This is a genomic window from Rhodococcus sp. IEGM 1354, assembly GCF_030056855.1.
GTDB lineage: Bacteria > Actinomycetota > Actinomycetes > Mycobacteriales > Mycobacteriaceae > Rhodococcoides.
Genome location: NZ_JASHKT010000003.1, coordinates 284546 through 399888, shown reverse-complemented (window position 1 = coordinate 399888; position 115343 = coordinate 284546). Strand labels below are relative to the sequence as shown.

The window sequence follows — 115343 nt, the reverse complement described above, 5'->3', positions numbered from 1 at the left end:
TGCGAGACGACCACGGAATACGTACCCGATGCGCAGGCGTCGAGAAGCTGCTCGTGGTCCAACTCGCGGAGGTCGACCTCGCCGGCAGCCCGCAGAATGTCCATGCCGGGAGCCGGGATTTCCGACGTGACGAGAATGCGGCTCATACGACCCACTCGAACACGTGCGCCTCGGATCTGGCACCCTGCACGGTTTTCGATCGCATGGGCTCCTCCAGCTCGGCCAGCAGGCCCTCCGACAGAGAGACCATGCGTGCCAGCGTCTTCGGCTCGAACCAGTCCGGCCTCGTCGCGAAGAGAATGTCCTCGGACGAGGTGTTGCCACTGGCACCGGGGGCGAAGGGGCAGCCGCCCAGTCCGCCGAGCGAACCGTCGACCATCGCGGCTCCGGCCGAGATGGCGGCCAGAGTGTTCGCGACGCCCAGACCCCAGGTGTCGTGACCGTGGAACACCACCCGGCGGTCCGGCGTTTCCGCGCGCACCCGTGAGATCAGCGACGACACCTGAACCGGTACTGCCTGTCCGAGGGTGTCGCAGATGACAATATCCGTTGCGCCCGTGGCTCGTTCGTCGTTGGCGATCTCGATGACCCGATCCGGCGGTACCTGTCCCTCGAAAGGACAGGTGAACGACGTTGCGATACACAACTCGATCTGTCCGCCCACCGAGCGGGTGATGTCGACGGCATCGGGCATCGCGGCCAGCGACACCTCGGTGGTGCGCCCGATGTTGGCCTGGTTGTGCGAGTCCGACGCGGAGAAGCAGTACTGGAAGTTGCGAGCCCCTGCAGCAGCGGCCTTCTCGACGTGGCGTGGAGTGGCGACCCACACCCAGCATCGCTCGAGTTCCTCGGCGGTCAGCTCGCCGATGACCTCGAGGGTGTTGGCCATGGGCGGCACTTTGTCGCCGCGTGCCATCGAGCCGACCTCGAGTGCCGGCACGCCGAGTTCGATGAGGGCCCTGATGATCTCGAGTTTGCGTTCGGTGGGGAGCATCTTGCCGGTGAGCTGCAGTCCGTCGCGCATCGTGACGTCGCGTAGCTCCGCGGTGGGGGTGAAACGGTACATCTACAGGCCCATCTCTTCGTCGGTCCGGCCGAGCAGCGTCGACAGTACTTCTCTGGTGTGCTCGCCCAGATCCGGCCCGACCGAACGGATCGGCAGGGATGCGTCACCGATCACCGGGACGACTCCGACGAACCCGACGTCGGTGGGCTCGTCCTCGCCGGTGTCGACCCGAAAGTGCTGAATCATGTTGCGGGCCGCGTACTGTTCGTCGGCGACGATGTCCGCGGCGGTGTAGATCGGACCCGACGGCACCCCCGCGGCATCGAGTATCTTCAATGCCTCGGCGCGCGAACGCAATCCGGTCCACGCCGAGATCGCGGCGTCCAGCTCGTCCCGGCGACGCCACCGGCCGGCGTTGGTCGCCAGGTCCGGATCGGCTCCCAGTTCGGGACGGTCGATGGTCTCCATGTAACGCTGGAAGATGGCGTCGCCGTTACCTGCGATGATGATCGAGTGACCGTCGTTGCACGGGTACGCATTCGAGGGCGCGATGCCCTCCATCCGGCCGCCCGTCCGTTCGCGTTCGACGCCGTACGCCAGATAATCCGGGATCAGAGACTCCATCATCGACAGGATGGATTCGTTCAAGGCCACATCGATGGAACGCTGTTCGAGCGACAACGGGTCCGATTTCTCTGCTGCGCGCTGCGTCTGTCGTTGGAACAACGCCATGACACATCCGAACGCCGCATAGAGACCGGCGATCGAGTCGCCGATCGACACACCGACCCGCACGGGCGGCCTGTCCGGATCACCGACGAGGTTGCGGAAGCCGCCGTACGCCTCTGCCACAGCGGCAAATCCGGGTCGCTGCGACATCGGACCGGTTTGCCCGAATGCGGAGATACGCGTGATGATCAGCTCCGGATTGGCGGCACTGAGAACCTCGGGCGAGATCCCCCACTTCTCGAGTGTGCCGGGCCGGAAGTTCTCCAGCACGATGTCGCAGTGCGCGGCGAGGTCGACGACATCCTTACGGCCCTGCTCGGTGCGCAGGTCGAGCACGATCGACTTCTTGTTCCGGTTGATCGTGCGGTACAGCATCGACGTCGTACCGGAGTACAGCCGCCAATTGCGCAGTTCGTCGCCGGTACCCGGCCTCTCGACCTTGATCACCTCGGCACCGAAATCGGCGAGCATCCTGGCTGCCGTGGGTGCGGCGATGTAGTTGCCGAGTTCGAGAACTCGAACTCCACTGAGCGGCAGTGCCATTGTGTTCCTTTCGGTATTCGCGGAAGAGGTCACAGGATCCAGCTCATCGGCACGATCAAGGCGATGGCGATGACCGATGCCACCGACACGCCCACCGAGCACGTCTTGAGTGTGCCCCTCGTCGACTGGCCCATCAAGGACTGCAGCAGCCAGAAAGTGTTGCTGGTGACGTGCACGGCGAACAACGATCCGGCACCGGCGGCGAGAGCGATGAACACCGGGTCGAGACCGATCAGCGGCGCGACGGGCGCGAGGATGCCGGCGGAGGTGATGGCCGAGATCGTCACCGATCCGACGGCGATGTGCAGCGCGGCAGCGATGACCCACACCATCAACAGTGGTGCCGCGGTACTGGCCGTGAAGTACTGGCCGAGGATGTCGCCGAGACCGGCTTCGTTGATGACGGCTGCGAGCGATCCACCGACACCGGTGAGGATGAGGATCTGACCACTCTCGGCGAAGCCACGAGCGAGAGCTTTCTCCACCCGCTCCTGACCGACGTGGTAGCGACCGATGAGGCACGTCCCGACCAGTCCGAGGAGCAACGCGATGACCGGGCTGGCGATGAATTCGACCACCGGAACCGAGATCTCGGCGACTTCGAGAACGGCACCGATCGCGATCAGGACGAGCGCGAGCAGCAACGGCGAGAGCAACACCAGCAGCGAGGTCTGCTTCTCGGTGCGCACTTTCTGGGCCACGCCGCCGCCGGCTTCGAGTGGCTCGTCGTCGGTTTCGACAGGCTCCGGGCCCCCGGGCTCAGTGACTACGGTGATCTGTTGCTCGTCCTTCTCCTCGTTCCACCAACCGTGCCGGAAGACGAACGACATGATGGCCACCGACAGCACGACGACCGGAACGATGAGGATCAGTCCGTAGATCATCATCTTGCCCAGCGGCACGCCGAGCAATCCGGCCAGCGCGAGCGTCGCGACTCCGGGGACCATGAAGACGATGCCGCACTCCAGAGCGATGGCCAGCGCTGTGGCCATCCTCGCCGTGCCGTACTTGCCGATCTTGGGTGCGAGGTTGCGAGCGAGCGGTGCGGAGATCACGAGCAACACGTCGAGGAAGATGGATTGCAGCAGGGTCGCGATGGCCAGCGACAGCGCGTACGGGAGCCGCTTGGGGCCGAATGTTCGCAGCAGGGTGCCGACGAGACGCTGGATGGCGTTCATCTCCTGCAGTACCGAACCCATCAGGACGCCGAATGCGATGAGCAGTCCGACCTCGGCCATGATCTCGCCGAATCCGCCGGTGATCGTCTCGACGGTGGTCGACACTCCCAGCTTGGTCGCCAGGCCCAGGTACGCAGCCCCGAGCACCAGCGAGATCACCGGGTTGAAATGAAAACGAACGATGAAGACCACTACCGCCAGTACTGCGACGACGGTGTTGATCACGATCCACAAATCGGACATCGGCAGGTCTTTCCACCAGAGAGAGTGACCGTCGCCATCGAAGACGTACCGGTGTGATGCGTCGCACCATTGCTCACATTATGGGCACAGATTTACTTCGTGAGCAAGACCGACTGCGGCTACGCGTCAGATGGGCTGCGCACGCCTGATCGACAGCGCAGCTCGCGAGGCATCCAGTTCGACCGGTGAGCGCACCGACAGCGGCCCGACTCGCAGGATTCCGTCCGACAGCGGCTCGACTCGTAAACCGCCGCGACCGATCAGTGCCTTGCGAGCACCGTCGACCACCATGCGGTCCATCCACGCGCACGGATGGGCAGGTCGGCCGCCCCGGAAGCGAATCCAGCCGTCACCGGAATCGAGTTCGAATTCCAGTCCGCGCAGCGGGTCGAGCTCCAACCCGCGGACGACGACGTTTCGCCTGGCCACGGCCGGGTCGGGAACCTCGACGCCCAGAACCTCGCCGACGGCATCCCAGGCTTCGAGTGCCAGGAAGCTCACCGCTGCCTCGGTATGAGCCTTCACGCCGAAGAATCGATCGCCGCGGATGCCCTTGTGGGCGACGATCTCGACGCTGTCCGGCAATTCGGTCGGTACCTCGGCCGGGCCGTCCTTGGATCTCCCGAAGTACGCGTGCGAGGGCGCTCGCAGCAGCTCCACTATCTCGGCTCGATACTCGAAAGGCATGCTCTCGAGTCTGCCCGGTACCTGATCCTGCCGGTTCTTACCACCGGGTAAGAAGCGCCCGGTAGTATCGCGAAATGGCTGTGAAAACACGTGTGACCACTACGGACGGCATGATCGAGGGAAAGCCGGTCGGGAATCTCACCACCTGGCGGGGCATTCCCTACGCCGCCCCTCCCGTCGGTCCGCTCCGGTTCCGCGCACCTCAACCCACCCAGCCGTGGCAGGGCGTGCGCGACGCGACCGAGTGGGGCAACGCGTCCGTTCAGCACAAGCGGGGCACGATGCTCGCAATCGGCAAGTACCAACCGTCGAGCGAGGACTGCCTGACACTCAACGTCTTGGCACCGAGCACGTCGAGCACGAAACCCAGACCGGTCATGGTGTTCATCCACGGCGGTGCGTACACCCTCGGCACGTCGGCCACCCCGCTGTACGGCGGAGGTTCGCTGGTCCGGCGCTCGCTGCAGGACGGCGACGGCATCATCTACGTGTCGGTCAACTACCGACTCGGCGCTCTGGGCTACCTCGACATGTCGCGATTCTCGACCCCCGAGCGGCCGTTCGATTCCAACCTGGGACTACGCGACCAGGTGGCGGCATTGGAGTGGGTAAAGCGCAACATCGCCGAGTTCGGCGGAGATCCCGACAACGTCACCGTCTTCGGCGAGTCCGCAGGCGGCAATGCCGTCACCACCCTGATGACAGTGCCCGCCGCGAAAGGCCTCTTCGCCCAGGCGATTGCCGAAAGCTCGGCACCGGGCATGACGACCGCCAAGCACCGGGCGGACCAGTGGGCGAGCGAGTACGTCGGGTACCTTGGAGGCACCGCCGAGACCGCGGTGGACACCCTCGAGAACGCCGAGGTACTGGCACTCGGCAGAGCAGGCACCAAGCTCGGACTCACCACGCTGCACCGCACTCCCGGCCTGCTCCCCTTCGGCCCGGTGATCGACGGTGATTTTCTTCCTGTCGATCCGGTCGAGGCGTACGCGAACGGCACCGCACACGACGTGCCGCTGATCATCGGCACGAACGCCCGTGAGGGAACATTGTTTCCGAAGTTTCTGGACGCGTTGCCCACCAACCCCGAACGCATTTCCAAACTCTTCTCCCTCACCGATCCCGCGGCAGAGCCGGTTGTCACCGGCGGATACCGGGGATACCCGAGCGAGCGGGCCGCCATCGACTTCGGTGGAGATTTCACGTTCTGGAAGCCGTCTCTCGAAGTGGCCGAAGGACATTCGCGTCACGCACCGACGTACTTCTATCGCTTCGACTTCGCCCCTCGGTCGATGAAGTTGCTGGGCCTCGACGCCACCCACGGGTTCGAGTTGTTCGCCGTCTTCGGCATCAACGAGACGTTGTTCGGCAAGGCTCTGACCGCGACAGGGGGACGAAAGTCGTTCGCGGAGGTCACCGAGCAGGTGCAGTCACACTGGATTGCGTTCGCCACCAACGGAAAGCCGTTGGAATCGTGGCCGGCCTACGACGAAGCCGAGCGCAAGACGCTGATCTTCGACACACGAACTCGGGTGCAGAAGGATCCGCGCAGCGATCGCCGCAAAGCGTGGGAAGGCTACCGCGGCTACGCCAGCCAGACGCTCGAACCGGCTACTTGAGCAACCGCGACATCCGGCGGTCGGCAAGAATCTTGCCGGCCGTCTGGCACGTCGCGCAGTACTGAAAAGAGCGGTCCACGTACGCGACCTCGCGCACCGGATCTCCGCAGACCGGGCACGGCAGCCCGGTTCTGGCGTGCACCCGCATGCCGGAACGCTTCTCCCCCTTCAGACGCGCCGCATCCTGCCCGGCCGAGCGGTCCACCGCGTCGGACAGGACCGAACGCATCGCGGCATAGAGAACCGAAACGGCTTCCGCGTCGAGCTTGCTCGACGACATGAACGGCGACAGCTTGGCGACGTGCAGAATTTCGTCCGAGTAGGCGTTGCCGATTCCGGCGAGCAACGACTGGTCCACCAACGAGGTCTTCAGACGTGCGGTGGTGCTGCCCAGAATCTCGGCGAATTCGAGCTCGGTGACCGTCATCGCATCCGGCCCGAGCCGGGCGATGCTCGCGACCTGCGCGGGATCGCGGACCACCCAGACCGCCAATCGCTTTTTTGTGCCGGCTTCGGTCAGGTCGATGGCCGGGGTTGCGCCTTCGGGAGTGAAGAAGTGGATCCGCAACGCCAGCGGCCCCTTACCCGGTTTCGGCGGAGCAACACTGGGGTTGTCCACCCATCGCAGCCAACCCCCACGCGACAGGTGGGTGATCAGCCAGAGGTCACCCGCCTGCAGCGCCAGATGCTTTCCGAAGCGCGCGGCATCGGTGACGTCGCGACCCTGCAGATCGGTGATCGGCGGATCGAATGTCTTGAGAACACTGAGTGCCGCGATGTCGATGCGGCCGATCACGGCACCGACGGCATGCTCGCGCAAGAAGCCGGCAAGGGCTTCCACCTCGGGTAATTCCGGCATGCGTCCAGTATGCAGCTACGATGGCCGTCGTGATGGTTCCGACTCCGTACGAAGATCTGCTGCGCCGCATCCTCGACACCGGTACAGCCAAATCCGACCGGACGGGAACCGGGACGACCAGCGTGTTCGGGCATCAGATGCGCTTCGATCTGGCCGCGGGCTTCCCGTTGATCACCACCAAGAAGGTTCATCTCAAGTCGATCGTCTACGAATTGCTGTGGTTTCTGCGCGGAGACTCCAATGTCACCTGGCTACAGGAACACGGCGTCAGCATCTGGGATGAGTGGGCAGCTCCGGACGGTGAACTCGGCCCCGTCTACGGAGTGCAGTGGCGTTCGTGGCCGACCCCGTCGGGCGAGCACATCGACCAGATCAGCCAGGTGATCGAGACCCTGAAGACCGATCCGGATTCGCGCCGAATGATCGTCTCGGCGTGGAACGTCGGTGAAATTCCGCAGATGGCCCTGCCACCGTGCCATGCGTTCTTCCAGTTCTATGTCGCCGACGGCAAGCTCTCGTGCCAGCTGTATCAACGCAGCGCAGACATGTTCCTCGGTGTGCCCTTCAACATCGCCAGCTACGCACTGCTCACCCACATGGTCGCCGCACAGACCGGCCTCGCCGTCGGCGAGTTCGTGTGGACCGGCGGCGACTGCCACATCTACGACAACCACCGCGACCAGGTTGCCGAGCAGCTCTCCCGCGAGGCGTACCCCTACCCGACTCTGAAGCTGGCGCAACGGGATTCGATCTTCGACTACACCTTCGACGACATCGAGATCGTCGACTATCAGCACCACCCTGCAATCAAGGCCCCGGTAGCGGTGTGAGCGCACCGAGAGAGGTCGGCCTGATCTGGGCGCAGAGTTCCAACCTCAAAATCGGCGAAGCCGGCAGGATTCCGTGGGAAGTACCGGAAGACATGGCGCGGTTCAAAGCCGTGACGATGAATCACCCGGTCATCATGGGACGCAAAACCTGGGAGTCTCTGCCCGAAAGATTCAGACCGCTTCCGGGCCGTCGCAACATCGTGGTCACCCGTAACCGCTCGCTCGATGTGCCGGGTGCCGAGACATGCGGCGGGGTGGACGAAGCCCTGGCCCTGGCCGGGGACGACACCGTGTGGATCATCGGCGGCGGTGAAATCTACCGATCGGCAATGCCATTCGCCACAACCCTGCATGTGACCGAGATCGATGTCGAGGTACCGGGCGATACGGATGCGCCGTCGGTGGAAGGCGACTGGATCACGAAGACGGGCGACTGGCTCACCAGCAGAGTCGACGGTAGGCAGTTCAGATATGTGGAGTACGGAAAGCCTACCCAAACTGTTTGAGCGCGTTGATGATTCCCCCATCGCGACAGTGGGTGGTGCGTCATACTGGCGACTATGGACAAGAAGTCACTCACCGCACTTGCCCGTCAGCAACTCAAGCTCGCAGTCGGCGCGTCGAGTGGCCGCAGTTCGCAGACGGTGTACGGCGGCCACAGCCGCAAATTGAGGCAGACCGTCGTGGCGCTGGCCGCGGGCAACAGGCTGGCCGAACACGATCTCAGCGGTGAATCGACCGTCCTCGTCCTGAGCGGCAAGTTGGAGCTGATCAGCGGCGAGAAGACCTGGAAGGGCTCCACCGGCGATCTCCTCGTCATCCCCGACGCACGGCACAGCGTCGAAGCCCTCGAAGACGTCAGCTTCTTGCTGACCGTCGCTATGTGACCGCTTTTCTGACGACCAACACCGGGCAATCTGCGGTGTTGACCAGAGCGAAGCTCGTCGACCCGAGCAGCATTCCTCCGAATCCGCCGCGCCCCCGGTTACCCACCACGATCACCGCTGCCGTTTCGGACAGTCCACTGAGCACTCGAACGGGGCGATCCTGGGCGACGACGCGTTGGACGTCCACCTCAGGGAACCGCTCTTGCCACCCGGCGAGACTTTCCGCCAGCAACGCTTCCTCGGTGTCGGCGATGGCCTGCCAATCCGCAGGCGCGCGACCGAACGAGCGCGTCAGATCCACGTCGGACCACACGTGTACCGCGATCAACGGAGCATCACGGGCCGAGGCCTCGACGAACGCCCACTCGACCGCTGCCTGATTGACGTCGGATCCGTCCACGCCGACGACGACCGGGCCCTCGGCGACGGGACGGCCGTCGATGTCCCGGCCGCGTACGACGGCGACGGGTGAAACGCTGTGGGCTGCCAGAGAGAGTGTGACAGCGCCCGTCTCGCTCGCTCCGATCACCAGGAGCTCGGCTCGATCGGACACACCGATGAGTACGTCCATGACGCCGCCCTCGACGGCACTCGAGGTCACCTCGAACGTCGGGTCGTCGATGACCGACGCTGCCAGCGTTTCGGCCGCTGCGAGCCGCGATTTCGCAGTGGCGACGAATTCCGTTGCCTCGCCTGCAAATTCGCTCAGATCGACAACGCCCGGCATGTCGACGGCCGTGACGATGTGCAACCGCCGATCCCGTCGCCGAGCGCACAGGGCCGCCCAGATCACGGCCTTGTCGGCCGCAGCGGAACCGTCGATGCCGACGATGATCGGTCGATGCCCTGTCACGTGCCGCCCTCCGGTTGTAGCCCCGAGCCCGGTGGCTCGGTGAATGACGAACAGGGGTTCAGGCTAGTCGATGAACGGTCACCGGAGGCGAGATGCACTCACGTCAGCTGGCGCGCAGCGCGTCTGCGTACCCCTGAGTTCGGGTGCGGTTCGCCTCGGCTGCCGCGGCTCGGGTGTCGAGATGCCGCAGATAGTCGGCCAATTGGTCGCGGCTGCGGACACCGACACCCAGGTCGGTCCGATCGAAGACGCGCCACCGCGCGAGCATCGGCAGCAGCACCTCGTCGAGATGACGTCGGAGATCGAAGATCCCGTCCCGCTCGATGAGCATCGCGCTTCGAGCGAAGCCGGGCAGGTTGGTGCCCGGCAACTGCGCGTTCATGACTACTTCGGTGATCGCCGTGACGGTCGGAGCGGGGGCGACGTCGAGCGCTGCCGACACCAGATTCGCGAAGAAGGTGACGTGCAGTTTTTGGTCGTCGACGATCCGGCCGAGCAGGCGATCGGCAACCGGATCGTGGCACTGGTGCGCAGTATTCGTATGGCAGACGCTACTGATCGATTCGTCGAGGGTCACCTGCGCCAGAGAACGAAGGAGGTGAGCGCCGTTCATCGGGGAGTCGAACCCCACCGTCTTGCACTGTGCGCGAGCTCGACCGAGTGCCGTCGGATCGACACTGCGGGTGGCGACCAGATAGTCGGTGACGGCGGCAGCATGCCGGGTGCGCTCGGCGCTCCACTCGGTGAGCCACGCAGGCCACGAGCCCGTGCCCGACGCCGCGACCTCGCACCGATAGAGCGGGATGTTCTGCTCGGTGAGGAGATCGGTGACCAGTGCAGCCTTGGCGGCTTCGGTCAGCGGGGACGTACGGGTTCCCCAGTACATCTCCGTCCGGACGAAGTCGGTGGGCTGCCAGGAGACAGCCGTCGAGCGGTGGCGAGCGAGGTTCTCGTCGATCGTCGGCTGTAGTTCCCGTAGAACCGCGAACTGCCCGATGTCGCTGCGCATACTTGCCCTCTCACCCCGCTCGTCCGGTCCGATCCGAGATCAAAGTAGGCGCGCTGCGCGGGCGATGGGACCGCCTTCCCCATTGTTTAGGGCAAGTCGCAAGGGCCCTCGTGGCCCGCTCGAGATAAATCACAACGAGTTTTCCCGAAACCATGGATCACACGTAGTTAACAACCTATGATCGATCCTGTTAGAGGCCAGGAAACAAACTCGAAGTTTGAAAACCCTGCCATTTCGGCTGAAGTTGCATAGATTTACGACAGGAAGCGCGTTTCTACGCGTGAGTACGTTAGCTCTCCCAAGACCTGAACAATCCAACACGAAGGGTTGATCTGTGACCGTTCACAACTCGACTGGCCTCGGAATCATGGTCGCAGGGCAGCCTGCTTCGGCTCCCCTTCGCGATTTTCGCGCAGTGGCGCGCCTCCTGGTAGGTCACTTCGCCGCCAATACTCCCTGCGGTTCACTTCCCGGTGAGCAACTCCACGGAGACGTCACCGAATTCACCGTCAAGTGCATCAGCATCGCCGTGCAGATGCTCGACGAGCGGCGCGCACCTGCCGAGTCCGACTTGGCCGAACTGCGCGCCAAGGCCAGTCAGTGGGCCCGTGAGGGTGTCCCGCTCGAGTCCGTCCTCAGCGTTTACCACGAGGGCATTCAGATCGGTTGGAATCTGGTGTCCAAGCGGGCAGGAGAAGGCGACGCCGCCCAGTTGATCGAGGCCGCGCGCATGTTCGTGCTGCTGTCGGAGAAGGTCTCGATCGCGGCCAGCAAGAGCTACGTCGAAGAGCTTCAGGCGGTGGCGAGCGAGCATCACACGGCCGCGCACACTCTGGTCACCTCGTTGCTGAGCGGACACAACGCCGTCTCGATGGCCCGCCAGTCGGGCATCGAACTCGCCGACAGCTACCTCGTGCTCGCGCTGTCGGTACCGCCGCACCCCGACGAGAACGACCCCAACATCCAGAAGACCGTGGCTGCCCGACGCAAGCTGCGCCGCGTGCAGGCCGAACTGGCCACTGTCTGCGGACGCACTCCCCTGTCGCTGCTCAGCACCGAGGGCGGAACCGTCCTGATCCCCGGCGTCCACGACGACGAGTGGGTCGAGGCGCTGGTGCACCGCATCGGCACCGCCGCAGAGGTCCCCGTCACCGCCACCGCCGAGCAGGCCGCGACAGCCGACATTCCCACCGCAGCAGACCAGGTCCACGAACTGCTGTCTCTGGCTCATCAGCTGCACCGCCCGTCCGGGTTGTACCGGATGGACGACCTGGTGCTCGAGTACCAGCTCACCCGTCCCGGACCGGGTCGACGCCACCTCACCCAGATCCTGGAGCCACTCGATTCGTCACCCGAATTGCTCGAGACACTCGAGATCCACATTTCGCACGACCTCAACCGTCAGCGCTCCGCCCGGCAACTCCATCTGCACACCAACACCGTCGACTACCGCCTCAAGCGAATCGCACAACTGACCGGGTTCGACCCGACTCGCCCGTCCGGTATCCGCCACCTGCAGGCGGCACTGGTGGCCAGGAGACTCGAATCCTCGCGCGGCGCAGCGTGATCTGAGAACTCCGACCGGTTTCTCGACCCGACGGCAGGTAGCGTCGGAAGTATTCGAGAAGCAGGGGATCATGCATGACGAAGTTGAAGCTCCAGTTGTCCGGCGTGGTCAAGGAGTACCCCACCGGCGAACAGCCGGTCCGTGCGTTGGACGGCATCGATCTCACGATCGACGGTGGTCAGTTCGTGTCGCTGGTTGCGCCGTCCGGAGCAGGTAAGTCGACACTGCTGCACATGCTCGGCGCGCTGGATACTCCGACGGCCGGGTCGATCCGATTCAACGACGTCGAGGTCACCACCCTCGACGACAACGCACAGTCCGATTTCCGACGCCATCAGGTGGGCTTCGTCTTCCAGTTCTTCAACCTGCTCCCGACCATGTCGGCGTGGGAGAACGTCGCCGTTCCGAAGCTGCTCGACGGCACCCCCATCAAGAAGGCGAAAGCCGATGCGATGCGGCTGTTGGACATGGTGGGGTTGGCGCAACGATCCGAACACCGCCCGGCGCAACTGTCGGGCGGTCAGATTCAACGTATCGCCATCGCGCGAGCCCTGATGATGGACCCAGCACTGCTGATCGCCGACGAACCGACGGGCAACCTCGATTCCAAGACCTCCCACAACGTCCTCGAGATTCTCGCCGACGTAGCCCACGGCAGCGAGGGACGTCGGGCAGTGGTGATGGCAACCCACGACCTCGAGGCGGCGCGGTCGACCGATCGCGTCGTCAGCATGATCGACGGCCGCGTCGACACCGACACCGCCGGTACACCTCGGTGATCGGTACCGCGCTCAGTAGATTTCGCGTCATCAGCCTCCGAGATCTCCGAATGCACTGGGTGCGTTCGCTGGTCTCGGCGGGAGTCGTCGCCGTCGCCGCGGGTCTGCTCATCGCCGTCCTCGGCACCTACGGATCGCTGACCGGGTCCGTCGAACGTCTGGCGGTATCGATCGCAGGCAACGCGCAGTACGAAGTGGTCGGCGTGACCGATTCCGGATTCGACCAGAACGAACTCGACGTCGTACGCGGTGTGACGGGCGTCGATGCGGCGGTACCCCTGCTCCGCAGCATCGTACGATCCGATGTCGGCGAGCTGACGGTACTGGGTGTCGATTCCACGATCACGGCACTCCAGTCCGATCTGCAAGGTGCCGTGGGCAACGCAGCGGGTCTGGTGTCCGACCCGTCGGGCGTATTGGTCGGAGCAGCAACGGGATTGAAGCAGGGTGACACAGTCACGATCGCCGACAGACCGACTGCGGTAGTAGGCGTGATCGACGGCCCTGGCACGCAGCGCATCGGTGGGGGCATGTTCGCGGTCACGTTGCTGCCCACCGCGCAGGCCTTGACCGACCGGCCGGGTCAGCTCGATTCCATCTTCGTTCTCGGTGGCGGGGATTCGCTACGGTCCGACCTGGACGCAGCGTTGGCCGGCCGAGTCTCGGTGATGAATCCGGAATTCCGGGCCGACAGAGCCGATCAGGCCATGAGTCTGACGCGCAACGCGACGCTGATGGTCTCCCTCATCGCGTTCGTCGTCGCGGCTTTCCTGGTGTTCAACGTCATGAACATGGCCATCGCCAAACGTCGCCCCACCATTTCCCTACTCCGAGCAGTAGGCGGTCGGCGCGCCGACATCGTCCGCGACCTGTTGTTCGAGTCGGTCCTGGTGGGTCTCGTCGGCGGTGCCGTCGGGGTACCTCTCGGAATCGTCATGGGTCGCATCGCCATCGAGAGCCTGCCGCCGTTCCTGTCGCAAGCATTCGATGCGCGGATCGAATACGTGTTGCCGAGCTTCGCCATTCCCGTCGCGATCGTGGCCTGCGTACTGGCCTGCGTCGGCGCGTCCGCGCTGGCTGCCGTTCAGGTGTATCGCATCTCGCCGATCGAGGCATTGGCGGTCGGCGGCGGAGAAACATCCGGCGGCCCGAAGCTGTCGTTCACGTTGGCCGCCACCGTGTTCGGCCTGCTCGCCATCGCCGGATCGTTCGTGTTCGCCGTCAACGTCGACGGGCAATTGACCCTCGGTGCCGGTGCCCTGTTCATGTTCGGAGTCGTCGCACTGTGCGTCGGTGGAACCGGACCGATCGTGTGGGCCACCGGCGCAGTGCCCCGCCGATGGGGTGGTGCCGGACGCCTCGCCACCGCGACCATCGAACGCGCCCCGCGGCGCATCTGGGCGACGGTGATGACGATCGTCATCGCCGTCGGAGTCAGTGTGGGAGTGTCCGGTTCGTTGACGAACATGACCGACTCCGCCGCCGAATCACTGTCGTCGCTCGCCGACACGGACCTGTACGTGTCGATGAGCTCACCCGACGCCATACCGTCGGGCCCGATCGTTCCCGCCGCCGTCGACGATGCCGTCCGGGCGACGGCCGGGGTCTCCCGCGTCGTCGAAGGGCAGTGGGCCTACGCAACCATCGACGACGAGCTGGTCTCCATCCAAGGCGTCGCCGACGGGAGCAACGCGGTGACACTGGCCTCGCTCCCCGCAGACGTACGCGCGGGATTGCTCGCGGGCGACGGGGTGGTGCTCTCGAAGGCGCTCGGTACGACGCTGGGGGTGACGGCGGGAGACTCCATCGATCTGCCGACGCCGACCGGAGTGCAGAACGTACGCGTGCTCGATCTCGTGGACTACATCAACGCCGCAGGCGGCACGATGGCGATCTCGCTGGAATCGATGCAGCGCTTCTACGACCGCCCGGGAGCGACGTACCTCGAGATCACCGTCGACGGAGACGTTGCAGCCGTGCAGGATTCGCTGCGGTCGACGCTGCCGCCCGAGGCATTCGTATACACGGGTGCCGCGGCACTCGAGGGCACCAGCGCGGCCATCCGCCAGTCCGGTGCCCTGGCCATCGCACTGCAGTGGATCGTCGCACTCGTCGCTGCCGTCGCTTTGCTGAACACATTGACCCTGTCGGTTCTCGAACGTCGACGTGAACTCGGAGTACTGCGCGCCATGGGCGGCGGCCGAGGAACCCTGGCACGAATGGTGTTGGCGGAGGCACTGTCCGTTGGCATCGTCGGCGGCGTACTCGGCCTGATGATCGGTGCCGGCCTGCAATATCTGAGCACACTGATCCTCGGTGCCAGCATCGGAATTCCAGTGCAGTACAACGCCAGTTGGACGGTGCTGCTGTACGGACTGGTTGCTCTCGGCCTGTCACTGCTGGGATCGGCTCCCCCTGCGGTACACGCATCACGCCTGAACATCGTGGAAGCCATTGCCGCGGATTGAGTGGTGGGGATCTGGCTCGTTCTGCGGTGCTGGTGCCTAGGGATCAGCAAACGCGCGCGCGTTCGTCAGGTGCGAGCGAAATAGACAGCCAGCGGCTGACGACCCTGCGCGCGTCTGGCACATGCGCGCGCGTTTGTACGAGGATGACCCACGTGGCCACATTCAGCGTCGAAGTAGAGAAGTACGCGGTCGAGACTCTGCGCGACTGTGTGGGTGGTCCCGAGTGGGAGTTGCGGCCCGAGCGCGCGGCACTTCTGGTCCACGACATGCAGCCGTACTACCTGAACGTGCTGCACTCCTCGGTTCATGCGCGGGTGGCTGAGGAAGCGTCGGCGGTGGTCGCGCTCGCCAGGTCCGCCGGAGTGCCGATTCTGGCGAGCGGTCCGCGGGCGGCTGAGGCGATCGAACAGCGTGGACTGCTGGGGCCGATATGGGGGTTGGGCCCGTCTCCCGAGGACGTGGCGGTCACCGAATCGGACTTCGTTCCGATCGCGAAGCGCAGCTACAGCGCGTTCTACGCGTCCGATCTCGAGGTCGAACTACGCCGGCGAGGACGGGATCAGCTGGTCATCGTGGGTGTCTTCGCCTCAGCGGGAGTTCTCGCGACGACGTTCGACGCTTTCGCCCGCGACATTCAGTGCTTCGTCGGCATCGAATCGGTCGCCGATCACACCGCCCACCAGCACCGCACCGCCCTGAATCTGATCGCATCACTGACCGGTGTGGTGACCAGCAGCGCGAACCTGCTTCACGAACTGCGATACGGACCGCTAGACTGACGACCGCGATGTGGGCCCGCTGTGCAGTACGACAGCGTCCCACCCGCAACCCGATTGTTCGATTGATCGAAAGCCTTTGTTCGACAAGGGCTTTGGAGCAGTCGTTCGGTCACCAGCCTTCGTAGCTCAGGGGATAGAGCAACCCTCTCCTAAAGGGTAGGTCGCAGGTTCGAATCCTGCCGAGGGCACCAGCATCGCTTTTCGGCGCACACTTTCAAATTCACTCTTCTCCCTATTGCGCCGCCTTCCATATCGGCGTACATTCGAACATGCATTCGAGTACTGGGGAGGAACTCGTGTTCACAGCTGTACAGGAATTACCGCTCACATCCGCTGAGGTGTTGAGATTTGTCATGCGTCTGCAGGCGTCCGACATAGTTGTCGACGCAGCAGCGGGCATCGATCTCATCTCTGCTCTCGAAACGGTCAAGTGTGTCAGCGTGGCGACCCAAGCCGTGGTGACCGATGCTGTCGCAACAGCGATCAGCAACGAACGTCGTGAACGTGGCAAGCCGAAAGCCCAGTGGCGCAACGGTATTGCGTCGCAGATCGGCCTGGCCCGACGCGAGTCACCCAACCGCGGCGGCACTCATCTCGGTCTCGCTCGTGCACTGGTCCACGAAATGCCACACGCCCTGGCGCGCCTCAAAGCCGGCGAACTCAACGAGTGGCGCGTCATGATCCTCGCCCGCGAAACCGCGTGCCTCACCGTCGTGGATCGCCGAACCATCGACGAACGCCTGTGCGCAGACCCCGCCACCCTCGCCGGTGCAGGAGATCGCACCATCGAAGGTCGCGCCCGCGCGCTCGCCAACGAACTGGACGCCGCCTCCCAGGTCAAGCGACGCGCGAAGGCGTACGCAGCACGGCGAGTCAGCACCCGCCCAGCACCCGAATCGATGGGATTCTTCACCGCACTCACCTCGATGGAGAAGACCGTCTGCATGTGGGCAACCCTGCGACGCGACGCCGACACCGTCATCAACGCAGGCGGCGACACACGCAGCCGCGACCAAATCATGGCCGACCTGGTGTTCGAGCGAGTCACCGGCGCATCGGCCGCTCAAGGTCCACCGGTCACCGTCGACATCGTCATCTCGGATTCCTCCCTCCTCGCCGGCGGTGACACGTCCGCATATCTGCACGGCTACGGCGACATCCCGTCGGACGTCGCACGCCAGCTGGTGCGCGACGCACTCGACGACGCACAGGGCAATGAGACGCGCGTCGCACTCCGCCGGCTTTATGCCCACCCGAAAACCGGCGCACTGACAGCCGTCGAATCCACTTCTCGCGCATTTCCCACCGCATTGGGACGCCTCATCGATCTCCGCGATCGCACGTGCCGCACCCCGTGGTGCGACGCGCCCATTCGGCACCACGACCACATCACCGCGCACACCGCGGGCGGAGCGACCAGCGCCGAAAACGGCGCAGGCCTGTGTGCCGCATGCAATTACGCGAAAGAAGGCGACGGCTGGACGGCCGAAGCACTACGAGACAAACGGAACGCGCGACATCGCTACAGGCTCATTTCACCCACTGGGCACACGTACGATTCGAGCGCGCCGCCGATGCCGGTGGTCGAGCTCTACAGCTCGCCGGCGGAGAACGTCTACATCGACGGACTGTTCGGTTCCGACGCCGCGTGACCGTCGACCGCGGGAAGAGATCGGGTCCGTACTCGGTTACACTCGGTATCGACGCGCGTAACTGCACGTCAGACGTCGTGGAATGCTCCCGAATCACCATGTGCACCCCGCACAGGCTTCTCTTACGGCGATCGAAACTGCCCACCGGCAGTCTCGCCACCTTGCATCTCGGCCCGAAGGCCCGCAGGTGCAACACCCTGCCCGAAAGGCACTTTTCATCACAATGACGACCCCACAGACTTTTGCTGCACTCGGAGTACCCCAGGCCATCGCAGACGTACTCGCGAGCCAGGGCAAGACCGAGGCCTTCCCCATCCAGGCCGACACGCTCCCCGACACACTGCAGGGACGCGACGTACTCGGACGCGGAAAGACCGGCAGCGGAAAGACACTCGCATTCTCCATCCCCATGGTCGCGCGTCTCGCCGGCCAACTCCCCGGCAACCGCAAGCCCGGTCGCCCGCGCGGACTGATCCTTGCGCCGACGCGTGAGCTCGCTACCCAGATCGCCGTCGCGATCGAACCCCTCGCCGCCGCATACTCATTGAAGGTCACGACGATCTTCGGTGGTGTCTCGCAGGTCCGCCAGGTGTCCGCACTCAAGTCCGGTGTCGACATCGTCGTCGCCTGCCCCGGACGCCTCGAAGACCTCATGAAGCAGCGCCACCTGACCCTCGACGGCGTGCAGATCACCGTCCTCGACGAGGCAGACCACATGGCCGACCTCGGGTTCCTGCCCGTTGTCACCCGGATCCTCGCCGCCACCCCCGACAAGGGTCAGCGCATGCTGTTCTCGGCGACCCTGGACAACGGTGTCGACAAACTGGTCAAGCGCTTCCTGCACAACCAGATCACGCACTCCGTCGACGAGGCCACCTCACACGTCGAGGCCATGACACACAGCGTCTTCGAGGTCGACGGCGTCGAAGCCAAGAAGAAGCTGGTCCATCAGCTCGCCTCCGGCACCGGACGACGCATCCTGTTCATGCGCACCAAGCACCAGGCCCGCAAGCTCGCCAAGCAGCTCACCGACGCCGGAATCCCGTCCGTCGACCTGCACGGCAACCTCTCGCAGGCCGCACGTGACCGGAACCTCGCGGCCTTCTCCTCCGGCCAGGCCCGCGTGCTCGTCGCCACCGACGTCGCAGCCCGCGGCGTGCACGTCGACGACGTTCAGCTCGTCGTCCACGTCGATCCCCCGGCCGAGCACAAGGCGTACCTGCACCGCTCCGGCCGCACCGCGCGCGCCGGCAGCGCAGGCGACGTCGTGACCGTGGTTCTGCCCGAGCAGCGCAAGGACACCGCAGTGCTGCTGCGCAAGGCCGACATCAAGGTCACCCCGATCCGCGTCACCGCCGACTCACCCGCAGTGGCGAACCTCGTCGGCGAGCAGGCCCGCTACGTCGAGCCTGCACCTCGAGTCGAGCAAGCCCCCGCCCGCACCGGAGCCCCGCGCAACAACAACGCGCGACGCGGCGGCCCGGCCCGCTCGGGTGGTCAGCCGCGCAGTGGCGGACAGCCGCGTTCCGGCGGTGGCGGCCACAGCCGTCGCGCAGCGGGCCCGGCCACGAGCCAGCGCAGCCGCTGACCCGAACTTCGGAAACAGGAAGGCCCTCGCTACGAGGGCTTTCCTGTTCTGATGCTCACCACGGCCGCAACCGCACACAGGCCGGCCGCACCGAACCACGCCATCGTGTACGCACCGGTGGCGTCCCGCACGACGCCCGCGACGACGGACGCGATGCCCGCTCCGATCTGGTGTGAGGCGAACACCCACCCGAACACCAGAGAACCCTTGTCGCCGAACACCTCTCGGCACAGTGCAATCGTGGGCGGAACCGTTGCCACCCAATCCAATCCGTAGATCACCACGAAGATGACGATCGACGGTTGGATGGTCGCCGACAACAACCACGGCAGAAACAACAGCGAGATTCCACGAAAGCCGTAATAGGCAGCCAACAGATACCGCGGATTCACTCGATCGGTCAGCCAACCCGATGCGATCGTCCCGACGATGTCGAAGATTCCCACCACCGCCAGCAGACCCGCTGCGGTGGTTTCGTGCATTCCGTGGTCGTGCGCAGACGGTATGAAGTGAGTTCCGATGAGCCCGTTGGTCGTTGCGCCACAGATCGCGAATCCGAGCACCAACGCCCAGAACGTTCGCACTCGGCTCGCGTCGCGGAGCGCCTGCACCGCTGCTCGCGCCGGGTTCACGGTCGACGCCGCCACCGGCGGGACGTAGTCGGCGGGTGCCCCGTACGGAGTCACGCCGAGATCGGCCGGCATGTTGCGCAGCCACCGCAACACGAACGGCACCACGATCAGCGAGCCTCCGGCGATGAGGAACGACGCTGCGCGCCAACCGGATCGGTCGACCAGCTGAGCGATCAACGGCAGAAAGATCAACTGCCCCGTCGCGCTGCCCGCAGTGAGCACGCCAGAGACGAGCCCTCGACGCTGCACGAACCATCGATTCGTCACCACCGCCGCGAACACCAGCGCCATCGACCCGGTGCCCAACCCGATCATGACGCCCCACGTCAACACCAACTGCCACGACTGGGTCACGAACACACTCAGAGCGCTGCCCGCTGCCACGACGACCAACGCCGTCGACGTCACAGCTCGAATCCCGAAGCGCTCCATCAACGCCGCGGCGAACGGTGCCGTCAGACCGAACAGCACCAGGTTGACGCCCACCGCCAGCGACAGCATCGACCGTGGCCAACCGAACTCTTCCTGCAGCGGCACCATCAACACACTCGGTGCGGCGCGGAAGCCGGCTGCGCCGACCAGGGCAAGGAACGCCACCGCGGCGACGATCCACGCCGGATGAAGTCGCCTGCGGGTCGCGATCTCGGAAGTCACGCAGACAGTGTGCCTCAGTCGAGCTGGCACACTGGAGCGGTGACCGTCAGCGCTGCCCACCGTCCCGAGTCCGGGCCCCTCGGTCCGCAAGAATTGGCGACCGCTGCGGTGATGAGCAGCTTCACCGTCGCGCTGACGGTGATCGGCGTCCTGGTGCCGATGGCAGCGATTCTGCAGGTTGTCGCCGCTATTCCGATGTCGGTGGTGGCCCTGCGCTATCGCACGCGGGCCTTGGTCACCTCAGCGGTGGCGGGCACCCTCGTAGGATTCGTCGCGGCCGGTACGCAGACAGCCATGACCGTGGCCAGTGCGGCGTTGCTGGGCGGTCTGGTCGGCCGGGCGAAGCGCCGGAAGCAGGGCCTGTTCGGCGTGCTCGTCACGTCGGCCGTAGTGGGCCCGGTGCTCGGAGCCCTCGCGGTGCTGTTGCTGCTGATCCTCGTCCCGCTACGGCAGCTGTTTCTCGAGACGCTCCGCAACACCATCGAAGGCATCTCGCGACTGTTCGAGCGTGCGTCCGCGCTGCAGGGCGTCGCCGATGTGATTCGCAGCAGCAGCACAGCGGTACTCGACAACTGGTGGTGGTGGGTCGGCGGATCCATCGCATTCGGCATCGTCACCGGAACTCTGTTCGCGTGGCTGATCCTCACCGCTATCCTCGATCGACTCTCGGCCATCCCCACCCCGGAGCCGTTCGTCTCGGGCACAGACGACGAGATCGCGCCGCTGCCCGTCACCCTGACCGCCGTCGGATACCGCTATCCCGGCAGCAGATCGGCAGCGTTGAGCAGCATCGACCTGCACATCGAACCGGGTGAATTCGTCGCGATCGTCGGCCACAACGGATCCGGCAAATCCACGCTGACCCGCATCCTCGCCGGCCGTGAACCCTCGGAGGGCGCGGTGACTCGTCCCGGCTCCACCGGACTCGGCCGGTACGGCGGCACTGCAGTGGTGCTGCAGCGACCCGAAAGTCAGATCCTCGGCACCCGCGTCGCCGACGACGTCGTATGGGGACTGACACCCGGCGACTCTCGCCCCGACGTCGACGCCCTGCTCGACGAGGTGGGACTGAGCGGCATGGGTGCTCGCGACACGGCCTCGCTCTCCGGCGGCGAGATGCAGCGACTTGCCGTCGCCGCGGCCCTGGCTCGACGTCCCGCTCTGCTGATCGCCGACGAAGCAACCGCCATGATCGACGCTTCGGGACGCGAACATCTGGTCTCGCTACTCGCGGCACTCCCTCGCAGACACGGGATGTCGGTCGTCCTCGTCACCCATCATGTCTCGGAAACCGTGGCCGCTGATCGCGTCGTACATCTACACGAGGGCATGCAAGTGGAGCACGACACTCTGTGGATGCAGACGAGAACCGGCAATACTGCTGTACTGCACGACAATTCGAGCCAACGTCTGCTCGAAATACGCGACGTGCGGCACATCTACAACAGGCGCACCCCGTGGGCGCAATCGGCGTTGAACGGTGTCGATATCACCGTCAAGCGAGGCGAGGGAGTTCTCGTTCTCGGTGGAAACGGTTCGGGCAAGTCGACTCTGGCGTGGATCATGGCCGGACTGACCGGGCCGACCACCGGCATCGCGCAGCTCGACGGCAAGGCGATGACGTCGCGAGTCGGCGACGTCGGGTTGGCCTTTCAGCATTCGCGGCTGCAGTTGCAGCGGCGGACCGTCTCCGAGGACATCGCCGCGGCCGCGGGGCCCGAAACCGGTTCTGCCACAGTGTCGGCCGCGATGGATGCCGTCGGCCTCGACCGGTCACTGGCCGCACGCGACGTCGACTCGCTCAGCGGCGGACAGATGCGACGCGTGGTGCTGGCCGGTCTGATCGCTCGTCGACCCCGCATCCTGGTGCTCGACGAGCCTCTGGCCGGACTCGACCCACCCGGACGTGACGACATCATCGGCGTCCTCGCCGGCCTGCGTGAGCGCGGCGTGTCTATCGTGGTCATCTCGCACGACGTGGACGGTATGGACGCCGTCTGTAGTCGAACCATCACGATGGCCGACGGCCACATCGTCTCCGATTCGATTCATGGGAGCGTGCATTCGTGACGACCGTCGTACTGCGCCAGGTTCCGCGGTTCTCGCCCATTCATCGACTGTGGGCGGGCACCAAGCTCATCGTCGTGTTGCTGCTCAGCATCACCCTCGTCGTCGCCCCGACGTGGCCTGCCCTCGGCATCGTGTTCGCGCTGCTGATCGTCGCGGCTGTCATCGCCCACATTCCGATCACGGCTCTACCTCGGCCACCGTGGTGGATCTGGGCGCTGTTCGGGGTCGGAGCACTGATCAATCTGCCCATCGGCGGCGCGGCGGTTCTGCTGTACTTCCGTGCCACGCTGTTCGTGTTCGTTCTGCTCGGCGCATCGATGATGATCGGGTGGACGACGTCGATGAGCGACATCGCTCCGGCGGTGTCGAAACTCGGTGCACCGCTGAAGAAGCTGAAGTTGCCGGTGGACGAGTGGGCGATCGCCGTGGCGCTGAGCCTGCGGTCGCTTCCGTTGCTCATCGAGGAGATGCGCACCCTCAACGCCGCCCGTCGGCTGCGACCGAAGCCGGTGGTCAACAGTGCGTCGGACAATTCGCTGGTCGACATCGTGACCACGGTGATGTCGGTGGCGATCAGGCGCGCGGACGAAATGGGTGAGGCCATCACCGCACGCGGGGGCACCGGCATGATCACCGCCACCGAGGCACGTTTCAAGGGCTCGGACGCGGCGACCCTGGTGGTGGTGACGCTCGCCTGCGCGGCCGCGATCACGATCAGCTTCCTGCTGCGGTGAGCTACTCCCCCGCGAGACGCTCGGTGCGCGAGTTCAACGCCTTGACGAACACGTCCGGAATGTCGCGGGGATCTTCCGCGACATAGCTCGTTCCACCGGTGGCCGCAGAGATCTGCTGCAGCGCAACCGGATCGGCGTCGCTGGTGACGCCGACCGTGATGATCACGATGGGACGCACCGGATCCTGCTCCTTCTGCAGGGCGGCGAGAAGCTGATCCAGGGAAATGCTGCCGTTGTCCTCGTTCGCACCGTCGGTGAGGATGATGACGCTGTTGACGTAATCGGGGTCGTAGCCCTCCTTGACGCGTCGGAACGCCGCCAGGGTGGTGTCGTAGAGCCCGGTCCCGCCGCCGACCAGAGCCGGCAACCCACGGATGGAATCGAGAATCGCATCTCGCTGCGATTTCCCGTCGAACGTTCCGTCTGCCTTACCCATCGGCACGAGTTCGCGGTAGTCCTGCTGGCCACCACCGAGCCCGATGGAGAACGCCCACAACCCCATCTGCGTCTGGTCACTGAAAAGCGAATTGGCTCCGACGGACGCGTCCACCGTCAACGCGATGCGGGTGGAGTCGCCGGACTTGGCTGCCATCGAACCCGACACGTCCTCGACGACGAGGGTCCGTAGCGGCAACGCGAGTACGGCCCAATCGCGCAGCGTGGTCTCGATCGACAACGGATTCTTGATTTCCAACGCGGCCACCGAGCCGACGCCTCTGCCGTCGGTCAAGGGGGTTCCACTCGACGTTCGGAAGCCTGCTGCGACGAGTGTGTCCGTCGCCGATTGCGAGGCGAGGACCGAGGCCAGCGCGGCCCCGGCGGCCTTGACGCGGTCGTACTCCGGCCCGGCCGGAGCCGTGACGGCGAGGGGGTAGTTGAGGAAGTAGCTGCCCGTCGGCGGCACCGACTCGGTGAGCGCCGATCCGGGGTTCGCTGCCTCGTAGGCCAGTACGGCCTGTTCCGTGGCGACGCTGGTTCCGCCCTCGGTCGCCACCTGGGCGACGAGGTCCGGGGTGTCGTGGGGCGTGTCGGCTATCCGGCCGAAGTCCTGTGCCATGGGCACCAGAGCCGCAGACACTGCTTTGGCGTCGGAGATCGCGACCTCGGACTCGGCCAGTGCACCGAGGATCGCAGCGTTGGACGCACTGCTGGTGAGCGGATCGCCGATGCGTTGGCCCGGCATCTGCAGCACGCTGAGCCAGGTGTCGGTCACCGGCGCGGCGTCGGAGGCCGACACCAGCACGGGAAGTGTGTTCGCTACCGAGGTCTTGGCGAGTTCGGGCAGGGCTCCGGTCGAACGCAAAGTCTTGAGCAGCCACAACGTCGAGTCCGGGATCCACAGGTCGGGGCGGTCGTCGTCGGTACCTGCGATCTCGGTCGCCGTGTCGGTGGGTCGCTCGGCTCGCACTTCGAAGTCGACGCAGCCGCGGTCCACCTCGTTCGCCTGGGCGAGGATCTGCTGCACCGGTTCGGCGATCGAGGTGTCCACCGCCAGCGAGACCGTGTCCAGCGAATCGCACGAGTCCGAACCCGCTGCGCGGACGGCCTGAACGCCGAACCAGCCACCGGCCACGACCACGACTACTGCCAGCGCGGCAGCGCCCCAGGTCACGGCAGGGCTGAACCTGCGACTATTGCCGCTGTGGCGTCCTGACATCGCTGCCTCCCCCTACCTCTACCCCCGACACGACTGTGTTGCGGGACTTCTCCGTACTACCCCACGTGACGGAGAGCACGCGGCGCACAGCATAGCCGCTCCCGTCACCGACCGGAACGGCTTCTCAGAGCATTGACGAAGACGTTCGGAATCTCGGCGGGGTTTCGCGCCACGAAGCTGGTACCCCCGGTGGCAGCAGAAATTTGTTGCAGCACACCCGCATCGGCGTCGTCGGTGATACCGATGGTGACGATGACGACCGGACGCGACGGGTCCTGTTCGGTGCGCAGTGTGGCCAACAGCTCGTCGAGCGAGATGCTGTTCGGATCCTCGTTGGCGCCGTCGGTGAGGATGATGACGCTGTTCACCGCATCGGGGTCGTAGCCCTGCTGCACTGTGCGGAACGCGGCCAACGTGGTGTCGTACAGTCCGGTTCCACCACCGACCAGGGACGGGAGGGTGCGGGTCTGCTGCAGCAGCACGTCCCGCTGGGTCGTGTTGCCCACTTTGTCGTCCATGCGCCGGATCGGTGCCAGCTCACGGTAATCCTGATCGCCGCCGCCGAGTCCGATGGAGAAGGCCCACAATCCCATCGACGCATTGTCGGGAAACAGTCGATTTCCGGTCTCGCTGGCCTGCACCGTCATCGCGATCCGGGTGTTCGCACCGGCGCTGTAGTTCATCGAGCCGGACACGTCTTCCATCACGAGCGTTCGCGACGGGAGCGCCAGCACCTGATATTGACGCAACACCGATTCGGCAGCCTGCTGGTCTCCGATCGCCAGACTCTCGACGGCACCGATACCACGATCGGAATCGAGTGGCGCGTTGTCTTCCGACCGAAAACCGGCCTCGGACAACATCTCCCGCCCTCGATCGGATTCGATGACCGCGGCCAGTGCAGTGCCGGCCGACTTCGCACTGTCGTGCCGCTCGCCTGCAGGCTCGGTGACGGCCAGCGGGAAGTTCAGAAAGATGCTGCCCGTCGGCGGCACCGTCGCACCGAGTTCGGCACCGGTGTCGTTTCGGTACTGCAACATCGTCTGCTCGGACACCACGGCCACGCCGCCGTCTGCCACCAGATCGTCCAACCGGGTGGTGGGATCGGCCTCACCGCGGGTGGCGGCCTGAGCCTGAGCGATCGGCACGAGCGCCGTCGACACCGAATCGAGGGCTTTCTCGTCCGTACCTGCCTCGGCCACCGCCCCGAGGATTGCCGCGTCGGAGATGGTGTTGGCCAACGGATTACCGATGCGCAGGCCTTCGAGTTTCAGTGCGGTGAGCCACGTGTCGAAGAACGGAACCTCGTCCTTGCGGGCGGCGAGGACGGCCGGGGTACTCGCCACCGACTGGCTCGCCAGGTCGATCAGCGACGCGGTCGATCGCACGGTCTTACCGACCCACAGCGACGAATCCGGAATCCAGAGCGAGGGAACGTCGTCGCCTTTGGCCACTGCGGCCGACACCTGACCCGACTCCATCGCCGTTACCGTCACCTCGGCACAACCGAGATCCTCGGGCGAGGAGTCGTCGACGATCTTCTGCAGTACCGGTGCGATGGCGGGGTCGGCAGCCAACGTGTAGTTCGACGGGTCACCGCAGTCGCTGCCGAAGACCTTCTGCGCCACGAACACTCCGCCTGCGACGATCAGAAGCAGGACGACGGCGACGACGACGTACTTGGCGAACCCTCTGCTGCCCGTCGCGGACGACGGCGCACTGTGCCTACCGGGCATGCATCTCCACTCCTACACCGTCAGGCGTAGATCTTGACGAACGTCTTCAGCGAGTTCTCGATGTCGCCCTTGAGTGCGCGAGCGACACCGGATCCGATGGGTCCGAACAACGGGGCACCGCCCAGGTTGACGTCGATCGTGATCTCGGAACCGTCACCCTTGGACTTCACCGACAGGTTCAGACCGATCTTCACTCCGCCCTTGCCGTTGCCCTTGAGCTCGAGCTTCCTGGGCGGATCGTAGGACTCGATCTTCCACGACACCCGGTTGCGCATGCCCTTCACGCTGGCGATGGAGTCCAGAGTGGTGCCGACGGCAAGCTGCTCGGGCAGCTCACCGCGCCACGCTTCGTGGATGGAGAGCCACTGCTCGTAGCCGGACAGATCGGACGCGTGCGCCCACGTCTGCTCGGGTGTCAGCGGGACGTCGAGGGAAACCTTCAGCTTGGCCACAGCAGGGATGGTAACCGCTGCACGAAAAATGCCCGTGTGAGGCCTTGCTCACACGGGCACTTCGCGGACGGTTCTACAGGTGAATCAGTGTGCGCTGGCCTTCTCCGCACCGATGCCGGTGAGAGAGCGAACCTCCATTTCGGCCTGCTTGTCGGTGTTCTCGGTGTCCTTCGAGATCAGCGTTCCGACGATGCCGAGGATGAACGCCAACGGAATCGACACGATGCCGGGGTTGGAGAGCGGGAACCATGCGAAGTCCGAGCCGGGAATCATCGACGTCTTCGATCCCGACACGGCCGGGGAGAAGATGATCAGCACGATCGTCGAGATCAGGCCGCCGTACATGCTGAACAGTGCGCCGGTGGTGGTGAAGCGACGCCAGAACAGCGAGTACAGGATGGTCGGCAGGTTCGCGGCCGCCGCGACGGCGAACGCGAGTGCCACCAGGAAGGCGATGTTCTGGCCGTTGGCGAGGATGCCGAGGCCGATGGCCAAGATGCCGATGACGACGGCCGTGATGCGCGAGACCTTGACCTGCTTCTTGTCGTCGACCTGGCCCTTCTTGATGACGCTCGCATAGATGTCGTGAGCGAACGACGCCGACGCGGTGATCGTCAGTCCGGCGACGACGGCGAGGATGGTCGCGAAGGCGACCGCCGAGATGACGCCGAGCAGAATGACGCCGCCGAGCTCGAAGGCCAACAGCGGAGCCGCGGAGTTCTGGCCGCCTGCGGAGGCCAGGATGCGGTCGGGTCCGACGATCGCTGCGGCGCCGTAGCCGAGCACGAGGGTGAACAGGTAGAACGCACCGATGAGCGCGATGGCCCACACGACGCTGCGACGAGCTTCCTTGGCGGTGGGCACCGTGTAGAAGCGCATCAGCACGTGCGGCAGACCCGCGGTGCCGAGTACCAGGGCGATACCGAGCGAGAGGAAGTTGATCTTCGAGGTGGCGCTGCCGCCGTACTGGGCGCCGGGCTCGATGACGTCACGAGCACCGACGATCGGGTCGGCCGAGCTCGACACCATTGCCTGCGCGCTGCCGAGAAGCTCGGAGAAATTCAGGCCGAACTTGGCGAGCACGAGCACGGTCATGAACGCGGCACCGGCGATGAGCAGAACGGCCTTGATGATCTGCACCCACGTGGTGCCCTTCATGCCGCCGATGAGCACGTACGCGATCATCAGCACACCGACGATGGCAATGACGATGGACTGCCCGGTGCGGTCGGAGATGTCGAGCAGCAGTGCGACGAGTCCGCCGGCACCTGCCATCTGAGCCAACAGGTAGAACAGCGACACCGTCAGCGTCGACAGTGCGGCCGCGGTACGAACCGGGCCTTGCTTGAGCCGGAAGCTCAGCACGTCCGCCATCGTGAATTTGCCGGTGTTCCTGAGCAATTCGGCGACGAGCAGGAGCGCGACGAGCCAGGCGACGAGGAACCCGATGGAGTACAGGAAGCCGTCGTAGCCGTAGACGGCGATGGCTCCGGCGATACCGAGAAAGCTTGCCGCGGAGAGGTAGTCACCGGCAATGGCGACGCCGTTCTGCGGTCCGGAGAATCCGCCGCCCGCGGTGAAGAACTCCGCTGACGTCGCGTTCTTCTTCGAAGCACGAATGACGACGGCCATCGTGATGAGGACGAACGCGCCGAAGATGGCGATGTTGACGAGCGGTTCGCCGACGGTGGTGTCGGCGGCCTGGGCTAATACGTTCACGGCTTCGCTCCCTGGGAGGCTTCCATCTCGGCGCGCAGGGCTGCGGCGCGAGGATCGAGTTCACGGTTGGCGAACCGCACGTAGATGCCGGTGATGGCGAACGTGGTGACGAACTGGCCGAGGCCGAGCAGCAAACCGACGTTGATGTTGCCCCACACCTTGGTCGACATGAAGTCGACGGCGTAGGTGCTCAGCAGCACGTAGATGACGTACCAGACCAGGAAGAACCCGGCCATCGGGAACACGAAGCTACGCAGACGGTGTCGGAGTTCCTGGAACTCGGGACTGGCCTGCATGTCGACGAACGCTTGCGCGTCCGGTGGCGAATTGGTTTCCGGTGCGGTCACCTTGGACTCCTGAAGTTGATGTGATCTGTAGCTGACTCGGAACAGTAGTGAGAGTCAGGTCACAACATCAGGGGGTGGCGTCGATCACACGACGGGCTGCGAGAGTGTGCGACGAGCGGTAGCGCAGACCCGACGAACGGCCTCCTCTCTCTACAGCTCGCGCTCTCGGTCTTTGCCCATGTCGAGGCCTTCGGGCAGGTGCAGTCGGGCGAAGATTCGGGAGATGTCCGACGGCACTGTGCGCCGGGTGGCGAGGCTGACGACGATCATCGCGGCGAAGGCCACGGGAACGCTGACCGCGGCCGGGTAGCCGAGTATCGCCGCGGCCCAGCCCCCGAGGACGCCGTCGGAGATGGGGGTGACGACGGAGATCGACGCGGCGACGAGGGAGAGTCCGCCGCCGAGGAACAGCCCGGCCGCGGCTCCTGCTGCGGTGAGTCCGCGCCACCAGATGCCGAGCACGAGCAGCGGACACAGTGTGGACGCGGCGACGGCGAACACGAGCCCGACGGTGCGCGAGAGATCCAGTGACACAACGCCGATCGACAGTGCGAGTGGCACTGCGCCGGCAAGGACGGCCGCGACACGGAAGTCTCGGACCTTGCCCGAGAGCACGTCGGTGCTCAGGACGCCCGCGATGCTGACCAGCAGGCCGGACGAGGTGGACAGGAAGGCGGCGATGGCTCCGGCGGCGACGAGAGCGGCCAGTAACTGGCCCGGCACACCCGACAGTACGGAGCCGGGCAACAGCAACACTGCGGCGTCGGAGGCACCGGTGATCAGCAGTTGCGGAACGTAGAGCCGGGCGAACACTCCGAGGACCGTCGGGAACAGATAGAACGTGCCCAGTAGGGCGAGCACGGTCAGCGAGGTCAATCTCGCAGCTCGGCCGTCGGGGTTGGTATAGAACCGCACCAGCACGTGCGGCAGCCCGAGGGTGCCGAGGAACGTGGCCAGGATCAGTGAATACACCTGGTAGAGCGGGTGCTGACCGCCCAGTCCCCCGCCGGGCATCGCCCAGGCGCGGTCGGTGGTCGGTGCGCCGGCGACCACCGGAACCGGAGAGCCTGCGTCGAGCGTCAGTAGTGTCCCGGACCCGAGTCGGTGTTCACCGGCGTCGAGATTCACCCGCCCGTCGACACTCTGCTCGTCCAGGGTTCCTGCCACGGACACCACGATCGGTGAGTCGACCTGCACGAGAACGTCGGTGGTGATGTCGACCCGGGTCTGCTCGGCGACGGTCGGCGGGGCCGCGGTACCGACGCTGCGGTCGTCGGCGACGAAGTGCACGGTCAGCACCAACGCCGGGATGGCGATCGCGGTGAGCTTGAGCCAGTACTGGAACGCCTGCACGAAAGTGATCGAGCGCATTCCGCCGCCGACGACGTTCGCGATGACGATCAGACCGACCGCGAGTGCTCCCACCCAGCCCGGCACTCCGAGGAGGATGTTCAGCGTCAGACCTGCGCCCTGGAACTGCGGCACCAGATACAGCGCGCAGATCACCACCACCACGAGCATGGCCACGGTACGCAACCATGGTGCGCCGAGCCGGAATTCGACGAAGTCGGGAACCGTGTACGCACCGCTCCTGCGCAGTGGGGCGGCGACGAACAGCAGCAGACCCAGATAGCCTGCGGTGAAGCCGACGGGATACCACAGCGCATCGGCACCGTACTTCGCGATGAGACCGGCAACACCGAGAAACGATGCAGCAGAGAGGTACTCGCCGGAGATAGCCGCGGCGTTCCAGCGCGGTCCGACGGAGCGCGAAGCGACCAGAAAGTCGGACGTGGTGCGCGCCAACCGAACTCCGTAGACACCGATACCGACGGTTGCCACCGCGGCCACGATCAACGCAATCAATGTCGCGACGGGTATCGATCCGTTCACCGGCGCCTAGTCCTCGACCAGGCCGACGAACTCGGCCTCGTTACGCTCGGCGCGGCGCACGTACGCGCGGCCGACGCCGAACAGCAACGGATAGATGGCCACCCCCAGCAGCAACCACGGCAACCCGATACCGAACGGCGCGACATCGGTGAAACGGGTGAGCAGCATGCCCAGCAGGGGAATCGCGAACAGGATCGACAACGTCATCACCGCGAGCCGCAGCGACAGCAGGAGTTGCGCACGCACCAGGCTGCGCACCAGCGCATCGCCCACCTCGGTTTGTTCCTGCACCTCGACGCGGGTGCGTACCAGCCGCGCGCCGCGGCGCTGCGAGAGCACCACCCGCTCCCGGTGCGGCTGACTCACCGCGCACCTCTCGTCATCGCGACGACCACGACTGCAGCGGACCGCGAACCAGTCGGTCCTTGAGTTCTCTGGCGTGCCTGCGGCTCACCGGCAACTCGCAGGCCGCGAGATCTCCACTACCCCGCAGGCACACCACCAGACCCGAGCCGACGCTGCGGATACCCGTCACCAGCCGCAGCGAGACCAGATACGAACGATGAACTCTCAGGAAACCGGCATCAGCCCAACGACTTTCGAGAGCCGAGATCGGAATGCGCACCAGGTGCGAACCGGTGGCGGTGTGCAGCCGCGCGTAGTCACCGTCGGCCTCCACCCACGCCACCGACGACCGGTGCACCAGCGTGGTGGTTCCACCGAGCTCGACCGGGATGACCTCGTCGGCAGCCGATTCGGCCGACTCGACGGGGCGACGACGAGCGAGCAGAACACGTCGGACGGCCTCGGCCAATCGGTCGTCGCGCAACGGTTTGAGGAGGTAGTCCACCGCGCCCAGATCGAACGCCGCCAATGCCCGATCGTCGTGAGCGGTGACGAACACGACCGCAGGTGGCCGAGCGAACGCCGACAGGATTCCGGCGAGCTCGAGGCCGTCGAGGCCGGGCATGTTGATGTCGAGGAAAACTGCATCGACAACGGATTGACCGGAGGTCTGCTTGAGTTGGCGCAGTGCTGTGGTCGCGTCCTGCGCGGTGTACACCTCGGACACGGCCTCCTGCTCGCGCAGCAGAAAAGCCAGCTCGTCCAGGGCAGGCCGCTCGTCGTCGACCGCCAGCACCACCAGCCCGCGCGCGGCACCGGAGTTCGCAGGATACGTCATGCCCGCACCCCCGGCCTGAACTTGGGCACCCGCATGCTCACTTTGGTGCCTGCGCCCGGTGCGGTGTCCACCACGAGACCGTAGTCGTTTCCGAAGGCCGCCCGCAGCCGATCGTCCACGTTCGCCAGTCCCACGTGGGCCGCATCCTCGGTGTGCAGGCTGCCCGATCGCAGTACCTCGGGGTCCATTCCCACTCCGTCGTCCTCGATGCTGATCACGGCGTCGGTGCCCTCGTCGGCGGCGATGATCGTGACGCGACCGCCGTCGGCCTTGCCCGACAACCCGTGCCGGACGGCGTTCTCCACCAGTGGCTGCAGCGCCAGAAATGGCAGAGCCACCCCGAGCACCTCGGGAGCCACCTGCAACGTGACCTGCAGCGAATCGCCGAACCGGGCTCGTTCGAGCGTCAGGTACCGATCGATGTTGCGTAGCTCGTCGGCGAGCACGGTGAATTCCCCGGCGTTGCGGAAGGAGTAGCGGGTGAAATCGGCGAATTCGAGCACCAGTTCCCGTGCTCGATCCGGGTCGGTACGGACGAACGACGCGATGGTGCCCAGCGCGTTGTAGATGAAGTGCGGGCTGATCTGGGCCCGGAGCGCACGCACCTCCGCTCGGTCCAACCGCGCTCTCGACGCGTCGAGTTCGGCGAGCTCGATCTGACCGAACGCGTAGCGCGCGACCTCGGCGATGGCCCCGAGCATGCCCGGCCCGGGTTCGGCCACCACCGCGGCACCGAGCACCCCGACCACCGGCGAATCCTCGTCGATCAACGGTTGCACCACCAGCGCTTTGACCTCGTGGATCGAGCCGAGCGGTAGCCGCACCAGTACGCGGCGCTGCCCATCGACCGCTCGTCTGGCCGCCTCCACGAACGCCGGAGTCAACTCCTGCCACGGCCCGTCCCAGGCCAGCAACGAGGCACTCGGATCGCAGATGCCCAGTGCATCCGCCCCGGTCAGAACCCGAAGATGCGGAGCAGCGGCGGCGGCCGAGCGGGCATCGAGACCGTTCCGCAGCGGTTTCGCCGCCAACGACGCGGTATGCAGGGTGGCGTGGACCGCGCGCTCCTCCGGGGTGGTCAGGTCGCGTCGGCCACGCAGACTGATCAGCGCGATGGCCGTGACGATCACCGCCACGATCACCGCCATCCACGCCAGTGCCGCGGTCATCGTGCGCAGGTGCCGGTGGTCGGAACGTTCAAGAAGCGCTCGACGAGCCAGTCGACGCCGATACCGTTGGCGGCCAGGTCCGCGTGCCCCTGCTCGGGTTCCGAACGCAGTTCCACGTCGTCGCCGAGTCCGCAGGCTTTCGCCACGGCGTCGCGAGTCCACTGCGGATCGATCAGGTCGTCGCGCTCGCCGACCAGAACGAACAGTGGAACATCGGTGCGAGCCGTCGGCAGTGCGACCGTTCCGAGCCAGTCCGCCATCCGATTCGCGGCCCGGTCATCGGCCGGGACGGCATCGGCCGGATCGATGACTGCTCCGGCGTCGGCCTTGGAGAAACCGAGCAGATCGCTGCAGGCCGTCAGCGCGGTCACGTTGTCGGCGAAGGTGCCACGGATGTAGTCCGAGCGCTCGACGCTCGGATCCGAGACATGCAGGCCCTCGTAGAGAAACGGCACCAGCAACTGGCGGGGCAGGGTCTGTTCGGTGTCGGCTCCGAAGAACCGCGTCAGATCGGCTGCGGGCGACAACGCGGCGACTCCTACCAGTTGCACACCGTCGCCGTACTCCGCATTGCGTTCGGCAGCGGCCCAGACTGCTTGTCCCCCTTGAGAAGTGCCGATGGCGCCCCATCGGGTTCCGACGTCGGGCACCACGGTCCGCGCGGCGCGCACCGCATCGATGACGTCGTAGGCTGCAGCATCGACGTTCAGATACGCCGGATCCCCCGGGGTCCCCAGACCCTGATAATCCGTCACCACCACGACGGTGCCGCGCTCGAGGAACGGCGTCACCAGGCCGATGGTGCCCAACAGGTTCGGATACAGCGACGGCGCACACTCGTCTGTGACACCGGTGGTGCCGTGCCCGACCGAGACGATCGGCCAGCCACCGGCAGGCGCAGAACCCTTGGGCACGAACACCGTTGCCGATGACTCGGTTCCGCCTCCGGTGACGCCGTCGGTGGTGCGGTAGACGATCTTCGTGGCAGACCCGCCCAGAAAAGCGACACCGATGTCGACCTGACCGAGTGGCATCGACGACACGATCGACCCGCGCTCGGAGCCCTCGGGTGCCGGAACCGACGTGGGTGCCGGAGCCACAGGAGGCACGGCAGGCGAGCTGCACGCGGCGAGGGCGAACACCAGTGCCGCGGCGGCCACCAGTCCGGTCGACCTCACTGTCTCAGCGCTCCCTTTGTGTTCGTCGTCTACGTCGTGCGTCGTTCGATGCGTGCCTCGGCCGCGATCTCTTCCACGTCCAGACCATTCAACACTGCGCGTAGAGCTTCGTCGTCCAACTCCCCCGAGTCGCGGGCAGCGATCAGGGCGGCCCGCTGCGCGACCAGCACATTGTGCCGCAGGGTGTCGAACAGCGCGCCGGCCGCCGCGATTCGCTTCTCGCGGTCCTCGGTCTCGTCCGCGTCCATCCGGGCCCGCACCGACCGTCGCACGCGCGCGATCACCTCGGCTACCCGATCACTGTCGACGCCGGAGATACCGTCCTTCGCGGCACGCTCGAGGTACGTCTCGGCAGCCGTGCGGGCGATGGCCTGCGAGAGCAATCGTTGATTGTCGTTGCGTTGCTGCTCGAGCGGATCGGCGACGTCCAACCGGCGAATCAGCAGCGGAAGCGTCAGGCCCTGCAGCAGCAACGTTCCGACCGCGACGACGAACGCGACGGCTTGAATCACCGCCCGCCCGGGAAATTCGTCGCCGAGCACGGTGGTGAACGGAACACCCGCGGCTGCGGCGAGAGTCACCACTCCGCGCATCCCGGCCCACGACAACACCAGGTTCTGCTGCCACGTCAGACCGTCGGCCACCCCCTCGCGGCGAAACACCGTGCGAAAGAGCAGGTTTCTCCCCGAGTTGAAGAAGATCCAAGCCGGACGAACGGCGATGACGACGAGTAGCACCAGTAGCGCGTATCCGAAGATATGGTGCACCGGAAGACCCTCGCGTTGCACCTCGGAGATGACGAACTTCAGCTGTAAACCCATGTACGCGAACACGAATGCTTCCAGCAGCAAGTCCACCGTGGGCCACACCTGGCGCTCCTGCACCCGGGTCGAGGCCGACACGTCGGCCGTGACGCGGCCCAGCACGAACCCTGCGGTGACGACGGCCAACACGCCGGACGCGTGAATTTCTTCCGCCGCCAGATACGCCGCGAACGGTAGGACGAGTCCGAGCACAGTCTCGAGCGCCGAGTCGGCGATCCGGTTTCGCACGAAACGAACAATGCGTGAGAGGACGAATCCGACGAGCACGCCGCCGACGATCTCGTACAGAAAGAACAGGACCGGTGAGCCGAGTTCGATACGACTGCCCGTCACCGACGCAACGGTCAAGGTGAACAGAGTCAACGCAGCCGCGTCGTTCACCAGGCTCTCCCCGGTGAGGATGGCCATCATTCTCGCGGGCAGGCCGAGCTTGCGGCCGACGGCGATCGCAGAGACCGCGTCGGGTGGGGCCACGACGGCACCGAGCACGAGGGCCGCGCCCAGAGTCAGCTCGGGAACGAGCAGGTTGGCGAAATACCCGACGGCCACGGTCGTCACGATCACCATCACCAGACCGAGGCGCAGGATCTGGCCGATGTTGCGGCGAAAACTGACGAAGGAGTAGTTCAGCGCCGCGGAATACAGCAACGGCGGCAGCACGACACCGAGGATGAGCTGCGGCGAAAGGCTGATGTGCGGCACGCCGGGCACGAACGATGCGATGGATCCGACGGTCACCAGAACGAGCGGTACCTGCAGGTCCAGACGCTCGGCGAATCCCGCGACCGCAATCGCGAAGATGACTACGAGAAGAAGTACCGGTCCGTCCACCCGCCCGATTCTGCCGTCCGCAGCGCCCTACGGCACCACCGACGACCCGAACACCGGGTGGACGGCCCGAATCGACCTACTTGTCCGGAATTGCCTTCTTGGCGGCTTCCTGCACCTTGTCGATCTTGTCGGCGTACTTGCCACCGGTCTTGTTGTCGATGAAGTCCCCGGCCTTCTCCACGACGTCGTCGATCTTGTCCGAGTTCTCTGCCGCAAGGTTCTTGCCCTTGTCGACCATGCCCTTCAAATTGTCTGCGAAGCCCATGAAACTCTCCTGCCAGTCGGGTGAAACGGAACGCCCCCAGTCTACGTTTCGTTCTGCCCGTTACGCAGAGTCGTTCGGTTGCGCAGTACCGATCCGAATCGATGGGCGACCTCGACGAGCGCGATACCGACAGCGCCGATGATCAACGCGCTCGTGGTGGCACCGACGTTCGAGGGATCGAGCTTGAAGAACGTGCGGCAGAACGGGATTGCGAACAACAACAGGTAGCCGCCGACGGATCCCGCGAGCAGCACTACCTTCCACCAGGTGTACGGCCGCGCGACGACGGCCAGGACCCACAGCGCGATCATGATCAACGTGATCAGTGCGGTGGTGCTCGCCTGGGTCACCTGTGTCTCGGTGGCGTCGGGACCCGCGTAGGCCAGCAGATACGACACGAACGTGCACGAGCCCACGATCAACCCGGACGGAACGGCCAGTCGCATCACGCGCGAGACGAAGCCGCTGCGTGCCCGCTCGTTGTTGGGCGCGAGCGAGAGCACGAACGCCGGAATGCCGATGGTGAACCACGCGGCGATCGTCACGTGTCGAGGTAGGAACGGATACGGAATCGGCTCGAAATGGAAGACCTGCGACAGCACTCCCGACAGCCCGATCAGGAACGCCAGCAACACCGAGTACACGGTCTTGGTCAGGAACAGATTGGAGACGCGCTCGATGTTGCCGATGACGCGTCGCCCCTCCCCTACGACGTAGGGCAGCGTCGCGAACTTGTTGTCCAACAGCACGATCTGCGCGACGGCTCGGGTGGCCGCACTTCCCGAGCCCATCGAGACGCCGATATCGGCGTCCTTGAGAGCGAGCACGTCGTTGACGCCGTCGCCGGTCATCGCGACGGTGTGGCCGCGAGATTGCAACGCGCCCACCATCGCCCGCTTCTGGTCCGGCCGCACACGCCCGAACGTGGTGGAGTTCTCCACGGTGTCGGCCAGCTGCTCGGAATCCTCGGGCAGGTCGCGTGCGTCGATCGGGGAGTCGCCACCGGGCAGACCGAGAGAGCCGGCGACCGCGCCGACCGACACGGCGTTGTCCCCGGAGATGACCTTGACCTGCACCTGCTGACTTGCGAAGTACTCCAACGTGTCTCGGGCGTCCTCACGCACCTTCTGTTCGAGAATCACCAGAGCGCGTGGGGTGACGACTCCCGGCGCCGCGGTATCGTCGACGGCGAGGTCGCTGCTGGCGAGCAGCAATACCCGCAGCCCCCTGGATCCGGCGGCTTCGGCATGTCGAGCCGTCTCGGAGCCTGGGTCGAGCAACACGTCCGGAGCACCGAGGAGCCAGTTTCCGTGCTCGCCGTACGACAGACCGCTCCACTTCTTGGCCGAGGAGAACGGGGCCACCGCGCTCTGTGTCCACCCCGGGGCGTCGGGATACGCCTCGCCCACGGCCTGCACACTGGCATTGGGACGCGGGTCGTCGTGCGCCAGAGACGCCAATACTCTTGTCACCGAGTCGGAATCGTGCTCGTCGATCAATACCAATTCCGAGAGCCGCATGCCGTTCTCGGTCAGAGTGCCGGTCTTGTCGGCGCACACCACGTCGACGCGGGCGAGTCCTTCGATGGCAGGCAATTCCTGCACCAGACACTGCCGCTGCCCGAGCCTGATGACACCCACCGCGAACGCGATGGACGTCATCAGCACCAGCCCCTCGGGGACCATCGGAACCAGGGCCGCGACCATGCCGTTCAAAGCAGGCCGCAGAGCCTGCCCGCTGGAGAACAACTGGTTGTAGATGATCAGCGCGCCGGCCGGAATCATCAGGTAGGTGATGAATTTCAGGATTCTGTCGATGCCGCTGCGCAGCTCGGACTTGACGAGGGTGAACTTGCTGGCCTCTTCGGCGAGCTTGGCCGCATAGGCGTCGCGGCCGACCTTCGTGGCCCGGTAGGCCCCACTGCCCGAGACGACGAAGCTCCCCGAAAGTATCTGCGCTGCTTTGATTTTGTGCACCGTGTCGGCCTCACCGGTGAGCAACGACTCGTCGATCTCCAGGCTTGCCGTCTCGATCACCTCGCCGTCGACGACGATCTGATCACCCGGTCCGAGTTCGACGATGTCACCGAGGACGACCTCGTCGGGCGGAATCTGTTGCGAGACATTGTCGCGTCGCACCTGGGGCGTGTTCTGGCCGACGATGGCCAGCCGATCCAGCGTGCGCTTGGCGCGAATCTCCTGAATGATTCCGATGCCGCTGTTCGCGACGATCAACAACCCGAACATGCCGTCGATCACCGAGCCCGTCGAGAGCACGATGATCAGCAGCACCCCGAGAATCGCGTTGATTCGGGTGAACACGTTGCCCCGGACGATGTCGCGAACCGAACGTGAAGCGCGAGCAGGAACGTCGTTCGATTTCCCCTCGGCTCGCAGTGCGGCGACCTCCGCCTCGGTCAGCCCGGTTTCCCGCTGTGCATCGGCGTCGATAGACATGCGTGCAGCCTAGTTGGGTCGTTCCTGCAGGCTCCACTCCTTGCCCAGTGGGGCTCAGCCCAGACGGGTCCACCAGCGATCGTCGGGCACGGTCCTCGTACCGTCGACGCGCTGACCCGGCATCGGTACCGCAACCTTGACACCGACGTCCTCGGCGGCCGCATGCAGACGCACGATCGGTTCGGACCACGGGTGGAACGCCAGGTTGAACGTCGCCCAGTGGATCGGCACGAAGATTCCCGACGGCGTCAGATCGACGTGCGCCGTGACAGCCTCCTCGGGATTCATGTGGATGTCCGGCCACCGCACGTCGTAGGCCCCGACCGGAAGAAGCGTCAGATCGAACGGTCCGTACTTGCTGCCGATCTCGGCGAACTTCGGCGTGTAGCCGGTGTCGCCGCCGAAGAAGACGCGACGAATCGGACCGGCGAAAGCCCAGGACGCCCACTGCGTCGAGTCCCGGGTCAGACCACGGCCCGAGAAGTGCCGAGCTTCGGTGCAGGTGACGGTGAGGCCGCCGATGGCCGTCTGCTCGTCCCAATCGAGTTCGATGATGCGCTCACCCGGCACCCGCCACTTGCGCAGGTGCGCGCCGATGCCGAGCGGCACGACGAAGGGGGCCGACTGCGTGCTCGTCAGCTTCTGCACCGTCGCCTTGTCGAGATGGTCGTAATGATCGTGGGAGATCACGATAGCGTCGACCCGAGGTAGGTCGGTCAGGGCGACCGGCGTCGGATGCAGCCGTGCCGGGCCCACCACCGAGGACGGGGACACGCGATTGCTCCACACCGGATCGGCGAGAATGCGATACCCGTCGACCTCGACGAGCACACTCGAATGTCCGTACCAGGTGACCGCCAGCTCGCCCGCGTCCACCGGCGCAATCGGCGGTGCCAGTGGGATCGGCCGCTGCGGCCTGCCTTTACCTCGCTCGGTGAACAGCGAGACGAGTATGTTCTTCTGCCCCTTCTCGCCGCGACCCGGGACGTAACTCGAACTGGGGTCGGAGTTGTGGAATCGGCGATCGCGGTAGCGCGGGGATCCGGCCGCATAGGGGGTGATGTGCACTCTCCTGGCACCGATGGCCGACGGAAGACCCCACAGCGCACGCGCCAACCATGCCCCGCCCAACGCTGCGGTTGCTCCTGCTACCAACTTCGTCTTCGTCACGGCCACCACAGTAGGCGGCGCCGACGTCTTCGCAGCTCACCCGTAGCCTTGCCGTAGAATATTCGCGTCGGTTTTGCTGCTAGAAGGGGAGACATTGAGTACCGAACAGCTCGAATTCCAGGCGGAGACGCGTCAGCTCCTGGATCTGATGGTGCACTCCATCTACTCCAACAAGGACAGCTTTCTCCGTGAACTGATCTCCAACTCCTCGGACGCGCTGGACAAGCTGCGCCTGGAGTCGTACCGCAACAAGGATCTGGACGTCGACGTCTCGGATCTGCACATCGAGATCGACATCGACTCCTCCGCTCGTACCCTCACCATCCGGGACAACGGCATCGGCATGTCGCGCTCGGAGGTCATCGACCTCATCGGCACGCTTGCCAAGTCCGGCACCGCCGAAGTGCGCAAGAAGCTCAAGGAAGCCAAGGACGCCGCCGCCTCCGAGGAACTGATCGGCCAGTTCGGCATCGGCTTCTACTCCACGTTCATGGTGGCCGAGAAGGTCACTCTGCTCACCCGCAAGGCAGGCGAGAGCACTGCCACCAGGTGGGAGTCCACCGGCGAGGGCACCTACGAGATCACCGACGTCGACGACGCCCCGCAGGGCTCCTCGGTGACACTGGCCCTCAAGCCAGCCGACGAGGAAGACCACCTCCACGACTACGCGTCCGAGCGCAAGATCAAGGAACTGGTCAAGAAGTACTCGGACTTCATCGCCTGGCCCATTCGCATCGACGTCGAGAAGCGCGTCAAGAGCGAAGAAGAGGGCGGCGAGGACACCGTCACCATCGAGACCGAGACGATCAACTCGCAGAAGGCGCTGTGGACTCGCTCCAAGGACGAGGTGTCCGAGGAGGAATACAAGGAGTTCTACAAGCACGTCAGCCACGCCTGGGACGAGCCGCTCGAGGTCATTCCGTTCAAGGCCGAGGGCACCTTCGAATACCAAGCGCTGCTGTTCATTCCGTCGCAGGCACCGTTCGACCTGTTCATGCGCGAGAGCAAGGCGGGCGTGCACCTGTACGTCAAGCGGGTGTTCATCATGGACGACTCGCAGGAACTGCTGCCCGAGTACCTGCGCTTCGTCAAGGGTGTCGTCGACGCAGCGGACCTCTCGCTCAACGTCTCTCGCGAGATCCTGCAGCAGGACCGGCAGATCCGCGCGATCCGTCGTCGCCTGACCAAGAAGGTCCTCTCGACCGTCAAGGAGCTGCAGAGCGAGCAGCCCGACAAGTACAAGACGCTGTGGTCGCAGTTCGGCACGGTCCTCAAGGAAGGCCTGATCTCCGACTCCGACAACCGCGAAACCCTGTTGGGCATCTCGTCGTTCGCGTCCACCCACTCCGAGGAGGGTCTGACGACCCTCGCCGAGTACGTGGACCGGATGAAGGACGGCCAGCAGCAGATCTACTACATGACGGGCGAATCGCGTCAGCAGATCGAGAGCTCGCCGCACATGGAAGCCTTCAAGGCTCGCGGGCTCGAGGTGCTGCTGCTCACCGATTCGGTCGACGAGGTGTGGGTCGGCAACGTCACCGACTTCGACGGAAAGTCGTTCCAGTCCATCGCCAAGGGCGAAGTGGACCTCGACACCGAGGAAGAGAAGAAGGAAGCCGAGGCCAAGCGCGAGGAGCAGGACAAGGAGTTCGCGGACCTGCTCAGCTGGCTGACCGACACGCTCGGCGAGGACGTCAAGGAGGTACGTCTGTCGACGCGCCTGACGACGTCACCGGCCTGCGTCGTCGGCGACGAGTTCAGCTTCTCCCCGCAGCTCGAGAAGATGTACAAGGCGTCGGGCCAGTTCGTGCCTACGTCCAAGCGCATCCTCGAACTCAACCCGAACCACGACCTGGTGACGGGACTGAAGAAGGCTCGCGAGGATCGCAGCGACGATCCGCACCTCGCCGAGACCGCCGAATTGCTCTACGCGACGGCACTTCTGGCCGAGGGTACCGAGCTGAAGGATCCGGCGAAGTTCTCCAAGTTGCTCGCCGATCGGTTGACGCGAACCATCTGAGCGGCTTCGCCCCATGTGAGTGGAACTTCGTAGCAGGCTACGAAGTTCCACTCACATGCTGGGGTCACTGCGGAGGCAGGATGTGCTCCCCCGTCTTGTCGGTGCTCAGCGAGAGTGAACTGATGTACTGCTTTTCTCCGTTGGGCCCCGGCACGTTGGACGCGATCATGTCGGGTCGCTCGAATTCCATGCCGCTGACGTGGCACATCACGAGTTCGTCCGACGGGTTGCCGTGCTCGTCGAACATCGGCAGGTCGATGCCGTCGTCGGTGCGCCGCAGGTAGTACTTACCCTTGGTCGCCACCGCCAGGATGGGCGGAAGTACCAGTGCGAGAACGAGAGCCACGATGGGCGAATACGGTTTGATCGCAGATCCGAACGCCCCGAAGAACACCAGAATCGACAGGATCGCCGACACCGCCATCGAACCGAAGCCGACCGGATTGATGTTGTAGAGCATGCCGCGTCGGAACTCGGGCACCTTGGGCGAGAGCTTCAGGATGTACTTGTTGAAGACGATGTCCGACGCCACCACGGCAATCCACGCGATACCGCAGTTGGCGTAGAAGCCGAGGATGCTGTTGAGGAAGTCGAACATGTTGGCTTCCATCAGGATCAGTGCGATCGCGAGGTTGAACAGCACGAACACCATGCGGCCCGGGTACGTCTTGGTGAGGCGGGTGTACGAGTTGGTCCACGCCAGCGACCCGGAGTAGGCGTTGGTCACGTTGATCTTGATCTGGCTGATGACGACCAGGATCACCGCGAGAGTCATGGCGAGCCAACCGGGCATGAAGTTTTCGTAGATCTCCAGGAACTGGTGCACCGGTTCGTTGGCGATGCTGGATCCGTCGACGACGTTGGCGATCAGGTACACGGCGAGGAAGAGGCCGACGACCTGCTTGAGTGCACCGAAGATGACCCAGCCCGGACCGGCGAGAAGCACTGCCGTCCACCATCTCCGAGAATTCTCGGGAGTCTTCGGCGGCATGAAGCGCAGGTAGTCGATCTGCTCGGCGATCTGCGCGATGAGCGAGAGACACACGCCCGCGGCAAGCAATGCGGATCCGACGTTGACGCCCTTACCGTCGGCCCCGTCCTGACCGCCGTAGGCGAAGAACTCACCGACCGAGTCGGGATTGCTGATCACCAGGTACACGAACGGCAGCACCATCAGAACCAACCACAGCGGGGTGGTCCAGACCTGAAGCTTGGCAAGGGCTTTCATGCCGTAGATCACCAGAGGAATCACCATGATCGTCGAGACCGCGTACCCGATGGGCAACGGGATACTCAGCCCCAATTCGAGTCCCTGCGCCATGATCGAACCTTCGAGCGCGAAGAAAATGAACGTGAACGTCGCGAAGATGACGTTGGTGACGACCGACCCGTAGTAGCCGAAACCGCTTCCCCGAGTGATCAAATCGAGGTCGATGTTGTAGCGGGCAGCATAGTAGGCAAGCGGGAGTCCGGTCAGGAAGATCACGACGGCGAACACCAGGATGCCCCACAGTGCGTTGCCGGTTCCGTACGAGATTCCGATATTGGCACCGATCGCGAAGTCCGCGAGATACGCGATGCCGCCGAGCGCGGACGTCGCGACAACACCGGTTCCCCACTTGCGGTAGCTACGCGGCGCGAAGCGCAGCGTGTAGTCCTCGAGCGTCTCTTTGAGCGCGGTGTCTGTCGGCGCTGGCTGTACGGCGGTCATGGCTCAGTAACGTAGAACCGCCACGTTGCCGACGTGTCTTCAGCCGATGTAGCTGGTGTTACTCAATCCGGCGATTCGGACATACGTCTCGGAATGGTTCGCGGAGCGCCCCCACACGCGTCGGTCACCAGCGCAATCACACTCGCCAGCACCGGTGCTCGCATCACCCAGCCCAACACCGCCCAGCCGAGCGTCAGATGTTCGAGTGCACACCCGATGGCTCGGGTGCCGTCGGCGACGACGCATCCGTCGGCGCTCTCGTATCGAACACGGCGCAATGTTGCGTGGTGGTCCTCGGCGGCCGCGACTACCAATCCCTCCGACGAACGGCCTGCGAACCACGGGCCGACCGCACTGCACGGATCGCACGTAACCGATGCGTACAGCGTCCCCGCCGCGCGATCGGGTCGTGCGTGCCATCGAGGGACCCAGTTGCGGACCTGCGATCGATGTTCGTTCCACGCCGGTCCGAACCTCGCCGCCAGATGGCTCGTCTCGTTCCACGCCGCGATGCCACTGCTGAATGCGGCAGCCGTCAGCGCGGCCAGAAGCAGCAGCGGCTCGCCGAACAGAACGGCACCCGACACGAGAATCAGCACCGCACACAGCTGCATCGGATTGGCCACGTAGGCATACGGTCCCGAGGTGACCAGGCGAGTGGGCGGGTCCCAGGGAAACGGTGTGCCGTGGCCGACGATCGCGAAATCCCGGACCGCGCGAACGGCCACGATCCCCAGCACGGCGATCACCTGAATGATCACCGAATCGAGCGGTCCCCCGATCCCGGTCAGCGCCGCGTGCCAGCTTCGGCCCGCGGTCACGAATGTGAGGGTGGGAATCACGAAGACCAGCAACGACGCGAACAGCACCATCTGCAGCATCACCCGACATCGCAGCGCTCGCCGAGACGCCGTGAGCATGCCCAACGCCGTTGCCGGAAACAAACATGCGAGAACGGCGAGCACTTCGCCCCACCACCACGACGGCGTCAGCACCACCAGGGGCTCGAGGCCACCCATGACGAGTACGTCCGCGACCAACAGGCCCGCAACGACGGGCAGCGGATTCACCCAGCGCGACAACAGGATCGGTACCGCTCCCCACAGCAACGCCCAACCGAATACGACGTCGACCGGCACCTCGAACCATTCGAGACCGTCGGTGCCGAAACTCCACCACCCCACGCGAACCGCGAGTGCGTTGACGGGCAGCAGACTCACCACGCACCACAGCAGGGCCAACACAGCGGCACCACGCACTTTCACGTCCGCCACAGCCATCCACAGCGCCGCCACCGAGATCAGCGGTACCAGCACCACCGCCGACCGCAGTGCCGCAATGTCGAGACCGGTCTGCATGCCTGCACTCACCCCTTCAGGTCGAGCGAATCCAGAAGATAGCCGGCCGCCTGCTGTGCCACGAAGGTCTCGATCGGCCCGAAGTACCAGGCCGGCGCGAGCTCCCGGTCGAAGTTCAGGGTCCACGTCACCGCGGTACCACCGTCGGCTGCGGAAGCCCAGCCGATATCGATCGTCTTCCACGTGAGCCACGTCGCCAACGGAGTCGTGTCCGACACCACCCGCATCCGAACCGACGTTGCCGTCCGCTCGGTCACCTCGAGGGTCAACGACGACGACTGCTCACCCCAATGATGAGTGGACATCACCGCGGGCCGATGGTGTGCCCCGGCAAACTCGATGACCCGTCGGTCGCCGACCTGCGAGCCCTGCACGTCCTCGTGCTGCGGCTCGGGAAACCCCCAGGACAGAATGCCCGACGGCGCAACCTCGTGAAATCGCAGCGGCGAGCCGACGGCCGAATCCACCTCGGCGGAGGAGGCGTCGAACACACGGGTTGCCGACACGGTGGAGTCCGACGGGAAGGTCGTCATCGGCAGCACCCCCTCGGACGCCACGACGAGCACGAGCACAGGCAGAACCGAAATCTGGAGCTTGCCGCCGCCCTGCCGCCGGAAGTAGGAGACAAGACCCACCACGATGATGGCCACGCCGTAGAAGATCGGTGCCGCGAAGATGACGCAAATGAAGCCTTCACCCAGCAGGATCATCGACAGCAACAGGCATACCGTCACCACCTTGACCGTCGTGCCGATGGCGCTACCCCACGGTGCCGACAGCACGACGACGACAGCGAGCACGGCCGGAATGCCGACGTAGAACGCGGCGGTCTGGTCCTGGCCGGTGTCCTGGAGCATCTTTCGAACGATCACCGCCGCTGCGAACGCGACCACGATGGCTGCCAACACCCACTGCTGACGGTTCGGTCGGTGCGGCTGTTCGGGTGCGAGATCTGGCTCGGGTCCCCCTGTACCGGTCATTGTGACAGTCGACCACACCCACGGTGCCTCGCGGCGGAAAAGTCAGGCGGCTGCGCGGGTATCGAGCAACGAGAAGTTCGACAGTTCGGCGCGCAGCATGTTCATCGCCCGGTGCTGGGCCACCCGCACGGCTCCGGCCGTCATTCCCAGAGCTTCACCGGTCTGCGGCGCCGTCAGGCCCCACACCACTCGCATCAGGATGATCTTGCTGTACTTCGGGGGCAGGGTGTTCATCAGGGCCTGCGCATGGGAGCGGAGTTCGTCGCCGAGCGCGACCTGCTCGGGACCGTCCTCGCCCGACGCCTCCTCGGGGAGTTCGGCCGTCGAGAACGACTGCCGGAGAGCCGATCGGCGACCGGCATCGGCCAGTTTGTGAGCAGCAATTCCGTAGACGAATGCCATGAACGGTTTACCCATGTCGCGGTACTTGGGAATCGCGGTGACCAGAGCGAGGCAGACGTCCTGCACCACGTCGTCGGCCGCGACATCGAGATTGCCGATCCGCGAGGCGCAATAGCGACGAATCGGAGGCTGGATCAACACCAGTACGCGTTCGAGTGCGGCACGGTCGCCCGCAACGGCCCGCGGTACGACGTCTTCGAGCGTGTCCATGGAAGTGCTCATGGCCGATCTCCTTCTTGGCAACGCGCGCCCTCACCTGAACGCTCACCAGTACTTCGACACAGCCGACCGTTCGGCTTGGTCGAATCGGCTACCACATTCGAGAAAAATGTGACTCAGGTAACACGGTGTGTCGTCCGAGCGACGTACCGGTCAACATCCACGTCGCATCACGTGACCCTGACACTCCGGAGCGCACATGAACACCAGTGAGCAGAACCATCTGGTCGGTCGCCGGAGCACTGTCGCCGCGGCGGACGGCACCACGCTCGCAGTGCGCGAGTTCGGACACCCCGATGCGGCTCTGACCGTGGTGTTCGTCCACGGACACTGCCTGCGGATGCAGTCGTGGACAGAGCTGCGCACCCACGTCGAGGCTGTGTGGGGCGAGGACACGCGAATCGTTCTGTACGACCATCGCGGCCACGGCGAATCCGGTGCAGCAACGCCGGACAGCTGCACCATCGATCAACTCGGCGAGGACCTGGCCGACGTGATCCGCGCTGTCGTACCGGTCGGGCCGTTCGTTCTGATCGGACACTCGATGGGCGGCATGACGGCGCTTTCCTACGCGCGTCAGTACCCGGATGCCGTCGGATCGCGCCTCGTCGGGGTCGGGTTGATCGCGACATCCGCGGGCGGGATCACCGATGACGGCCTCGGTAGTTGCCTCGCGCATCCGGCCGTGTCGGCGTTTCAGGCAGCTGTTCGACGCGCCCCTCGACTGATGTCGGGTGCCAAGCGGCTCAGTCGCGGGGTCTGCGCCCCCATCGTCAGGACAGCGGGATGCGGCTCCCACAAAGTCAGCCCGCGGGTGGTCACGCTGGCAACGGCGATGCTCGGCGATACGTCCATCGTGACGATGGCCGGCTTCCTCGGCGCGTTCCGCGGACTCGACGAAGTGGCCGGTCTGGCCGCGCTGGCCTCGATTCCCACCCTGGTGCTGTGCGGTTCGGACGACCTGATGACGCCGATGCGACACTCGGAAACCCTTGCCTCCCACCTGCCCGACGCACGGTTGGTACGTATCGCGCAGGCCGGACACATGGTGATTCTCGAACGAGCACGCGAGGTGGCGGACGCCATCGTCGAACTCGTGACGGCAGCTCGGCGAGCTCACGTGGGGGATCTCGCCCTGGCTCGCTAGACCTTTCGACGACTGTGGCCCGCACCGGATATCCGATGCGGGCCACAGCACTGTTGTCGAGGCGGTGTTACTTCTTCACTGCGGGAGGAGCGTTGAGCAGCTGGATGAACTGTCCGGCGTTACCGATGACTGCGCCGAGGCCACCGGCAGAGGTGCCGGCGAGCGATCCGATGGCACCGAGGGCGATCGCGCCGATGACGCAGCCGCCGATGGGGCCTGCTCCGAGAAGAGTTGCAACCGGCGCGGTCACGACGACTCCGGTGATGATTCCGAGGATGCATCCGCCGACGATTCCGGTTGCAGCACCGAGGAATCCACCGACAGAGGCGGTGAGGCTGAGGTTGTCCTTGACGCCTGCGACTGCGGCGGGCAGGTCGACCTGCTGCAGGCCGGGGAGGGAGGTGGAGACCGGGGTTGCCGCGGCAGGCGAGACATCAGCGGTCAGGGTGGCGTGGTTGCCGTCGATGTCGGCAGCGACGGGGTGCGAGAATCCGTCGGCGGCGATGGCGAGCGGTACGGAGTCGACGAGTGCGCCGTTGGCGTCACGGACGACCAGGTGGTTGTCTTCGTTGCTCAGGGTGCCGGCCGTCGTGTCGACGAGGACCTGGTTGCCGGCCTGGGTGACGTTCCACCCGACGGCAGCGGCGGGAGCCGGGGCCGGATCCGCATAGGCGGTGCCCATGGCGGTCGTCATCGCTGCAATGACCAATGCGGACGTTGCCGCGAATCGAGTCAGCTTCATGTTCCTCAGTCTTTCGTCGTGTCCATCTCTCGATACCGAGCAGCGAAAAGCTATGGGCACAACGAGCGTGAAGAGCGAACCGAAGATGAACGAACGGGGTCGAATCGAACAACGATCGATCGCATCAACCCGAAAGGGACAGAACGACTTTCAGCGACCGATCGGTTCGTAAAGGGCGCGCACGGGTTGTCCCTACTTACCGAAAAGACCAGGCTTGTTGCTGCCGCCGTGGCCCACTCCGAAGTCGTAGGCGGACTCGGCATGCTCGTGCTCGTCCAGGCCGTCGGCCTCGTGCTGTGCGTCGGCGCGCACGCCCATGACGGCCTTGATTGCGAACGCGACAGCGGTGGTGACGACTGCCGTGTACGCGAACACCGCCACCACCGCGATCGCCTGCACCCACAGCTGATGCAGGCCGCCGCCGTAGAACAGACCGTCCACACCCGCCGGCATCTGCGCACTGGCAACGAGCCCGATCATCAACGTGCCGACGATGCCACCGACGAGGTGCACACCGACGACGTCGAGCGAATCGTCGTACCCGAAGCGGTATTTGAGGCCGATCGCCAACGCGCACAACGCGCCCGAGACGATGCCGATCGCCGCTGCACCGATCGGTGTGACGGCAGTGCACGACGGCGTGATCGCGACGAGTCCGGCCACCACACCCGAAGCCGCGCCGAACGACGTCGCATGTCCGTCCCGCCACTTCTCGACGACGAGCCAGGCGGCCATGGACAGCGCGCCGGCACCCATCGTGTTCACCAGCGCCACTGCGGCGACGCCGTCCGCCGCCAACGACGAGCCCGCATTGAACCCGAACCAGCCGAACCAGAGCAGTCCGGCTCCGAGCATGACGGCCGGAAGATTGTGCGGACGCATGGGATCTCGCGGCCACCCGCTCCGCTTGCCGACCACAAGGGCCAGCACCAGTCCGGCCACGCCCGCGTTGATCTCCACGGCCGTGCCACCGGCGAAGTCGATCGCACCGAGCCTGTTGGTGATCCACCCGCCGAATTCACTGGTGAGGCCGTCGAGCGAGAACACCCAGTGCGCAACAGGGAAATACACCAGCGTGGACCACAGGGCTGCGAACAGCACCCACGGCACGAAACGCATCCGGTCTGCGACGGCACCGGAGATCAGCGCGACCGTCACCATGGCAAATCCTGCCTGGAACGCTGCGAACACCAGCGCCGGAACGGTTCCCACCAACGGAATCGACACCGCGCCCGCCGCGGAGGTGTACACCCCGCCGAGCAAACCCTCGAAACCGGCGTACTGCAACGGGTTTCCGATCCAGCCGCCGATCACGTTGTCGCCGAACACCATCGAGAACCCGAACACCAACCACAGCAGCCACACGACGGCGATGGCCGACAGGCTCATCATCATCATGTTCAGCACGCTCTTCGAGCGCACCATGCCGCCGTAGAAGAAGGCCAGGCCCGGCGTCATCAGCAGTACCAGCGCAGTACTGGCCAACAACCACGCCGTATCGCCCGCGTCGGGCGCGCCGTTGATCACTTGCCCACGAATTTCGGTGCGCGCTTCTCGGCTCTCGCGCGGCGCGCTTCCTTCATGTCCGCACTGCTCCACGCGGCCTCGAATGCCGCGCGCTGTGCAGGCGTCGGATCGTCGTGCGCGCCGTCGTCGTTGAACACCAGCTTGAGGTGTCGCAGTGCCAGGGGGGCGAGGGCGGTGATCGAGTGCGCCCACTGCAAGGCGACATCGCGATCGCCACGCTTGTTGGCCAGGCCGCACGTGTACGCCTGATCGGCGTGCACCCGTTCGCCGCCGAGCAGGATCGTGCGCGCCACGCCGCCGCCGGCCAACGACGCCAGCCGCTTGATCGTCCAATTGCTCACTGCGATTCCGAGACGCGTGGAGGGAATCTCGAAGAAGGCCTCGGGTGCGACGACCCGCAGGTCGCAGGCAATGGCAAGTTGCGTGCCCGCCCCGACGGCAGGCCCGTTGATCGCCGCCACGACGGGAACGGACACTCGCTCGATGGCGGTGAGCATGCCTTCCAGCGTCTCGCCGAACGCGTCGGGAAACGCATCTCCGGTCAGGTCGGCACCGGCACAGAAACTACTGCCCTGCCCGGTGATCACCACGACCCGCGCGTCGTCGGCGTCCGCCTGCTCGACCTCGCGTCGTAGCGCGACACAGAGATCCGTGCTCAGCGCATTGCGCTTGTCCGGCCGCTGCAATTCCAGGATGACGACATCGCCGTCACGAGTGTGTCCGATCACGCCGAGCAGGTTACCGGCTGGTAGCGGCGGTCACAGGGCGGGGCCTGATCTACTGATACTCGTGATCGACACTCGGGTTGCTGTCATCGGTGCCGGCCAGGCCGGGCTCTCGGCCGGCTACCACCTCCGGCGGGCCGGACTTGCCGCAGGTGCGGGCTTCGTCATGCTCGACCGCTCCCCCGGACCTGGCGGTGCCTGGCAGTTCCGGTGGCCATCCCTGACGCTGAGCACCGTCAACGGAGTCCACGATCTGCCCGGGATGCCGTTCGCCGACACGCTCGGGAACGAACCACCGGAGTCCATCGCCGCAGCCGACGCGGTTCCCCGGTACTACCGCGCGTACGAGGAACTTTTCGAACTGCATGTCCGACGCCCCGTCACGGTGACCGTCGTGTGCGACCGCGAACCACTCTTTCGGGTCGAGGCCGGGGATACGGTCGTCATGGCCGAGGGACTGATCAATGCGACCGGAACGTGGGAGAAGCCGTTCGTTCCGCACTACGACGGGGCCGAGACCTTCACCGGTAGGCAACTGCACACCAAGGACTACCGAACTGCGGACGAGTTCGTCGGCAAACACGTCGTCGTGGTCGGCGGCGGCATCTCGGCCGTGCAACTGCTCGACGAGATCTCGCAGGTGACCACCACGACGTGGGTCACGCGTCGACCGCCGGTGTTCCGGGACAGCCAGTTCGACCACGACGCCGGACGCAAAGCCGTTGCCATGGTCGAGGAGCGGGTGCGCGCAGGCCTGCCGCCGGGCTCGGTCGTCTCGGTGACCGGTCTGTTGCTCACGCCGTCACTGGCTGCCGCCCGCGAGCGCGGGGCTCTCGAACGCAAGCCGATGTTCTCCTCGATCACCGCCGACTCCGTTGTGTGGGAGGACGGTTCGACCCAGCACGCCGACGTGATCCTGTGGGCCACCGGATTTCGCAGCGCCCTCGATCACCTCGCTCCGCTGCGACTGCGCGGGCACGGCGGCGGGATCGTCATGGACGGCAGGCTGACCACCCGGGTGGCCGCGAACCATCGCGTCCACCTGCTGGGGTACGGCCCGTCCGCGAGCACGATCGGGGCCAACCGGGCCGGGCGCGCAGCGGTGACGGAGATACTCGAAACGCTGGGCTGAGTCCTTATGGCGAGGAGAGCTGCTCGACGACGAACTTGGCCAGGGAACCGAGACGCGCACGGCTCGGCATCGACGTCGGAACGCCCAACGCATCCAACGGAGCCGACGTCACCGGCCCCACACAGATCGCGGCGACGGGGCCTCGAAGCGCGGCGAGGAAGGCGTCGAGCATGGCGTTGTCCTTGGCCGTCGACAGCAGCGAGGCGACGGCGGGAGCGCTCGTGAACGTCACTGCGTCCACTCGATGTTCGATGATCTGCGACAACAAGTCGAGGAGTGGGGCCTGATCGACGGGGCGGATCCAGCGGTACACCGGGATCGGTCGGACATGCGCACCGAGTTCACTCAGCGCATCGCTCAGGTGAATCGTCGGTTCCCATTCGGTGATGACGCCGTGCAGCTGTACGGCGATGTCTGCACCGGAAACACCCTCGGCGGCAAGGTGATCGGACACTTCCTGCGAGGCCTCGGTGGCCGGCGACCACTCGTCACGAAGCCCGGTGCCGCGAATTGCTCCGCGCGCCTTGGGACCTCGGGCAATGATTCGCGTGTGACCCAGTGCGGTCAGGAGGTCGTCGCGCATACCCCAGTCGGCTGCCGCGTCGAGCCAGCCCCGGAAACCGATGCCGGTGCTGATCACCACGATCTTCGGGGGACGTTCGACGATGCCCTCGGTCGCCGACTTCAGCTCCGAGTCGTCGATCAGGGGCAGAACATGAATCGCCGCGGCGTGAACGATGTTCGCGCCGCGGCGTTCGAGCATGGTGGCCAATTCGTCTGCGCGCCGCTCGGCGGTGAGGGCAACGGTCTTGCCTACGAGCGGTTCCGACATGGGTACAGACTAGGCCCCCTATGTGAGCGGAACTTCGTAGTGGGTTACGAAGTTCCGCTCACATCAGCTGCTGAACTTGTCCGGGTCCGGGCCGGTGCGGCCGTCGGCGGTGTCCAGAGCATTGATCTGCTGAATTTCGTCGTTGCTCAGCTCGAAGCCGAACACGTCGAAGTTGCTGGCGATGCGCTCGGGGGTGACCGACTTGGGGATCACGACGTTGCCGAGCTGAATGTGCCAGCGCAGAATCACCTGGGCCGGGGTGACGCCGTGTGCCTCGGCGATGGGCGCGAAGGCCGGATCGTCCAGAACGGTGCCGGAGCCGAGCGGGCTCCAGGCCTCGGTGGCGATGCCCTTCGAGGTGTGGAAGGCGCGCAGTTCTTCCTGGATGAAGCGCGGATGCAGTTCGATCTGATTGACCGACGGGACCTCACCGACGGCGTCCATCAGCTTCTCGAGCGTGGGGATGGTGAAGTTCGAGACGCCGATCGAACCGATGCGGCCGTCCGACTTCAGCTTCTGAAACGCCTTGAACGTGTCGATGTACTTGTCGCGATCGAGCTGCTGCCAGTGAATCAGGTACAGGTCGAGGTATTCGAGGCCCAGACGATCCATGCTGGCGTCGAAGGCCTTCAAGGTGGAGTCGTAGCCCTGATCGTCGTTCCACAGCTTGGTGGTGACGAACAGTTCGTCGCGCGCGATTCCGGACTCCGCAATGGCCTTGCCGGTGCCGGCCTCGTTCTCGTACACCTTGGCGGTATCGATGCTGCGGTATCCGACCTTCAACGCCTCGGACACTGCGGCCTGGGCACCGTCGTCGGGAACCTGCCACACACCGAACCCGAGCTGGGGAATCGACGTGCCGTCGTTGAGCACGATGGTCGGGACAGTACTGGTCTCGGCTGAATACGTCATACGAATGCCAACGGACGGCGCTGTGAATCTGTTCCCGGTCCCGGGGATACTGGTCCGGTGACTGCCACGCTCCGCATCGACGATCTGGCCGCTTTCCACGGCGATCGAACTCTGTTCTCCGGGCTCGACCTCACGGTGACCGAGGGTGACGTGATCGGGCTCGTCGGGGCGAACGGTGCCGGTAAATCGACGCTGTTGACGCTGCTGGCGGGCGTGGGAACGGCCGATCACGAGGGTGAGATCTACACCAGCCCGCCCGACGCAACCGTCGGTTATCTGGCGCAGGAGCCCGAGCGCATCGCCGGGGAGACGGTGTTGGATTTCCTCGGCCGGCGGACCGGGGTCACTTCGGCCGAAGCTTCCATGAACGCAGCCGCCGAGGCGTTGGGTTCGAGTGACGACGACCTCTACACCCCTGCGCTGGAACGATGGTTGGCCCTCGGCGGCGCGGATCTGGCGGAGCGCACGGCGAAGGTACTTGCGGATCTGGGCCTGGATGTGGACGGGTCTGCGCTGATGACGGATCTGTCCGGTGGGCAAGCGGCCCGCGCCGGTCTCGCCGCAATTCTCCTCGCGCGTTACGACATTCTTCTGCTCGACGAGCCGACCAACGACCTCGATCTGGCGGGCCTCGAGCAACTCGAACAATTCGTCGTCGCGACGCGGGCGGCCATCGTCGTCGTCAGTCACGATCGCGAGTTTCTGGCTCGGACGGTGACCGGCGTCGTCGAGCTCGATCGGGCGCAGCGCCGCATCGATGTGTACGACGGCAGCTACCAGTCCTATCTCGCGGAACGTGAAATTGCGCGCCAGCATGCACGGGAGAAGTACGACGAGTTCGCAGACACCAAGTCGGCGTTGGAGTCTCGCGCGCAGATGCAGCGGAACTGGATGGAGTCGGGGGTGCGCAATGCGCGACGCAAGGCCACCGACAACGACAAGATCGCCCGCAAGACCCGCGCCGAGTCGACAGAGAAGCAGGCTGCGAAAGCCCGTCAGACGCAACGCCGCATCGAGCGACTCGAGGTGGTCGAGGAACCCCGTAAGGAATGGGAACTGCGAATGGAGATTGCGGCCGCTCCTCGCAGCGGAACCGTCGTTGCAGTTCTGGGCGGCGCTCTCGTGCGGCGGTCAGAGTTCACGTTCGGCCCGGTGACGACGCAGATCGACTGGGGCGATCGCATCCTGATCACCGGACCCAACGGCTCCGGCAAGACGACGTTGCTGTCGGTACTACTGGGCCGGTTGGACCCGGACGAGGGAACGGCCTCATTGGGTTCGGGTGTGGCAATCGGTGAAATCGATCAGGCGCGAGCATATTTCGTCGGCGACGGCACGGTGTCCGACGCATTGAGTGCCGCAGTTCCGGACTGGCCCGACGCCGAGGTCCGGACGTTGCTGGCCAAGTTCGGGCTGCGCGGCGACGATGCACTGCGGCCGGCGTCCTCGCTCTCGCCCGGTGAGCGAACCCGAGCGGCACTCGCTTTGCTGCAGGCCCGCGGCGTGAACCTGTTGGTGTTGGACGAGCCGACCAACCACCTCGACCTGCCTGCCATCGAACAACTCGAACGCGCGATGGAGAACTTCGAGGGCACGCTGTTGCTGGTGACCCACGACCGCAGAATGCTCGACACCGTTCGCAGCACTCGTCATTGGACGATGGCCGACGGGCAGTTGTCGGAGCTGTAGGTCGCAGTGAAATCGGGTGCAGCTGACCGCGCTCACGCTCGATGTCAAGCTGTCTGGAGTCGGTTGTTGTTGATTCCCACGCTCGATGCGGGCCGGGGTGTGTGTGGACGAGCTCGGAACCGTTCGGGATGCAGGTCGTAGTAGGCCTGTTGGGCGCGATCGCGGTCGGTCCATAACTGTCGCCAGTTCCCGGAGTGCACGTCTGCGGGTGAGAACAGTGCGATGCCGGAATGTTTGTGGTCGGTGCTGTACCAGTGGACGTAGTCGGTGAGGTGTCCGCGGGCGGCATCGATGTCGGAGAAGATGCCCGGGTAGTTCGGCCGGTATTTCATGGTCCGGAACTCGGACTCGGAGAACGGATTGTCGTTACTGACGTACGGCCGGTTGTGCGTGAGCTGGACTCCGTGTGCGGTCAGACAGTTTCTGAGGGTGTTCGAGCGCATCGCTGCACCGGAGTCCGCATGGACGAATAACGGTGCGCCGTAACGCTGTATGGCCGTCTCGAACATCTCCGCGGCGAGGTGATCGCTCTCTCGTTCCTCCACGCGCCACCCTGCGATCAACCGGGAGTGGATGTCGATGATCGAGTACGCCTTGAACGATGCACCGCGCCACGGTGAGTGCAGATCGGTGATGTCCCAACTCCACACCTGACCGGGTGCGGTAGCGGTGTGGACGGGCATCCGTCGCGGGGTGCGGGTGCTCTTCTTGGTCGGTGTTTTCGGGCGGTTGCGTTGGTCGAGGACCGCTGTTGCGATGCGCCACCACGAGCGACGCGACGCCATCATCGTTCCGTTGTCCCAGGCGGTGGCGAAGGAGTGATCGACCGAGTTGCCGGCCTCCCATCCGGTGACGATCAACGCTTCGACCTGAACTCGATCGATGCTGTCGATGCGATTCGAGTACCGCCGATCTCGTTGATGCACAGGCTGTTCGACCGCAGGACGTGGACTGTGGCGGTAGTGCCACGTCGAGCGAGAGAGCCCCACTACCGTCAGGGCACTGCGCACCGAACCGGCCGACGACGTCAGCTCGCGGACGAGGGTGTTCTCGGTAGTCAGGAATCGATGGGATCGTTCTTCGTCGGGGTGTCGGCGGGCTCGGGCACGTTCATCGCGTGCAAAAGCCCGATAGCTTTTCCCAGCAGTTCGTTGGTCTCCTCGAGTTGCCGGATTCGGGCGTCTCGGCGCTCCAACTCCTCTTCATGGCGGGCTCGGTCGATCTCCCGACGCTGCATCGACGACTGTCGATCACCTGGTGCTACGTGCATGGCCCCAGTCTGACGCGGAACCAGCCCGCGGTCCACATCACCGTCGAAGACAGCTGAACGCCAGCGCGCCATCATTCGCTTCGAGATATGCGGACGCGCCTCCATCCACGCGCCACGCTGCCCATGCCGCAGACCGCAGTACTCGAACACAAACTGTCGGATCTGTTCCCCGGTGAAACCTGTATCGACCGTCATCACGACTCTCCTCCGCCACTTGATCTCGACTCACAAGCAGCCTGGCAAAGAGGGTCAGCGCGGTCAGCTGCACCCGATTTTCGTCAACTGAAAAGGATTTCGTTCACCTCGGCGGCGGGACGCATCGGCAACGTGTGATGTGTGGCTCCGTCGAGTATCACGGTCCGCGCTGCAGGCAGGACGGTTCGGACCGCAGATTCGATCCGAGCGGCATTGTGCACCTTGCCATTCCCTGCCAGCACCACGGTTGTCGCTACACCGAAGTTCGCGAACGCAGCAGGTTTCGGCCGTTTCGGAACAATGGTTTTTGTGGTCGGAGCATGCGCGACTCCCAGAGCAAGTACGTCGAGCCAATCCGGATCCAACTGCGCGTCATCGGTTTCCCATCGGACGAAAGCTCGCTGCCGTTTCTCGTTGGAAGCGAGCAATATCGGCAGGGCATGCAGCAGATACCGCGGACTCATGGAGCCGAAGCTAGCATTGGGATCCAGGAGCGTGAGGGCATCGACGCGGCTCTCGTTGCGCAAGGCGTACGCCAGGGCAATCATCGCGCCGTAGGAATGGCCGCACAGTGCCACAGCTCGAAGGCCCAGTTCATCCAGCACCGCTGTCACCCAGTTCAGCAGCTCGACCACGGAGTCGATGAGCTGCTCACCGGGAACACTGCGCCCGACATCGCCCATGAGGTCGACCGCGTACACCCGATATCGCTGCGAGAGTGCCTCGACGTTGGCGAACCAGACGGTCGACGTCGCACCCGCGCCCGGCAGCAACACCAATGCCGGGCCGTCGACGGGTCCGCAGGCGTTGATTCGCGTGGTGCCGTGCACCGTGTTCACGTCGATTGCTTGGGTATCCGCCGGCCACTTCTGCAGCACCCGGTCGTAGGCGGTGAAGAATCCGTCGAGCGTCGCTGGTACCCCTATTCTCTCGATGATCGAGATAGTAGACAATAGAGAGACATCTCGTCCAGCATCTCTCGAGGGATCAGCACATGACCGAACCTGTCGCCGCCGTGCATCAGCTGCGAGCGCTCACCGTCGAGCTCGATCTCCTCGGCGCAGACTTCGCTCAGAAGCACTCACTTCACCCGACAGACATCCGCGCGCTGATCTGCCTACTGGATGCGGACCGAGCCGGAACGCGTGCCACACCCGGCTGGCTCGGCGGACAGCTGGGCCTGGAATCCGCGTCGATCACTGCCCTGATCGATCGAATGAGCAAGCGAGACTTGGTGTCACGCGAAGCAGACCCATCCGATCGCCGGCGAGTATTGCTGCGCGTGACCGCGCATGCGTCGGAACTCGGGACGACATTCTTCGGCCCCGTCATCGGCCGAGCAGTCGACGAGCTGGCGCGTTTCACACCCGAGCAGCGGGCAACGATCGACGAGTTTCTGATGACGATGCGTGCCATCGTTGCCTCCACTCGGGAGCAGCAGACCCCGTAGACAAATCAGCCATTTTGTTCGCACTGGTTGACACATCGTTGGGTTTATACAACACTTCATTGTCATGAGCCCCGTCAAGCGCGGTACCGCGCTCCCGATCTTCAACAGGGTGGGTGTTCTGCGGGCAGAACGAAAGATGAGCCGCGCGCAACTGGCCGAACTCGTCGAAGTCAACCCCCAGACCGTGGGCGCCCTCGAACGAGGCGACCACTACCCGAGCTTGGACCTCGCGATGCGCATCTGCGACGTCTTCGATCTGCCGATCGAAGCAGTGTTCTCACGCACCGAACTCGGACCACTCTCGGCCGAACTCTTCCGAAAGGAAAAGGATCGATGAACACGCCCGGTTCCAACATCTTCACCCGCTATCAGGAAGCCCGTACGAAGTCGTTTCTGGAGAACGACAGCGAACTGGCACGCCGACTTCCGGCATTACGCCCCCTGAAACGGCGTCGAAGGTTCGTCGCCGCGATGGTGGTGACGCTCGTCGTCGCTACGGTGTTCGCTTTTATGGAACCAGTACTCGACTGGGCAATCGCACTGTGGGCTCTGTGCTACATCGCGTTCGCCTTCGCCGCGATCGCACTCGGCATCGTCTCCGATCGACGCGCCGAAGCACCGGACGAAGTATTGGACGAAGTATTGGACGAATTCGAAATCCAGCGCCGCAACGAAGCCAGGTCCACGGGCCTGAGAGTCACTCAATGGCTGGGCACAGCAGCGGCGGGGTATTTGTTCATCGGATCGGTATTCGTCTCGACGAACCTCGGAATATCTGGCGGCGCGTTGATTCTGATCGCCTTGCTGGCCGGCAATACCACTCCCGCAATACTTCTCGCGTGGAGCACTCCCGGCCCCGACCCCGAGGACGGCTGAGACCATGACCCCGCAACCCGACATCCTCACCCGCTATCAGGCCTATCGCACCCGGCGATTCCTGGAGAACGACGCCAACACCAGACATTGGCTACCGAAGTGGCGGACGCAGCATCGTCGCCGCATTCTCGCCATCGCAGTGATTGCTGCCGACCTGACGTTCCTCGTCATAAGCATCTCGACACTGTTCTTCTCGTGGGCCGCAATCGCCTGGATTCCCGCCGCACTCATCTTCATACCGATCTGGACCGCTCTGCAAACGGTCTCCGGCCGCCACAGCGATGCGCCCGTCGGAGCACTGGACGAATGGGAAGTACAGCAGCGCAACGAAGCTCGATCCATCGGCCTCACCGTCACGCAGGGGTTGGTCATGGCTGCGGCCTTCGCGCTGATCGTCCTGTCCACGACCTTTCCGGACCTCCCCCGTCTCGCCTACGCCGGCGGCGGCTGGACTCTCGCGGCACTGATGATCGGAATATCGACCCCGGCAATCATTCTCGCGTGGATAACTCCTGACCCCGAACCAGAAGACACCGAAGATTTCGACCCGAAGTAACGACCGAAAGGGCACCATGAGCACCCTCACGATCGACTCCGTCTCCAAGAGGTACGGCGACAAGATCGCCCTCGACAACCTGAGTTTCGACGTCCGCCCGGGCGAGCTGTTCGGGTTCGTCGGCAGCAACGGCGCGGGAAAGACCACCACGATGCGCATCGCATTGGGAGTCCTGTCGGCAGATTCCGGCCAGGTTCTGTTGGGCGGCAAGCCCGTCGACCTCGACGTCCGTCGGACCATCGGCTACATGCCCGAGGAGCGAGGCCTGTACCCGAAGATGAAGGTCGGCCCGCAACTGGCGTACATGGCCGAACTGCACGGCTTGTCGTCGAAGGAGGCCAAAGCCGCCGTGGTCCGCTGGACCGAACGTCTCGGCATCGACGAGCGAGTGAACGACACTGTCGACGCGCTCAGCCTTGGGAATCAGCAGCGCGTGCAGCTGGCGGCCGCGCTGGTGCACGACCCGGCTGTTCTCGTGCTGGACGAACCGTTCTCCGGCCTCGACCCCATCGCCGTCGACGTCATGAGCGAAGTTCTCCGCGAAAAGGCCGCTGCCGGAGTGCCGGTGGTGTTCTCGAGCCACCAACTCGATCTGGTGCAACGCCTGTGCGACCGCGTCGGCATCATCGCCGCCGGCTCGATGAAAGCCGTCGGTACCGTCGACGAACTACGCGGATCAGGAGATTCGCACCTGCACGTCCACGCACCGAACGCTGCGCCCGGATGGGCGTCGGGCATCGCCGGAGTGAGCACTCTCGGCCACAGCGACGGCGTCACCGTTCTCGGGCTGGCACCGGGAGCCGATGATCAAGAAGTCCTGCGGGCCGCTCTCGCGACCGGACCGGTACACGAATTCTCAATCCAGAAACCTTCCCTGAGCGACCTGTTCCGAGAGGCGGTAGTGGCATGAGCTCCCAACTGAACTCCTTCAGCGCAGTGTCCTTGATAGCCAAGCGCGAGTTCACCGTTCAGGTGATGAAGAAGAGCTTCGTCATCAGCAACGTGATCATCCTGGCCGTCATCGTCGGCGGCATCATCGCATTCTCGATCTTCTCCGGCAGCGGTGACGAAGAGCGCGACGTCATCGGCGTCGCCGGGGACCAGTCCATCGCAACGGTATTGGAGGCAACCGGGGACGCTGTCGGCAGCCCCGTCGAGGTCCGTGACGTTGCCGACGCGGCGGCCGCGCGCAGTGGCGTCGAATCCGGGGATCTCGATGTGGCGCTGGTTCCGGACGGAACCGCAGGCGCATACACCGCCGTCACCGAGTCCGAACTGACCGGCACGTTGCGCGCCGTCGTCGAGGGCAGTGTCGCGACGCAGGCCACCAATACTGCACTGGCGCAACAGGGTGTCGATCAGAACGAGCTCGCCGCAAGGACGGGCGCCGCAACGGTCACCGTCGACGCGATCGATCCGCCCGACCCCGAAGCCAGTCAGCGGACGGCCCTGGCCCTGTCCGCCGTGTTCCTGCTGTACGCACAGATCATCGGTTTCGGAATGTACGTCGCGATGGGTGTAGTCGAGGAGAAGTCCTCGCGAGTCGTCGAACTGCTGCTCTCCACCGTCCGCCCCCTGCAGCTGCTGTGGGGCAAGATCCTCGGTATCGGCGCGGTCGGCATCCTGCAGCTCGCGCTCTACGGAATCGCCGGCGTGGGAGCAGGACTGGGTACGGGAGTCCTCACGGTCACGGGTGCCGCGCTGAGCGTCTTCGCGGCAACGCTGGCCTGGTTCATCTTGGGCTTCGCATTCTTCGCGGTGCTCTACGCGGCCGGCGGCTCGATGGTCTCGCGGCAGGAGGACGTGAACTCGACGACCATGCCGCTGCTGATCCTGATCATGGCGATGTTCTTCGCGGCCTTCTATTCCGTCAGCGATCCGGAGAGCACCCTTGCCAACACGTTGAGCTGGATTCCCCCGTTCTCTGCGATCATGATGCCGTTGCGCATCGCTGCCGGCGTTACTTCGCCAGTACAGATCGTCGGCTCGGCAGTCCTGATGATCGTCACCACCGCGATCCTGGCGATGGGTGCAGCAAAGATCTACCAGCGTTCCATCCTTCGAATCGGCAAGACCGTCTCGTGGAAGGAAGCGTTTTCTCGCTAGGGTTCAGCCATGAGCCCACGGACATCCGCCGCCGAGATTCTCGATTCCGTTCTCGACGGCGGATCGTTCGTGTCCTGGGACTCCGACCCGTTGAACGTCCACCCCAACGACTCCTATCAGCGCGACCTGGCCAAGGCCCGCGAGAAGAGTGGCGTCGACGAATCGGTGTTGACGGGCGAGGGCACCATCGACGGCCGACGCGTCGCAATCATTGCCTGCGAGTTCGCGTTTCTCGCCGGATCGATCGGCGTCGCGGCGGCCGAGCGCATCACCTCTGCGATCGAACGTGCCACGACCGAGCGGCTGCCGCTCATCGCCTCCCCGACCTCTGGCGGCACGCGCATGCAGGAGGGAACGTTGGCCTTCGTGCAGATGGTCAAGATCGCCTCCGCCGTCACCGCACACAAAGCGGCGCACCTGCCGTATGTGGTGTATCTCCGCAATCCGACGACCGGGGGCGTATTCGCATCCTGGGGTTCTCTGGCCCACGTCACCGTCGCCGAACCCGAGGCCCTCATCGGGTTCCTCGGCCCGCGGGTGTATCAGGCCCTGTACGACAAGCCATTTCCCGATGGTGTCCAGATTGCCGAGAATCTGTACCAACACGGGGTCATCGACGGTGTGGTGCCGGTCGATCAATTGCGTCACTTGCTGATCCGTACGCTGCGAGTGATCGTCGACGCATCCGTGTGGGCGGACGTTCCCGAAGAGCGACTTACGAGCATTCCCGAGCAATCGGCCTGGCACTCGGTACAGTCTTCGCGCCGCGCCGATCGTCCGGGGATTCGGCAGATCATCGAACATGCCGCGGCCGAGCACGTTCCGCTCAGCGGCACCGGCCAGGGCGAGGCGGACACGTCGATTCTTCTGTCGCTGTGCCGAATTCGCGGTGTCTCGTGTGTGCTGTTCGGTAACGACCGAAGCAGCAGCACCGCCACGGCAACGATGGGACCCGCCGCACTACGAGAAGCTCGGCGCGGCATGCGCCTGGCCGAGGAACTCCGGCTACCTCTGGTACTCGTCATCGACACATTCGGCGCAGCGCTGTCCAAGGAAGCCGAGGAGGGCGGCCTGGCACCCGAGATCGCGCGCTCGATCTCCGATCTGGTCACCGTGAACATTCCGACGGTGTCGGTGCTTCTCGGCCAGGGCACCGGCGGCGGGGCGCTCGCACTGCTGCCCGCCGATCGAGTCCTGTGTGCACAGAATGCCTGGCTCGCACCACTTCCGCCCGAGGGTGCCAGTGCCATCGTGCACCGCGACACCGCCCACGCCCCGGATATGGCCGAGGCCCAGGGCATCAGGTCGGTCGACCTGCTGCGCGACGGCATCGTCGACGCCATCGTTCCCGAACTCCCCGACGCGGCCGACGAACCGGCCGCGTTTTCCGGTCGCATAGCCGATGCCATTGTCCGCGAACTACGCGAGCTGTCGACCCTCGAAGCGGCAGCTCGGACGAGTGCGAGACTCGGCCGCTACCGCACTCTCGGGGTCACCTTGTGAGTGGAAACTCGACCCGTGCTAAGTGACCCCTGCTACGAACTTTCACGCACCTGCGAGGTCACGAGCGCCAACACGTCGCCCGCACGCAGGTCGGCGGGTAGCTCCACCGGGCTCACGCACCGGCGCCCCGGACCGTGCACATCGACCTTGACCACCGCACCCACCGAATGCCGGTTGACCACCACGGCCTGCTGTAGATCACCGAACTCGGCGTCGACACCCACCTCGCCGGCGATGACCGATCGCACCCGGGTCACCAGAATCGAGCCCCACTGCACCGGAGTGCCCTCGGCGTCGGCCAGATCCTCCAACGCAACGCCGTCGACGGTGATGCGGCCGCACACACAGTGAGTGTCCGCCGGCCAGAGCGCTGGATCGCACCGCGAGACGTAGGCGGCACCGAGAGACGGAAGTATGTCCACAAGAGTCATGAGAAGAAGTCTTGCGCCGGGCGCTGGCGTCGGACAGAGGTGTTGACGCAATCTTGACGCCCCGGCCGTGAATATTGACGCAGACCGGGCACGATTGCGCGCAACGACCGCCGGTCGACGGGATTCCGCCGGTCGTCGCCGGTAGTGCGCAACCCGGCCCGGACCAACCCACCTCGAACTACGCTCGCAGACATGAGTGGCGAGTATCGGCAGGCCTTCGACAGCAGCGTCGACAACCGCGAGCAGTTCTGGCTCGATGCCGCGGCTGGAGTCGACTGGGACACCCCACCCACCACGGCGTTCGACGGCTCGCAGTGGTTTCCTGGAGCCCGTCTCAACACCTGCGTCAACGCACTCGATCGGCACGTCGACGCCGGACACGGCGACCGGACCGCGCTGATCTACGACTCGGCGATGCTCGGACTCACTCGCAGCTACACCTACGCCGAACTACTCGACCAGGTCGCGCGCTTCGCCGGGGTACTCCGCGCGCAGGGCGTCGGACCGGGCGACCGCGTGGTCATCTACCTGCCGATGATTCCCGAAGCCGTCGTCGCGATGCTCGCGTGTGCGCGACTCGGTGCCGTGCACTCGGTGGTGTTCGGCGGATTCGCCGCCAAAGAACTCGCGGCCCGCATCGACGACGCCGAGCCGGTGCTTCTGATCACCGCGAACGGTGGGTTCGAGCCGGGTCGCGTCATCGACTACTTGCCGTTGGTGCAGCGCGCCCTGACGCTCACGACGGCGAACACACCGGCCGTGATCGTGAAATCGCGAGAGGGCATTCCCGGCGATCACGAGTGGCTGGATTGGGACACTCTCATCGCCGACGCCTCGGCCGCACAACCGGTTTCGATGGCCGCGACGGATCCGCTGTACATCCTCTACACGTCGGGCACGACGGGGAAGCCCAAGGGCGTGGTGCGCGACAACGGCGGTCATGCCGTGGCGTTGACGTGGTCGATGCGCAACATCTACGACGTGGGGCCCGGGCAGGTGATGTGGACGGCGTCCGATGTCGGCTGGGTGGTGGGACACTCGTACATCGTTTACGGACCGCTGTTCGCCGGTGCCACAACGGTTCTCTACGAGGGCAAGCCCGTCGGAACTCCCGATGCCGGCGCGTTCTGGCGGGTGATTCAGGACCACGGTGTGCGGGCCCTGTTCACCGCGCCGACCGCGCTGCGGGCCATTCGCAAGGTCGATCCCCACGCCGCCGAGCTCGAGAAATACGACACGTCCTCGCTGGAGACACTGTTCGTCGCCGGTGAACGCCTCGATCCCGATACCTACGAGTGGATTTCACGCACCCTCGATCGACCGGTCGTCGACCATTGGTGGCAGACCGAGACCGGGTGGGCGATCTGCGCCAATCTTCGGGGGCTGGAACCACTTCCGATCAAACCCGGGTCGCCGACCGTGCCGGTACCGGGGTTCCAGGTGGGCATCCTCGACGCGTCCGGCAATCCCGTGGACGCAGGCACCGAGGGCAACATCGTCGTGCAACTGCCACTGCCGCCCGGCGCGCTGGTCGGACTGTGGAACGACGAATCACGTTTCCAGCGTTCGTATCTCGACACGTTCCCCGGCTACTACCTCACCGGCGACTCCGGCTACATCGACGCCGACGGTTACGTCTACGTACTCGGCCGAAGCGACGACGTCATCAATGTCGCCGGCCACCGCCTGTCCACCGGGTCGATGGAGGCGGTGCTCGCGGGCCATCCCGCCGTCGCCGAATGCGCGGTGATCGGCATCCACGACGACCTCAAAGGCCAGCGCCCCAGCGGGTACGTCGTTCTCAAGGCCGGCGAGCAGATTACCGAAGAACAACTGCGCACCGAACTGGTGGCCATGGTCCGCGACCAGATCGGCGCACTGGCCACCTTCCGCGATGTGACGATCGTCGGAGCTCTGCCTAAAACCCGCTCGGGCAAGATACTTCGAAAGACGATGCGGCAGATCGTCGCCGGTGAGCAGTACGGGGTCCCGTCGACCATCGAGGATCCCGCGGTCCTCGATGCGCTGGAAAAGCTACTCGGCCGCTGACCCGTCGTGCGCGTTTTGCGTATGTCGAGGTACGCAAAACGCGCACGACGGGTGAGGACGCTCCGACGCAAATTCGCGCAACCATGGCCGAAACCCGCGCGCCATGGGGCACCCCCGCACGATAGCGTCCTCGGCATGACAGATCTCGACACCCGCCCCGCCGTCGACTGGCTCGCCCTCGGTGCGGTCACCGTCACGGTGATCTCCTGGGCCTCGGCCTTCGTCGCCATCCGCGGCGTCGGTGAATCGTTCGGTGCCGGCCCACTCGCTCTGGGCCGGCTGCTCATCGGATCGTGTGCACTCGGTGTGATCGTGTTGATCAGGAGACAGTGGGTCAAGCCGAACCGCACGCAGTGGTTACAGATCGCCAGCGTCGGCGTTTTCTGGTTCGGCGTCTACAACGTCGCCCTCAATGCCGCCGAGCAACGTGTCGACGCCGGAACGACGTCGATGATCATTCAGATCGGCCCTATCCTGGTGGCCCTGTTCGCCGGTCTGCTTCTGGGCGAGGGCTTTCCGAAGTGGTTGGTGATCGGTGCCGGTATCGCGTTCGCCGGTGCCGTCATGGTCGGCGTCGTCACCGCCGTCACCACCACCTCGACCACCAGGACGGACGCCGACTTCCTCGGCATCGCACTGTGTCTGGTATCCGCAGTGACCTATGCCATCGGAGTGCTCAGCCAGAAGCCGGTACTGCGCACGATCCCCGGCTTGCAGGTCACCTGGATGGCCTGCACCATCGGGGCGGTCTGCACGCTTCCTTTCGCGCCTGCTCTGCTCGACGACCTGTCGACCGCCTCGGCCGGAGCCACCGGCGGATTGGTCTATCTCGGCCTGGTTCCCACTGCACTGGCGTTCAGCACCTGGGCCTATGCGTTGACGCGCATGAACGCAGGCAAGCTCGGCATCACCACGTATGCGGTTCCGCCGATCACCATCACTCTGGCCTGGTTGTTGCTGGGCGAGATACCGCACATTCTCGCCGTCGTCGGCGGTGTCATCTGCCTCGTCGGAGTCGGATTGTCCCGCAAGCGTTGAGGTCTTACAGGGCCTTGAACCGAGCGATAGCAACCTCACGCTCGTGCTTGTGGTCGACGATCGCATCCACGTACTCCTTGGGTCGGCCGAACTTCAACGTGTGCACGGCTTTTCCCTCCTCGCCGCGGAGCTCCGGCACCCAGCGCCGTACGTAATCGCCCGTCGGATCGAATTTCTCACCTTGGGTGATCGGATTGAACACCCGAAAGTACGGCGAGGCGTCCGTACCGGTGCCGGCTGTCCACTGCCAACCGTGTTGGTTGTTGGCCAGATCGCCGTCGACGAGATGCTGCATGAAATAGCGGGCACCTCGCCACCACGGCAGGTGCAGGTCTTTGACGAGGAACGACGCGACGATCATCCGCACCCGGTTGTGCATCCACTTCTCCGAGTTCAATTGCCGCATACCGGCATCGACGATCGGGAAACCGGTTTCGCCCTTGCACCAGGCCTCGAACAGCTCGTCGGCGTGCTTGCCCGAGTCCAGTTCGATCTTGTCGAACTTCTTGACGTAGTTCTCCCGCGCACTGTCGGGGCGCTGAAACAGGATGTCGGCGTAGAAGTCTCGCCAGCAGATCTGCCTCCGATACGCAGCGGCACCCTCGTTGCGGAGCTTGCCCAGGTCGGCCAGCATGGTTCGCGGATGAATGGTGCCGTACTTCAGATGCACCGACATCCGGCTCGTCGAATCCAGGTCTGGGCGGTTGCGTTCGTCGTCGTACTTCGAGACGTCGTCGAGAAAATCCTTCCACTGCGCCAGTGCGGCCTTCTCCCCTGCATCGGCGTCGGAGGTTTCCGTCTCGCTCGGAATCTTTGCCCGTTTCACGCCTTTCACGTCGTCGGGGTCGATCCACTTCACGGTTTTCGCAGACGTATCGGCCGGTCCGCGCCAACCGTGTTCCATCCACTGCCGTGAGTACGGCGTGAACACCTTGTACGGCTCACCGTCGTCCTTGGTGATTCGTCCGGGCGCAACGGCATACGGCGAACCGGTCTCGACCAGCGTCACCTTCTCGCCGACGCGCTGGTCCCGCTCCCGGCCGTACGGACCGTAATCGGCGCTGATGTGGACCTCGTCGGCGTCGATCGCCTTCGCCACCTTCGGCACCACCGTCTCGGGGTCGCCGTGCACCACCATCAGTCTGCCGTCGAGCTGCTCGTTCAGTGCCTCGAGCGACCGGAACAGGAAGTCCTTGCGCGGACCGCCCGAGGGCTTCAGCAAACGGTCGTCCAGTACGAACAGCCCCAGTACCGGATCCCCGGACTCGGCGGCGGCGGTGAGTGTGGGCAGATCCCCCACTCGGAGATCACGGCGAAACCAAACGAGCGACATGCCGACAGTCTTACCCACCCCGGCTCCGAGCAACCCCCATCACCGTTCGGGGATTCTCAGAGAATCGCCAATCCAGGCTCACCGCCGCCGCAACATCGGCCCCTACCTTGGGAAATACGCCGATCAGCCGCGAGCAGAGGAGAGAACATCATGACGAACATCCGCCCCTTCCCCGGTGCCCTCTCCCTCGTCGAGAGCACCTGCACGTTCGAGAAGTACTACGAGCAGCTCTACGCCAAAGCGCCTGCTCTCGCCTGGACGCTCGACGCCGATACCGATCGCCGCACGGCCCTCGAAGAATTCTTCGCCAAGACGCCCGAGGAGCGGCGTACCACCGTCGACAGCTGGGTTGCCTAGCATTGGGAGGTGACCGAATCGCCGAGCACCCCCGCCACCGTCCTCGTCGTCGACGATGACACCGATGTGTTGTCGTCGCTGCAGCGCGGCCTGCGTCTGTCCGGCTTCACTGTCATCACGGCGTCGGACGGTGCCGAGGCGCTCGGCGTGGTGTCGCGTACCTCGCCCGACGCGATCGTGCTGGACATCAACATGCCGGTGCTCGACGGCGCAAGCGTCGTGACTGCGTTGCGCGCCATGGGGAACGACATTCCGATCTGTGTTCTCAGTGCCCGCAGCTCCGTGGACGATCGCATCGCCGGTCTCGAATCCGGTGCCGACGACTACCTCACCAAACCGTTCGTGCTCGCCGAGCTGGTTGCCCGCATCAGGGCCATGCTTCGACGGCGCGGCACCAGTCCGGTCATTCCCGCAGCCGATCCTGGCATCCCCAATTCGGCTGTCGCCGTGGGCACTTTGGTCGTCGACATCGCGGGGTACCGAGTGCACCGCGGCGGTGCCGACATCGATCTCACCAAGCGTGAGTTCGAGTTGCTGGCCATTCTTGCTCGCAACAAGGGCGTCGTACTGACGCGCGAGCGACTCCTCGAATTGGTCTGGGGATACGACTTCGTCGCCGACACCAACGTCGTCGACGTGTTCGTCGGCTATCTGCGCCGCAAACTCGAGAGCGACGGCTCGCCGCGCATCCTGCACACCGTCCGCGGTGTGGGCTTCGTCGTGCGGGAGTCGGTATGAGCTTCTCGCTCCGCGCCCGGGTCGCGGCGGCGACGGCTCTCGGTGCCACCCTCGTCGTGGCGGCCCTGGCCGTGGTGACCTCGGTGGCCATTTCGCGCAACAACGTCAATCAGCTCGACGAGCGTCTGACGACGGCGTCACAGGTGCTGGTCCCGAACTCGTCGACGTTGGAAGCCTTCATCGATCAGTTGTCCGGAGCGTTCGCTGTCACCATTCGCAGCGGGGACATCGTCGTCGCCTCGACACCGACGCGGTTGCCCGCCCTCGACACCGGTTCTCAGACAGTGGATGTGGACGGTCAGCGGTTTCGGGTCTACACCGCGACCTCGACCGTGGTCTCGTCCGTGTCGATCTCCATCGGTGTCCCGGCCATCGAGGCGCAGCAGGTGACCGACGAGCAACAGAAGCAAGTGATCCTGCTGGGATTGGCGGCGGTTGCCGTGTCGACGGGCTTGGGTTGGTTGTTCGGGGGACGTGCCGTCAGACCGCTGGTGACGCTGACGCGGCAGGTCAGCGCTCAACCTCCGTCGGCGCCGCAGACCCGAACCGGAGTCACCGAGGCAGACGAGCTCGCTGTGGCGATCGGCGGCATGCTCACCCGGCTGAACGAGGCACAGGAACGCACCAACGCCGCCCTGGACACTGCGCGCGATTTCGCGGCAGTGTCTGCCCACGAACTGCGGACGCCGTTGACCGCGATGCGCACCGACATAGAAGTACTACGCACCCTCGACCTCGAGCGCGCGCAACAACAGGAGATTCTGACCGACCTCGAACGCACCCAGGGACGCGTCGAGACGACCTTGACGGCGCTCGAACGACTGGCATCGGGCGAGCTGTCCAGCGAGGGCGACCGGGTCGAGACCGACATCATCGACATCTGCGACGTCGCCGCACAGGATGCGCAGCGTCAGCACCCGGGCCTGGACGTTCGCGTCGAGTCGGAACCGGAGTGCGAGATCACGATTCGCGCGCTACCCACCGGAGTCCGACTCGCGGTGGACAACGCGATCGGCAACGCCGTCCGACACGGCGGGGCAAGCACCGTCGTCATTCGCGTCGAACGCGCGGACGCGCTCGTCCGAATTCTGATCGACGACAACGGATCCGGCGTTCCCATGGACGAACGCGAATCGGTGTTCGGACGGTTCGAGCGCGGAGCCGGAGCCGCGAAAGGCGGCTCCGGCCTCGGTCTCGCACTGGTGGCACAGCAAGCCGAATTGCACGGTGGCCGTGCATATTTGGCAGACAGCCCCCTCGGGGGTGCCCGATTGGTGCTCGAGTTACAGGACCGCTGACGAGAGATCTGCTACTTGACGTCGAGCAGATCGATGACGAAAACGAGAGTCTTGCCGGACAGGCGGTGACCTGCACCGGCGGGGCCGTAGGCGAGCTCCGGCGGGATGGTGAGCTGGCGGCGTCCGCCGACCTTCATCCCGGGGATACCGTCCTGCCAGCCCTGAATGAGGCCTCGGAGCGGGAACTGAATGGACTCGCCGCGGTTCCACGAGGAGTCGAATTCTTCGCCGGTGTCGAACTCGACGCCGACGTAGTGCACCTCCACATTTCCGCCCGGTACTGCCTCTGCGCCGTCACCTTCGACGAGGTCGACCGTCACCAGATCCAACGGTGCCGGTCCGGCTTGAAATTCGATCACTGGCTTCGTCACTGAAGTCTCCTGCGGTTGTGCCGGCCCCGGACGCCGACTGTCTTGCTGTGGGCATATAGCAGTTCGACTCTACGTCGTAGACGGGTGCAACCGAAGGCTGGCACCCGAACAGTCGCCGTTCCTGCTGGTCACAGCGCCACAGGGCGAGGGCATACGATGGAGCCATGAGTGAGACGATCCGCGTCAGCCTCGCCCAGATCACCAGTGGCGAAAACCCGAGCGCAAACCTGAACCTGATCGAGACCCACACCCGCGCCGCGGCACACGCGGGCTCGGACCTCGTCGTGTTCCCGGAGGCGATGATGCGCTGCTTCGGCGGACCCATCCGGAAGTTCGCGGAGCCACTCGACGGCGAATGGGCACAGACCGTTCGTCGAATCGCGTCCGATGCCGGCATCACCGTCGTCGCCGGCATGTTCACTCCCGCGCCCGACGACAGAGTGACCAACACACTGCTCGTCACCGGCCCGGGTATCGAGGCGAGCTACGACAAAATCCACCTGTTCGACGCGTTCGGATTTGCCGAATCCGACACCGTCGCACCGGGTTCGGACCCACTTGTGGCGGATATCGCCGGAGTTCGGGTGGGCTTCGCGACCTGCTACGACATTCGCTTCCCTGCCCTGTTCCAGAAACTCGGCGATCTCGGTGCCGAACTCGTCGTGGTACCCGCGTCCTGGGGATCGGGTGACGGCAAAGTGGAGCAGTGGACCCTGCTCGCCCGCGCACGTGCCCTGGACTCGACCACGTTCATCGCGGCCTGCGATCAGGCCGAACCCGGTGCCGCCGAAGGCAATGCCCCGTTGGGCCTCGGCCACAGTATCGTCTGCTCCCCCACCGGCGAGATCCTAGGCCAACTCGACGCGACACCCGGGATGCTGACGATCGACATCCATACCGAGTTGGTCGACGCCGTGCGCAAGAACCTGCCAGTACTGAAGAACCGCAAGCACTTCGACGCCTGACGGTGCCGCGAACTCGAAGTTATGGACGAATTCTGGCCCAAATCCGTCCCTAACCTCGAACTCGGCGCGCGAACGCACCCGTCACGCAGCGAGATCGCAGTTATGCAGCCAAGAATGGCCATATCGCCCGCGTAAGTGCGAACTCGACGTAAACGACAACGCCGCCGAACCCTGGTGGGCGCGGCGGCGTTGTTGTGCAACAGCTAGCGGGAGCTGACGTCCTGGTAGTCGCGCTCGGTGTAGCCGGTGTAGATCTGGCGCGGGCGGCCGATCTTGCCGGTGGTGTCCTCGTTCTGCTCGCGCCAGTGCGCGATCCAGCCCGGGAGACGGCCCATCGCGAACAAGACCGTGAACATGCGCGGCGGGAAGCCCATCGCGCGGTAGATCAGGCCGGTGTAGAAGTCCACGTTGGGGTACAGCTTGCGCTCGACGAAGTAGTCGTCGGTCAGCGCGGTCTCTTCGAGCTTGAGTGCGATCTCGAGCAGCTCGTCGCCGTTGCCCAGCTTGCCCAGGATCGTGTGTGCGGTTTCCTTGACCAGCGTCGCGCGCGGATCGAAGTTCTTGTACACCCGGTGTCCGAAGCCCATGAGCTTGACGCCGTCTTCCTTGTTCTTCACCCGACGCAGGAAGTCCGTGGCGTCGCCGCCCTCGGCCTTGATCTTGTCGAGCATCTCGAGCACGGCCTGGTTGGCACCGCCGTGCAGCGGGCCCCACAGCGCGTTGATGCCGCCGGAGATAGAGGTGAAGAGGTTGGCCTGCGAGGATCCGACGAGGCGGACCGTCGACGTGGAGCAGTTCTGCTCGTGGTCGGCGTGCAGGATGAGCAGCATGTCGAGTGCTTTGACGATCTCGGGATCGACCTCGTACGGCTCGGCGGGAAAGCCGAACGTCATGCGCAGGAAGTTCTCGACCAGGCTCTTCGAGTTGTCCGGGTACAGGAACGGCTGACCGACCGACTTCTTGTAGGCGTACGCCGCGATGGTGGGCAGCTTGGCCAGCAGACGGATCGTGGAGAGCTCGACCTGCTCGGGATCGTTCGGCTCGAGCGAATCCTGGTAGTACGCCGACAGTGCGTTGACCGCGCTCGACAGCACCGGCATCGGGTGGGCGTTGCGCGGGAAGCCGTCGAAGAAACGCTTGAGGTCCTCGTGCAGCAACGTGTGGCGACGGATGCGGTCGGTGAACGTCTCGAGCTCGTCCTCGGACGGCAGCTCCCCGTAGATCAACAGGTAGCTGACCTCGATGAACGACGACTTGCCCGCAAGCTGTTCGATCGGGTAACCGCGGTAGCGCAGGATCCCCGCGTCACCGTCGATGTACGTGATGGCCGACTTGGTGGACGCGGTGTTGACGAACCCGCCGTCCAGCGTCGTGTAGCCGGTGGTCGCCAGCAGCTTTCCCAGCTCGATACCGTTGTTGCCTTCACTGGCCTCGGCAATCGACATGGAATATTCGCCACCGGGGTAGGTGAGGGTGGCTTTGGCATCATTCTCAGCGGGCACGAATGGTCCCTCTCGAACTCGTGTAACGGACACGTACTTAAAACGGACAGTTCTTACGTCGCTAGTGAAACTAGTCTCTCGGTGCCTCGGACGCCCAGGGAGGGTCGGCACCGGGTCGTGAAACCGTGATCGCGGCTGCCTTGGCAGCGAACGAAAGAGCTTGCCGCCAATCCTCCCCGGTCATCTCCTGTACCGCTTTCGATGTGATGATGGTCTCTTTTTCCAGGTAGCTCAACAGTGCGCCGTGCACGGTGTCACCAGCGCCGATCGTGTCGACCACGTCGACGGCGACGCCCGGTACCGACACCTCCTCGGCTGCTGTCACGCCCGTGGCCTTCGTCTTCCCGGACGCGGTGAACACCGAGATACCGTCCCCGCCGCGGGTCATCACCACCGCAGTCACCCCGGCCGCGAGCCAGTCGTCGACGGTGGTGCCCTGAGTCCCCTGTCCCAGCCAGTGCGAGTCGTCCTCGGACACCTTGAGAATGTCGATGCTCGGCAACCACGAGCGAAAACGATCGCGGAACCCGTCGGCGGTGATGTCGCCGCTGGTGCTGTCGATGGCGGCCGGGCGGATGTTGGGGTCGAGCATCGTCAGCTTGCCCGCGGCCCGAGCTCGATGCAGCAGTTCGGCGTACACCGACGCGCCGGGCTCGTACAGCAGCGACAACGTGCCGAAGGACAGGACACTGATCTCGTCGGGCAGATCACCGGGGTCGGCGACGAGTCGATCGGCCGTGCCGTCGGCGTAGAACGAGTACTCGGCGCTGCCGTCTTCTGCGAGAGTCGTCATCGCCAACGTCGTCGGCTCGTCACCACGCTGCACCCACGAGATGTCGACACCTGCATCGCGCAGACTCGCCAGGATCTGCTCCCCGAACGAGTCACGGGAGATGCGGGAGAGATACGCAACCGGCGACCCCAACCGACCGATCGAGATAGCGACGTTGAACGGCCCGCCGCCGAGTTTCGGTGAGAGCAGCGGCCCCTCGTGCACCGGCACCAGATCCACCAATGCTTCGCCGCACACCAGAATCGTCACTTCTCGTACTCCATTCCCCAGCTGCCGGACCAGGTTTGCCCCGGGTCGAGCACGATCAGATCCATCGAAGAATTCAAGGCGTCGGGCGGACACGTCATCGGTTCGATCGCCAACGCACGTCCCCGGTCCGGGTACGCCTGGTCGTTGGCGGGATCGGCGGTGAACACCTGCACCCAACCGAAGCTGCTGTCGGTCCACAGCACCGTCGCAGTGCCGTCGGGGCCACGCAGTGTGTGCTTCGCACGGCCGTCGCCGTCGGGCACCGAGGCACTGAACGGAGTGTCGAGCTGCACGCCCTCGAGGTTCCGAGGCTGCCGAAAGTCGTACTCGGTATCGGCCGTCGGCACCGAAAGCCCCACGGGCAGATTGCGTACCGGATCGAGCGGCAGCCGCGTACCCGCGGAGAGTTCGAGCGTGCATTCGTCGAGGGGTACGTCCCCCACCCGCACGTACGTATGGAATCCCATTCCGTACGGCGCAGCCGATTCGCCCGTGTTCGTCGCCGACGCGGTCACCGTCAGACCGTCGTCGGACAGCTCGTGTGACACGGTCAATCGCAAAGAGAACGGCCAGCCCTCGTGCGTACCGATGTCCACACTCTGCTCGACGCGAGACTCGGTGTGCTCGCCGAGAGTCCACTCCACCCGTCGGACGAACCCGTGGCTCGCGTTGTTGCGGGCCGGTTCGGTGATCTCCAACCGATGTTCGACGCCCTCGAACGTGAACGTTCCGTCGGCCGTCCGATTCGGCCACGGGGCCAACACCAGTCCGGCCGAGAGCGGCGGCTTGGTGCCTGCCTCCCACGTTTCGGTGAGCGGTGAGCCGTCGTACTCGAGGACCCGCAGGCCCGCTCCGACAGCAGCGACGTCGGCGCGATACTTGCCGCTCGTCACCGAATACGTCTGCGCCTCAGCTGTGGGAGCCATGCGAGCCATTGTCCACGACGGTGTCGTCCACCGTCTTGCTACCGACGATTGCGCCGACTCGGTAGCGAATGAACGCCGGTAGCGCGAGAGCCGCGATCGAGACACCGATGACGACCAGCACACCACCTCCGGCGGCGGCCGCGGCCGTCCCCACCGAGGCCGCTGCCGCGCCGTGCAGAACATCGCCGATCCGCGGGCCTCCCGCGACGACGACGATGAAGACACCTTGCAGTCGGCCGCGCATCTCATCGGTCGCCACCGTCTGCAGCATCGTGCTGCGGAACGCCGCCGAGATCATGTCGGCACCACCACCGAGCGCCAGAAACGCCAGTGCGAACCACAGGGCAACGGTCGTCGCTCCGTCGGTCGCCGCACCGACGGCGAGCCCGAATCCGATCATCGCCACGCCCCAGACGACGATGCAGATCAACACCGCCAGGCCTTGACGCTGCACGCGCGGTAGCCAACCGGAGAACACTCCACCGAGCACCGCTCCCGCGGACATCGCCGCGAACAGCATGCCGAGCACCGGCCCACCCGAGGCCGGGTCCCCGAAACTGTCGTGGGCGATCTGCGGGAACAGCGCCCGAGGCATCCCGAACACCATGGCGATGATGTCGACGACGAACGACGCCAGCAGCACCTTCTGGGTCGCGAGATACGCGAAACCCTCGAACACCGAACGTAATCCGGCGCGTTGACCGGACTTGGCCGGCGGAATGCCCGGCAGCCTGATCACCGCCCACAGCGTGGCGAACAGTGCGATGGTGTCGATCAGGTAGAGCGTCTCCAGTCCGATGTAGTAGATGAGGATGCCGGCACTGAGCGGGCCGGCGATGGCACCGAAGTTCATCACCGTCATGTTCAGTGAGTTCGCGGCGGGCAACTGCGCAGCCGGCAGGATTCGCGGCAGCACCGCACTGCGGGTCGGCTGATTGACGGCGAAGAAGGCCTGCTGAATTGCCAACAGCACCAACACGATCCACACGTTGTTCAGTTGCAGGAACGCCTGCAACCAGAACAGTGCCGATGTTCCGATCAGGCCGAAGGTGGTGATCATCAACAAAGTTCGGCGGTCCATCACGTCGGCGAGCGCCCCACCCCACAGCCCGAACACGATGAGGGGCACCAGAGCGAACACGCCCGTCAAGCCGACGTAGGCCGAGCTCAGGGTGATCTGATAGACCTGTTGCGGCACAGCAACGATCGACAACTGCGCGCCGATGACGGTGACGATGTTCGCCAACCACAGGCGGCGATATGCGGGAGTCTTCAGCGGGGTCGTGTCGGCCAGGATGCCGCGCAGCCCGCTCACGGTTGCAGTCGCTCGATCACACCGCTCGCCGGCATCACTCGAATTCTGTTGTGCATCCGGCTCGTTCGACCCTGCCAGAATTCGACGATCTCCGGTTCGACGCGGACGCCGCCCCAATTCGGCGGTACCGGCACCTCGCGCCCGTCGAACGTCGCGGTGACCTCGGCCAGTTGCGCGGCGAGAGCGTCGCGAGACACGACGGTTCGCGATTGCTCGGACGCCCATGCGCCCAGCTGTGAGCCGCGCGGTCGCGTCCGCCAGTACGCCTCGGTGGTGTCTCGATCGACTCTGGTGACCGGTCCGCGGACGGTGAGCTGACGGGCGATGCCGATCCACGGAAAGGTGATGGACGCGTACGGCGTCGACGCCAATGCGCGGCCCTTGTCCGAGTCGTAGTTGGTGTAGAACACCACGCCCTCCGCATCGAGGTCCTTGCACAGGACGGTGCGGGTCGCGGGTCTACCGGCAGCGTCGACCGTGCCGAGCACGATCGCGTTGGGCTCGGGCAGATTCGCCGCAACGGCGTCCGAGAGCCACTGTCGGGCCAGTGGCAACCAGCCGTCGTTCAGGGCGTCGACGTCGAGATCCTTGGGCTCGCCGTAGTCCACTCGCATGGTGGCCAGGCGCTGTTCGTCTGCAGACACGAACCCAGACGCTACTCCCGCGTAAAAGCTCGCTATGGTTTCCGCAAGCACGCCCGGATGTGGCGCAGAGCCGGGCGCAGTCGCGACGAGGGAGTCCACAGACCATGGCTGTTCAACACGTTCCCGAAGATTTCGTTCCCGGTCTCGAAGGTGTGGTCGCCTTCACCTCCGACATCGCCGAACCCGACAAGGACGGCGGCGCACTGCGTTACCGCGGAGTCGACATCGAGGAACTGGTTGCACAGGGCGTCACCTTCGGTGATGTGTGGGCACTGTTGGTCGACGGCGAATTCGGCCGTGGTCTCCCGCCGGCCGAACCGTTCCCCCTGCCCATCCACACCGGCGACGTCCGCGTCGACGTCCAGGCAGGCCTGGCGATGCTCGCTCCCATCTGGGGGTATCAGCCGGTACTCGACATCGACGACAGCACCGCCCGCGACAACCTGGCCCGCGCCTCGGTGATGGCGCTGTCGTACGTCGCGCAGTCCGCTCGCGGGATCTACCAGCCCGCAGTGCCCCAGAGCCGCATCGATCAGGCGGCCACCGTGACCGAGCGATTCATGGTCCGCTGGAAGGGCGAGCCCGACCCCGCCCACGTCGCCGCCATCGACGCCTACTGGGTGTCGGCCGCCGAACACGGCATGAACGCATCGACGTTCACCGCCCGCGTCATCGCCTCGACCGGGGCCGACGTCGCAGCATGTCTCTCCGGTGCCATCGGCGCGATGTCCGGTCCGCTGCACGGCGGCGCGCCGGCCCGCGTGCTGCCCATGATCGAAGAGGTCGAGAAGACCGGCGACGCCCGCGCGCTGATCACCGGGATCCTGGACCGCAAAGAGAAGCTCATGGGCTTCGGGCACCGCGTCTACCGCGCCGAGGACCCTCGCGCTCGTGTTCTGCGCGCCACCGCCAAGAGACTGAACGCTCCGCGCTACGAGGTTGCTGCCGCGCTCGAACAGGCCGCGTTGACGGAACTGCGCGAACGCCGCCCCGATCGTGCCATCGAGACCAACGTCGAGTTCTGGGCCGCCGTGATCCTCGACTTCGCCGAGGTGCCCGCGCACATGATGCCCGCGATGTTCACCTGCGGACGCACCGCAGGCTGGTGCGCTCACATTCTCGAGCAGAAGCGCCTGGGCAAGTTGGTGCGCCCCGCCGCCCTCTACACCGGCCCCGAACCCCGCACCCCCGACTCCGTCGACGGCTGGGAGCTGATCCGGTAGTCGAAGCCATGGCACTGGCCGACTACCCTGTGGGTGCCATATTCCATCGACGCTAGGACGCGCTACTCCATGGCCGATTTGCCGATCATTCCCGCCGATCTTCTTCCCGCCGACGGACGCTTCGGTTGCGGCCCGTCCAAGGTTCGCCCCGAGCAGCTGCAGTCCCTGGTCGACGTCGGTGCGTCCGTGTTCGGAACCAGCCACCGCCAGAAGCCCGTCAAGGACGTCGTCGGACGCGTGCGCAGTGGCCTGAAAGACCTGTTCTCGTTGCCCGAGGGCTACGAGGTCGTGCTCGGCAACGGTGGTACCACCGCGTTCTGGGATGCCGCTGCGTTCGGCCTCATCCGGGAGAAGTCGCTGCATCTGACCAACGGCGAGTTCAGCTCGAAGTTCGCCTCGGTGGCCAAGAACAACCCCTTCATCGGCGATCCGATCGTCGTCAAGGCCGAGCCGGGCAGTGCACCCGAGCCCACCTCCGACCCGTCCGTCGACCTCATCGGTTGGGCCCACAACGAGACGTCCACAGGCGTGGCCATCCCGGTCAGCCGTCCGGCCGGCTCGGAGAACGCCCTCGTCGCAATCGACGCCACCTCCGGTGCCGGCGGTCTGCCGGTGAACGTCGCCGATTCCGACGTCTACTACTTCGCTCCGCAGAAGTGCTTCGCCGCCGACGGTGGACTGTGGGTCGCGCTGATGAGCCCGGCCGCGCTCGCCCGCGTCGACGAGATCGCCTCCAGTGGCCGTTGGGTTCCGGACTTCCTGTCGTTGCCGATCGCCGTCGACAACAGCAGCAAGGACCAGACGTACAACACCCCGGCCGTGGCAACGCTTCTGCTCTTCGCAGACCAGATCGAATGGCTCAACGGCAACGGCGGCCTGGATTGGGCCACGAAGCGGACCGCGGACTCGTCCTCACGCCTGTACGACTGGGCCGAGAAGAGTGAATTCGCAACGCCGTTCGTGACCAACCCGGATCACCGCAGCCAGGTCGTCGGCACGATCGACTTCGACGAGAAGGTCGACGCGGCCCAGGTCGCCAAGATCCTGCGCGCCAACGGCGTCGTCGACACCGAGCCGTACCGCAAGCTCGGCCGCAACCAGCTGCGTGTCGGTATGTTCCCCGCCATCGAGCCGGACGACATCACCGCACTGACCAAGAGCATCGACTGGGTCGTGTCCACGCTGAGCTAGTCGGCAGCCAACTCACAGCTACAGCGCTCCCTCCGAGGCCTACACTTGCTATCAATTACGCAAGCGTAACGACTTCGGAGGGAGCGTTCGTATGTCCAGGCTCCTCTCCGTTGTTCTACGACTGCGGGTGACGCTCGTGTACTGCCTGCTCACCGCCGCAGGAACCGTCACTCTCGGGCAGATCGGGCCGCACGATCGTTGGCATGTGCTGCACGCCGCGAGCACCAACCTGCACAATCTCACCGACGGTCATCTCGCCACGCTCGTCACCAGTGCCTTCCTCACCGAAGGCCGGCCCGATTGGTGGTGGCTCGCCTCGGTCGCGATCCTGTTCGCCGTCGCCGAATGGGTCTCGGGATGGCGCCGGTTTCTACTCACGTTCTGTGCCGGGCACATCGGCGCGACGGCACTGGTGGCAGTCGGGCTCTTCGTCGGCATTCACGTCGACTGGTTTGCCGACTCGCTGGCCGTGGCCGTCGACGTCGGGGTCAGTTATGCCGCGGCGGCGGTGGCGGGGTCGCTGATTCGATACCTGACGATGCCATGGCGCGCAGTGTGGGGCGCGTTGTGGATCGCCGTTGTCGCCGTCGGCGCGATCACGGATCCCTCGTTCACCGCTGCCGGCCACGCCTTGGCGCTGACCATCGGACTCGGACTCGGCGTGTTCTTTCTTCGTCGAGATTCAATGCCGTTGTCGCACAATCGGATCGGGTCGGCTTCGGCCGATCGGGTGCAACCGAGCGCGCAGCTGTCTACTCTCTGAGGAAGAAACCGACGCCGCCGCCGCGAGGCGTGTCGGACACCCGCCGAATACGGTAGGTGAACTAGGCTCGAATTCGACGGTATCGCGAGCCGGCGCGATGAGGAGGTCAAGGTGCGAGACTTACGTGTGGTGGGTCTCGAGGCCGACGGAAAGTTCGTCGTGTGCGCAGATCCCAAAACCGGCGACAGATTCCGGCTTCCAGCCGACGACAAACTCCGCGCAGCCTCACGCGGAGACATCGCTCGACTAGGACAGATTGAGATCGAAATGGACAGCTTGCTCCGGCCGAAGGAAATCCAGGCACGTATCCGCAGCGGCGCGACCATCGAACAGGTCGCCGCAGATTCCGGAATGGCCATCAGCCGAGTCGAGGTGTTCGCGCACCCCGTACTACTCGAGCGTTCGCAGGCAGCGTCGATGGCCCAGGCCGGACATCCGCTGCGGCACGACGGCCCGGCTGTGCAGACCCTGCTCGACATCGTCACCCTCGCCTTCCGCGCTCGCGGACACAACCTCGACGACGCGGCCTGGGATGCCTGGCGCGACGAGGACAACAAGTGGGTCGCCCAGCTGAAGTGGCAGGCAGGTCGCACCACCAACAAAGCGCACTGGCAGTTCTTGCCCGACGGTCACGGCGGCACCATCGCACCACTCGACGACACCGCACGCGAACTGATCGACCCGGACTTCGGACGTCAACTCCGCGGCCTGGCCCCGGTACGTGCTCTCACCTCCGCCGAAGATTCCGTCGACGAGACCTCGCAGCAGAGTTTCGACGAGTACTACGGCACCACCGCCGACAGCGAGATCGACGCCGAGACCATCGAGGTCGAGGTGGACGATGCGCCGACTCCCGAGCCCGAGCAGCCGCGCGAACCGGTGGCGAGGGAGCCCAGGCCCGCGCCCAAGCCTGCCGCCGGTCACACCAGCGGCAAGGACAAGCGTGGCAAGCCGGCCATGCCATCGTGGGAAGACGTCCTGCTCGGTGTGCGCAGCAGCGGTCACAACTGAGTTCTTCGTGTGACCGATGTGCCGCGCGATGTCGGAGTGCCGACACCCACACCGTAGGCTTCGATGGAAGTCACGGAGAGAGAGGTGCCGGTAGTGGGGGCCAAAGCATCAACGATCTGGTACGTGGACGCACCGGATCCCATATCGGTACTGCGACAAGCCACCACCTCCGACTGGAACGCCGCCAGTGCGCTCGTCGGACGGCTCTACCCCCATCTCACGGCCGTCCCCCTCGAACAGGGACCCATCTCGACCTCGGCGGGCGTGGACGACGATCACGTGTTCATCGGGTGTTACCCCGGCGTCACCGTCGTCTGCGGATCCAACCTGTCGGTGCCTACGCCGTCGACACTTCCCGAATCCGTCACCCGCCCTCTGGCCTCCGAGCACACCTATCTCGTTGCCTCGGACCCCGAGCATGCCTGGGGTGCGTTCGCCTACTGGGAGCGCGGTGAATTCCGACGCTCGTTCAGCGCCACCCCCGTCTACATCTACGAGGACGTGGGCCTGCCTCTGGTGTGGGAGCGTCCGTTCTGGGCCGGTGACCACCCGCTGATCTATCCGCCCGGAGTGATGCCGGATCCGCAGTCGTTGCCGTTCCACCCCCAGGAATTCGCCGAAGCCGCCAACGCCGAATGGCTCGGCTTCCGCTACACCGGTGCCCCGAGGCCCGGCGAGCTCGACCCGAATGCGCTGCCTGTCTGCGGTTTCACCATGTACGTGCCGGGGCAAGAACCGCAGCCCCAGAACGTTCCGGTCCAGAATGCACCCGCAGTGGACTCGGCCGAATCCGCACCGCGACCGAAGAAGCGCTGGTTCTCCCGCAAATAGTGGCTCGGGTGGGCTTCACTGCACGCAACGATCACCGGTCGACGGGATTCCGCCGATCGTCGCCGGTAGTGCGCAAACCTGCCCGCGGTCGGTGTCGTCTCAGAACACCAGGGCCGCCAGCGCAACGAAGCTCAGTACCGCCCCCGCGCTCGCCCCGTATACGGCCCAGCGCCACACCGGAACGCCGAGCCACCGCATGACCGTCGGGGCTGCGCCTGCCACGACGACGAGGTTGAGGCCGATCGCGAGCAGCGGATGAACCCTGGCCAATTCCAAGCCAAACGCCGTCAGTGCCACCGCGACGAGGATCGCCGAGATCACGGCAACCGGAACACCGGTCCAGCGGACGTCCGGATCCCTCACGTCAGACGCACCCGTTCGTAGAAGCCCATCGCCGCAGCCGTCGCGACATTGAGAGAATCGGTACCGGGAGCCATCGGAATCCGAGCGCGAACATCGGTGGCGCGCATGGCATGTTCGGTCAGGCCGGGACCCTCGGCACCGAGCAGCAACGCGACTTTCTCCCCCGTCATCGCCGTCGCCAGAGACACCGCCTTCGGGTTCGGCGTCAGCGAGATCAGCTGAAAGCCGTGTCGCCGCACGCGATCAAGGCCACGCGGCCACTCGGGCACCTTCGCGAACGGCACGCGAAGCACATGCCCCATCGATACCCGCACCGACCGTCGGTACAGCGGATCCGCGCAGGCGGCACCGAACAGCACCGCGTCCACCCCGAGGCCCGCCGCGTTGCGAAACATCGACCCGAGATTCTCGTGATCGTTGACGCCCTCCAGAATCGCCACCGTGCTCGCGCCGGCCAGCACCTCGTCCAGATCGAGGGCCGGCGGTCTGTTCGCCGCCGCCAACACGCCACGGTTGAGGTGGAAGCCGACGACCTCGGCCATCACCTCCGCCGACGTCCGATAGAACGGAACGTCCGAATCGGCGAGGTCCTCGCGCAACGCGTCGAGCCGTCGATCCACACCCAACAGGCTGATCATCGGAAAACGCGAGCTCAGCAGGCGCTGCGCGACAAGCACGCCCTCCGCGATCACCAACCCCTTGCCCTCGGGCAGATCGGGGCGCCTGTCCGAGGAATTGAGGTCGCGGAAGTCGTCGAGCCGGGAATCGGCGGGATCGTCGATGTCGATTACATGCACCACCTGCTCATCTTCTCACCCGGCATTTCTGGCAGTCCCTCGGCGAACCACCACACCGGTATGGAAAAGTTGTGAGCGATGACTACCGACGAATCGATCACCATCCGTACCGCCACCGACGACGACTGGGATGCCGTCGCGCTGCTCGACGCCCATGCGTTCGGCGAGCACCAGAACGCCGAGGACCTGGCCGAAACGCAGATCCTGACGAAGTCCGAGCACGTCTACCTGGCGTGGGACGGTGAGACTCCGGTCGGTGTGGCCATGCACTTCCCGATGTCGGTGACCGTTCCCGGCGGAGCTCAGGTCGAGGCATCGGGAGTGTCCTGGGTGTCCGTCGCGCCGACACATCGCCGACGCGGCATCCTGCGATCGATGTTCACCCAGCAGCATCGCGCCCTGAACGACGCCGGCGCACCGTTGTCCCTGCTGACGGCCAGCGAAGCGACGATCTACGGGCGCTTCGGGTACGGCCCGGTGACCGAGGAAATCAGCGTCTCGATCGACCGTCGATTCGCTCAGTTCCGGCAGGACGCTCCCCCGGCGACCGGGGTGCGCCTGATCGAATCGGCCGAGGCCACCGAACTGCTCCCCGATATCTACCACCGGTGGCAGCAGCAGACCGCGGGCGCGCAGCCGAAGCCGCCGATTCGGTGGGAACGATTCTTCGCTGATCGTGAGAATCGACGCGGCGGGCTGACCGCACTGTTCTTCGTCGTACATCCCGACGGATACGTCGCCTACCGACGCGGACGCAACCCGAGCCGGGTCGTGGTGGAGGAATTCATCGCGGTGACCGACGACGCCTACGCCGCGCTGTGGCAGATCCTCGTCGGTGTGGACCTGGTAGACACCATCGAGGTACGGCAGGCACGCGACGAGGCACTGCCGTTCCTGCTGACCAACAACCGGCTGCCGAAGGTCACCGCTCACCACGACGCTCTGTGGGCCCGGATCATGCATGTCGAGGCTGCCCTCGAGGCGCGCACCTATGCCCTCGACACATCACTGACCATCGCCGTCCGGGATCCCTTCCTCGACGCAGGCGGTACCTACTCGCTGACGGTCACCGACGGGCGGGGCACCTGCACCCGGGTGGAATCCGAGCCGGACATCGAGCTCGACATCGACGTGCTCGCCAGCATCTACTTCGGTACCCACCGGGCCCGATTGTTCGCCGCAGCAAACCGCCTCACCGCCCGAAACGAAGAATCGCTGCACGCGCTCGATCTGACCTTCGGTACGAACCGTCCCGCGGTCATGGGTTGGGGTTTCTGACGCGACTACCCCGCGAGACCGTGAGTGAAGGCGAAGTGAACGGCCTGCGCTCGATCTCGTAGTCGGGCTTTGGCGAACAGATGGTTGATGTGTGTCTTGACCGTCGCCTCGCTGACGAACATCTGCTGGGCGATCTCGCGGTTCGACAGACCGGCCGCGATCGCGCGTAGGACCTCGACCTCACGCGGAGTCAGACCAGCAGGAATTTCCGGCGGACGGGAGTGCTCGACGGCTCCGAGCAGGCGCGCCTGTACCTCCGGATTCAGTACGGACTGCCCGGCTGCCGCCGCCCGCAATGCCGCCGCTATCTCGACCCGTCCGGCGTCCTTGGTGAGATAGCCGCGTGCGCCCGCACCGAGCGCATCGAGTATGGAGCGTTCGTCGGAGAAGGTCGTCAACACCACCACGGGTAGGTCGGGGAAGAGCCCCTTCAATATTCGGGTCGCCTCGATCCCGTCGGTACCCGGCATCCGCAGGTCCATCAGCACGACATCGAGGGATTCGGTACTCATCGCGGCCTGCACTTCGGCGACCGCGCTGTCGCCGTCCGTCGCGGTCGAGACGACGGTGATGTCGTCGATCAGATCGAGCATCGTCGCCAGCGCCTCGCGCACCGACGCCTGATCGTCGGCGATCACTATCCGAATGCTCATACCCTCACCTTCGTGTTGTCTTCAGTGTGGTTGCGGCACAGCAACTGTGGCACGGACCGTCCAACCCCGCCCGTCCGGACCCGCCGCAACCGACCCGCCGACCAGTGCGGCGCGCTCGCGCATGCCGACCAAACCCATTCCGGTACTGTCGACCGGTTTCGGCGGCGACTGGGCCGGGCCGTTGGTCACGAAGAGCTCCACTCGTTCGGCCGCGAAGCGAAGCACTACGTCGACTGCCGCTCCGGGAGCATGAGTACGGGCATTGGTCAACGCCTCCTGCGCGCACCGAACCAGGAACTGCGACTGCGGCGTATCGAGATCGACAGCCTCGCCCTCGACCCGGAAGTTCCCGTCCGCGTCCACCAGAGCGGCCATCGTCGGCACCAGGGGCAGCACATCCTGACGCAAAGTCTGAACGGCCCTGCGGGTTTCGGTGAGGCCCTCGCGAACGAGGCTCTGCGCCTTGCCCACCGCGGCTCTGGCCTCGTCGGCGCGACCGGCGTCGAGCAACGCGTCGGCGACTTCGAGCTGCATGTTGACCCCGGACAGCGAGTGCGCGAGAACGTCGTGAATGTCGCGCGCGATGCGGGCTCGCTCGGCCAGGGCATGCTCGCGCAATTCGGCGTCGGTGGCGCGCCGGGCATTGCGCAGTGCGTCCAGACGACTGCGTCGTGAATACCCGATCAGCACCGGCCAACCAGCGAAAAGACCTGCGGCCCAAGGCCATCCGTCGACACCGTGGTGATCGGCGATCCACAGCGCGCACGCGCACGCCACGCTGAGCGACACCGCATACGGAAACGCAATCGACGGCTTGAACCGCCACCCGGCATGTCCGGCGAACAGGAACGGAAACGCTGCTGCGACTCCGGTTCCGCCCAGAGGGAGAATCGCGGCGGAGGCGACCAGTGCGATGCCGGACCCGGCGAGCGAGAGCCGGAGACCGGTCGACCGTCGCGACACCGTCGAGGCCGCCAGTACGAGACTGTTGAGGACGAGCAGCGTGAGCACCAGCGGATCGTGCAGATCCGACGTCGCGAACGCCGCCACGACGACGACGGCCGTGACATACGGCCGACTCGACAGCCGGAAGCTGTCGAGTGCGGGTAACCGTACGTCCGGCGTGGGTGCCGACGTCACCGAATCTTCGCCCGTCCTTCGCGAACCCGACTGTGCATGTCGGCCAGCGTAGGCGACAACGTGTGGTTGCCGGACTTGTCGGCTCGCCACACGATGGTGGCCTCGGAATGCATGGCTCGGTAGAGCACGACGACCGACTCGGCGAGGAATCCGACCCCCACGGCCAACATGGTGGCCTGCCCGGCGACCGACGCTGCTGCCGGATCCACGACATTCTCCACCGGCACGAGGAGGAGGCGCACCGCGATCGCGGCCACCCACAGGCCGACCGACGCGAACGAGTAACGCATCCATGCCGCTCCGTCCCGCTCGGCGATCCGGACGGTGTAGCCACGGACCACCCCGAACACGGCTCCGACGACACAGCCGAGGAGCAAGAACCCGATCGCCATGGGCGACAGGTCCGTCGAATTCAGTGATGCCAACCCGACAAGGGCGAGAATCGCCGGCAGCACCAGCATGCGCCGGGCCTCCATGAGCTGGCCGGTCATGCGCCGCACCAGCAGGTATCCGACCAGAAGGACTATGAGAGCAATCGTTGCAATGTTCATGGCAGCAACGCTATGGAGATCGAGGTGGGGGCACATCGACCCACGGGTGGAGATCGGGTGGAGACACGCGCGCATGACGTTTGTCATGGCTGGACCGTGACGGTGTCACTTCAGGTCATGATGCGCTGCACTGTTTTCGGTGGTGTCGACTGAGCAAACTCGTAGTCATGAAGCAACCAGACGAAGGAAATCTGTTCACCGATCTGATGGAGCTCGGACCGGCTCCGACGATGGCACGTGAGATCGTCGTCATCATCATCAGTCTCGCGATCATCGCCGTGTTGTTCGCGATTGTCGGGCCGTCCGTTCCGGCGTTCGTCGCACTCGGCGTCATCGTCGCCTTCATGGGCGTGCGATTCGTCATCGGACTTCGCCACTGGGAGAAGCGCTCATGACCATCATCGACGTCGACGGGATGACGCGCCGTTACGGATCGGGCAAGAACGCGTACGAGGCCGTCCAGGCTCTCGATCTGCATATCGCGGAGGGTGAGCTGTTCGGATTGCTGGGCACCAACGGTGCGGGCAAGACATCCACTCTCGAAGTGATTCAGGGCCTGTCGCGCCCCAGCAAGGGCACGGTGCGGATCATGGGATTGGATCCGGTGGCCGATCGCCGTAAGGTCCGGCCGGCTCTGGGAATCATGCTGCAGAAGGGCGGCCTGCCTCAGGATCTGACCACCGCCGAGAGTCTTCGGATGTGGGCCGGCACCTGCAGCCAGCCACTGCCGGTGGCGGAGGTGCTCGGTCGTGTGGACCTGGCCGACCGTGCCGATACGCGGGTCAAATTCCTGTCCGGCGGCGAGCAGCGCAGGCTGGACCTGGCGTGCGCGATCATCAGCCGTCCGCGCATCTTGTTCCTGGACGAGCCGACCACCGGCCTCGATCCCGAAAGTCGCCGCAACACATGGCGGTTGATCCAGGAGTTGAAGAACTCCGGCGTGACGATCATGCTGACGACGCACTACCTCGACGAGGCCGAATCGCTGTGCGATCGACTCGCGATCATGCACCGCGGCAAAGTCGTTCGCAGTGGCACCGTGGACGAGGTGGTCGCCGACCATCCGGCGAAGATCGAACTGAAGGCCCCCGGAACGGCACTGCCGTCGCTGCCGGGCACATCCATGGACGTCTCGGGAGAGACGGTCTCGATCCAGACGTCCTCGGTTCAGGAGACGTTGACCGATCTGCTGTTGTGGGCTCGGGACAGCGGGGTGACCCTGCACGGTCTCGACGCCCGAGCAGCATCGCTGGAGACCGTGTTCCTCTCCATCGCAGACGAATTCGACAATTCCCCTATCGACGAACCAGCCGATGACAAGACCGAGGTGATGAGCGCATGAGCACGATGACCGCCCTGTCGCGAGCAGAATTCACACTGCTCGGACGCAACCGAGTACTACTGTTCAACGCGACCGTCATACCTCTCGTGCTACCGGTGGTCATGCTGATCATCAGCAGTCGGGGCGACGACGGATTGACCGACGTGGGCGTGGGAGCGGCACTCGAGTTCTTCGCCCTGTTCCTGCTGGTGTTCATGGTCTACTACAACATGCTCTCGATCTACGCCACACGTCGAGACGAGTTGGTGCTGAAGCGACTTCGCACCGGCGAAAGTTCGGACATTCAGATTCTGCTGGGGCCGGCGGTCCCCTCGTTCGTCCTCACCGTCGCACTGGGCCTGATCGTCGGTGCTGTAGTGCTGGCCTTCGGTGGGCCCATTCCCACAAACGTCCTGCTCGTCGCTGTTGCCCTCCTCGGCGGCGCGGCACTGTTCGCCGCACTGGCGTTGATCACGTCTGCCTTCACCCGTAATGCGGAAGCAGCGCAGATCACCAGCCTGCCGGTCATTCTGATCGCCATGGCCGGCTCGGCCATGCTGCGCGACGTTCTCCCGGATTCACTGAGCCGAGTCGTCGAGCTGACCCCGATGGCGGCCGTGTCGGACCTGTTGAACCTCGGCTGGTTCGGCACCACCACTCCCGGCGACGCGTCGGTCGGGTTCGCCGCCACGTTCGCCGAGGCGGGGATGCCCTCGGTGGTCATGCTGGCCTGGATTCTCGGCAGCCTGCTGATCGCCCGGACACACTTCCGCTGGGAACCGCGGTCCTGATCGCACCTGTCGTCGTCCGTCTGCAAGGCTGGAGATCATGAAGCTGTACGAGTACCTCAATCCACTGCACGGCTGGAACGACAGCAGTGCAGTGGAGAAGGTACGCGTCTACACCCGCCAGTCGTTCCTGCTGATCACCGTCGGTGTCGCCGTCGGCGCGATGCTGACGACGCTTCAGTACGACGACTATCGGTCGACGGTGGCGGCAGCGGTGTGTGCCGCCGCCGCTTTCGTGGTCGTTCAGCGCACCCCGGCACTCGGCGGCGAGTCGACGGCCAACCCACGAATCCCGTTGGCGATCATGGCCGTCGCAGCTGCGGTGCTGGTTGCCGGAGGGACGACGAGCAACGCACTCTGGGCCGCCGTACTCGTCACCACCGCCGTCGCTACCCTGATTCGATTGCGCTGGTCTCTCGCGGCAGCCGTGGCCGCCGCCGCGATTGCCGCGGCCGTGGGAACCCCGGCGCTGGAAACGGTCGTACTCGGCCTCTTCATCGCTTTCATGGCCATCACCGTGCAACTGTCGGCGTGGCTGCTGCGCATCGTGACCGAACTCGACGCCACCCGCGACGCTGCTGCCGCACTCTCCGTTGCCGAGGAGCGCCTGAGGTTCTCGCGCGATCTGCACGACGTCGTCGGGCGCGCACTCTCGGCTATCGCGGTCAAGAGCGAACTCGCCGCAACGCTCGCTCGCCGCGGTGACGACCGCGCTGCGACGCAGATGGACGAGGTTCGCGCGTTGGCCCAGGAATCGATGACCGACGCCCGAAAGTTGGTGCGCGGCTATCGATCGATCGATGTTGCCGGCGAACTCGACGGTGCCCGCTCGCTCCTGTCTGCGGCCGGAATATCCACCGAGCTCATCGGCGAGACCTCGGCACTGTCCGAGCGCGCGGCCGAGGCGGCTGCCTGGGTGGTCCGCGAAGGCGTGACGAACATACTGCGCCACTCCGCGGCCACCTACTGCCGAATCGAATTGATCGACAGCAGTATTCGACTGACGAACGACCACCCCGGTGCGCCGAGCGGCCGCAACGACGGCACGGGTCTGAGCGGACTGCGCGAACGATTGGTCGCGGTCGGAGGGGAATTGCGTACGGAGCAGACAGCCGAGGAGTTCACCCTCACCGCAGTGTTGCCCCCATCGCACCAGAACGGAAGGACCACACCATGATTCGAGTTCTTCTGGCCGACGACGAGAACCTGATTCGATCGGCGTTGGCGACCATGCTGGATCTGGAGGACGACATCGAGATCGTCGGACAGGCCGATTCGGGCGAGAAGGCCCTCACGGTTGCGGCGGACCTGGCACCCGATGTGGCGGTGCTGGACTTGCAGATGGGCGGGATCGACGGCATCGAGACGGCCCAGAAGATTGCCGAGACGCTGCCCGCCTGCGCGTCGATCATCGTTACCAGCCATGGCAGGCCCGGGTATCTGAAGAAGGCGCTCGAAGCCGGCGTCAGGGGCTTTCTACCGAAGACCACCTCGGCCGCCACGCTGGCCGAGGTGGTGCGCACCGTGCACGGCGGCGGGCGCTACGTCGACCCGACGCTCGCCGCGGAAGCCATCGGAGCCGGGGACTCACCGCTCACACCGCGGGAAGCCGATGTGCTCGAGTTCGCCGCCGACGGCGCATCGATAGCGGAGATCGCACAGCGTGCGCATCTGTCGCCGGGGACCACCCGCAACTATCTGTCTGCGGCGGCCGCGAAACTCGGGGCGGCGAACCGGCACGAGGCCTGCGCACTGGCCCGACGCCACGGCTGGATCTGACGAGCGTCAGACCTTGGCGGCTGCGGCCACCGTGTCGAGGGTGGGCAGCCGGTGACCGTCGGCGGGCGGCACCACGGTGATCCGCAAGTTGTTGTGTCGCAGCAGATACACGGCAGCGAAGAGCCCCGTCGCCAATGAGATGACACCGCCGAACAACAGCGGTGCGCGTGGATCGAGGGCGTCGGCGAGCCAGCCCAGCACCGGGCTGCCCAACGGAGTTCCGCCCAGGAAGCACAGCATGTAGATGCCCATCACGCGGCCGCGCATGTCGGACGGCACCGACATCTGCAGTATGTTCATCGCCGACGTAGTGAACGTCAGCGTCAACGCGCCGGTGGGTACCAACAGCAGTGCCACGAGAACGTAATTGGGCATCAACCCCACGAGCAGCTCGAACAGCCCGAACGCGATGACGGCACCGATGAAGAGCCGCAACCGCGGAGCCGTGGCGCGCCGGGCCGCGAGGGTCGCTCCCGCCAACGTGCCGACCGCGAGGGTGGTCGACAGCAACCCGTATGCGTCGGCTCCGCTGCCGAACGTATTGCGCGCCAGCACCGACAGACTCAACGGAAAATTGAGACCGAACGTCGAGACCATGAACACCGTCGCCAGCAACACTCGAAGGTCTCCGCGCCCCCAGACGTACCGAAAGCCTTCCCGCACCTGCCCTTTGGCGCGCGGAGTCGGTTCGACACGGAAGAGTTGACCGACGTTCATCGCCAGGAGGGCACCGAACACCGCGGCGAACGACACCGCGTTGATCAGGAACACCCAGCCGGTACCGACGAGGGTGATGAGCACTCCGGACACCGCAGGCCCGACGATCCGCGCCATGTTGAACGTCATGGAGTTCAACGCGATCGCGTTGGACAGAGTTTCCTTGCCCACCATCTCGATGGTGAACGATTGCCGCACCGGCGCGTCGATGGCAGACGAGCAGCCGAGGATGAAGGCGATGACGTAGACGTGCCACAGCTCGACCATGTTGCCGACGTCGAGCACACCGAGCACCAGACCGCAGACTGCGGCGAACACCTGGGTGATCATGAGGAGTTTGCGCTTGTCGTACCGGTCTGCGAGTACTCCGCCCCACACCGACAGAAACAGCGTCGGCCCGAATTGCAGGGCCATGACGATGCCGACGGCAAAGCCGTTGCCGTCGGACAGCGTCAGCACGAGCCAGTCCTGGGCCACCCGCTGCATCCACGTTCCGACCAGCGACACGATCTGCCCCGACGCCCACAATCGGTAGTTGCGAGTCTTCAGAGCAGCGAACATCGTCGCGCCGGACTTACGTGAAACTGGAGCCACAGGTCAAATAATAAACCTAGGTAACTACTCGGAGTCGCTGACCAATGCGCTGATGATGTTCACCGCGTCTCGGAGCGTGTGGAGCTGCTCGGGCCCGAGTCCTGCCAGCTGCGCGGTCATCCACGCCTCGCGCGCACTGGCCTCGTCTGCGATCAGTTCCTTGCCTGCCGCGGACAACGACACGATCACCTGACGCCCGTCGGTGGGGTGCGGCGTGCGCTCCACCAGACCCAGCTCGGCCAACGACGCGATGACCCGCGTCATCGACGGGGGTTGCACCCGCTCCCGAGCCGCCAACGCGCCAGGCGTCATGTCGCCCTCTCGACTCAGCGTGGCCAGAGCCGACAGCTGAGTGAGCGACACTTGCGAGTCCACTCGCCTACCTCGAAGGTGGCGAGTCAACCTCACCACCGCAAGCGACAAGTCGCTTGCCAATTCCCGATTGTCTTTCACACTGTTTCCCGACGTCACAGCGCAGAGAATACGCCCTGCTACCGACCTAGTATCAGGTAACCGCATCCGTGATGGGACCGACTGCGAAAAACGCCACGAACAGCAACGCCACGACCCATAACAGGGGATGTACCGTCTTCGCCCGGCCCGAACCGACGGCGAGTACGACCCAAGTGATGAAACCGACGCCGATACCGTTGGCGATGGAGTACGTGAACGGCATCACCAGAATGGTGAGGAAGGCCGGCAGCGCGTAGTCGAAGCGCTTGAAGTCGATGTGGAGAACCTGGCCGATCATCAGTGCACCCACCACCACCAGCGCCGGCGCTGCCGCCTCGATGGGGACGACAGCGGTGAGCGGGGTGAAGAACATCGCCAGCAGGAACAGCAGGCCGGTGACGACGTTGGCCAGTCCGGTGCGTGCGCCTTCCGCGATTCCCGAGGCCGACTCGACGAACACCGTGTTCGACGACGCAGACGCGCCGCCGCCTGCAATCGCTCCGGCACCCTCGACGACCAACGCCTTGCCGATGTTGGGCAGCGTGCCGTCCTTGTCGAGATTTGCCTCTTTACCCAGACCCGTCATGGTTCCCATCGCGTCGAAGAAGTTCGCGAGGACGAGCGTGAACACCAGCAGACTCGCGGCCAGCACACCGATGCGGGTGAACGCACCGAACAGGTCGACATTGCCCACCAGCGACAGGTCCGGCGACTGCACGAGAACGCTGGGCAGCTGCGGCACGGACAGGTTCCAGCCCTTGGGGTCGACGCCGTTCGACGGCCCCACGTCGGTGACCGCCTCGATGATGGCCGCCAACACCGTCGTGACCACGATGCCGATCAGCAGACCGCCGCGGACCTTGCGCACCACGAGCACACCCATCAGCAACAACCCGAACACGAAGATCACCGTCGGCCACGACGCGATGGACCCGTCGATGCCGAGGCCGACGGGAACCGTCGTGCCTGCGGCGTCGGGGATCCGGCGTACGAAGCCGGAATCGACGAGACCGATGAACGCGATGAAGGCACCGATGCCTGCGGCGATCGCGGCCTTCAGTTCGGGCGGAATCGCGTTGAACACCGCCGTCCGGAAGCCGGTGACGGCCAACAGCACGATGATGATGCCGTCGATGACGACCAGGCCCATGGCCTCGGGCCAACTGACCTGAGGAGCGATGGTGACGGCCAGGAGAGTGTTGATGCCGAGGCCGGCCGCGATACCGAAGGGGTAGTTGGCGATGATGCCGAACGCGATGCTCATGAAGCCGGCGACCAGTGCCGTCACGGCGGCAACCTGGGCGACGGGCAGGATGTTGCCGAGTACGTCGGTCTTGGCAGCTGCGTCGTCGGCGGAGAAGCTACCGAGGATCAGCGGGTTGAGCACGACGATGTAGGCCATCGCCACGAAGGTGACGACACCGCCGCGAACCTCGGAACCCACAGTCGAGCCGCGCTCGGTGATCTTGAAGTAGTTGTCGAGTAATCGCGACGACATAGGCATGAGTGAAAGATAAAGCACACCGCGAGGGTTGGCGAAATATGGTGGCGTAGCGTGAATTCGTGGCCGACGTCCCGCAGATCCCGCCCCGCCTCACCGATCCGGTGCCGGTGTTGACGATCGGCATCCTCGGTTGGATCGTCGCGCTGGTCGTATTCACGGCCACCGGCGACCGCAGCGACGACGCGGTGGCGACGTGTTGGTCCGGTATCGCGGTCGGCGCTTTCGGGTTCGCTCTGTTCCTCGCGCAGAGAGCCGCGTCACGACGCGGCAGCAGAACCGCCCAACGCGGCCTCGATTGAGATCAGGATCACGTTAGCCCGATCACGAAAACCCTTCTGACGTGGGCAAACTAACCCCTCAGCCGGTTGAGTAACACAGAGTTAACGTGGAGCATAGGTTATGTCAGTTTCGATAACCTTTGATCCACGAAAGCACAGGCCATGAAGTTCGTCGCTCAGTACCGCAACCGCCGCAACCACGTCCGCTCGCTCCGCGCCCTCTACGCACGCGCCAACGCTGTCTCCAGCCCGGCCATGCGTGACGAGCTCCTCGTCATCGCGCAGCGCTCGGATTTCTCGCGCTGATCGCTTTTTCGGCGTAGATCCAACCCAGCCCCCACACGGCACCGAACACCCAGCCGGCCAGCACGTCCGTCGTCCAGTGCGCACCCAGATAGATCCGAGAGAATCCGATCAGTAGGGCCGCGACCACAGGCAACGCCAGTAGCACCGGCCGATGCAGCCACGGCGTGGACGATCGCAGCATCACCGCGATCGCCACCGTGGCAAGCAACATCGACATCGTCGCGTGGCCGGACGGAAACGAATGGCTCGAAATCTCCACCAGCCGCTCGGGAATCGGTGGGCGCTCCCGCTCGAATGCAAACTTGAGCGCATTCATCAGCCCCCACCCGGTGAGCATCGACCCCGCGACCATCCACGCGTCGACAGTCCTCTTGGACGTCAGCAACGCAGCCCATGCCGCCGAGGACAACACGAACATCATGAACGTGTTCCCCACCGTGGTGATGATCCAGAACATCGTCGTGACCCACCCGACTCGATGCTCGACCATCCACTCCAGCACGGCATGATCAGGCCCCACGAGGTCGCTCCCAACTTTCCACACAATGCACTGTTCCGTCTGCAGTCACCCACCACGGCACCGCACGGTCACCGCTGACAGCCCCCGACAACCGCACCACCAGTTCGCGGTGCACCACCACCGAACCTGTCGGCAGCGGTAGCCCCAGCACCGCACAGGCCAGCACGGCCCCGGGCTCTCGATCCCACGAGCTGACGCGTCCGACTCCGCGAACCTCGCCGCTGATGGCCTCCGACGCCCGCCTGATGTCGAGGACGTCGGCCAACGCAGCTGCCGTGGTCATGTCCGAGAGCACCGCCACCTCCGGTGGCACGACCGGTGCCAGCCACGGCGCATCGACGACCAAGCCGTCCGACGCATCGGCCACGGTGCCGCCGAGAGTGCGCACACGATCCGGTGGATCGAGATCCGCCACGTCGATGCGTCGATCCCGGACGGCACCGGCGATCAGCGTGTGCGTGCGCGCGATCACCGCAGCCGTCGGATGTCGCTGGGGGTCCTCGAGTGCACGCAACAACACCCGCGCGCTCTCGACGCTCTCACAGGTCGACGCGGCGAGCACCGCGTGCAGTTCGTCGGCGCGCGGATGATCCAACGGATCGAGCAGACCGGCGAACGTCTCGTCCGACGGTGCCCGGAACGTGATCGGCGAGCGGTTGTCGATCAGCGCATGACGTCGCAGCCACCATGCCGTGTACCCGTCCCGGTCGGTCAAGGCTGCACGGGTAGCCGGTTCGTCGAGCAGAATCGTCAGAGCTTCGGCCCAGGCATCCGACCGGACCAGGTCGAGATCACGCACCGCAACAAGGGTTTCCGGCTTCGTGGCCAGACTCGACCACCAGGCGGGCTCGTCGTCCAGGTCGTGATCCGGCCCTGTCGGACAATCGTCGCGTACCACCGAGAACCCCCAGCCGACGCCCACCGCGCGCAGAGCCCGCTCGCCGAACCTGGCCACCGAGGCCGCCGACAGAACACCGAACGGCGAATCCCGAACCAACAGCCTCGCCAACGGCGCACCGGGCAGCAACAGTTCGTCCGCACTGCGCAATTCACCCTCGTCGTCTTCGAGCGGAAGACTCCCCAACCACCCCGGAAGCTCTCCCGCCTCCCCCGCCATCGCCAGCACTGCAGACACCAGGCCATCCACCTCGTCGCCGTCCCAATCGAGATCGTCGAGGGCCGCTTCGAGGGCGGGATCCGACAACAGCTCGGCCGCAGTGGCCTCCCGCGCACCCAGCCGAATCAACAACGGACTCACCGCATCCGGATGCACCAGGCGTACCCACGTGACCTCGGCCGACGCGTCCGACCCGACCACGGTAGTCCGCGGACCGGTGACCGTACGACCGTCCGTAAGCGGAACCGGGAGCGCAGCAAGCTCTTCCGCTGCGACCCCGTCGACGACGAGCGGAGTCAACGCGTCGTACAGCCGCCGCCACCATGCCGGCTCACGGGCCTGCCCGCCGAGCATCTCGGCCAACCGCGCCAACCCGATGCGGTGCACTCCCACCGCCGACAACGCCGACGCGTGCCGCGCGCCCGACAGAGCGGCGTCCACCAGATTCGGGACCACATCGAGCAACACCGCGGCGAGTTCCTCGGTCGCATCGGCCAGAACATGGGCGCGTTCGGGTACGAGATCGGGTCCGTCGGCGGCGGGAAGCCATGGGGCAGTGGACAACCGGCGAAAGATCAGCTCACGTAGCTCACCGTCGATCGCACTGCGCGCGAACCCGACCTCGGGCACGAACGACACTCGCACGGACGCAGGCAACGACGCCACGAAATCGGGATAGCCGTGGGCCACCTCGACGACAGAGCCACCGGGCAGAACCCGTCGACGATCCGGCTGCATGGGTACATCGGCAACGACCAACGCGGGCAACGACAACAACTCGTCCGACCGCGTCGGGGCCCGCAACACATCCGGCGCAGAGGGAACGGGTAGACCGTCGACCACCGGGACGATCCACCGGGCAGCCGAAGTGGTGTACTGCAGCCACGTTCGCGAACCGATGGCGATCTCGACACGTGCATCGCCGAGTTCCGTTCTCACACAGTCGATGCCGACACCGTCGATCTCGATGGAAGCCAACGCGTCGAGCTCGAGCAACAAGTCGACGGCCTCGTCGACGAACCCCCCGGCAAAGGAATCCTCCTCCACACCGGGTCGCAGCGACAACACGATCTCGGTATCGAACCCGGCAGCGGGCGGCGTGGTAACAGGCCACGCCAACCGAAGCACCGGCACACCCGACTCCGGCACAGTCATGCCTCGCTCGCGCAACGCGATCAGCGTGCGCTCGGCGCTGAACATCACCCCGCCATCGCGCGAGCGGACCTCGATCTCGTCGGATACCGATCGCACCGCGGTGAACCCGACCCCGAACTGCCCGACACCCGGGTCGGCTGCAGCCTTCGCCGACGCCCGCAGCGCGGTGAGAGCATGTACACCCGACACATCCAGCGCCGCACCGGTGTTGGCGACATGCAACGCATCCGCCTCGTCGGTCCACACAGAAAGCCGACCTGGGACGCCGGCTCGCTGCGCAGCGTCAGCCGCGTTCTGCGCCAGCTCGGTCAACAAACGATCGCGATATCCCCCGCGCACCAGATCGGCCTCGGATGCCGAATCCTCCCGCAGCCGCGTGGGCGAGGAACCCCAGGACGCGAGAATCGACTCGCGAAGCGACCCGGTACCGAAAGGATCGATCAGCTCGGCGATGCCGAATCCTCTCGCTGCACAACATCATCGACGCCGGAAGCGCCACCGAGCTCGACATCGGTACCGACATGGGGCGCCTCGGCATCGACTACGGGAGACGCGTCATCAGTAGAAGAGGCTGCGTCAGTAGAAGGGGCTGCGTCAGCGGCGTCGTTCCCGGTCTCGACCACCGCGGGCTCTGCAGGCTCTGCCGCGGCCGAGTCTGCAGATTCGGGTGCTGCCGCGTCGGGCTGGGGTACCTCGGACTCCGCCACCGCTACCGTCTCGGCCGAGGAAACGGTTGCTTCCGAATCATCTTCTGCAACAGAGTCATTCGTGGTAATCGCGTTCGACTGTGCCGCGTTGCTCGGCGACGGACTGACGTCGAGTGCTGCGTCGTCGTACGGCTCGAATTGCGGCGAGCCCGCTCCGGTGGGCAGCTCGGTATCGGAGTGCGCGCCGCAACCGTATTCGACGTGCACCACATGACCGTCGGCAGCGAACTCGTTGCCGCAAACTCCGAACGCTGCGGAGAGCGATCCCGCGAGGGGTAGATAGAAACCGCAGAGTCCGCACGTGGAGGGCGCGGCCTTGGCCATCTCGCTGTCGGGGCCGAAGTCGCCGTCGTGCCATCGTTCGGCGGCATCGAGCCGTCCTTCGAGGCTGGTGACCTGAGTGCGGCCGAGACCGATCTCGCCGGCCACCTCGTCGATGGCGGGGTCACCGGACGCGACGTATCCCGGCACCAATCGCGGGTCGTTTCGACGTGGAGAGAGCAGATCGCCCGGCCCGAGATCGCCGGGCCGAATGCGCTCGTCCCAGGGCACCCAGGACGGTGCCACGAGCGCGTCGGGACCGGGCAACAACACGAGTTCGCTGACCGTGGCGTGATCGGCGTCGTCGGGAGCAGCGACGACAACGGCCCACTGCCATCCGCGATAACCGTCGAGATCGCTGGCGAAGCGGTGGGTGGCGGCACTGTCGTCCTCCACGGTCACGCCGAGGTACTCGCCGACACCGCCCTCTCCCAGCTCGAGAAGAGCCTGCCGCGCGAGGTCCACGGCATCGGCCAAGACGGGGCGGATGGATCCGAGCTCTGGAGAAGATACGAAACTCACACATTCAGTTTGCCGCATCAACTCGGTGACGCCCAGTTCGGGCTGCCATCATGGATGCAATGACCGTTCGCGCTCGTACCTTCGCTGCACTCGTGACGTCGCTGTTGACCGTCACCGCCTGCTCGTCGACGTCGGGTCCAGGCGACTCGACCCCCATCACGTCGGACTCGGTGCCCACGCTGGGCGCGCAGGTTCTACGTTCCTACGACCGCGGCGACGACGCCTTCACACAGGGGTTCGAGATCGACGGTGACGTGCTCTACGAGGGCACCGGGCTGGCGGGCTCCTCCTTCGTCCGACGCACGTCGCTCGAGAACATGACCGAGCTGGGGCGGGTCGATCTGCCGTCCGACCTGTTCGGGGAGGGCATCACCGTCGACGGCGACACCCTGTGGCAGATCACCTGGCAAGACGGAGTCGCCATAGCCCGCGACCGAGACACCCTGGCCGAGCAGCGCCGAGTGAACTACGACGGCGAAGGATGGGGGCTCTGCACGCAGGGTGAAGGAATGCCGGACGACCGGCTCGTCATGAGTGACGGCACGTCCACCCTGACCTTCCGTGACCCCACATCCTTCGACACCGTGAACACCGTCGACGTCACACTCGACGGCAATCCGGTGGAACGACTCAACGAACTCGAATGTGCCGAGGACGGCTCGATCTACGCCAACGTCTGGCAGACCTTCGACATCATGCGCATCGACCCCACCACCGGCCGCGTCACCGGCGTCGTCGACGGCAAGCCGATGTGGGATTCGATGACGGCCACCGAGCGCAACGGAGCCGACGTCTTCAACGGCATCGCCCAGATCCCCGGAACCGACCGATTCCTGGTGACCGGCAAATTCTGGCCCAAGATCTTCGAGGTGCGATTCACCGATCCCGCGGCCGTAGGACAGAATTGACCACGTGACCGATCCGCGACTCCCCCACACCACGCCAGGTGCGGAAAACTCGGGCGCTGGCAACGAAACCGGTCACTCCACTGCTGACGAACAGAGCTCGGAGCATCCCGGTTTCGTCAACTATCCACCGGCCGACCCCAGCGCCGGCGGCCACGTGCCGAGCCGCCGCCAACCGTTGCCGCCACTGCACCCGGTGCCCACGCAGCAGATCACTGCGGCGCGTGGCCGAACCGGCGGTCCGAAGCCACCACCGATGCCCAAGAAGCTCACCGTCACCCGCGTCGCGGCGATGCGTGGGCGCGAGCTGACCGGCAAGGGCATCGCGTCGTTCCAGCGTGCTGCGAAAGCCGATGGGGCCGACAAGTCCGGGTTGACCGCGTTGACCTACGCGACGATGGCGAACTTCGCATCCGACGCTGCCCTGGCGATTGCACTGGCCAACACGCTGTTCTTCTCTGCGGCGACCGGTGAGGACAAGACGAAGGTCGCGCTGTACCTGGTCATCACCATCGCGCCGTTCGCGCTGATCGCGCCGCTGATCGGCCCGTTGCTCGACCGGTTGCAGCACGGCCGACGCATCGCGCTGGCCACCTCGTTCGGCCTACGTACCGTGCTGGCGGTGGTGTTGGTGTTCAACTTCGACAGTTGGGTGCTCTATCCAGCGGCACTGGGCATGCTCGTCCTGAGCAAGTCGTTTGCAGTGCTGAAGAGTGCGGTGACGCCGCGAGTGTTGCCACCGGAGATCGACCTCGTCCGCGTCAACTCCAGGCTCACCGTCTTCGGACTCCTCGGGGGCACCATCGCGGCAGGGGCTGTCGCCGGCGGTATCGCCTTCGTCGCCGATTCTCCCGGCGCACTGTGGTTCGTCGCCGCGATCACCGTGCTCGGCGCATACCTGAGCATGCGCATCCCGTCCTGGGTGGAAGTGACCGAGGGCGAGGTTCCGGCCACCCTCGGCTACCACGCCGACCAGCATCACGGCAGCGACTACCCCGGCAGCGGTGCCCCGACCGAGAACCTCAAGCGCACCCCGCCGCCGACCACCGCCGCCAAGAACCGCAGGCAGCCGTTGGGCCGTGCGGTGATCGTCGGACTCTGGGGCAACGGCACGATCAGAATTCTCACCGGCTTCCTCACGCTGTACATCGCGTTCGTCGCCAAATCCCGCACCGAACACGAGCCGCTGCAGCAGGCCGCGATGCTCGGGCTGGTCGGAGCCGCCGCAGGTCTCGGCAACTTCGCCGGCAACGCACTCGGTGCCAGGATCAAGCTCGGCCGACCGTCGTTGGTCGTCCTGCGGTGCACGGTTGCGGTGACGGTCGTCGCCGTCGTCGCAGCCGTGACGGACAGTTTGCTCACCGCTGCCGTGGCCGCCCTGGTCGCGTCGAGTGCGAGCGCACTGGCCAAGGTCTCGCTCGACGCGTCCCTGCAGTCCGATCTGCCGCCGGAGTCCATTGCATCCGGATTCGGCCGCTCGGAAACCGTCATGCAGCTGTGCTGGGTTCTCGGCGGAACCCTCGGGGTGTTGCTTCCCACCGAGTACTGGCTCGGTTTCACGGTCGTGTCGGTGTTGCTTACGATCGGCCTCGTGCAGACCTTCCTGACGTACCGCGGCAGATCATTGCTACCCGGGTTCGGCGGCAACCGGCCCGACCATGTCGAACAAGAAGTATCCGACAGCTCCTACGGCGAAAACGTGACCAAGTGAACCTGGCTCCCCGCACCAAGAAGATCGCGTCGCTGATCGCCGCCGGCCTGTTGGTCGTCGCCGTCGCGTTCGTCGCGGTACTGGCCGTCCTGATCGGCAATGCTTCCGACAAGGAACCGGTCGTCACCGCGTACGCCAACGGTCGAGCCGTTCAGGTCGAGCCCTACCTGTACTGCGCCGTGAGCGACCCGCTGTGCACCAACGTCGGCGAGACCGCCGAGATGCAGGTGGGATCTGCCCCGACGGTGCAGTTGTCGATGCCCGAGGCCGTCTACTCCGCGCCGTGGGAACTGGCACTGGTCTACGGCGACGACAGCGGGACGGTCGTGCAGAACAGCCAGTTCAATCAGCCGGGAACCCGGCTGAGCGTCACCGTCCCGACGACGGACGACAGCGGCCGGACGTTGCTCGGCATCGAAGTTCGGCTACCCACGGGAATCATCGACACCGACACCAATACCGAAAGCTTCGTCAGCCACGCGATCTGGTCCATCGGCACTCGTCCGTAACGATCAGCTGTCGAGCTCGCGAGCGACTGCGCGCACCACCTCGGAGATGCGCTGAGCAATCTTGCGGTCCGGGTACTTGCCCTTGCGGAGTTCCGGCTGCACCGTCGCTTCGAGCAACGTGATCATGTCTTCGACCATGCCGTGCAGTTCGTCGGGCGTGTGCTTGCGCTCGACGGGCTCGCGGCGGGTGCTGCCGCTGTTCTGGCGAATCGACGGGGCAGGCTCGAGAACCTTCAGGCTCAGCGCCTGCGGGCCACGACGGCCCGCAGCCATGCCGAATTCGACGCGCTGGCCGGCTTTGAGGCCGTCGACGCCTTCGGGCAGCGCTGACGAACGCACATACACGTCCTCGCCTTCCTCCTGCGAGAGGAATCCGAATCCCTTGTCGACGTCGTACCACTTCACCTTGCCGGTCGGCACTGAGCTCACCCGTTCATCTGTTGCTGTCGTTGGTTTCGTATCCGCACGCCCGATGTCCGGACCCTGCGGTGTGCACAAGTTTCGCGCCCCACGAAAACGCAGGACGCGAATACGCCAGTCTAGCGCGCAGGCCCCGAATAGGGCATTCCGGTTTTTCGCACGACGCAACGCCGCGCACTACCGTGGTGGTGTGGACTCATCTACTCGCAAGCGAAGTACTGCACTGCTGCGCATCGCGCTGGTGCTGTTCGCGATCGGCCTCGTCGCCATCGTCGCGATCCTGTTCTTCCCGGTCTTCTCCGACGCCAAGCCGCCATTGGGCCTGTACCTGACGGCGATGTTCTCGGCACCCGCCGGATTCGTGCTCGCCCTGGTGTACGCGCTGCTCTCCGGCCGACGGGCGCGATAGATCATGCGACTGCTCCTGAACGTCATCTGGCTCGTGTTCGGCGGACTGTGGCTCGCACTCGGCTACTTCTTCGCGGGACTCCTGCTGTGCATCCTGATCGTGACCATTCCGTTCGGGATCGCGTCGTTCCGCATCGGCGTCTACGCCCTGTGGCCGTTCGGGTCGACGATCGTCGACAAGCCCGGTGCGGGTTCGGGTGCCCTCGTGGGCAACGTGCTGTGGCTCGTCCTCGCCGGGTGGTGGCTGGCGCTGACACACGTCGTCACGGCGATCGCCATGGCCATCACGATCATCGGTATTCCGCTCGCGATCGCGAACCTCAAGTTGATTCCGGTCTCGCTGATGCCGCTGGGAAAAGACATCGTTGCGGTTCGGTGACCTTTCGAGGCCCCCTCGGTTGATGTGACTTCCGTCACATAACGCTTCGGTAACAGACCGGCAACAGCACGGGGTCGATCACCGAGAACAGCCACTAGCTGGGCCTATTCGAGCGACCGGAATCAGACCGTCGGGACGGTCGCTGACACACGAAAAAATCGACAGTTACCAAATAGTGACGTAACCCGGGAATTTCAGTACGGTCAGCAGCGGCCGGAAAGTTCGGCCGAATTCCGGCCCGCAGCGCCAAACCTCGTCCCGCGGGAACCGGAACAACCCTCGACGATCACCCAGGGGACGAGGACGGGGGACCCACGTCCTCCACGGACAACCGGGAACTTGTAGCGACTCACGAAGCCGCACCTAGTTCCCTTGGGGTGAAGCCCAATTGCTCATCCGATATGGAAGAGCAAGAAGGCCGGGCTACCTCTCAGCCCGAACCCGACAGCTGACCTCGCAGGCGCGTGTGGAGAGGATTTCAACTCGTATGAGCGGACGTCATCGCAAGCCGAGCACCACTGGCAAGACCGTCGCAAAGGTAGCCGTCACCGGTGCCATCATGGGCACCGCGGGCATCGCCTTCACCGGCACCGCCAACGCGGCACCGGATTCCGACTGGGATCGCCTTGCACAGTGTGAAGCAGGCGGCAACTGGGGCATCAACACCGGCAACGGCTTCCAGGGCGGATTGCAGTTCTCCCCCAGCACCTGGAACGCACACGGTGGACAGCAGTACGCGGCAACGGCCAACCAGGCCAGCCGTGAAGAGCAGATCGCAGTCGCCGAGAAGGTCCTCGACTCGCAGGGCTGGGGCGCATGGCCTGCCTGCTCCTCGAGCCTCGGTCTGAGCAGCGCACCCACCGAGCGCAGCGTTCCGGTCACCCCCAAGGCACCGGAAGTTCCCGCCCTCCCCGATCTGACGTCGATCCCGTCGATCGATGCTTCCGCCGAGGTCGTCAACGGCATCGTCACCGCCGTCCAGAACATCACCAACGATCCCCAGATCGCGTCGTTCGTCCAGAACGCCGCGCAGGGCATCCAGCTCGATCCGCAGGTCGTCAGCTTCTACCAGGCGAACAAGGCGTTCCTGCCCCAGTAGGCAAGAACCCGCCGCATACGAGAAAAGCCCCCGACATCGTGACGATGTCGGGGGCTTTCTCGTGTTCGGGCGCCGTTGTCAGCGATTGACGACGGTCACCGGATGGGCGTAGGGCAGGTCTTCGACGGGCAGCGGGAACTCGGTGTCCTCGCCGAAGGGCGACAAGCCACCCGATCGAGCGGACGAGAGTTCGGTCACCGCGTGGTCACCGCGAGCGGTTTCCGGCCAGCCTGGATCGACATAGGGCTTCTTCGACTTGTTCACCATGGGCCCATTTTGACACCTGCCCTGCGGCGAGCACCAGCCCAGGTCTCTAATCTGATAGACGATGACCGACACGACTGCGCCCCGACACACCGACATGCCTCCCGATCTGCCTCAGTGGATCGCAGCTCGCACCGACGCGGAGCTGATCAAGGCCATGTCGTTGCGTCCGGATCTGACTGCGCCGCCGCCCGCCTCGCTGGCAGTCCTCGCCGGCCGGGCCGAGCAACGCCGGTCGATCCTGCACACTGCGGACACCCTCGACACCCTGGCCCTGACCGTGCTCGAGATCCTGGCCATCGAAGAGGCCTACGAGCGCCCGGTCACCAGGGCCACTCTGCTGTCCGTCATCGCCAAGCGTGCCCCGGCGAAGGCCGTGGACAAAGCGCTGTCACAACTACGCGAACGCTTCCTCGTCTGGGGTGACGCCGCAGGATTCCGGATCAGCGCCACCGCTGCGGACGCCGTGCCGTGGCGCATCGGCCGCGCTCTCGACCCGGTGGACACCCTCACCGAAACCCACATCACCACAGCGCTGGCCGCACTCGAAGACGGCGAACGCAATCTTCTCGACACCCTGGCCAGATCGTCGCCCACCGGCCGTACCCGAGACGCCGCACCGGGTACCCCACCCGACAGACCCGTGCAGAAACTGCTCGCCGCAGGGCTGCTGATCTGGTTGGACGAGCAAACCGTCGAACTCCCCGTCCAGGTCGGTCAGATATTGCGCGGCGAGCCCATGACGGATCCCCGCTCACTCGCCGAGCCGAAGCTGACCACCACGGCACATGCGCTCACCGACGTCGACGCCGCCGCGGCGGGCGAGGCACTCGAGCTCGGGCGGCACTGTGTGGCGATCATCGAGGCGCTGTCCGCGTCGCCGGCTCCCGCCCTCAAGGCCGGCGGGCTCGGCGTGCGCGAGCTGCGCAAGATCACCAAGGCCACCGGACTCGACGACGACCGCGTGAGCATCGTCGTCGAACTGCTCGCCGCCGCCCACCTGATCTCCAGCGGAACCCCGGACCCCGTCCCCTCCGCCGACACCGGCGACGACTACTGGGCACCGACGCCCGCCGTCGACGCGTGGCTCGCCGCCGCCCCGGCCGCCCGCTGGCACACTCTCGCCTCCGCCTGGCTCGAGACCCCGCGAGCACCGTGGGTGATCGGCATGCGAGACCCCAACGACAAGCCCATTGCCGCACTGTCGGACGAAGTGCGCTCGCCGGCCGCGCCCCGGGACCGACGCATGATCCTGGAGCTGCTCGCCGAACTCGGCAGTGGGCACGCCGCGACGCCCGCCGACCTCACCCGCACCCTGACGTGGCGTCGACCCCGGTGGTCCGGACGGTTCGGCGTGACACCCGTCGGGCACGTGATCGCCGAGGCGACCGCGTTGGGAGTGGTCGCGCGCGGCGCGATGTCGACGCCGGGACGCTCCCTGCTGCACGACGGCAACGCCGAGGCCGATATGCGCGCGGCACTCCCCGAGCCGATCGACTACGTGCTGGTGCAGGCCGACCTGACTCTGGTGGCACCGGGGCCGCTCGAACCGGATCTGCAGGATCGGATCGCGCTCGTCGCCGACGTCGAGTCGGCAGGCGCAGCGACCATGTATCGCATCAGCGACACGAGCCTGCGCCGGGCCCTCGACGTGGGCCTGACGGCCTCGGAGTTGCATTCGTTGTTCGCGACCCATTCCCGCACTCCCGTTCCGCAGGCCCTGACGTATCTGATCGACGACGTGGCTCGGCGTCACGGCCGGCTGCGCGCCGGCGTGGCCGCCTCGTTCGTCCGGTGCGAGGATCCGGCGTTGCTCGCCGAGGTGATGGCCTCTCCGGCCGCCGAGTCGCTGGCCCTGCGCGCCCTCGCTCCGACCGTCGCGATCTCTCAGGCACCGCTGGCCGAGGTGCTGTCGGTACTCGCCGGGGCCGGATTCGCGCCCGCGGGCGAGGACTCGTCCGGCACGATCGTCGATCTTCGAGCCCGCGGCTCGCGGGTGTCGGCGCGGCGGCCACGCCAGACGTTCCGTACCCCGGCCGTTCCCACCGACGAGCAGCTCGGGTCGTTGGTACGCGGGATGCGTGCCGCAGACCGCGCTGCGGGCAACGGCGGTGCGGTGGTGCGGGCCGACGGATCTCGCGCGAGCAGCACGGCGACGATGACGCTGCTGCAGACAGCGGCGAAGGTCAAGCGCAGCGTCAGCATCGGGTACGTCGACGCGCAGGGCGTCGCGACCCACCGCATCGTCGATCCGATCAGCATCGGCGGCGGCCAACTCGACGCGTTCGACCCCGCCACCGGGGGCGTGCGACGGTTCACTCTGCACCGCATCACCTCTGTCGCCTTGGTGGACTGAGTCACCGCTCACGTGCACGCGGGCCCCTACCTGTGGACAATGGAGAAGTTGCGCTCTTTCGGGCGCAGCAGAAGTCTCTAGGAGGAACCGTGACCGACGGCCCGCTGATCGTCCAGTCCGACAAAACGCTGTTGCTCGAGGTCGATCACGAACTCGCGGGCGCAGCGCGGGCGGCGATCGCACCGTTCGCCGAGCTCGAACGTGCCCCCGAGCACGTACACACCTACCGCATCACCCCGCTGGCGCTGTGGAACGCGCGCGCTGCCGGTCACGATGCCGAGCAGGTGGTCGACGCGTTGGTCAACTACTCGCGCTATGCGGTACCGCAACCGTTGCTGGTCGACATCGTCGACACGATGGCTCGGTACGGCCGGCTGCAGTTGGTCAAGAGCCCGATCCACGGTCTGGTGCTGATCAGCCTGGACCGCGCCGTGCTCACCGAAGTGATGCGGCACAAGAAGATTGCGCCCATGCTCGGCGCGATGGTGGACGAGGACACGGTCATCGTGCATCCGAGCGAACGCGGCCACGTCAAGCAGATGTTGCTCAAGATCGGCTGGCCCGCCGAGGACCTCGCCGGCTACGTCGACGGCGAAGCGCACCCGATCGAGCTCGACACCGAGGGCGGCAAGTGGACGCTGCGCGACTACCAGGAGATGGCCGCGGATTCGTTCTGGGCCGGCGGCTCCGGTGTCGTCGTCCTGCCGTGTGGAGCGGGAAAGACGATGGTCGGTGCGGCGGCGATGGCCAGGGCCAAGGCCACCACGCTGATCCTGGTCACCAACACCGTCGCGGGCAGGCAGTGGAAGCGCGAGCTCATCGCTCGCACGTCGCTCACCGAGGAGGAAATCGGCGAGTACTCGGGTGAGCGCAAAGAGATCCGCCCTGTGACAATCGCCACGTACCAGGTCATCACCCGTCGAACCAAGGGTGAGTACAAGCACCTGGAGCTGTTCGACTCCCGCGACTGGGGTCTGGTCATCTACGACGAGGTGCACCTGCTCCCCGCACCGGTGTTCCGCATGACAGCCGACCTGCAGTCACGTCGCCGACTCGGCTTGACGGCCACGCTCGTCCGAGAGGACGGACGCGAGGGCGACGTCTTCTCGCTGATCGGCCCGAAGCGGTACGACGCGCCATGGAAAGACATCGAGGCGCAGGGGTGGATCGCACCGGCCGAGTGCATCGAGGTGCGCGTCACCCTCACCGACGCCGAACGCATGTCGTACGCGGTCGCCGAACCGGAGGAGCGCTACAAGCTCTGCTCGACGGCGCACACCAAGATCGCCGTCGTGAAATCGATCCTCGCCAAACACCAGGACGCTCCGACGTTGGTGATCGGCGCGTACCTCGATCAGCTGAACGAACTCGGTGAAGCCCTGAACGCGCCGGTGATCCAGGGCTCGACCAAGAACAAGGAACGCGAGGTGCTGTTCGACGCCTTCCGCAAGGGTGAGATCCAGACGCTGGTGGTGAGCAAGGTGGCGAACTTCTCGATCGACCTTCCCGAAGCATCGGTGGCGGTCCAGGTTTCGGGAACGTTCGGCTCCCGGCAGGAAGAAGCCCAGCGACTGGGCCGATTGCTTCGGCCCAAACACGACGGTGGTCAGGCGCACTTCTACTCGGTGGTCTCGCGCGACACTCTCGACGCCGAATACGCCGCGCACCGTCAGCGGTTCCTCGCCGAACAGGGGTACGCATACCGCATCACCGACGCCGACGACCTGCTCGGCCCGGCAATCTGACGCTTCGTGTCGGGATCGGCGGCATGCTAGGAATAGCAGTGTGCGCCGATTCGAGTTTCCAGTAGACGTAGCCCACGCGAAGTCGGTCAACGAGACGTTCACCGAACTTCGCCGGCTGCGGAGCTCCGCGGCGCTCACGGCAGTGGTCCTGCTGGCACTGGGGGTCTGGTTCTTCTGGATCGCGACGCCGTGGTCGTACATCCTCGGCGGCGTGTTCTGCATCGGTGCGGCGACGTCCCTGTGGGTCATGGTGTGGGCACCGAAGAAGATGGGATCCATCGAATCGCTCTACACCCGGGGCGATCTGGTTCCGGCGGTGGTGGCCGAGACGCTGCCGAGCGGCGCGACGTTGCTGTCGCTGGTCGACGTCGCGAAACCCGGAGTCGACGAACCGCACTACGTTCTGATCACGCGCGTCGTCCGTGCGCTGCCCGGCCACGCCGTCGAACGCGGCGCCGAGGTGCCTGCGGTGTCGGTGCTCGCCGATCGCGGCCGTAACACCGGTGGGCGCACCTGGCAGCTGGTGTCTGCGATGCCGATCGCCTGGGGCACCACCGACGCGGCCGTCCTGGCACGCGCCGCCGCCGAGATCACCGAGGGCGAATGGGCACTGCTGCACGCCAACATCGGACTGTCGGAGAAGGTACGCAAGGCCAAGAACCAGCAGCTGCTCGTGGACCCCGCCGATCTGCCCGAGGACCTGACGCGGCCTACCGAAGAGCCGGGAGTGGAGCCCGCGGAACGACCTACCGAAGAGCCGGGAGTGGAGCCCGCGGAACGACCTACCGAAGAGCCGGGATGACCTCGCGCTCGAAAAGTTCGATGCCGGAGCGGTCGTAGGCGGCTTCGGGGAAGTAGAAGATTCCGTACGTCATGCCCTGCTGCTGCAGTTCGGTCAGGTTCTCGACAATCTGCTCGGGTGTTCCGACGGCAGGCATTCCGCGGTATGCGCTCAATGCCTCGTGTGCCTTCTCGGCTCCGACGTGTTCGGTCAGTCGAGCTTCGAGAGCGCGTAGCCGCTCCTGCACCTCGGCCTCAGTGGAGCCGATGGCCACGTTGTAGTTGGCCGAGCGGACGATGGCGTCGAAATCCGTGCCGACAGTTGCGCAATGATCGCGCAGCAGAGCCGATTTGGCAGCGAAACCGGTAGGGGTTCCATCGAAGTTGGTGTAGTTCGCGTACTTCGCTGCGATCTTCAGTGTCACTTTTTCGCCACCACCGGCGATCCACAACGGGATGCCGCCCTCCTGCAGGGGCAATGGGCGCACCACGGCACCGTCGATCTCGTAGTGCTTGCCGTCGAGATACACCTCGCCGGTGGTCCACGCTTGTTTGAAGATCTGCACGCCCTCGTCGAGGCGACCCAATCGTTCACCGGCAGAGGGAAATCCGTAGCCGTAGGCGCGGAACTCGTGCTCGTGCCACCCGCCGCCGATACCCATCTCGACCCGACCGCCGGAGATGATATCCACTGTCGCAGCAACTTTCGCGAGGTAGGCAGGGTTGCGGTAGGACATCGCCGTGCACATCTGCCCCAGTCGGATACGCGAGGTCGACGCGGCCAATGCGGACATCAGCGACCAGGCCTCGTGCGTCGCCTCGTCCGTCGCGACGGGAACGGTGTGGAAGTGGTCGTAGACCCACAGTGATTCCCATGGTCCGGCTTCGGCGGCAACGGCATGCTCGCGCAGCACACTCCACTGCTGGGCCGGATCGATCCCGACCAGATCCAGCCGCCAACCCTGAGGCACGAACATTCCGAATCGCATGACAGGCACAGTACAGACGCAGGCCCGACGCTCGCGACGGCTGTGTGAACTACGCTGCAGGAATGTCCGAGATGTTGCCGTCGCGCACAGTGACCCGGTTGCGCCCGTTCGCATCGACCATTTTCGCCGAGATGACCGCACTCGCGGTGGCGAAGAATGCCGTCAATCTGGGGCAGGGATTCCCGGACACGGACGGACCGTCGGCCATGCTCGAGGCCGCGCGCGACGCCATCGCCAACGGCCTCAACCAGTACTCCCCCGGCCCGGGCATGCCGGTCCTGCGCGCAGCCATCTCCGACGACCGGCTCGCGCGGTTCGGACTTCGATACGACCCCGATTCGCAGATTCTCGTCACCGTAGGTGCAACCGAGGCCATCTCGGCGACGCTGCTCGGCTTGATCGAGGCGGGCGACGACGTGTTGTTGGTCGAGCCGTTCTACGACTCCTATGCGGCCGCTGTGGCGTTGGCCGGTGCCACTCGCACGGCCGTACCCCTGGTCACCGACGGCAACGGATGGACCGTCGACACCGACGCGCTCGCGCGGGCCGTGAGCCCACGAACGCGCATGCTGATCGTCAACTCGCCGCACAATCCCACCGGCACCGTGTTCGATCGCGAGACCATGATCCGCATTTCCGAGATCGCGATCGCCCATGACCTGCTCGTGCTCACCGACGAGGTGTACGAGCATCTGATCTTCGACGACGGCGTGCACACCCCGATCGCGACGCTGCCGGGCATGTTCGAGCGGACTGTCACCGTGTCCAGTGCCGCGAAGACGTTCAACGCCACCGGCTGGAAGACCGGGTGGGCGCTCGGACCGAAAGAGCTGATCGATGCGGTGCGCGCCGCCAAACAGTTCATGAGTTTCGTCGGCGGTACCCCGTTCCAGCCCGCGGTCGCGTACGCACTCGGGCACGAGCAGGCCTGGATCGCCGCCATGCGCGACGGTCTGCAGCGCAAGCGAGACATGCTGTCCGCGGCCTTGATCGAGGCGGGCGCGGGCGTCAAGCACAGTGCTGGAACGTATTTCGTGTGTGCCGACATCGCACCGATCGGCCGCGGTGATGCGTACGAGTTCTGTCGCACCCTGCCCGATCTCGTGGGCGTCGCCGCGGTACCGGTGACTGCCTTCGTCGACGAGCCTGCGCCGTGGAATTCGTTGGTGCGCTTCGCTTTCTGCAAGCAGGACCACGTGCTCGCCGATGCCGCCGAGAGGTTACGGCGATTGTGACTGCGCAACCGACGATTCCGGCGTACTTCGTCAGGCAAGCCGTCGACCTCGCGGCCAACGGCGGAGTGGACCTGACGTACCCGTTGTCGATGGCCGGGATCGGAACCACCATTCTCGCCGACCCGGCGGAGCGGCTCACCACCCGACAGGTCACCGCGTTCACCCAGGCCGTCTGGGCGATGACCGGCGACGAACTGTTCGGACTTGCCGCAGTTCCCGTGCGGCGCGGCAGCTTTCGCGTGGTGTGTCAGACGTTGATACACACGGAGAACCTGTGGGCGGCGCTGATTCGAATGTCCGAGACCATGCGAGTGCTCATTCCGGTGAAACCGATGACGCTGGATCGAACCGAGCAGTCGACGATCCTGACGGTGCACGTCGAAGCCACGACCGACCTGAGCCCCGAAGCGAACGAGCTCGCCGAACGATTGCTGACCGACTTCCTGCTGATCCTGCTGCATCGATTCGCGGCGTGGCTGATCGGTAACCGGGTCAAACTCCTGTCGGTTCAGTTGCCCTACGCGTTGCCCGGGCCCGAGGCCGGAAAAATGTACGACACCATATTCGGAACCCATGTGCAGTTCGGATCCGACCGCGCCGCACTGGAATTCGACACCGCGCTCATGCGTGCCCCGATAGTGCAGACCGAAGCAACACTGGCCGAGTACCTTGCGGAGTCACCCAACCTGCTGTTCTCGTCGAGGGACTACGACAGCACCGCGTCGAGCCAGGTTCGAAGGGCCCTGGAGACCGGATTCAAAGGCGGTACGCCGGCCACCGAAGAGATTGCGGCCATGCTCAACATCAGCCCGCCGCATCTGCGACGCGTCCTCCGTCAGGAGGGCACCTCCATCAATCAGCTCCGCGAGGAGGTTCTGCGCGATGCTGCCATCTCGGGGTTGAGCCGCGGCGACAGCGTGGACGACATCTCGGCCCGCCTCGGCTTCTCCGAGCCGAGCGCATTCCGCCGGGCCTTCAAGCGCTGGACCGGACAGACTCCCGGCGCGTATCGATAGACATCCCGGGGGGGGGCGATCAGCTGACGCAGAATTCGTTGCCCTCGGGATCGGTCATGGTGATCCAGGTGCTGGGCCCTTGCTGCCCGCGATGCAGTACCGACGCGCCTCGACCTTCGAGTTCGGTCACCACCGCCTCGCGTCCGTCACCGACACGAACGTCGAGATGGAGTCGGTTCTTCACGGACTTCGATTCGGGTACCGCCTGGAACAGCACGCGCGGGGTGCCCGGAGATTCCGGATCGGTGATGCCCTGGCCGGCTCGCCACACCAGAACGCCGTCGAACACGGTTGTGTCCTCCTCTCGGGCGTGGCCTGCCGCAACCATCTCGCGAATGAAATCCTCGTTGCTGGGTTCGACCTGCCAGCCGAGAGTCTGTGCCCACCATGTCGCGAGCGCATGCGGGTCGACACTGTCCACGACGACCTGAAATCGGTAACCCATGCGAGCACGATACCGCCGGGCGCTGGCAATGGGAACACCTGTTCGATACAGTCGAGTCATGTCGCTCGCGATGCAAGGTTCGCTGTTCGGTGACGACGACGGTGGCGTCGGGTCACTGCAGTCCGTCACCCGCCGCGAGCTGACACTCGGTGCCTGGGTCGATGTGCGCCCGGGCTGGTTGTCCGACAGCGATCTCTTCGACTCGCTGGTCACCGACGTCGACTGGCGGGCCGAACGCAGGCAGATGTACGACCGTGTGGTCGATGTGCCGCGCCTGGTTCGGTACTACGCCGAACGCGAGCACTGGCCGCACCCGGCACTGTACGAGGCCCGCGATGCACTCGACGACCACTACCGAAGCGAACTCGGCGAGTCGTTCGCCACCGCGGGACTGTGTTACTACCGCAACGGGTCCGACAGCGTCGCCTGGCACGGCGACAACATCGGTCGCAGCGCCACCGAGGACACGATGGTGGCGATCGTATCGCTCGGCGCGACAAGACAACTCATGCTCCGCCCCCGCGGCGGCGGTGCCTCTCTCAAATTCACCCTCGGGCACGGCGACCTGGTGGTGATGGGCGGATCCTGTCAACGCACCTGGGAGCATGCAATTCCCAAGTCCACCCGCGCGGTCGGTCCACGCATCAGCGTGCAATTTCGACCGCGCGGGGTTCGCTGATCCACGACGCGTCAGCGCGCGGCGTTCGAGGCCCGACGCGTCTCGACGGCCGCCGCGAGAGTGGCCAATTGCGTTGCCGTCGTATCCCAGTCGAGGCATGCATCGGTGATGGACTGGCCGTATACGAGCTCGTCCCGGTGGCCGAGTTCGAGGTCCTGACGCCCCGCGACGAGGAAACTCTCGAGCATCAGCCCGACGATTCCGTGCTCGCCGGCCGCGACCCTGGCGGCCACGTCGGTGACGACGTCCACCTGCTTGTTGTGATCCTTACGGCTGTTGCCGTGGCTGGCGTCGATGACCACTCGCTCCGGCAGACCCGACTTACGCAGGCGGGCAACGGTATCGGTCACGGACTCGGCGTCGTAGTTCGGTCCGTCGACGCCGCCGCGCAGGATCACGTGGCAATCGGGGTTGCCGACGGTCCTGATCAAGGCAGCCTTGCCGTCGAGATCGGTTCCGGGGAAGACGTGGCTCGCGGACGCAGCGCGGGTCCCGTCGACGGCGACCTGGATGTCACCTTCGGTCGAGTTCTTGATGCCCACCGGCATCGACAATGCGCTGCACAGCTGCCGGTGCACCTGGCTGGCCGCGGTCCGTGCTCCGATAGCACCGTAGCTGACCAGGTCCGCAATGTACTGCGGGGTGATCGGGTCCAGGAATTCGCAGCCGACGGGTAGGCCGAGCGCAGAGATGTCCAGCAGTAGCTGGCGTCCCACTCGAAGACCTTCGTTGATGTCGAAGCTGCCGTCGAGGTGCGGATCGTTGATCAGCCCCTTCCAGCCGAGCGTCGTCCGCGGCTTCTCGAAGTAGACCCGCATGACGATGTGCAGTCGATCGCCCAGCTCGGCTGCCGTGGCGGCGAGGCGGCGGGCGTAGTCCAAGGCGGCGTCGGTATCGTGCACCGAACACGGGC

113 protein-coding genes, 1 tRNA gene and 1 riboswitch (2 of these 115 running past the window's edge) are annotated in these 115343 nt (G+C 65.2%); of the genes, 55 read left to right on the top strand and 59 right to left on the bottom strand.

Annotated features, from left to right (window positions below):
• The 5 genes from QM588_RS09070 to QM588_RS09050 form a co-directional block, all read right to left on the bottom strand.
• On the bottom strand, positions 1-146 hold the 5' end (the start) of the coding sequence (locus QM588_RS09070; RefSeq protein ID WP_283312705.1) for a 2-hydroxyacid dehydrogenase. The gene continues 844 nt to the left of window position 1, outside the view; the window shows 146 of its 990 coding nt (coding positions 1-146); its start codon is at positions 144-146; its stop codon lies off the left edge, out of view.
• Positions 143-1066 (bottom strand): hydroxymethylglutaryl-CoA lyase, encoded by a 924-nt coding sequence (locus tag QM588_RS09065; RefSeq protein WP_057473723.1) that lies wholly within the window; start codon positions 1064-1066, stop codon positions 143-145. The genes QM588_RS09070 and QM588_RS09065 overlap by 4 nt, the downstream gene beginning before the upstream one ends.
• Entirely contained in the window at positions 1067-2278 is a 1212-nt protein-coding gene (locus QM588_RS09060; protein ID WP_283312704.1) for a CaiB/BaiF CoA transferase family protein, read from the bottom strand.
• A 29-nt stretch (positions 2279-2307) separates the two neighbouring features.
• Positions 2308-3699, bottom strand: coding sequence for a GntP family permease (locus QM588_RS09055; RefSeq protein ID WP_283312703.1), 1392 nt, complete (start codon positions 3697-3699; stop codon positions 2308-2310).
• 126 nt (positions 3700-3825) lie between these two features.
• A complete protein-coding gene (locus QM588_RS09050) occupies positions 3826-4386 on the bottom strand; it encodes a molybdenum cofactor biosysynthesis protein (RefSeq protein ID WP_283312702.1) in 561 nt (186 codons plus the stop codon).
• Positions 4387-4460: 74 nt separating this feature from the next.
• Between QM588_RS09050 and QM588_RS09045 the strand changes: the two genes are divergently transcribed.
• Entirely contained in the window at positions 4461-6005 is a 1545-nt protein-coding gene (locus QM588_RS09045) for a carboxylesterase/lipase family protein (RefSeq protein ID WP_283312701.1), read from the top strand.
• Here QM588_RS09045 and QM588_RS09040 read toward each other — a convergent pair.
• Positions 5998-6864, bottom strand: coding sequence for a DNA-formamidopyrimidine glycosylase family protein (locus tag QM588_RS09040; RefSeq protein WP_032399849.1), 867 nt, complete (start codon positions 6862-6864; stop codon positions 5998-6000). The two genes, QM588_RS09045 and QM588_RS09040, sit on opposite strands and share 8 nt — an antisense overlap.
• Before the next feature lie 29 nt (positions 6865-6893).
• Between QM588_RS09040 and QM588_RS09035 the strand changes: the two genes are divergently transcribed.
• The 3 genes from QM588_RS09035 to QM588_RS09025 are packed head-to-tail and all read left to right on the top strand — an operon-like array spanning position 6894 to position 8581.
• Positions 6894-7694 carry a thymidylate synthase gene (locus tag QM588_RS09035; protein ID WP_283312880.1) on the top strand — a complete coding sequence of 267 codons (801 nt, stop codon included), beginning with the start codon at positions 6894-6896 and terminating at the stop codon, positions 7692-7694.
• Entirely contained in the window at positions 7691-8200 is a 510-nt protein-coding gene (locus QM588_RS09030) for a dihydrofolate reductase (RefSeq protein WP_283312700.1), read from the top strand. The genes QM588_RS09035 and QM588_RS09030 overlap by 4 nt, the downstream gene beginning before the upstream one ends.
• Before the next feature lie 54 nt (positions 8201-8254).
• Entirely contained in the window at positions 8255-8581 is a 327-nt protein-coding gene (locus QM588_RS09025; RefSeq protein ID WP_094621643.1) for a cupin domain-containing protein, read from the top strand.
• On the opposite strand, the gene QM588_RS09020 is transcribed toward QM588_RS09025, so the two are convergent.
• Complete coding sequence (locus QM588_RS09020) at positions 8574-9434, bottom strand: universal stress protein (protein ID WP_283312699.1); 861 nt, start codon at positions 9432-9434, stop codon at positions 8574-8576. The genes QM588_RS09025 and QM588_RS09020 overlap by 8 nt on opposite strands.
• Before the next feature lie 103 nt (positions 9435-9537).
• Complete coding sequence (locus QM588_RS09015; protein ID WP_283312697.1) at positions 9538-10443, bottom strand: acyl-ACP desaturase; 906 nt, start codon at positions 10441-10443, stop codon at positions 9538-9540.
• Positions 10444-10777: 334 nt separating this feature from the next.
• Here QM588_RS09015 and QM588_RS09010 point away from each other — a divergent pair, with 334 nt between their 5' ends.
• The 7 genes from QM588_RS09010 (at position 10778) to QM588_RS08980 (ending at position 19276) form a co-directional block, all read left to right on the top strand.
• A complete protein-coding gene (locus QM588_RS09010; protein WP_027495984.1) occupies positions 10778-12010 on the top strand; it encodes a PucR family transcriptional regulator in 1233 nt (410 codons plus the stop codon).
• A gap of 74 nt (positions 12011-12084) precedes the next feature.
• Entirely contained in the window at positions 12085-12789 is a 705-nt protein-coding gene (locus QM588_RS09005; protein ID WP_176456678.1) for an ABC transporter ATP-binding protein, read from the top strand.
• A 50-nt stretch (positions 12790-12839) separates the two neighbouring features.
• A complete protein-coding gene (locus QM588_RS09000; protein WP_283312696.1) occupies positions 12840-15257 on the top strand; it encodes an ABC transporter permease in 2418 nt (805 codons plus the stop codon).
• A gap of 152 nt (positions 15258-15409) precedes the next feature.
• Positions 15410-16036, top strand: a complete 627-nt coding sequence (locus QM588_RS08995) for an isochorismatase family protein (protein WP_283312695.1) — start codon at positions 15410-15412, stop codon at positions 16034-16036.
• Between the two features lie 115 nt (positions 16037-16151).
• A tRNA-Arg gene (locus QM588_RS08990) sits at positions 16152-16227 on the top strand.
• Positions 16228-16389: 162 nt separating this feature from the next.
• Positions 16390-17688 (top strand): HNH endonuclease, encoded by a 1299-nt coding sequence (locus QM588_RS08985; RefSeq protein ID WP_283312878.1) that lies wholly within the window; start codon positions 16390-16392, stop codon positions 17686-17688.
• Between the two features lie 223 nt (positions 17689-17911).
• Positions 17912-19276, top strand: a complete 1365-nt coding sequence (locus QM588_RS08980; RefSeq protein ID WP_057473715.1) for a DEAD/DEAH box helicase — start codon at positions 17912-17914, stop codon at positions 19274-19276.
• Positions 19277-19305: 29 nt separating this feature from the next.
• On the opposite strand, the gene QM588_RS08975 is transcribed toward QM588_RS08980, so the two are convergent.
• A complete protein-coding gene (locus tag QM588_RS08975) occupies positions 19306-20562 on the bottom strand; it encodes an MFS transporter (protein WP_283312693.1) in 1257 nt (418 codons plus the stop codon).
• Between the two features lie 39 nt (positions 20563-20601).
• Here QM588_RS08975 and QM588_RS08970 point away from each other — a divergent pair, with 39 nt between their 5' ends.
• Together QM588_RS08970 and QM588_RS08965 are read left to right on the top strand one after the other, a co-directional pair.
• Positions 20602-22632 (top strand): DUF2232 domain-containing protein, encoded by a 2031-nt coding sequence (locus QM588_RS08970; protein WP_283312692.1) that lies wholly within the window; start codon positions 20602-20604, stop codon positions 22630-22632.
• Positions 22629-23366 carry an energy-coupling factor transporter transmembrane component T family protein gene (locus tag QM588_RS08965; RefSeq protein ID WP_094621639.1) on the top strand — a complete coding sequence of 246 codons (738 nt, stop codon included), beginning with the start codon at positions 22629-22631 and terminating at the stop codon, positions 23364-23366. Before QM588_RS08970 ends, QM588_RS08965 begins: the two co-directional genes overlap by 4 nt.
• Position 23367: 1 nt before the next feature.
• Here QM588_RS08965 and QM588_RS08960 read toward each other — a convergent pair whose 3' ends face one another.
• From QM588_RS08960 to QM588_RS08895, 14 genes are all read right to left on the bottom strand, one after another.
• Entirely contained in the window at positions 23368-25023 is a 1656-nt protein-coding gene (locus tag QM588_RS08960) for a VWA domain-containing protein (RefSeq protein WP_283312689.1), read from the bottom strand.
• A 104-nt stretch (positions 25024-25127) separates the two neighbouring features.
• The gene (locus tag QM588_RS08955) at positions 25128-26759 is read right to left on the bottom strand and encodes a substrate-binding and VWA domain-containing protein (RefSeq protein ID WP_283312688.1); all 1632 of its coding nucleotides are present in this window, start codon (positions 26757-26759) and stop codon (positions 25128-25130) included.
• A 20-nt stretch (positions 26760-26779) separates the two neighbouring features.
• Positions 26780-27211, bottom strand: a complete 432-nt coding sequence (locus QM588_RS08950; RefSeq protein WP_094650572.1) for a type II toxin-antitoxin system Rv0910 family toxin — start codon at positions 27209-27211, stop codon at positions 26780-26782.
• A gap of 84 nt (positions 27212-27295) precedes the next feature.
• Positions 27296-28930, bottom strand: a complete 1635-nt coding sequence (locus QM588_RS08945; RefSeq protein ID WP_057473959.1) for a solute symporter family protein — start codon at positions 28928-28930, stop codon at positions 27296-27298.
• Positions 28927-29226, bottom strand: a complete 300-nt coding sequence (locus QM588_RS08940) for a DUF485 domain-containing protein (RefSeq protein WP_063216896.1) — start codon at positions 29224-29226, stop codon at positions 28927-28929. The genes QM588_RS08945 and QM588_RS08940 overlap by 4 nt, the downstream gene beginning before the upstream one ends.
• A gap of 201 nt (positions 29227-29427) precedes the next feature.
• Positions 29428-31170, bottom strand: coding sequence for a sodium/solute symporter (locus QM588_RS08935; protein ID WP_283312686.1), 1743 nt, complete (start codon positions 31168-31170; stop codon positions 29428-29430).
• A 6-nt stretch (positions 31171-31176) separates the two neighbouring features.
• Entirely contained in the window at positions 31177-31536 is a 360-nt protein-coding gene (locus QM588_RS08930; RefSeq protein WP_027495968.1) for a hypothetical protein, read from the bottom strand.
• Positions 31537-31549: 13 nt separating this feature from the next.
• Positions 31550-32353, bottom strand: coding sequence for a LytR/AlgR family response regulator transcription factor (locus QM588_RS08925; RefSeq protein WP_283312684.1), 804 nt, complete (start codon positions 32351-32353; stop codon positions 31550-31552).
• The gene (locus tag QM588_RS08920) at positions 32350-33522 is read right to left on the bottom strand and encodes a sensor histidine kinase (protein ID WP_283312683.1); all 1173 of its coding nucleotides are present in this window, start codon (positions 33520-33522) and stop codon (positions 32350-32352) included. Before QM588_RS08920 ends, QM588_RS08925 begins: the two co-directional genes overlap by 4 nt.
• Entirely contained in the window at positions 33519-34700 is a 1182-nt protein-coding gene (locus QM588_RS08915; RefSeq protein ID WP_283312681.1) for an alpha/beta hydrolase family protein, read from the bottom strand. The genes QM588_RS08920 and QM588_RS08915 overlap by 4 nt, the downstream gene beginning before the upstream one ends.
• A 29-nt stretch (positions 34701-34729) precedes the next feature.
• A complete protein-coding gene (locus QM588_RS08910) occupies positions 34730-36355 on the bottom strand; it encodes a Na+/H+ antiporter (protein ID WP_283312680.1) in 1626 nt (541 codons plus the stop codon).
• A 76-nt stretch (positions 36356-36431) separates the two neighbouring features.
• Positions 36432-36620, bottom strand: coding sequence for an antitoxin (locus QM588_RS08905; RefSeq protein WP_027495963.1), 189 nt, complete (start codon positions 36618-36620; stop codon positions 36432-36434).
• A gap of 41 nt (positions 36621-36661) precedes the next feature.
• The gene (locus QM588_RS08900; RefSeq protein WP_283312678.1) at positions 36662-39076 is read right to left on the bottom strand and encodes an HAD-IC family P-type ATPase; all 2415 of its coding nucleotides are present in this window, start codon (positions 39074-39076) and stop codon (positions 36662-36664) included.
• 54 nt (positions 39077-39130) lie between these two features.
• A complete protein-coding gene (locus QM588_RS08895) occupies positions 39131-40246 on the bottom strand; it encodes an MBL fold metallo-hydrolase (protein ID WP_283312677.1) in 1116 nt (371 codons plus the stop codon).
• 94 nt (positions 40247-40340) lie between these two features.
• Here QM588_RS08895 and htpG point away from each other — a divergent pair, with 94 nt between their 5' ends.
• The gene (gene htpG, locus QM588_RS08890; protein WP_283312675.1) at positions 40341-42266 is read left to right on the top strand and encodes a molecular chaperone HtpG; all 1926 of its coding nucleotides are present in this window, start codon (positions 40341-40343) and stop codon (positions 42264-42266) included.
• Between the two features lie 64 nt (positions 42267-42330).
• On the opposite strand, the gene QM588_RS08885 is transcribed toward htpG, so the two are convergent.
• The 4 genes from QM588_RS08885 to shbA all read right to left on the bottom strand — a co-directional run bounded on the left by QM588_RS08885 (position 42331) and on the right by shbA (position 46939).
• On the bottom strand, positions 42331-43977 hold the full coding sequence (locus QM588_RS08885; protein WP_283312674.1) for a purine-cytosine permease family protein: 1647 nt from the start codon (positions 43975-43977) through the stop codon (positions 42331-42333).
• 62 nt (positions 43978-44039) lie between these two features.
• The gene (locus QM588_RS08880) at positions 44040-45335 is read right to left on the bottom strand and encodes a methyltransferase family protein (protein WP_283312673.1); all 1296 of its coding nucleotides are present in this window, start codon (positions 45333-45335) and stop codon (positions 44040-44042) included.
• Positions 45336-45343: 8 nt separating this feature from the next.
• Positions 45344-46315, bottom strand: coding sequence for a hypothetical protein (locus QM588_RS08875; RefSeq protein ID WP_283312672.1), 972 nt, complete (start codon positions 46313-46315; stop codon positions 45344-45346).
• Positions 46316-46357: 42 nt separating this feature from the next.
• Entirely contained in the window at positions 46358-46939 is a 582-nt protein-coding gene (gene shbA, locus QM588_RS08870) for an RNA polymerase sigma factor ShbA (protein WP_283312671.1), read from the bottom strand.
• Positions 46940-47135: 196 nt separating this feature from the next.
• On the opposite strand from shbA, the gene QM588_RS08865 reads away from it, so the two are divergent.
• Positions 47136-48083 (top strand): alpha/beta fold hydrolase, encoded by a 948-nt coding sequence (locus QM588_RS08865; protein ID WP_283312670.1) that lies wholly within the window; start codon positions 47136-47138, stop codon positions 48081-48083.
• A gap of 67 nt (positions 48084-48150) precedes the next feature.
• Here the strand turns inward: QM588_RS08865 and QM588_RS08860 are convergent, their stop codons facing one another.
• The 3 genes from QM588_RS08860 to QM588_RS08850 all read right to left on the bottom strand — a co-directional run bounded on the left by QM588_RS08860 (position 48151) and on the right by QM588_RS08850 (position 51080).
• Complete coding sequence (locus QM588_RS08860) at positions 48151-48825, bottom strand: hypothetical protein (RefSeq protein WP_027495954.1); 675 nt, start codon at positions 48823-48825, stop codon at positions 48151-48153.
• 192 nt (positions 48826-49017) lie between these two features.
• Positions 49018-50352 carry an ammonium transporter gene (locus QM588_RS08855; protein WP_283312668.1) on the bottom strand — a complete coding sequence of 445 codons (1335 nt, stop codon included), beginning with the start codon at positions 50350-50352 and terminating at the stop codon, positions 49018-49020.
• On the bottom strand, positions 50349-51080 hold the full coding sequence (locus QM588_RS08850) for an enoyl-CoA hydratase (RefSeq protein WP_283312667.1): 732 nt from the start codon (positions 51078-51080) through the stop codon (positions 50349-50351). The genes QM588_RS08855 and QM588_RS08850 overlap by 4 nt, the downstream gene beginning before the upstream one ends.
• A 55-nt stretch (positions 51081-51135) precedes the next feature.
• Here QM588_RS08850 and QM588_RS08845 point away from each other — a divergent pair, with 55 nt between their 5' ends.
• Positions 51136-52209: an NAD(P)-binding domain-containing protein gene (locus QM588_RS08845; protein ID WP_283312874.1), complete on the top strand. Its 1074-nt coding sequence runs from the start codon at positions 51136-51138 to the stop codon at positions 52207-52209.
• Between the two features lie 4 nt (positions 52210-52213).
• Here QM588_RS08845 and QM588_RS08840 read toward each other — a convergent pair whose 3' ends face one another.
• Together QM588_RS08840 and QM588_RS08835 are read right to left on the bottom strand one after the other, a co-directional pair.
• Positions 52214-53041 (bottom strand): uroporphyrinogen-III synthase, encoded by an 828-nt coding sequence (locus tag QM588_RS08840; protein ID WP_283312666.1) that lies wholly within the window; start codon positions 53039-53041, stop codon positions 52214-52216.
• A 63-nt stretch (positions 53042-53104) separates the two neighbouring features.
• On the bottom strand, positions 53105-53953 hold the full coding sequence (locus QM588_RS08835) for an aldo/keto reductase (RefSeq protein ID WP_063216894.1): 849 nt from the start codon (positions 53951-53953) through the stop codon (positions 53105-53107).
• Between the two features lie 57 nt (positions 53954-54010).
• Here QM588_RS08835 and QM588_RS08830 point away from each other — a divergent pair, with 57 nt between their 5' ends.
• On the top strand, positions 54011-55642 hold the full coding sequence (locus QM588_RS08830) for an ABC-F family ATP-binding cassette domain-containing protein (RefSeq protein ID WP_283312665.1): 1632 nt from the start codon (positions 54011-54013) through the stop codon (positions 55640-55642).
• A 44-nt stretch (positions 55643-55686) separates the two neighbouring features.
• Here QM588_RS08830 and QM588_RS08825 read toward each other — a convergent pair whose 3' ends face one another.
• From QM588_RS08825 to QM588_RS08815, 3 genes are all read right to left on the bottom strand, one after another.
• Positions 55687-56568: a DDE-type integrase/transposase/recombinase gene (locus QM588_RS08825; protein ID WP_283312663.1), complete on the bottom strand. Its 882-nt coding sequence runs from the start codon at positions 56566-56568 to the stop codon at positions 55687-55689.
• Positions 56569-56699: 131 nt separating this feature from the next.
• Positions 56700-57107 carry a hypothetical protein gene (locus QM588_RS08820; protein WP_283312662.1) on the bottom strand — a complete coding sequence of 136 codons (408 nt, stop codon included), beginning with the start codon at positions 57105-57107 and terminating at the stop codon, positions 56700-56702.
• 83 nt (positions 57108-57190) lie between these two features.
• A complete protein-coding gene (locus tag QM588_RS08815) occupies positions 57191-58060 on the bottom strand; it encodes an alpha/beta fold hydrolase (RefSeq protein ID WP_336620062.1) in 870 nt (289 codons plus the stop codon).
• Between the two features lie 41 nt (positions 58061-58101).
• Between QM588_RS08815 and QM588_RS08810 the strand changes: the two genes are divergently transcribed.
• The 7 genes from QM588_RS08810 to QM588_RS08780 all read left to right on the top strand — a co-directional run bounded on the left by QM588_RS08810 (position 58102) and on the right by QM588_RS08780 (position 63598).
• The gene (locus tag QM588_RS08810; RefSeq protein ID WP_283312661.1) at positions 58102-58557 is read left to right on the top strand and encodes a MarR family winged helix-turn-helix transcriptional regulator; all 456 of its coding nucleotides are present in this window, start codon (positions 58102-58104) and stop codon (positions 58555-58557) included.
• Positions 58558-58621: 64 nt separating this feature from the next.
• Positions 58622-58894 (top strand): helix-turn-helix transcriptional regulator, encoded by a 273-nt coding sequence (locus QM588_RS08805; protein WP_027495945.1) that lies wholly within the window; start codon positions 58622-58624, stop codon positions 58892-58894.
• Entirely contained in the window at positions 58891-59433 is a 543-nt protein-coding gene (locus QM588_RS08800) for a hypothetical protein (protein WP_283312660.1), read from the top strand. Before QM588_RS08805 ends, QM588_RS08800 begins: the two co-directional genes overlap by 4 nt.
• Positions 59434-59437: 4 nt before the next feature.
• Positions 59438-59989, top strand: coding sequence for a hypothetical protein (locus QM588_RS08795; RefSeq protein WP_283312659.1), 552 nt, complete (start codon positions 59438-59440; stop codon positions 59987-59989).
• A 16-nt stretch (positions 59990-60005) separates the two neighbouring features.
• Positions 60006-60899, top strand: coding sequence for an ABC transporter ATP-binding protein (locus tag QM588_RS08790; RefSeq protein WP_283312657.1), 894 nt, complete (start codon positions 60006-60008; stop codon positions 60897-60899).
• Complete coding sequence (locus tag QM588_RS08785; protein WP_283312656.1) at positions 60896-62095, top strand: ABC transporter permease; 1200 nt, start codon at positions 60896-60898, stop codon at positions 62093-62095. The genes QM588_RS08790 and QM588_RS08785 overlap by 4 nt, the downstream gene beginning before the upstream one ends.
• Positions 62096-62104: 9 nt before the next feature.
• On the top strand, positions 62105-63598 hold the full coding sequence (locus tag QM588_RS08780) for a carboxyl transferase domain-containing protein (protein ID WP_283312655.1): 1494 nt from the start codon (positions 62105-62107) through the stop codon (positions 63596-63598).
• A 32-nt stretch (positions 63599-63630) separates the two neighbouring features.
• On the opposite strand, the gene QM588_RS08775 is transcribed toward QM588_RS08780, so the two are convergent.
• Positions 63631-64029, bottom strand: a complete 399-nt coding sequence (locus QM588_RS08775; protein WP_283312654.1) for a hypothetical protein — start codon at positions 64027-64029, stop codon at positions 63631-63633.
• Positions 64030-64221: 192 nt separating this feature from the next.
• On the opposite strand from QM588_RS08775, the gene QM588_RS08770 reads away from it, so the two are divergent.
• Together QM588_RS08770 and QM588_RS08765 are read left to right on the top strand one after the other, a co-directional pair.
• Positions 64222-66078 (top strand): propionyl-CoA synthetase, encoded by a 1857-nt coding sequence (locus QM588_RS08770; RefSeq protein ID WP_283312653.1) that lies wholly within the window; start codon positions 64222-64224, stop codon positions 66076-66078.
• Between the two features lie 135 nt (positions 66079-66213).
• The gene (locus QM588_RS08765; protein WP_283312652.1) at positions 66214-67116 is read left to right on the top strand and encodes a DMT family transporter; all 903 of its coding nucleotides are present in this window, start codon (positions 66214-66216) and stop codon (positions 67114-67116) included.
• A 4-nt stretch (positions 67117-67120) separates the two neighbouring features.
• Here QM588_RS08765 and QM588_RS08760 read toward each other — a convergent pair whose 3' ends face one another.
• Positions 67121-68449: a cryptochrome/photolyase family protein gene (locus QM588_RS08760; protein WP_283312651.1), complete on the bottom strand. Its 1329-nt coding sequence runs from the start codon at positions 68447-68449 to the stop codon at positions 67121-67123.
• A gap of 150 nt (positions 68450-68599) precedes the next feature.
• On the opposite strand from QM588_RS08760, the gene QM588_RS08755 reads away from it, so the two are divergent.
• From QM588_RS08755 to QM588_RS08745, 3 genes are read left to right on the top strand one after another with little or no spacing between them, the layout of a single operon-like run.
• Positions 68600-68806, top strand: coding sequence for a hypothetical protein (locus tag QM588_RS08755; RefSeq protein ID WP_222083179.1), 207 nt, complete (start codon positions 68600-68602; stop codon positions 68804-68806).
• 9 nt (positions 68807-68815) lie between these two features.
• A complete protein-coding gene (locus QM588_RS08750; protein WP_032365895.1) occupies positions 68816-69544 on the top strand; it encodes a response regulator transcription factor in 729 nt (242 codons plus the stop codon).
• A complete protein-coding gene (locus tag QM588_RS08745; RefSeq protein WP_283312650.1) occupies positions 69541-70842 on the top strand; it encodes a sensor histidine kinase in 1302 nt (433 codons plus the stop codon). The genes QM588_RS08750 and QM588_RS08745 overlap by 4 nt, the downstream gene beginning before the upstream one ends.
• Before the next feature lie 11 nt (positions 70843-70853).
• On the opposite strand, the gene QM588_RS08740 is transcribed toward QM588_RS08745, so the two are convergent.
• Positions 70854-71213, bottom strand: coding sequence for an FKBP-type peptidyl-prolyl cis-trans isomerase (locus QM588_RS08740; protein ID WP_027495932.1), 360 nt, complete (start codon positions 71211-71213; stop codon positions 70854-70856).
• Between the two features lie 164 nt (positions 71214-71377).
• Between QM588_RS08740 and QM588_RS08735 the strand changes: the two genes are divergently transcribed.
• Positions 71378-72178: a carbon-nitrogen hydrolase family protein gene (locus QM588_RS08735; protein WP_283312648.1), complete on the top strand. Its 801-nt coding sequence runs from the start codon at positions 71378-71380 to the stop codon at positions 72176-72178.
• Between the two features lie 203 nt (positions 72179-72381).
• Here QM588_RS08735 and QM588_RS08730 read toward each other — a convergent pair whose 3' ends face one another.
• From QM588_RS08730 to pdxH, 5 genes are all read right to left on the bottom strand, one after another.
• On the bottom strand, positions 72382-73680 hold the full coding sequence (locus tag QM588_RS08730; RefSeq protein WP_027495925.1) for a citrate synthase: 1299 nt from the start codon (positions 73678-73680) through the stop codon (positions 72382-72384).
• 70 nt (positions 73681-73750) lie between these two features.
• The gene (locus tag QM588_RS08725; protein WP_283312647.1) at positions 73751-74722 is read right to left on the bottom strand and encodes a carbohydrate kinase family protein; all 972 of its coding nucleotides are present in this window, start codon (positions 74720-74722) and stop codon (positions 73751-73753) included.
• Positions 74719-75648 (bottom strand): aldose 1-epimerase family protein, encoded by a 930-nt coding sequence (locus QM588_RS08720; protein WP_283312646.1) that lies wholly within the window; start codon positions 75646-75648, stop codon positions 74719-74721. The genes QM588_RS08725 and QM588_RS08720 overlap by 4 nt, the downstream gene beginning before the upstream one ends.
• Positions 75632-76954 carry an MFS transporter gene (locus QM588_RS08715; RefSeq protein WP_283312869.1) on the bottom strand — a complete coding sequence of 441 codons (1323 nt, stop codon included), beginning with the start codon at positions 76952-76954 and terminating at the stop codon, positions 75632-75634. The genes QM588_RS08720 and QM588_RS08715 overlap by 17 nt, the downstream gene beginning before the upstream one ends.
• A gap of 5 nt (positions 76955-76959) precedes the next feature.
• Positions 76960-77577, bottom strand: a complete 618-nt coding sequence (pdxH, locus tag QM588_RS08710) for a pyridoxamine 5'-phosphate oxidase (protein ID WP_283312866.1) — start codon at positions 77575-77577, stop codon at positions 76960-76962.
• Between the two features lie 134 nt (positions 77578-77711).
• Here pdxH and QM588_RS08705 point away from each other — a divergent pair, with 134 nt between their 5' ends.
• From QM588_RS08705 to QM588_RS08685, 5 genes are all read left to right on the top strand, one after another.
• Positions 77712-78830 (top strand): citrate synthase 2, encoded by a 1119-nt coding sequence (locus tag QM588_RS08705; RefSeq protein ID WP_032371300.1) that lies wholly within the window; start codon positions 77712-77714, stop codon positions 78828-78830.
• Positions 78831-78899: 69 nt separating this feature from the next.
• Positions 78900-80021, top strand: coding sequence for a phosphoserine transaminase (serC, locus tag QM588_RS08700; RefSeq protein ID WP_283312644.1), 1122 nt, complete (start codon positions 78900-78902; stop codon positions 80019-80021).
• A 91-nt stretch (positions 80022-80112) separates the two neighbouring features.
• Complete coding sequence (locus QM588_RS08695) at positions 80113-80784, top strand: rhomboid-like protein (RefSeq protein ID WP_283312643.1); 672 nt, start codon at positions 80113-80115, stop codon at positions 80782-80784.
• 111 nt (positions 80785-80895) lie between these two features.
• Entirely contained in the window at positions 80896-81795 is a 900-nt protein-coding gene (gene sepH, locus QM588_RS08690; RefSeq protein WP_283312642.1) for a septation protein SepH, read from the top strand.
• 63 nt (positions 81796-81858) lie between these two features.
• A complete protein-coding gene (locus QM588_RS08685) occupies positions 81859-82626 on the top strand; it encodes a DUF6928 family protein (protein ID WP_283312641.1) in 768 nt (255 codons plus the stop codon).
• 99 nt (positions 82627-82725) lie between these two features.
• On the opposite strand, the gene QM588_RS08680 is transcribed toward QM588_RS08685, so the two are convergent.
• Together QM588_RS08680 and QM588_RS08675 are read right to left on the bottom strand one after the other, a co-directional pair.
• Entirely contained in the window at positions 82726-82989 is a 264-nt protein-coding gene (locus QM588_RS08680) for a DUF2537 domain-containing protein (protein ID WP_283312640.1), read from the bottom strand.
• Entirely contained in the window at positions 82986-83789 is an 804-nt protein-coding gene (locus QM588_RS08675; protein WP_283312639.1) for a TrmH family RNA methyltransferase, read from the bottom strand. Before QM588_RS08675 ends, QM588_RS08680 begins: the two co-directional genes overlap by 4 nt.
• A 75-nt stretch (positions 83790-83864) precedes the next feature.
• Between QM588_RS08675 and QM588_RS08670 the strand changes: the two genes are divergently transcribed.
• A complete protein-coding gene (locus QM588_RS08670) occupies positions 83865-85064 on the top strand; it encodes a GNAT family N-acetyltransferase (RefSeq protein ID WP_283312638.1) in 1200 nt (399 codons plus the stop codon).
• Positions 85065-85069: 5 nt separating this feature from the next.
• On the opposite strand, the gene QM588_RS08665 is transcribed toward QM588_RS08670, so the two are convergent.
• The 3 genes from QM588_RS08665 to QM588_RS08655 are packed head-to-tail and all read right to left on the bottom strand — an operon-like array spanning position 85070 to position 87408.
• On the bottom strand, positions 85070-85717 hold the full coding sequence (locus tag QM588_RS08665; RefSeq protein ID WP_283312636.1) for a response regulator transcription factor: 648 nt from the start codon (positions 85715-85717) through the stop codon (positions 85070-85072).
• A gap of 21 nt (positions 85718-85738) precedes the next feature.
• Positions 85739-86857, bottom strand: a complete 1119-nt coding sequence (locus QM588_RS08660; RefSeq protein ID WP_283312635.1) for a sensor histidine kinase — start codon at positions 86855-86857, stop codon at positions 85739-85741.
• Complete coding sequence (locus QM588_RS08655) at positions 86854-87408, bottom strand: CcdC protein domain-containing protein (protein ID WP_283312634.1); 555 nt, start codon at positions 87406-87408, stop codon at positions 86854-86856. Before QM588_RS08655 ends, QM588_RS08660 begins: the two co-directional genes overlap by 4 nt.
• A 167-nt stretch (positions 87409-87575) precedes the next feature.
• Between QM588_RS08655 and QM588_RS08650 the strand changes: the two genes are divergently transcribed.
• From QM588_RS08650 to QM588_RS08630, 5 genes are read left to right on the top strand one after another with little or no spacing between them, the layout of a single operon-like run.
• Positions 87576-87803, top strand: a complete 228-nt coding sequence (locus tag QM588_RS08650; RefSeq protein ID WP_283312633.1) for a hypothetical protein — start codon at positions 87576-87578, stop codon at positions 87801-87803.
• Positions 87800-88750: an ABC transporter ATP-binding protein gene (locus tag QM588_RS08645; protein ID WP_283312632.1), complete on the top strand. Its 951-nt coding sequence runs from the start codon at positions 87800-87802 to the stop codon at positions 88748-88750. The genes QM588_RS08650 and QM588_RS08645 overlap by 4 nt, the downstream gene beginning before the upstream one ends.
• Positions 88747-89520: an ABC transporter permease gene (locus tag QM588_RS08640; RefSeq protein WP_283312630.1), complete on the top strand. Its 774-nt coding sequence runs from the start codon at positions 88747-88749 to the stop codon at positions 89518-89520. Before QM588_RS08645 ends, QM588_RS08640 begins: the two co-directional genes overlap by 4 nt.
• A gap of 37 nt (positions 89521-89557) precedes the next feature.
• Entirely contained in the window at positions 89558-90694 is a 1137-nt protein-coding gene (locus QM588_RS08635) for a sensor histidine kinase (protein WP_283312629.1), read from the top strand.
• Positions 90691-91296 (top strand): response regulator transcription factor, encoded by a 606-nt coding sequence (locus QM588_RS08630; protein ID WP_283312628.1) that lies wholly within the window; start codon positions 90691-90693, stop codon positions 91294-91296. The genes QM588_RS08635 and QM588_RS08630 overlap by 4 nt, the downstream gene beginning before the upstream one ends.
• A gap of 6 nt (positions 91297-91302) precedes the next feature.
• Here the strand turns inward: QM588_RS08630 and QM588_RS08625 are convergent, their stop codons facing one another.
• The 3 genes from QM588_RS08625 to QM588_RS08615 are packed head-to-tail and all read right to left on the bottom strand — an operon-like array spanning position 91303 to position 94564.
• Positions 91303-92574, bottom strand: coding sequence for an MFS transporter (locus QM588_RS08625; RefSeq protein ID WP_283312865.1), 1272 nt, complete (start codon positions 92572-92574; stop codon positions 91303-91305).
• 57 nt (positions 92575-92631) lie between these two features.
• The gene (locus tag QM588_RS08620) at positions 92632-93060 is read right to left on the bottom strand and encodes a MarR family winged helix-turn-helix transcriptional regulator (protein ID WP_283312864.1); all 429 of its coding nucleotides are present in this window, start codon (positions 93058-93060) and stop codon (positions 92632-92634) included.
• Positions 93061-93112: 52 nt separating this feature from the next.
• Positions 93113-94564: an NCS2 family permease gene (locus QM588_RS08615; protein ID WP_027495904.1), complete on the bottom strand. Its 1452-nt coding sequence runs from the start codon at positions 94562-94564 to the stop codon at positions 93113-93115.
• Positions 94565-94623: 59 nt separating this feature from the next.
• Between QM588_RS08615 and QM588_RS08610 the strand changes: the two genes are divergently transcribed.
• Together QM588_RS08610 and QM588_RS08605 are read left to right on the top strand one after the other, a co-directional pair.
• Complete coding sequence (locus tag QM588_RS08610; RefSeq protein ID WP_222074635.1) at positions 94624-94863, top strand: DUF2530 domain-containing protein; 240 nt, start codon at positions 94624-94626, stop codon at positions 94861-94863.
• Positions 94864-95004: 141 nt separating this feature from the next.
• Positions 95005-95148, top strand: coding sequence for a hypothetical protein (locus QM588_RS08605; protein ID WP_167327272.1), 144 nt, complete (start codon positions 95005-95007; stop codon positions 95146-95148).
• On the opposite strand, the gene QM588_RS08600 is transcribed toward QM588_RS08605, so the two are convergent.
• Genes QM588_RS08600 through QM588_RS08590 form a run of 3 tightly spaced genes read right to left on the bottom strand, consistent with a single transcriptional unit; the run spans position 95117 to position 99490 of the window.
• Positions 95117-95668 (bottom strand): phosphatase PAP2 family protein, encoded by a 552-nt coding sequence (locus QM588_RS08600; protein ID WP_283312626.1) that lies wholly within the window; start codon positions 95666-95668, stop codon positions 95117-95119. The genes QM588_RS08605 and QM588_RS08600 overlap by 32 nt on opposite strands.
• A complete protein-coding gene (locus QM588_RS08595) occupies positions 95658-98384 on the bottom strand; it encodes a sacsin N-terminal ATP-binding-like domain-containing protein (RefSeq protein WP_283312862.1) in 2727 nt (908 codons plus the stop codon). The genes QM588_RS08600 and QM588_RS08595 overlap by 11 nt, the downstream gene beginning before the upstream one ends.
• Complete coding sequence (locus tag QM588_RS08590) at positions 98381-99490, bottom strand: DUF3027 domain-containing protein (RefSeq protein ID WP_442972886.1); 1110 nt, start codon at positions 99488-99490, stop codon at positions 98381-98383. Before QM588_RS08590 ends, QM588_RS08595 begins: the two co-directional genes overlap by 4 nt.
• A gap of 59 nt (positions 99491-99549) precedes the next feature.
• Between QM588_RS08590 and QM588_RS08585 the strand changes: the two genes are divergently transcribed.
• From QM588_RS08585 to QM588_RS08575, 3 genes are read left to right on the top strand one after another with little or no spacing between them, the layout of a single operon-like run.
• The gene (locus QM588_RS08585) at positions 99550-100398 is read left to right on the top strand and encodes a glutaminyl-peptide cyclotransferase (RefSeq protein WP_442972885.1); all 849 of its coding nucleotides are present in this window, start codon (positions 99550-99552) and stop codon (positions 100396-100398) included.
• A gap of 4 nt (positions 100399-100402) precedes the next feature.
• Positions 100403-102106, top strand: coding sequence for an MFS transporter (locus QM588_RS08580; protein ID WP_283312623.1), 1704 nt, complete (start codon positions 100403-100405; stop codon positions 102104-102106).
• On the top strand, positions 102103-102615 hold the full coding sequence (locus QM588_RS08575) for a DUF2771 family protein (protein WP_283312622.1): 513 nt from the start codon (positions 102103-102105) through the stop codon (positions 102613-102615). Before QM588_RS08580 ends, QM588_RS08575 begins: the two co-directional genes overlap by 4 nt.
• A 3-nt stretch (positions 102616-102618) precedes the next feature.
• On the opposite strand, the gene QM588_RS08570 is transcribed toward QM588_RS08575, so the two are convergent.
• Positions 102619-103035: a cold-shock protein gene (locus QM588_RS08570; protein WP_167327283.1), complete on the bottom strand. Its 417-nt coding sequence runs from the start codon at positions 103033-103035 to the stop codon at positions 102619-102621.
• Between the two features lie 190 nt (positions 103036-103225).
• Between QM588_RS08570 and QM588_RS08565 the strand changes: the two genes are divergently transcribed.
• The 3 genes from QM588_RS08565 (at position 103226) to QM588_RS08555 (ending at position 104921) form a co-directional block, all read left to right on the top strand.
• Positions 103226-103444: a hypothetical protein gene (locus tag QM588_RS08565; protein WP_027495896.1), complete on the top strand. Its 219-nt coding sequence runs from the start codon at positions 103226-103228 to the stop codon at positions 103442-103444.
• Positions 103445-103447: 3 nt separating this feature from the next.
• On the top strand, positions 103448-103822 hold the full coding sequence (locus QM588_RS08560) for a YccF domain-containing protein (protein ID WP_027495895.1): 375 nt from the start codon (positions 103448-103450) through the stop codon (positions 103820-103822).
• A 270-nt stretch (positions 103823-104092) separates the two neighbouring features.
• A riboswitch (cyclic di-AMP (ydaO/yuaA leader) is annotated at positions 104093-104301 on the top strand.
• An 8-nt stretch (positions 104302-104309) separates the two neighbouring features.
• Complete coding sequence (locus tag QM588_RS08555) at positions 104310-104921, top strand: resuscitation-promoting factor Rpf1 domain-containing protein (protein WP_283312619.1); 612 nt, start codon at positions 104310-104312, stop codon at positions 104919-104921.
• 78 nt (positions 104922-104999) lie between these two features.
• Here the strand turns inward: QM588_RS08555 and QM588_RS08550 are convergent, their stop codons facing one another.
• Positions 105000-105188, bottom strand: coding sequence for a hypothetical protein (locus QM588_RS08550; RefSeq protein ID WP_008719333.1), 189 nt, complete (start codon positions 105186-105188; stop codon positions 105000-105002).
• A gap of 61 nt (positions 105189-105249) precedes the next feature.
• Between QM588_RS08550 and QM588_RS08545 the strand changes: the two genes are divergently transcribed.
• The 3 genes from QM588_RS08545 (at position 105250) to QM588_RS08535 (ending at position 110088) form a co-directional block, all read left to right on the top strand.
• Positions 105250-107541: a helicase-associated domain-containing protein gene (locus QM588_RS08545; protein ID WP_283312617.1), complete on the top strand. Its 2292-nt coding sequence runs from the start codon at positions 105250-105252 to the stop codon at positions 107539-107541.
• Between the two features lie 89 nt (positions 107542-107630).
• On the top strand, positions 107631-109286 hold the full coding sequence (locus QM588_RS08540; RefSeq protein ID WP_283312616.1) for a DNA repair helicase XPB: 1656 nt from the start codon (positions 107631-107633) through the stop codon (positions 109284-109286).
• A gap of 40 nt (positions 109287-109326) precedes the next feature.
• Positions 109327-110088: a DUF3239 domain-containing protein gene (locus QM588_RS08535; protein WP_283312615.1), complete on the top strand. Its 762-nt coding sequence runs from the start codon at positions 109327-109329 to the stop codon at positions 110086-110088.
• Here QM588_RS08535 and QM588_RS08530 read toward each other — a convergent pair.
• The gene (locus tag QM588_RS08530) at positions 110069-111055 is read right to left on the bottom strand and encodes an LLM class F420-dependent oxidoreductase (protein WP_283312614.1); all 987 of its coding nucleotides are present in this window, start codon (positions 111053-111055) and stop codon (positions 110069-110071) included. The genes QM588_RS08535 and QM588_RS08530 overlap by 20 nt on opposite strands.
• A gap of 62 nt (positions 111056-111117) precedes the next feature.
• Between QM588_RS08530 and QM588_RS08525 the strand changes: the two genes are divergently transcribed.
• Entirely contained in the window at positions 111118-112290 is a 1173-nt protein-coding gene (locus QM588_RS08525) for a pyridoxal phosphate-dependent aminotransferase (RefSeq protein WP_283312612.1), read from the top strand.
• On the top strand, positions 112287-113306 hold the full coding sequence (locus QM588_RS08520) for an AraC family transcriptional regulator (protein ID WP_283312610.1): 1020 nt from the start codon (positions 112287-112289) through the stop codon (positions 113304-113306). Before QM588_RS08525 ends, QM588_RS08520 begins: the two co-directional genes overlap by 4 nt.
• Before the next feature lie 19 nt (positions 113307-113325).
• Here the strand turns inward: QM588_RS08520 and QM588_RS08515 are convergent, their stop codons facing one another.
• Positions 113326-113751, bottom strand: coding sequence for a VOC family protein (locus QM588_RS08515; RefSeq protein WP_283312608.1), 426 nt, complete (start codon positions 113749-113751; stop codon positions 113326-113328).
• 58 nt (positions 113752-113809) lie between these two features.
• Here QM588_RS08515 and QM588_RS08510 point away from each other — a divergent pair, with 58 nt between their 5' ends.
• Positions 113810-114430, top strand: a complete 621-nt coding sequence (locus QM588_RS08510; protein ID WP_283312607.1) for an alpha-ketoglutarate-dependent dioxygenase AlkB — start codon at positions 113810-113812, stop codon at positions 114428-114430.
• 11 nt (positions 114431-114441) lie between these two features.
• Here QM588_RS08510 and QM588_RS08505 read toward each other — a convergent pair whose 3' ends face one another.
• Positions 114442-115343: the 3' portion of a 3-deoxy-7-phosphoheptulonate synthase gene (locus tag QM588_RS08505; protein WP_283312606.1), read on the bottom strand. The gene runs 190 nt beyond the window's last position; only the last 902 of its 1092 coding nucleotides appear in the window; its start codon lies off the right edge, out of view — the gene reads right to left on this strand; its stop codon occupies positions 114442-114444.

Coding starts and splice junctions, on each gene's coding strand:
- QM588_RS09065 (WP_057473723.1), bottom strand. CDS start 1,066: ATGTACCGTTTCACCCCCACCGCGGAGCTACGCGACGTCACGATGCGC.
- QM588_RS09060 (WP_283312704.1), bottom strand. CDS start 2,278: ATGGCACTGCCGCTCAGTGGAGTTCGAGTTCTCGAACTCGGCAACTAC.
- QM588_RS09055 (WP_283312703.1), bottom strand. CDS start 3,699: ATGTCCGATTTGTGGATCGTGATCAACACCGTCGTCGCAGTACTGGCG.
- QM588_RS09050 (WP_283312702.1), bottom strand. CDS start 4,386: ATGCCTTTCGAGTATCGAGCCGAGATAGTGGAGCTGCTGCGAGCGCCC.
- QM588_RS09045 (WP_283312701.1), top strand. CDS start 4,461: ATGGCTGTGAAAACACGTGTGACCACTACGGACGGCATGATCGAGGGA.
- QM588_RS09040 (WP_032399849.1), bottom strand. CDS start 6,864: ATGCCGGAATTACCCGAGGTGGAAGCCCTTGCCGGCTTCTTGCGCGAG.
- QM588_RS09025 (WP_094621643.1), top strand. CDS start 8,255: ATGGACAAGAAGTCACTCACCGCACTTGCCCGTCAGCAACTCAAGCTC.
- QM588_RS09015 (WP_283312697.1), bottom strand. CDS start 10,443: ATGCGCAGCGACATCGGGCAGTTCGCGGTTCTACGGGAACTACAGCCG.
- QM588_RS09005 (WP_176456678.1), top strand. CDS start 12,085: ATGACGAAGTTGAAGCTCCAGTTGTCCGGCGTGGTCAAGGAGTACCCC.
- QM588_RS09000 (WP_283312696.1), top strand. CDS start 12,840: ATGCACTGGGTGCGTTCGCTGGTCTCGGCGGGAGTCGTCGCCGTCGCC.
- QM588_RS08985 (WP_283312878.1), top strand. CDS start 16,390: ATGCGTCTGCAGGCGTCCGACATAGTTGTCGACGCAGCAGCGGGCATC.
- QM588_RS08980 (WP_057473715.1), top strand. CDS start 17,912: ATGACGACCCCACAGACTTTTGCTGCACTCGGAGTACCCCAGGCCATC.
- QM588_RS08960 (WP_283312689.1), bottom strand. CDS start 25,023: ATGTCAGGACGCCACAGCGGCAATAGTCGCAGGTTCAGCCCTGCCGTG.
- QM588_RS08955 (WP_283312688.1), bottom strand. CDS start 26,759: ATGCCCGGTAGGCACAGTGCGCCGTCGTCCGCGACGGGCAGCAGAGGG.
- QM588_RS08940 (WP_063216896.1), bottom strand. CDS start 29,226: ATGCAGGCCAGTCCCGAGTTCCAGGAACTCCGACACCGTCTGCGTAGC.
- QM588_RS08925 (WP_283312684.1), bottom strand. CDS start 32,353: ATGACGTATCCTGCGAACTCCGGTGCCGCGCGCGGGCTGGTGGTGCTG.
- QM588_RS08920 (WP_283312683.1), bottom strand. CDS start 33,522: ATGACCGCGGCACTGGCGTGGATGGCGGTGATCGTGGCGGTGATCGTC.
- QM588_RS08905 (WP_027495963.1), bottom strand. CDS start 36,620: ATGGGCTTCGCAGACAATTTGAAGGGCATGGTCGACAAGGGCAAGAAC.
- QM588_RS08900 (WP_283312678.1), bottom strand. CDS start 39,076: ATGTCTATCGACGCCGATGCACAGCGGGAAACCGGGCTGACCGAGGCG.
- QM588_RS08885 (WP_283312674.1), bottom strand. CDS start 43,977: ATGACCGCCGTACAGCCAGCGCCGACAGACACCGCGCTCAAAGAGACG.
- QM588_RS08880 (WP_283312673.1), bottom strand. CDS start 45,335: ATGCAGACCGGTCTCGACATTGCGGCACTGCGGTCGGCGGTGGTGCTG.
- QM588_RS08875 (WP_283312672.1), bottom strand. CDS start 46,315: ATGACCGGTACAGGGGGACCCGAGCCAGATCTCGCACCCGAACAGCCG.
- shbA (WP_283312671.1), bottom strand. CDS start 46,939: ATGAGCACTTCCATGGACACGCTCGAAGACGTCGTACCGCGGGCCGTT.
- QM588_RS08865 (WP_283312670.1), top strand. CDS start 47,136: ATGAACACCAGTGAGCAGAACCATCTGGTCGGTCGCCGGAGCACTGTC.
- QM588_RS08860 (WP_027495954.1), bottom strand. CDS start 48,825: ATGAAGCTGACTCGATTCGCGGCAACGTCCGCATTGGTCATTGCAGCG.
- QM588_RS08840 (WP_283312666.1), bottom strand. CDS start 53,041: ATGTCGGAACCGCTCGTAGGCAAGACCGTTGCCCTCACCGCCGAGCGG.
- QM588_RS08835 (WP_063216894.1), bottom strand. CDS start 53,953: ATGACGTATTCAGCCGAGACCAGTACTGTCCCGACCATCGTGCTCAAC.
- QM588_RS08820 (WP_283312662.1), bottom strand. CDS start 57,107: ATGACGGTCGATACAGGTTTCACCGGGGAACAGATCCGACAGTTTGTG.
- QM588_RS08810 (WP_283312661.1), top strand. CDS start 58,102: ATGACCGAACCTGTCGCCGCCGTGCATCAGCTGCGAGCGCTCACCGTC.
- QM588_RS08805 (WP_027495945.1), top strand. CDS start 58,622: ATGAGCCCCGTCAAGCGCGGTACCGCGCTCCCGATCTTCAACAGGGTG.
- QM588_RS08800 (WP_283312660.1), top strand. CDS start 58,891: ATGAACACGCCCGGTTCCAACATCTTCACCCGCTATCAGGAAGCCCGT.
- QM588_RS08795 (WP_283312659.1), top strand. CDS start 59,438: ATGACCCCGCAACCCGACATCCTCACCCGCTATCAGGCCTATCGCACC.
- QM588_RS08790 (WP_283312657.1), top strand. CDS start 60,006: ATGAGCACCCTCACGATCGACTCCGTCTCCAAGAGGTACGGCGACAAG.
- QM588_RS08785 (WP_283312656.1), top strand. CDS start 60,896: ATGAGCTCCCAACTGAACTCCTTCAGCGCAGTGTCCTTGATAGCCAAG.
- QM588_RS08780 (WP_283312655.1), top strand. CDS start 62,105: ATGAGCCCACGGACATCCGCCGCCGAGATTCTCGATTCCGTTCTCGAC.
- QM588_RS08775 (WP_283312654.1), bottom strand. CDS start 64,029: ATGACTCTTGTGGACATACTTCCGTCTCTCGGTGCCGCCTACGTCTCG.
- QM588_RS08770 (WP_283312653.1), top strand. CDS start 64,222: ATGAGTGGCGAGTATCGGCAGGCCTTCGACAGCAGCGTCGACAACCGC.
- QM588_RS08765 (WP_283312652.1), top strand. CDS start 66,214: ATGACAGATCTCGACACCCGCCCCGCCGTCGACTGGCTCGCCCTCGGT.
- QM588_RS08760 (WP_283312651.1), bottom strand. CDS start 68,449: ATGTCGCTCGTTTGGTTTCGCCGTGATCTCCGAGTGGGGGATCTGCCC.
- QM588_RS08755 (WP_222083179.1), top strand. CDS start 68,600: ATGACGAACATCCGCCCCTTCCCCGGTGCCCTCTCCCTCGTCGAGAGC.
- QM588_RS08745 (WP_283312650.1), top strand. CDS start 69,541: ATGAGCTTCTCGCTCCGCGCCCGGGTCGCGGCGGCGACGGCTCTCGGT.
- QM588_RS08735 (WP_283312648.1), top strand. CDS start 71,378: ATGAGTGAGACGATCCGCGTCAGCCTCGCCCAGATCACCAGTGGCGAA.
- QM588_RS08720 (WP_283312646.1), bottom strand. CDS start 75,648: ATGGCTCCCACAGCTGAGGCGCAGACGTATTCGGTGACGAGCGGCAAG.
- pdxH (WP_283312866.1), bottom strand. CDS start 77,577: ATGCGAGTGGACTACGGCGAGCCCAAGGATCTCGACGTCGACGCCCTG.
- QM588_RS08705 (WP_032371300.1), top strand. CDS start 77,712: ATGGCTGTTCAACACGTTCCCGAAGATTTCGTTCCCGGTCTCGAAGGT.
- serC (WP_283312644.1), top strand. CDS start 78,900: ATGGCCGATTTGCCGATCATTCCCGCCGATCTTCTTCCCGCCGACGGA.
- QM588_RS08695 (WP_283312643.1), top strand. CDS start 80,113: ATGTCCAGGCTCCTCTCCGTTGTTCTACGACTGCGGGTGACGCTCGTG.
- QM588_RS08685 (WP_283312641.1), top strand. CDS start 81,859: ATGGAAGTCACGGAGAGAGAGGTGCCGGTAGTGGGGGCCAAAGCATCA.
- QM588_RS08670 (WP_283312638.1), top strand. CDS start 83,865: ATGACTACCGACGAATCGATCACCATCCGTACCGCCACCGACGACGAC.
- QM588_RS08665 (WP_283312636.1), bottom strand. CDS start 85,717: ATGAGCATTCGGATAGTGATCGCCGACGATCAGGCGTCGGTGCGCGAG.
- QM588_RS08655 (WP_283312634.1), bottom strand. CDS start 87,408: ATGAACATTGCAACGATTGCTCTCATAGTCCTTCTGGTCGGATACCTG.
- QM588_RS08650 (WP_283312633.1), top strand. CDS start 87,576: ATGAAGCAACCAGACGAAGGAAATCTGTTCACCGATCTGATGGAGCTC.
- QM588_RS08645 (WP_283312632.1), top strand. CDS start 87,800: ATGACCATCATCGACGTCGACGGGATGACGCGCCGTTACGGATCGGGC.
- QM588_RS08640 (WP_283312630.1), top strand. CDS start 88,747: ATGAGCACGATGACCGCCCTGTCGCGAGCAGAATTCACACTGCTCGGA.
- QM588_RS08635 (WP_283312629.1), top strand. CDS start 89,558: ATGAAGCTGTACGAGTACCTCAATCCACTGCACGGCTGGAACGACAGC.
- QM588_RS08630 (WP_283312628.1), top strand. CDS start 90,691: ATGATTCGAGTTCTTCTGGCCGACGACGAGAACCTGATTCGATCGGCG.
- QM588_RS08625 (WP_283312865.1), bottom strand. CDS start 92,574: ATGTTCGCTGCTCTGAAGACTCGCAACTACCGATTGTGGGCGTCGGGG.
- QM588_RS08615 (WP_027495904.1), bottom strand. CDS start 94,564: ATGCCTATGTCGTCGCGATTACTCGACAACTACTTCAAGATCACCGAG.
- QM588_RS08605 (WP_167327272.1), top strand. CDS start 95,005: ATGAAGTTCGTCGCTCAGTACCGCAACCGCCGCAACCACGTCCGCTCG.
- QM588_RS08585 (WP_442972885.1), top strand. CDS start 99,550: ATGACCGTTCGCGCTCGTACCTTCGCTGCACTCGTGACGTCGCTGTTG.
- QM588_RS08560 (WP_027495895.1), top strand. CDS start 103,448: ATGCGACTGCTCCTGAACGTCATCTGGCTCGTGTTCGGCGGACTGTGG.
- QM588_RS08555 (WP_283312619.1), top strand. CDS start 104,310: ATGAGCGGACGTCATCGCAAGCCGAGCACCACTGGCAAGACCGTCGCA.
- QM588_RS08550 (WP_008719333.1), bottom strand. CDS start 105,188: ATGGTGAACAAGTCGAAGAAGCCCTATGTCGATCCAGGCTGGCCGGAA.
- QM588_RS08545 (WP_283312617.1), top strand. CDS start 105,250: ATGACCGACACGACTGCGCCCCGACACACCGACATGCCTCCCGATCTG.
- QM588_RS08530 (WP_283312614.1), bottom strand. CDS start 111,055: ATGCGATTCGGAATGTTCGTGCCTCAGGGTTGGCGGCTGGATCTGGTC.
- QM588_RS08525 (WP_283312612.1), top strand. CDS start 111,118: ATGTCCGAGATGTTGCCGTCGCGCACAGTGACCCGGTTGCGCCCGTTC.
- QM588_RS08515 (WP_283312608.1), bottom strand. CDS start 113,751: ATGGGTTACCGATTTCAGGTCGTCGTGGACAGTGTCGACCCGCATGCG.
- QM588_RS08510 (WP_283312607.1), top strand. CDS start 113,810: ATGTCGCTCGCGATGCAAGGTTCGCTGTTCGGTGACGACGACGGTGGC.